At 64.7% G+C, this 114,961-nt stretch carries 95 protein-coding genes, 1 tRNA gene and 11 pseudogenes (2 of these 107 running past the window's edge); 45 read left to right on the forward strand and 62 right to left on the reverse strand.

Annotated features, from left to right (window positions below; translation table 11 throughout):
- The 8 genes and pseudogenes from ACQVLG_RS25025 to ppc all read right to left on the reverse strand — a co-directional run.
- Positions 1–95: the start of a TonB-dependent siderophore receptor gene (locus tag ACQVLG_RS25025; protein ID WP_474291568.1), read on the reverse strand. It extends 2,404 nt beyond the left edge of the window; the window shows 95 of its 2,499 coding nt (coding positions 1–95); its start codon is at positions 93–95; its stop codon lies beyond the left edge, outside the window.
- A 100-nt stretch (positions 96–195) separates the two neighbouring features.
- Positions 196–1,173 carry a FecR domain-containing protein gene (locus tag ACQVLG_RS25030; protein ID WP_474291569.1) on the reverse strand — a complete coding sequence of 326 codons (978 nt, stop codon included), beginning with the start codon at positions 1,171–1,173 and terminating at the stop codon, positions 196–198.
- Positions 1,170–1,676: a sigma-70 family RNA polymerase sigma factor gene (locus ACQVLG_RS25035; protein ID WP_474291570.1), complete on the reverse strand. Its 507-nt coding sequence runs from the start codon at positions 1,674–1,676 to the stop codon at positions 1,170–1,172. Before ACQVLG_RS25035 ends, ACQVLG_RS25030 begins: the two co-directional genes overlap by 4 nt.
- A 138-nt stretch (positions 1,677–1,814) precedes the next feature.
- Positions 1,815–2,582, reverse strand: coding sequence for an NYN domain-containing protein (locus ACQVLG_RS25040; protein WP_474291571.1), 768 nt, complete (start codon positions 2,580–2,582; stop codon positions 1,815–1,817).
- Positions 2,583–2,635: 53 nt separating this feature from the next.
- A complete protein-coding gene (locus ACQVLG_RS25045) occupies positions 2,636–3,052 on the reverse strand; it encodes a hypothetical protein (protein ID WP_474291572.1) in 417 nt (138 codons plus the stop codon).
- A 215-nt stretch (positions 3,053–3,267) separates the two neighbouring features.
- Positions 3,268–4,728, reverse strand: a complete 1,461-nt coding sequence (pyk, locus tag ACQVLG_RS25050) for a pyruvate kinase (protein ID WP_077405132.1) — start codon at positions 4,726–4,728, stop codon at positions 3,268–3,270.
- Between the two features lie 90 nt (positions 4,729–4,818).
- A complete protein-coding gene (gene gap / locus ACQVLG_RS25055) occupies positions 4,819–5,829 on the reverse strand; it encodes a type I glyceraldehyde-3-phosphate dehydrogenase (protein WP_474291573.1) in 1,011 nt (336 codons plus the stop codon).
- A gap of 32 nt (positions 5,830–5,861) precedes the next feature.
- Positions 5,862–8,616, reverse strand: a pseudogene (ppc, locus tag ACQVLG_RS25060) (phosphoenolpyruvate carboxylase).
- A 371-nt stretch (positions 8,617–8,987) separates the two neighbouring features.
- Between ppc and ACQVLG_RS25065 the strand changes: the two are divergent.
- Positions 8,988–9,442 (forward strand): annotated as a pseudogene (locus ACQVLG_RS25065) (RrF2 family transcriptional regulator).
- A gap of 77 nt (positions 9,443–9,519) precedes the next feature.
- On the opposite strand, the gene ACQVLG_RS25070 reads toward ACQVLG_RS25065, so the two are convergent.
- The 4 genes from ACQVLG_RS25070 to ACQVLG_RS25085 all read right to left on the reverse strand — a co-directional run bounded on the left by ACQVLG_RS25070 (position 9,520) and on the right by ACQVLG_RS25085 (position 13,280).
- On the reverse strand, positions 9,520–11,205 hold the full coding sequence (locus tag ACQVLG_RS25070) for a cation acetate symporter (RefSeq protein WP_230537462.1): 1,686 nt from the start codon (positions 11,203–11,205) through the stop codon (positions 9,520–9,522).
- Complete coding sequence (locus tag ACQVLG_RS25075) at positions 11,202–11,510, reverse strand: DUF485 domain-containing protein (protein WP_070291452.1); 309 nt, start codon at positions 11,508–11,510, stop codon at positions 11,202–11,204. Before ACQVLG_RS25075 ends, ACQVLG_RS25070 begins: the two co-directional genes overlap by 4 nt.
- A 140-nt stretch (positions 11,511–11,650) precedes the next feature.
- A complete protein-coding gene (gene hmpA, locus ACQVLG_RS25080) occupies positions 11,651–12,832 on the reverse strand; it encodes an NO-inducible flavohemoprotein (RefSeq protein ID WP_474291574.1) in 1,182 nt (393 codons plus the stop codon).
- 34 nt (positions 12,833–12,866) lie between these two features.
- Positions 12,867–13,280 (reverse strand): hemerythrin domain-containing protein, encoded by a 414-nt coding sequence (locus ACQVLG_RS25085; protein ID WP_474291575.1) that lies wholly within the window; start codon positions 13,278–13,280, stop codon positions 12,867–12,869.
- A gap of 224 nt (positions 13,281–13,504) precedes the next feature.
- Here ACQVLG_RS25085 and ACQVLG_RS25090 point away from each other — a divergent pair, with 224 nt between their 5' ends.
- From ACQVLG_RS25090 to ACQVLG_RS25120, 7 genes are all read left to right on the forward strand, one after another.
- Positions 13,505–14,389 carry an STAS domain-containing protein gene (locus tag ACQVLG_RS25090; RefSeq protein WP_442908010.1) on the forward strand — a complete coding sequence of 295 codons (885 nt, stop codon included), beginning with the start codon at positions 13,505–13,507 and terminating at the stop codon, positions 14,387–14,389.
- A gap of 7 nt (positions 14,390–14,396) precedes the next feature.
- Positions 14,397–14,759, forward strand: coding sequence for an STAS domain-containing protein (locus ACQVLG_RS25095; RefSeq protein WP_077405156.1), 363 nt, complete (start codon positions 14,397–14,399; stop codon positions 14,757–14,759).
- Positions 14,760–14,819: 60 nt separating this feature from the next.
- Positions 14,820–15,209: an ATP-binding protein gene (locus ACQVLG_RS25100; RefSeq protein WP_474295787.1), complete on the forward strand. Its 390-nt coding sequence runs from the start codon at positions 14,820–14,822 to the stop codon at positions 15,207–15,209.
- 121 nt (positions 15,210–15,330) lie between these two features.
- Complete coding sequence (locus tag ACQVLG_RS25105; protein ID WP_474291576.1) at positions 15,331–16,290, forward strand: SpoIIE family protein phosphatase; 960 nt, start codon at positions 15,331–15,333, stop codon at positions 16,288–16,290.
- Positions 16,287–18,110 carry an ATP-binding protein gene (locus ACQVLG_RS25110; RefSeq protein WP_474291577.1) on the forward strand — a complete coding sequence of 608 codons (1,824 nt, stop codon included), beginning with the start codon at positions 16,287–16,289 and terminating at the stop codon, positions 18,108–18,110. Before ACQVLG_RS25105 ends, ACQVLG_RS25110 begins: the two co-directional genes overlap by 4 nt.
- The gene (locus ACQVLG_RS25115) at positions 18,097–19,614 is read left to right on the forward strand and encodes an ATP-binding response regulator (protein WP_230537454.1); all 1,518 of its coding nucleotides are present in this window, start codon (positions 18,097–18,099) and stop codon (positions 19,612–19,614) included. Before ACQVLG_RS25110 ends, ACQVLG_RS25115 begins: the two co-directional genes overlap by 14 nt.
- A 69-nt stretch (positions 19,615–19,683) precedes the next feature.
- Complete coding sequence (locus tag ACQVLG_RS25120) at positions 19,684–20,805, forward strand: metallophosphoesterase (protein ID WP_474291578.1); 1,122 nt, start codon at positions 19,684–19,686, stop codon at positions 20,803–20,805.
- 3 nt (positions 20,806–20,808) lie between these two features.
- Here ACQVLG_RS25120 and ACQVLG_RS25125 read toward each other — a convergent pair whose 3' ends face one another.
- Positions 20,809–21,561 carry a DUF4303 domain-containing protein gene (locus ACQVLG_RS25125; protein WP_474291579.1) on the reverse strand — a complete coding sequence of 251 codons (753 nt, stop codon included), beginning with the start codon at positions 21,559–21,561 and terminating at the stop codon, positions 20,809–20,811.
- A gap of 16 nt (positions 21,562–21,577) precedes the next feature.
- Positions 21,578–22,501: a LysR family transcriptional regulator gene (locus ACQVLG_RS25130; protein WP_474291580.1), complete on the reverse strand. Its 924-nt coding sequence runs from the start codon at positions 22,499–22,501 to the stop codon at positions 21,578–21,580.
- Between the two features lie 124 nt (positions 22,502–22,625).
- On the opposite strand from ACQVLG_RS25130, the gene ACQVLG_RS25135 reads away from it, so the two are divergent.
- Positions 22,626–23,390 (forward strand): SDR family oxidoreductase, encoded by a 765-nt coding sequence (locus tag ACQVLG_RS25135; RefSeq protein ID WP_474291581.1) that lies wholly within the window; start codon positions 22,626–22,628, stop codon positions 23,388–23,390.
- A gap of 52 nt (positions 23,391–23,442) precedes the next feature.
- Here ACQVLG_RS25135 and ACQVLG_RS25140 read toward each other — a convergent pair whose 3' ends face one another.
- The 6 genes from ACQVLG_RS25140 to ACQVLG_RS25165 all read right to left on the reverse strand — a co-directional run bounded on the left by ACQVLG_RS25140 (position 23,443) and on the right by ACQVLG_RS25165 (position 28,948).
- Positions 23,443–24,843: a c-type cytochrome gene (locus ACQVLG_RS25140; protein WP_474291582.1), complete on the reverse strand. Its 1,401-nt coding sequence runs from the start codon at positions 24,841–24,843 to the stop codon at positions 23,443–23,445.
- Positions 24,840–26,450 carry a GMC family oxidoreductase gene (locus ACQVLG_RS25145; RefSeq protein ID WP_474291583.1) on the reverse strand — a complete coding sequence of 537 codons (1,611 nt, stop codon included), beginning with the start codon at positions 26,448–26,450 and terminating at the stop codon, positions 24,840–24,842. Before ACQVLG_RS25145 ends, ACQVLG_RS25140 begins: the two co-directional genes overlap by 4 nt.
- Positions 26,451–26,459: 9 nt before the next feature.
- Positions 26,460–26,993, reverse strand: coding sequence for a sugar dehydrogenase complex small subunit (locus ACQVLG_RS25150; RefSeq protein WP_474291584.1), 534 nt, complete (start codon positions 26,991–26,993; stop codon positions 26,460–26,462).
- A 28-nt stretch (positions 26,994–27,021) separates the two neighbouring features.
- Complete coding sequence (locus tag ACQVLG_RS25155) at positions 27,022–28,188, reverse strand: porin (protein ID WP_474291586.1); 1,167 nt, start codon at positions 28,186–28,188, stop codon at positions 27,022–27,024.
- 302 nt (positions 28,189–28,490) lie between these two features.
- Positions 28,491–28,748 carry a hypothetical protein gene (locus tag ACQVLG_RS25160; protein ID WP_474291588.1) on the reverse strand — a complete coding sequence of 86 codons (258 nt, stop codon included), beginning with the start codon at positions 28,746–28,748 and terminating at the stop codon, positions 28,491–28,493.
- A complete protein-coding gene (locus ACQVLG_RS25165; protein ID WP_474291589.1) occupies positions 28,745–28,948 on the reverse strand; it encodes a hypothetical protein in 204 nt (67 codons plus the stop codon). Before ACQVLG_RS25165 ends, ACQVLG_RS25160 begins: the two co-directional genes overlap by 4 nt.
- Positions 28,949–29,435: 487 nt before the next feature.
- Between ACQVLG_RS25165 and ACQVLG_RS25170 the strand changes: the two genes are divergently transcribed.
- Genes ACQVLG_RS25170 through ACQVLG_RS25180 form a run of 3 tightly spaced genes read left to right on the forward strand, consistent with a single transcriptional unit; the run spans position 29,436 to position 41,119 of the window.
- A complete protein-coding gene (locus ACQVLG_RS25170) occupies positions 29,436–30,980 on the forward strand; it encodes a ShlB/FhaC/HecB family hemolysin secretion/activation protein (RefSeq protein ID WP_474291590.1) in 1,545 nt (514 codons plus the stop codon).
- Between the two features lie 42 nt (positions 30,981–31,022).
- The gene (locus ACQVLG_RS25175) at positions 31,023–39,431 is read left to right on the forward strand and encodes a YDG domain-containing protein (protein ID WP_474291591.1); all 8,409 of its coding nucleotides are present in this window, start codon (positions 31,023–31,025) and stop codon (positions 39,429–39,431) included.
- Positions 39,320–41,119, forward strand: a complete 1,800-nt coding sequence (locus tag ACQVLG_RS25180; protein WP_474291592.1) for a YDG domain-containing protein — start codon at positions 39,320–39,322, stop codon at positions 41,117–41,119. Before ACQVLG_RS25175 ends, ACQVLG_RS25180 begins: the two co-directional genes overlap by 112 nt.
- 43 nt (positions 41,120–41,162) lie before the next feature.
- On the opposite strand, the gene ACQVLG_RS25185 is transcribed toward ACQVLG_RS25180, so the two are convergent.
- Positions 41,163–42,104: a DMT family transporter gene (locus ACQVLG_RS25185; protein ID WP_474291593.1), complete on the reverse strand. Its 942-nt coding sequence runs from the start codon at positions 42,102–42,104 to the stop codon at positions 41,163–41,165.
- Between the two features lie 89 nt (positions 42,105–42,193).
- Positions 42,194–43,228, reverse strand: a complete 1,035-nt coding sequence (locus ACQVLG_RS25190) for a LacI family DNA-binding transcriptional regulator (protein ID WP_474291594.1) — start codon at positions 43,226–43,228, stop codon at positions 42,194–42,196.
- 115 nt (positions 43,229–43,343) lie between these two features.
- Here ACQVLG_RS25190 and ACQVLG_RS25195 point away from each other — a divergent pair, with 115 nt between their 5' ends.
- Complete coding sequence (locus ACQVLG_RS25195; protein WP_474291595.1) at positions 43,344–44,534, forward strand: phytanoyl-CoA dioxygenase family protein; 1,191 nt, start codon at positions 43,344–43,346, stop codon at positions 44,532–44,534.
- An 11-nt stretch (positions 44,535–44,545) separates the two neighbouring features.
- Here the strand turns inward: ACQVLG_RS25195 and ACQVLG_RS25200 are convergent, their stop codons facing one another.
- Together ACQVLG_RS25200 and ACQVLG_RS25205 are read right to left on the reverse strand one after the other, a co-directional pair.
- Positions 44,546–45,283, reverse strand: a complete 738-nt coding sequence (locus tag ACQVLG_RS25200) for a glycoside hydrolase family 3 protein (protein ID WP_474291596.1) — start codon at positions 45,281–45,283, stop codon at positions 44,546–44,548.
- Positions 45,280–46,551 carry a glycoside hydrolase family 3 protein gene (locus ACQVLG_RS25205; protein ID WP_474291597.1) on the reverse strand — a complete coding sequence of 424 codons (1,272 nt, stop codon included), beginning with the start codon at positions 46,549–46,551 and terminating at the stop codon, positions 45,280–45,282. Before ACQVLG_RS25205 ends, ACQVLG_RS25200 begins: the two co-directional genes overlap by 4 nt.
- A 220-nt stretch (positions 46,552–46,771) precedes the next feature.
- Between ACQVLG_RS25205 and ACQVLG_RS25210 the strand changes: the two genes are divergently transcribed.
- Entirely contained in the window at positions 46,772–47,809 is a 1,038-nt protein-coding gene (locus ACQVLG_RS25210; protein WP_474291598.1) for a helix-turn-helix transcriptional regulator, read from the forward strand.
- 211 nt (positions 47,810–48,020) lie between these two features.
- Here ACQVLG_RS25210 and ACQVLG_RS25215 read toward each other — a convergent pair whose 3' ends face one another.
- The 3 genes from ACQVLG_RS25215 to ACQVLG_RS25225 all read right to left on the reverse strand — a co-directional run bounded on the left by ACQVLG_RS25215 (position 48,021) and on the right by ACQVLG_RS25225 (position 52,889).
- Entirely contained in the window at positions 48,021–51,083 is a 3,063-nt protein-coding gene (locus ACQVLG_RS25215) for an efflux RND transporter permease subunit (protein WP_474291599.1), read from the reverse strand.
- The gene (locus ACQVLG_RS25220) at positions 51,080–52,186 is read right to left on the reverse strand and encodes an efflux RND transporter periplasmic adaptor subunit (RefSeq protein ID WP_474291600.1); all 1,107 of its coding nucleotides are present in this window, start codon (positions 52,184–52,186) and stop codon (positions 51,080–51,082) included. Before ACQVLG_RS25220 ends, ACQVLG_RS25215 begins: the two co-directional genes overlap by 4 nt.
- A gap of 82 nt (positions 52,187–52,268) precedes the next feature.
- A complete protein-coding gene (locus tag ACQVLG_RS25225; RefSeq protein WP_474291601.1) occupies positions 52,269–52,889 on the reverse strand; it encodes a TetR/AcrR family transcriptional regulator in 621 nt (206 codons plus the stop codon).
- Between the two features lie 93 nt (positions 52,890–52,982).
- Here ACQVLG_RS25225 and ACQVLG_RS25230 point away from each other — a divergent pair.
- A pseudogene (locus tag ACQVLG_RS25230) lies at positions 52,983–54,456 on the forward strand (efflux transporter outer membrane subunit).
- Between the two features lie 14 nt (positions 54,457–54,470).
- Here ACQVLG_RS25230 and ACQVLG_RS25235 read toward each other — a convergent pair.
- The 6 genes from ACQVLG_RS25235 to ACQVLG_RS25260 form a co-directional block, all read right to left on the reverse strand.
- Positions 54,471–55,562, reverse strand: coding sequence for a porin (locus ACQVLG_RS25235; RefSeq protein WP_474291602.1), 1,092 nt, complete (start codon positions 55,560–55,562; stop codon positions 54,471–54,473).
- A 24-nt stretch (positions 55,563–55,586) separates the two neighbouring features.
- Positions 55,587–56,231, reverse strand: a complete 645-nt coding sequence (gene maiA, locus ACQVLG_RS25240; RefSeq protein WP_474291603.1) for a maleylacetoacetate isomerase — start codon at positions 56,229–56,231, stop codon at positions 55,587–55,589.
- Positions 56,228–57,583 (reverse strand): MFS transporter, encoded by a 1,356-nt coding sequence (locus tag ACQVLG_RS25245; protein ID WP_474291604.1) that lies wholly within the window; start codon positions 57,581–57,583, stop codon positions 56,228–56,230. The genes maiA and ACQVLG_RS25245 overlap by 4 nt, the downstream gene beginning before the upstream one ends.
- A 66-nt stretch (positions 57,584–57,649) precedes the next feature.
- Positions 57,650–58,357, reverse strand: a complete 708-nt coding sequence (locus tag ACQVLG_RS25250) for a fumarylacetoacetate hydrolase family protein (protein ID WP_474291605.1) — start codon at positions 58,355–58,357, stop codon at positions 57,650–57,652.
- 20 nt (positions 58,358–58,377) lie between these two features.
- The gene (gene gtdA, locus ACQVLG_RS25255; RefSeq protein ID WP_474291606.1) at positions 58,378–59,430 is read right to left on the reverse strand and encodes a gentisate 1,2-dioxygenase; all 1,053 of its coding nucleotides are present in this window, start codon (positions 59,428–59,430) and stop codon (positions 58,378–58,380) included.
- On the reverse strand, positions 59,427–60,641 hold the full coding sequence (locus ACQVLG_RS25260; RefSeq protein WP_474291607.1) for a 3-hydroxybenzoate 6-monooxygenase: 1,215 nt from the start codon (positions 60,639–60,641) through the stop codon (positions 59,427–59,429). The genes gtdA and ACQVLG_RS25260 overlap by 4 nt, the downstream gene beginning before the upstream one ends.
- A gap of 149 nt (positions 60,642–60,790) precedes the next feature.
- Between ACQVLG_RS25260 and ACQVLG_RS25265 the strand changes: the two are divergent.
- Together ACQVLG_RS25265 and ACQVLG_RS25270 are read left to right on the forward strand one after the other, a co-directional pair.
- A pseudogene (locus tag ACQVLG_RS25265) lies at positions 60,791–61,204 on the forward strand (LysR family transcriptional regulator); the annotation flags it as partial.
- A 100-nt stretch (positions 61,205–61,304) separates the two neighbouring features.
- A complete protein-coding gene (locus tag ACQVLG_RS25270; RefSeq protein WP_474291608.1) occupies positions 61,305–61,688 on the forward strand; it encodes a LysR substrate-binding domain-containing protein in 384 nt (127 codons plus the stop codon).
- A gap of 6 nt (positions 61,689–61,694) precedes the next feature.
- Here ACQVLG_RS25270 and ACQVLG_RS25275 read toward each other — a convergent pair whose 3' ends face one another.
- The gene (locus ACQVLG_RS25275) at positions 61,695–62,087 is read right to left on the reverse strand and encodes a winged helix-turn-helix transcriptional regulator (RefSeq protein WP_230539646.1); all 393 of its coding nucleotides are present in this window, start codon (positions 62,085–62,087) and stop codon (positions 61,695–61,697) included.
- A 162-nt stretch (positions 62,088–62,249) separates the two neighbouring features.
- On the opposite strand from ACQVLG_RS25275, the gene ACQVLG_RS25280 reads away from it, so the two are divergent.
- The 4 genes from ACQVLG_RS25280 to ACQVLG_RS25295 all read left to right on the forward strand — a co-directional run bounded on the left by ACQVLG_RS25280 (position 62,250) and on the right by ACQVLG_RS25295 (position 64,613).
- Positions 62,250–62,822, forward strand: coding sequence for an FMN-dependent NADH-azoreductase (locus ACQVLG_RS25280; protein WP_474291609.1), 573 nt, complete (start codon positions 62,250–62,252; stop codon positions 62,820–62,822).
- A 120-nt stretch (positions 62,823–62,942) separates the two neighbouring features.
- Positions 62,943–63,230: a putative quinol monooxygenase gene (locus ACQVLG_RS25285; RefSeq protein ID WP_474291610.1), complete on the forward strand. Its 288-nt coding sequence runs from the start codon at positions 62,943–62,945 to the stop codon at positions 63,228–63,230.
- Positions 63,231–63,309: 79 nt separating this feature from the next.
- Positions 63,310–63,882, forward strand: a complete 573-nt coding sequence (locus tag ACQVLG_RS25290) for a hypothetical protein (protein ID WP_474291611.1) — start codon at positions 63,310–63,312, stop codon at positions 63,880–63,882.
- Positions 63,882–64,613, forward strand: coding sequence for a hypothetical protein (locus ACQVLG_RS25295; RefSeq protein ID WP_474291612.1), 732 nt, complete (start codon positions 63,882–63,884; stop codon positions 64,611–64,613). The genes ACQVLG_RS25290 and ACQVLG_RS25295 overlap by 1 nt, the downstream gene beginning before the upstream one ends.
- A gap of 15 nt (positions 64,614–64,628) precedes the next feature.
- On the opposite strand, the pseudogene ACQVLG_RS25300 reads toward ACQVLG_RS25295, so the two are convergent.
- The 9 genes and pseudogenes from ACQVLG_RS25300 to alkB form a co-directional block, all read right to left on the reverse strand.
- Positions 64,629–64,996, reverse strand: a pseudogene (locus ACQVLG_RS25300) (helix-turn-helix domain-containing protein).
- Between the two features lie 9 nt (positions 64,997–65,005).
- Positions 65,006–65,305, reverse strand: a complete 300-nt coding sequence (locus tag ACQVLG_RS25305; RefSeq protein ID WP_474291613.1) for a type II toxin-antitoxin system HigB family toxin — start codon at positions 65,303–65,305, stop codon at positions 65,006–65,008.
- Positions 65,306–65,379: 74 nt separating this feature from the next.
- Positions 65,380–67,829, reverse strand: a pseudogene (locus ACQVLG_RS25310) (penicillin-binding protein 1A).
- A 74-nt stretch (positions 67,830–67,903) separates the two neighbouring features.
- Entirely contained in the window at positions 67,904–68,299 is a 396-nt protein-coding gene (locus tag ACQVLG_RS25315) for a hypothetical protein (RefSeq protein WP_474291614.1), read from the reverse strand.
- On the reverse strand, positions 68,296–69,114 hold the full coding sequence (gene blaOXA, locus ACQVLG_RS25320) for a class D beta-lactamase (protein WP_474291615.1): 819 nt from the start codon (positions 69,112–69,114) through the stop codon (positions 68,296–68,298). The genes ACQVLG_RS25315 and blaOXA overlap by 4 nt, the downstream gene beginning before the upstream one ends.
- Positions 69,115–69,201: 87 nt before the next feature.
- Positions 69,202–69,369 carry a hypothetical protein gene (locus ACQVLG_RS25325; protein ID WP_474291616.1) on the reverse strand — a complete coding sequence of 56 codons (168 nt, stop codon included), beginning with the start codon at positions 69,367–69,369 and terminating at the stop codon, positions 69,202–69,204.
- Between the two features lie 24 nt (positions 69,370–69,393).
- The gene (locus ACQVLG_RS25330) at positions 69,394–69,675 is read right to left on the reverse strand and encodes a GTP cyclohydrolase, FolE2/MptA family (protein WP_474291617.1); all 282 of its coding nucleotides are present in this window, start codon (positions 69,673–69,675) and stop codon (positions 69,394–69,396) included.
- Positions 69,666–70,247 (reverse strand): GTP cyclohydrolase, FolE2/MptA family, encoded by a 582-nt coding sequence (locus ACQVLG_RS25335; protein WP_474291618.1) that lies wholly within the window; start codon positions 70,245–70,247, stop codon positions 69,666–69,668. The genes ACQVLG_RS25330 and ACQVLG_RS25335 overlap by 10 nt, the downstream gene beginning before the upstream one ends.
- Before the next feature lie 159 nt (positions 70,248–70,406).
- On the reverse strand, positions 70,407–71,069 hold the full coding sequence (gene alkB, locus ACQVLG_RS25340; protein ID WP_474291619.1) for a DNA oxidative demethylase AlkB: 663 nt from the start codon (positions 71,067–71,069) through the stop codon (positions 70,407–70,409).
- Positions 71,070–71,152: 83 nt separating this feature from the next.
- Here alkB and ACQVLG_RS25345 point away from each other — a divergent pair, with 83 nt between their 5' ends.
- Positions 71,153–71,635 (forward strand): heme-degrading domain-containing protein, encoded by a 483-nt coding sequence (locus ACQVLG_RS25345; protein ID WP_230539604.1) that lies wholly within the window; start codon positions 71,153–71,155, stop codon positions 71,633–71,635.
- Between the two features lie 103 nt (positions 71,636–71,738).
- On the opposite strand, the gene ACQVLG_RS25350 is transcribed toward ACQVLG_RS25345, so the two are convergent.
- Together ACQVLG_RS25350 and ACQVLG_RS25355 are read right to left on the reverse strand one after the other, a co-directional pair.
- A complete protein-coding gene (locus tag ACQVLG_RS25350; protein WP_474291620.1) occupies positions 71,739–72,506 on the reverse strand; it encodes an SDR family NAD(P)-dependent oxidoreductase in 768 nt (255 codons plus the stop codon).
- A complete protein-coding gene (locus ACQVLG_RS25355; protein ID WP_474291621.1) occupies positions 72,503–73,210 on the reverse strand; it encodes a GntR family transcriptional regulator in 708 nt (235 codons plus the stop codon). The genes ACQVLG_RS25350 and ACQVLG_RS25355 overlap by 4 nt, the downstream gene beginning before the upstream one ends.
- A 137-nt stretch (positions 73,211–73,347) precedes the next feature.
- Here ACQVLG_RS25355 and ACQVLG_RS25360 point away from each other — a divergent pair, with 137 nt between their 5' ends.
- Positions 73,348–73,785 carry an acyl-CoA thioesterase gene (locus ACQVLG_RS25360; RefSeq protein ID WP_474291622.1) on the forward strand — a complete coding sequence of 146 codons (438 nt, stop codon included), beginning with the start codon at positions 73,348–73,350 and terminating at the stop codon, positions 73,783–73,785.
- A gap of 1 nt (position 73,786) precedes the next feature.
- On the opposite strand, the gene ACQVLG_RS25365 is transcribed toward ACQVLG_RS25360, so the two are convergent.
- Entirely contained in the window at positions 73,787–74,470 is a 684-nt protein-coding gene (locus ACQVLG_RS25365) for a YoaK family protein (RefSeq protein ID WP_230539600.1), read from the reverse strand.
- Between the two features lie 189 nt (positions 74,471–74,659).
- On the opposite strand from ACQVLG_RS25365, the gene ACQVLG_RS25370 reads away from it, so the two are divergent.
- Positions 74,660–76,024, forward strand: a complete 1,365-nt coding sequence (locus ACQVLG_RS25370) for an amino acid permease (RefSeq protein WP_474291623.1) — start codon at positions 74,660–74,662, stop codon at positions 76,022–76,024.
- A gap of 206 nt (positions 76,025–76,230) precedes the next feature.
- Here the strand turns inward: ACQVLG_RS25370 and ACQVLG_RS25375 are convergent, their stop codons facing one another.
- Entirely contained in the window at positions 76,231–77,760 is a 1,530-nt protein-coding gene (locus ACQVLG_RS25375) for a hypothetical protein (protein WP_474291624.1), read from the reverse strand.
- A gap of 259 nt (positions 77,761–78,019) precedes the next feature.
- Between ACQVLG_RS25375 and ACQVLG_RS25380 the strand changes: the two genes are divergently transcribed.
- The 3 genes from ACQVLG_RS25380 to ACQVLG_RS25390 all read left to right on the forward strand — a co-directional run bounded on the left by ACQVLG_RS25380 (position 78,020) and on the right by ACQVLG_RS25390 (position 80,324).
- On the forward strand, positions 78,020–78,901 hold the full coding sequence (locus ACQVLG_RS25380) for a PAS domain S-box protein (protein ID WP_474291625.1): 882 nt from the start codon (positions 78,020–78,022) through the stop codon (positions 78,899–78,901).
- Positions 78,808–79,812 carry a diguanylate cyclase domain-containing protein gene (locus ACQVLG_RS25385; protein WP_474291626.1) on the forward strand — a complete coding sequence of 335 codons (1,005 nt, stop codon included), beginning with the start codon at positions 78,808–78,810 and terminating at the stop codon, positions 79,810–79,812. Before ACQVLG_RS25380 ends, ACQVLG_RS25385 begins: the two co-directional genes overlap by 94 nt.
- Positions 79,813–79,880: 68 nt before the next feature.
- Positions 79,881–80,324, forward strand: a complete 444-nt coding sequence (locus tag ACQVLG_RS25390) for a DUF411 domain-containing protein (RefSeq protein WP_474291627.1) — start codon at positions 79,881–79,883, stop codon at positions 80,322–80,324.
- 93 nt (positions 80,325–80,417) lie between these two features.
- On the opposite strand, the gene ACQVLG_RS25395 is transcribed toward ACQVLG_RS25390, so the two are convergent.
- Both ACQVLG_RS25395 and ACQVLG_RS25400 read right to left on the reverse strand, forming a co-directional pair.
- Entirely contained in the window at positions 80,418–82,649 is a 2,232-nt protein-coding gene (locus ACQVLG_RS25395; RefSeq protein ID WP_230539594.1) for an NADP-dependent isocitrate dehydrogenase, read from the reverse strand.
- 393 nt (positions 82,650–83,042) lie between these two features.
- Positions 83,043–83,333 (reverse strand): hypothetical protein, encoded by a 291-nt coding sequence (locus ACQVLG_RS25400; protein ID WP_474295903.1) that lies wholly within the window; start codon positions 83,331–83,333, stop codon positions 83,043–83,045.
- On the opposite strand from ACQVLG_RS25400, the pseudogene ACQVLG_RS25405 reads away from it, so the two are divergent.
- Positions 83,293–83,499: pseudogene (locus ACQVLG_RS25405) on the forward strand (NAD(P)-binding protein); the annotation flags it as partial. The gene ACQVLG_RS25400 and the pseudogene ACQVLG_RS25405 overlap by 41 nt on opposite strands.
- Positions 83,500–83,770: 271 nt before the next feature.
- On the opposite strand, the gene ACQVLG_RS25410 reads toward ACQVLG_RS25405, so the two are convergent.
- The gene (locus tag ACQVLG_RS25410) at positions 83,771–84,055 is read right to left on the reverse strand and encodes a hypothetical protein (protein ID WP_474295905.1); all 285 of its coding nucleotides are present in this window, start codon (positions 84,053–84,055) and stop codon (positions 83,771–83,773) included.
- A 208-nt stretch (positions 84,056–84,263) separates the two neighbouring features.
- Here ACQVLG_RS25410 and ACQVLG_RS25415 point away from each other — a divergent pair, with 208 nt between their 5' ends.
- The 7 genes and pseudogenes from ACQVLG_RS25415 (at position 84,264) to ACQVLG_RS25445 (ending at position 91,849) form a co-directional block, all read left to right on the forward strand.
- Positions 84,264–84,608, forward strand: a complete 345-nt coding sequence (locus ACQVLG_RS25415) for a hypothetical protein (RefSeq protein ID WP_474291628.1) — start codon at positions 84,264–84,266, stop codon at positions 84,606–84,608.
- Positions 84,605–87,619 carry an iminophenyl-pyruvate dimer synthase VioB gene (gene vioB / locus ACQVLG_RS25420; RefSeq protein ID WP_474291629.1) on the forward strand — a complete coding sequence of 1,005 codons (3,015 nt, stop codon included), beginning with the start codon at positions 84,605–84,607 and terminating at the stop codon, positions 87,617–87,619. Before ACQVLG_RS25415 ends, vioB begins: the two co-directional genes overlap by 4 nt.
- A 1-nt stretch (position 87,620) precedes the next feature.
- Positions 87,621–88,910, forward strand: a complete 1,290-nt coding sequence (vioC, locus tag ACQVLG_RS25425) for an NADP-dependent violacein biosynthesis oxygenase VioC (RefSeq protein WP_230539591.1) — start codon at positions 87,621–87,623, stop codon at positions 88,908–88,910.
- Positions 88,910–90,028, forward strand: coding sequence for a flavin-dependent violacein biosynthesis monooxygenase VioD (gene vioD / locus ACQVLG_RS25430; protein ID WP_230539590.1), 1,119 nt, complete (start codon positions 88,910–88,912; stop codon positions 90,026–90,028). The genes vioC and vioD overlap by 1 nt, the downstream gene beginning before the upstream one ends.
- A 10-nt stretch (positions 90,029–90,038) precedes the next feature.
- Positions 90,039–90,620 (forward strand): violacein biosynthesis enzyme VioE, encoded by a 582-nt coding sequence (vioE, locus tag ACQVLG_RS25435; protein WP_474291630.1) that lies wholly within the window; start codon positions 90,039–90,041, stop codon positions 90,618–90,620.
- A 138-nt stretch (positions 90,621–90,758) separates the two neighbouring features.
- Positions 90,759–91,199, forward strand: a pseudogene (locus ACQVLG_RS25440) (MFS transporter); the annotation flags it as partial.
- Positions 91,154–91,849, forward strand: a complete 696-nt coding sequence (locus ACQVLG_RS25445; protein ID WP_474291631.1) for an MFS transporter — start codon at positions 91,154–91,156, stop codon at positions 91,847–91,849. The pseudogene ACQVLG_RS25440 and the gene ACQVLG_RS25445, both read left to right, overlap by 46 nt.
- Positions 91,850–91,967: 118 nt before the next feature.
- Here ACQVLG_RS25445 and ACQVLG_RS25450 read toward each other — a convergent pair.
- From ACQVLG_RS25450 to ACQVLG_RS25465, 4 genes and pseudogenes are all read right to left on the reverse strand, one after another.
- Positions 91,968–92,042 (reverse strand) — tRNA-Val (locus ACQVLG_RS25450).
- An 81-nt stretch (positions 92,043–92,123) separates the two neighbouring features.
- Positions 92,124–92,842 (reverse strand): annotated as a pseudogene (gene dnaQ / locus ACQVLG_RS25455) (DNA polymerase III subunit epsilon).
- Between the two features lie 87 nt (positions 92,843–92,929).
- On the reverse strand, positions 92,930–93,367 hold the full coding sequence (gene rnhA, locus ACQVLG_RS25460; RefSeq protein ID WP_077405445.1) for a ribonuclease HI: 438 nt from the start codon (positions 93,365–93,367) through the stop codon (positions 92,930–92,932).
- A complete protein-coding gene (locus ACQVLG_RS25465; protein WP_474291632.1) occupies positions 93,360–94,136 on the reverse strand; it encodes a class I SAM-dependent methyltransferase in 777 nt (258 codons plus the stop codon). The genes rnhA and ACQVLG_RS25465 overlap by 8 nt, the downstream gene beginning before the upstream one ends.
- Before the next feature lie 19 nt (positions 94,137–94,155).
- On the opposite strand from ACQVLG_RS25465, the gene gloB reads away from it, so the two are divergent.
- A complete protein-coding gene (gene gloB, locus ACQVLG_RS25470) occupies positions 94,156–94,965 on the forward strand; it encodes a hydroxyacylglutathione hydrolase (RefSeq protein WP_230539585.1) in 810 nt (269 codons plus the stop codon).
- A gap of 80 nt (positions 94,966–95,045) precedes the next feature.
- On the opposite strand, the pseudogene aceB reads toward gloB, so the two are convergent.
- Positions 95,046–96,643: pseudogene (gene aceB, locus ACQVLG_RS25475) on the reverse strand (malate synthase A).
- A 218-nt stretch (positions 96,644–96,861) separates the two neighbouring features.
- Here aceB and ACQVLG_RS25480 point away from each other — a divergent pair.
- Positions 96,862–97,773, forward strand: coding sequence for a LysR family transcriptional regulator (locus ACQVLG_RS25480; RefSeq protein WP_474291633.1), 912 nt, complete (start codon positions 96,862–96,864; stop codon positions 97,771–97,773).
- A gap of 265 nt (positions 97,774–98,038) precedes the next feature.
- Here ACQVLG_RS25480 and ACQVLG_RS25485 read toward each other — a convergent pair whose 3' ends face one another.
- The 4 genes from ACQVLG_RS25485 to ACQVLG_RS25500 form a co-directional block, all read right to left on the reverse strand.
- Entirely contained in the window at positions 98,039–98,242 is a 204-nt protein-coding gene (locus ACQVLG_RS25485; protein WP_010398811.1) for a cold-shock protein, read from the reverse strand.
- 298 nt (positions 98,243–98,540) lie between these two features.
- Complete coding sequence (locus tag ACQVLG_RS25490; protein WP_474291634.1) at positions 98,541–98,903, reverse strand: Hpt domain-containing protein; 363 nt, start codon at positions 98,901–98,903, stop codon at positions 98,541–98,543.
- 21 nt (positions 98,904–98,924) lie between these two features.
- Positions 98,925–99,575: a uracil phosphoribosyltransferase gene (gene upp / locus ACQVLG_RS25495; RefSeq protein WP_010398816.1), complete on the reverse strand. Its 651-nt coding sequence runs from the start codon at positions 99,573–99,575 to the stop codon at positions 98,925–98,927.
- A gap of 144 nt (positions 99,576–99,719) precedes the next feature.
- A complete protein-coding gene (locus ACQVLG_RS25500) occupies positions 99,720–101,402 on the reverse strand; it encodes an isovaleryl-CoA dehydrogenase (RefSeq protein WP_474291635.1) in 1,683 nt (560 codons plus the stop codon).
- Positions 101,403–101,799: 397 nt separating this feature from the next.
- Here ACQVLG_RS25500 and ACQVLG_RS25505 point away from each other — a divergent pair, with 397 nt between their 5' ends.
- On the forward strand, positions 101,800–103,539 hold the full coding sequence (locus tag ACQVLG_RS25505) for a putative bifunctional diguanylate cyclase/phosphodiesterase (protein ID WP_230539580.1): 1,740 nt from the start codon (positions 101,800–101,802) through the stop codon (positions 103,537–103,539).
- Positions 103,536–105,032 carry an HDOD domain-containing protein gene (locus tag ACQVLG_RS25510; protein WP_230539579.1) on the forward strand — a complete coding sequence of 499 codons (1,497 nt, stop codon included), beginning with the start codon at positions 103,536–103,538 and terminating at the stop codon, positions 105,030–105,032. Before ACQVLG_RS25505 ends, ACQVLG_RS25510 begins: the two co-directional genes overlap by 4 nt.
- 74 nt (positions 105,033–105,106) lie before the next feature.
- Here the strand turns inward: ACQVLG_RS25510 and aroC are convergent, their stop codons facing one another.
- Positions 105,107–106,201, reverse strand: a complete 1,095-nt coding sequence (gene aroC / locus ACQVLG_RS25515) for a chorismate synthase (RefSeq protein ID WP_046682932.1) — start codon at positions 106,199–106,201, stop codon at positions 105,107–105,109.
- 429 nt (positions 106,202–106,630) lie between these two features.
- Between aroC and ACQVLG_RS25520 the strand changes: the two genes are divergently transcribed.
- Entirely contained in the window at positions 106,631–108,892 is a 2,262-nt protein-coding gene (locus ACQVLG_RS25520; protein ID WP_230539578.1) for a putative bifunctional diguanylate cyclase/phosphodiesterase, read from the forward strand.
- A 69-nt stretch (positions 108,893–108,961) separates the two neighbouring features.
- Here the strand turns inward: ACQVLG_RS25520 and ACQVLG_RS25525 are convergent, their stop codons facing one another.
- Entirely contained in the window at positions 108,962–109,408 is a 447-nt protein-coding gene (locus ACQVLG_RS25525) for a CBS domain-containing protein (RefSeq protein WP_010398828.1), read from the reverse strand.
- A 128-nt stretch (positions 109,409–109,536) separates the two neighbouring features.
- Positions 109,537–110,160: a 2OG-Fe(II) oxygenase gene (locus tag ACQVLG_RS25530; RefSeq protein ID WP_474291636.1), complete on the reverse strand. Its 624-nt coding sequence runs from the start codon at positions 110,158–110,160 to the stop codon at positions 109,537–109,539.
- A gap of 299 nt (positions 110,161–110,459) precedes the next feature.
- Between ACQVLG_RS25530 and ACQVLG_RS25535 the strand changes: the two are divergent.
- The 5 genes and pseudogenes from ACQVLG_RS25535 to ACQVLG_RS25555 all read left to right on the forward strand — a co-directional run.
- Positions 110,460–111,761, forward strand: a pseudogene (locus ACQVLG_RS25535) (O-acetylhomoserine aminocarboxypropyltransferase); the annotation flags it as partial.
- 9 nt (positions 111,762–111,770) lie between these two features.
- Positions 111,771–112,583: an alpha/beta fold hydrolase gene (locus ACQVLG_RS25540; RefSeq protein ID WP_474295789.1), complete on the forward strand. Its 813-nt coding sequence runs from the start codon at positions 111,771–111,773 to the stop codon at positions 112,581–112,583.
- A 23-nt stretch (positions 112,584–112,606) separates the two neighbouring features.
- Positions 112,607–113,587, forward strand: a complete 981-nt coding sequence (locus ACQVLG_RS25545; protein ID WP_474291637.1) for a hypothetical protein — start codon at positions 112,607–112,609, stop codon at positions 113,585–113,587.
- The gene (locus tag ACQVLG_RS25550) at positions 113,479–114,012 is read left to right on the forward strand and encodes a PoNe immunity protein domain-containing protein (protein WP_474291638.1); all 534 of its coding nucleotides are present in this window, start codon (positions 113,479–113,481) and stop codon (positions 114,010–114,012) included. The genes ACQVLG_RS25545 and ACQVLG_RS25550 overlap by 109 nt, the downstream gene beginning before the upstream one ends.
- 28 nt (positions 114,013–114,040) lie before the next feature.
- A protein-coding gene (locus ACQVLG_RS25555; RefSeq protein WP_474291639.1) for a DUF6630 family protein crosses the window boundary here: on the forward strand, positions 114,041–114,961 show its start. 1,071 nt of this gene lie beyond the right edge of the window; the window shows 921 of its 1,992 coding nt (coding positions 1–921); it begins with the start codon at positions 114,041–114,043; its stop codon lies off the right edge, out of view.

Below are 114,961 nucleotides of genomic sequence, written 5' to 3' on the forward strand. Positions count from 1 at the left end.
GCGAGGAACACGGCCAGCGCGGCGCGCACGGCGCCGGTGGCGGGATGGAGCGCGGGTGGCGTCCACGGTGAAAATAAGCGGTGCTGCACAGCCATGTAAACCCTTTCGATGGTTCGGATTGTTCGTTCTCTACCTTGTATGACGAAGCAATCCGAAAAAAGGGACAGGGAACTGCGCATGGCGGCGCTGATCGGCTTACGCCGCCTCGACACTGATCCAGTAGCGCGTGCGCCGAGCCAGCCGGATCGGCAGGGAACGTTGCAGCAGGAGCAGGATATTGTCCGGGTCATGCAACTGGAAGATGCCGTCCACGGGCATGGCCGCCAGCGCCGGATCGCAGCGCAGCACGCCATAGCGGTAGCGCGCCACCTGTTCCAGCACCTCGGCCAGCGGCATGCGCTCGGCGATCAGCACGCCCCGCAGCCAGGCATCCGCATGGGGTGACAGCGGCGTCAAGGCGGAAACGGCCACGTCGTCGAAACTGCCCTGCCGGCCCGCATCGACCCTGCGCAAGCCGCCGGGCGCCTGCGATGGCGCGATCTCGACGGCGCCCTCGCTGACGCTCACCTCGGTGCGCGGCGCCAGTACGCTGCCGCCCTGGCGCACGCTGAAGTGCGTGCCCAGCGCGCGCACGGCGCCATTGCTGCTGCGCACGAGGAACGGACGCGCCGGCACGGCCCCGTCATGCGCCGTGGCAACATGAAGTTCGCCCGCATGCAAGACCACCAGCCGCGCCGCGCCGTCAAAACGCACGTCGATGGCCGTGTCCGTATTGAGCGCCAGTTGCGTGCCGTCGGGCAAGGTCATGCGGCGGATTTCGCCCCTGGCCGTGCGGATGCCGGCGCGCCACGCTTGCCACGGTGCCGACTGGCTGGCCAGCCACAGGGCCGGGCCGGCCGCGATCAGCCCGGCCAGGCCGTAGAGCACGGCGCGCCGCTGCGGCGACTGCGGCGGCGCCTCCGCCGTCTGGCGCAGCGCGGCCGGCACGCTGGCCAGGGTGCCGCAAACGAGCTCGGCCCGCTGCCAGGCCGCTGCATGCGCGGGATCGCTGGCGCGCCAGTCCTGGAACGCTTGCTGTTCGTCAACGTTCAAGGGGCCCCCGTGCAGGCGCACCAGCCAGTGCGCCGCCGCGCGGGCGGCGCGCGCGTCGATGGCAGCCGTGCTGGCGTTCACAGGATCAAGAGGATGCAGCGTTCGAAGGCCTGCACCATGTAGCGCTTGATGCTGCGCTCGCTCACGGCCAGGCGCCGGGCGATTTCCCCGTAGGCCATGCCGTCGACATGGGCCAGCAAAAAAGTGCTGCGCACGAGCGGCGGCAAGCCGTCGAGCATGGCATCGATGCGCTGCAAGGCTTCCAGTACCAGCAAGCGCTCTTCCGGCGACTGCATCAGCAGATCGGGCTGCTGCGCCAGGGTTTCCAGCCACGCCTGCTCCAGCGACAGGCGCCGGTAATGGTCGATCAGCAGGCGCTGCGCCACGGTGGTCAGATAGGCGCGCGGTTCGCGCAAGCTCTGCCGGCCCTCGGGCGGCGCCGTCAGCAGGCGCACGAAGGTATCCTGCGCCAGGTCGGCCGCATGGTCGGCGCACTGCAGCTTGGCGCGCAGCCAGCGCATCAGCCAGCCATGATGATTGCTGTAGATGACTGCGACCGATTCGCCGGATTGCGCAATGTTCACTAGGACTCCGATGCGCGCAAGGCAAGGCGCGACTAATTGATAATAATTCTCATTATCACAAATCCTTGCCCCCGGCGTCAATGCCGGTGCCTGCCTATCGCAGGAAACCGTTGTTTCAGCGCGGCGCCCGGCGCCTGCTTAACGTTTTTGCGCGGGTTTCGCCGGCGCCGGCGCCGGGCGCAGGATGCTGGGCTTGACATACATCGCGGTATTGTCGCTGCGCATCTCGATATCGAACATGCCGCTCGCGCGCAGGACTTCGCTGAGTTTCTTGTAGCCGTAATTGATGGGTGAAAAGGAACTGGTATTGGAAACGTATTTGCCGACCTTGCTCAGGTGCGACCAGCCGTCGATCTCGGAGGTCTGGCTCACGGCGTTGAGCAACAGCTGCGTCAGGACGGGATCCTCGATCAGGGCGCTGTCGCGAACGGCTTCGGCCGTGGCCTGCCCCGTCGCCGCTTGCGCCGTCGGCACCAGGTTTTCGATGTAGATGAACTGCGAGCACGCCTGCACGAAGGCCGGCGGCGTTTTTCGTTCGCCGAAGCCGAAGACGGGCAAGCCGCTCTCGAGGATGCGCATGGCCAGCGGCGTGAAATCGCTGTCGCTCGTCATCAGGGCGAAGCCGTCGACATTCTTGCTGTACAACAAGTCCATCGCATCGATGATCATCGCGGCGTCCGTCGCGTTCTTGCCGCTCGTGTAGGCGAACTGCTGCAAGGGGCGGATGGCGTTGGGGTGGAGTTTTTCCACCCAGCCGCTCAGATAGCTGCTCTTCCAGTCGCCGTGCGCATGCCGCACATTGACCGTGCCATGTTTGGCCAGCTCGGCAAGGACGCCTTCCACGGCGGTGCTGCTCACGTTATCGCAATCGATCAGCAAGGCGATGCGCATGTCATTGGGTTTCACGGTCACTCCCGACAAATTCATTGGACGGCATGCGCCGCCAGCCTGGCGCGCGCTCAGCGCACGCCAGCGGGCAGAACGGCTGGCGCCCGCTCCGGGTTCGCCCCCTTGAGCTGCATCCAGTTATTCGCAATCAATTGGTATTCCAGCGTCTTCCGATCATGCCCCACGCCGCCGTATTCGACCGTCAGCCGGATGCAACGCTGGCCTGCGGCGCCGCCAATCAGCCTGCGCATCGGCACGCTCTGATCGAGGATCACGTCGCTCGGATTGAATTTTCCGCCAACATCGGCGATACCGGCAACACCCGGCCTGGCGCGCCCCAGCAAGTCCTGCACCTGGGCGGGAAGTGCATCGAGCGAGGTCACCGCCGTGCGGTCCTCCGCATCGCATGAAGCGTCCTGCGCCCACGCCTGGGCCTGGGCCGGGCAAGCCAGCATGAGCATCAATACGGCAGCATATCCGGGTTTCATCTTGACGGTTCTTTCAATTGCCAAATGGGAAAGTATCCATATTCTCACGCGGGAGCCGATAACGCCAGCCGGCCGGCCACGGGGCGTGGCAACAACGCCGCGCTGACGGCCATGAGGTATGTCAAACAATGAGCAGGAAGGCGCAAGGAGGCCCAGGACGGGCAGGATCAGGACCGGCCGCGTCCGGCAATTCGGAGCGGCCAGCCGGTCGTCGGTCAGTGCTGGCCGATCTTCATGATTTTCAGCGCGTTCGTGCCGCCCACCTTGCCCATCGGCTCGCCCCAGGTCAGTACGACGGTGTCGCCCTTGGCCACGACTTTATGTTCCAGCAGCAAGTCTTCCGCCTGCTGCAAGACCTTGTCGCGGTCCGTGCCCGACGTCAGTTCCAGCGTGCTGACGTTGCGGTACAGGGCCAGCTTGCGGCGCGTGCCCACGCTGGGGGTCAGCGCGACGATGGGGATGTCGATGTTGCAGCGGCTCATCCACAGGGCCGTGGAACCCGATTCCGTCAGGGTGGCAATCGCCTTCACGCGCAGGTGGTGGGCCGTAAACAGGGCGCCGTAGGCGATCGACTGGTCGATGCGCGAGAACGTGGCGTTGAGGAAATCGGCATCCAGCTTGCAGGTATCCCACTTTTCCGCATCGAGGCAGATGGCGGCCATCGCTTCCACCGTTTCGATCGGGTAGCGGCCCGAGGCCGTTTCCGCCGACGTCATGACGGCGTCCGTGCCGTCGAGCACGGCATTCGCCACGTCGGACACTTCCGCGCGGGTCGGCACGGCGTTGACGATCATCGATTCCATCATCTGCGTGGCCGTGATCGCCAGCTTGTTCGACGCGCGCGCCATCTTGATCATGCGCTTTTGCAAGGCCGGCACGGCCGCGTTGCCCACTTCCACGGCCAGGTCGCCGCGCGCCACCATGATGCCGTCGGACGCGTCGAGAATCTCTTGCAGCGCGGGAATGGCTTCCGCGCGTTCGATCTTGGCGATCATCATCGGCTTGTGATCCCATGCTTCGCCCGCGATATTCGCAAGCTGGCGCGCCATGACCATGTCGGTGGCGTTTTTCGGGAACGAGACGGCCACGTAATCGGCCTGGAAGCTCATCGCCGTTTTCACGTCTTCCATGTCTTTCGCCGTCAGGGCCGGGGCCGACAAGCCGCCGCCCTGGCGGTTGATGCCCTTGTTGTTCGACAATTCGCCGCCAATCTTGACGGTCGTGTGGATTTCGCTGCCGACGACCTTGTCGACCGTCAAGACGATGAGGCCGTCGTTGAGCAACAATACGTCAGCGGCGCGCAAATCGCGCGGCAATTCCTTGTAGTCGAGGCCGCAGCGTTCGATGTTGCCCAGTTCGCCGTTTTCGCCCCATTTCGCGTCGAGGATGAAGGAAGCGCCGTTTTCCAGGAAAATCTTGCCTTCTTCAAACTTGCCGACGCGAATCTTCGGGCCTTGCAAGTCGGCCATGATGGCCACTTCGCGGCCGCACAGGGCTGCCGCTTCGCGCACCATGCGGGCGCGGTCGATATGGTCTTGCGCCTTGCCATGCGAGAAGTTCAGGCGCACGACGTCGACGCCGGCCTTGAACATGCGGACCAGGGTATCGATATCGTTCGAAGCGGGGCCGATGGTGGAAACGATCTTGGTGGCGCGTTGCTGTACTTGCATGGTCATGGTGTGCTGCTTTCTATAAGGTTCGTGCTGCTGCAAGGGCCAGCCTTGTGGGCCGGCCGTCCTGGTGCGCTGGATCAGCGCTGGTTCTTCTTACTTGGCCGCCATCAGGGCGACCGTGGTGTCGAGCATGCGGTTCGAGAAGCCCCACTCGTTGTCGTACCACGACGACACTTTCACGAGGCGGCCCGAGACCTTGGTCAGTGTGGAATCGAAGTTCGACGAGGCCGGGTTATGGTTGAAATCGATGGAAACGAGCGGTTCCGTCTGGTAAGTGAGAATGCCTTTCAGCGCGCCTTCCGACGCCGCTTTCAGCAAGGCGTTGACTTCCTCGACCGTGGTGTCGCGCCTGGCGATGAAGGACAGGTCGACCAGCGAGACGTTAATCGTCGGCACGCGCACGGCGAAACCATCGAGCTTGCCATTGAGTTCCGGCAAGACGAGCCCGACAGCGGCGGCCGCACCCGTCTTGGTGGGGATCATCGAATGCGTGGCCGAGCGGGCGCGGCGCAAGTCTTCATGCATCACGTCGGACAAGACCTGGTCGTTCGTGTAGGCGTGCACGGTGGTCATCAGGCCCGATTCGATGCCGATGGCGTCGTTGAGCGGTTTGACTAATGGCGCCAGGCAATTCGTCGTGCACGAGGCATTCGAGATGACCGTGTCCGTGGCTTTCAGCACGTGCTGGTTGACGCCGAACACGATGGTGGCGTCCACGTCCTTGCCGCCCGGCGCGGAAATGATGACTTTCTTTGCCCCACCCTTCAGGTGGGCCGAGGCTTTTTCCTTGGTGGTGAAAAAACCCGTGCATTCGAGAACCACGTCAACGCCCAACTCTCCCCACGGAATCAGGGCCGGGTCGCGCTGCGCGAAGACGCGGATGCGGTCGCCGTTGACGAGCATGTTCTCGCCATCGATGGTGACGACGCCGGGAAACTTGCCGTGCACCGTGTCGTAGCGCGTCAGATGCGCATTCGACTTGGCGTCGCCCAGGTCGTTGATGGCGACGATCTCGATATCCTGCTGCTTGCCGCCTTCATAAAACGCGCGCAAGACGTTGCGGCCGATGCGGCCATAGCCATTGATGGCAACTTTGATGGTCATGCTGTCTCCTTGATATTGTTTGAATGAATCAATTAACCGCTATTGCGAAGTCCTGCGGCGATGCCATTGATCGACAAATGAATGCCCGTGCGCGCCGCCGCATCCTGTTTACCTTCGCGGAAGCGTTTCAACAGCTCCACCTGCACGTGGTTGAGCGGATCGATGTACGGGAAGCGGTTGCGTATCGAGCGCTGCATCAGCGGGTTGGCCTGTTGCAACTCTTCCTGGCCCGTGATCAGTTTCAAGGCATCCAGGGTGGCCGCGTATTCGGCGCGGATGCGCGTAAAGATGGCCTCGCGCAAGGCCTTGTCCTTGACGAGTTCCGCATACTTGCCGGCGATGGCGATGTCGCTCTTGGCCAGCACCATATCCATGTTCGACAGCAATGACGTGAAGAAGGGCCAATCCGTGTACATGCCGCGCAGCACGTCCGCGCCGTCGGCGGGATGGGCGGTCAGGTAGGCTTGCACGCGCGGAACCGAAACCGAACCAGCCCGGCAGCATCAAGCGGCATTGCGCCCAGCTCAAGACCCAGGGAATGGCGCGCAGATCCTCGATCGAGGTCGATTTCTTGCGCGAGGCGGGACGGCTGCCGATGTTCAGCGCGGCAATCTCGGCGATCACCGTCGATTCCCAGAAGTATTGTTCGAAACCGTCCGTGCCGTAGACGAGGTCGCGGTAAGCGTTCAGGGCCGTGCCGGACAGCTCTTCCATGGCGGCCAGGTGGCCCGCGCCGGCCGACGCCTTCGGCTGCAGCTGCGCCTGCGGCAGCAGGGTCGACTGGATGGTGGCGGCCACCAGCACTTCGAGGTTGCGGCGCCCGACTTCCGGGTTCGCATACTTGGCCGTGATGACTTCGCCCTGCTCCGTCAGGCGGATCTGGCCCTGCACGGCGCCGGCCGGCTGGGCCAGGATGGCTTCGTAGCTGGGGCCGCCGCCGCGTCCGACGGAGCCGCCGCGGCCGTGGAACAGTCGCAGCTTGATCTGATATTCCTTGAACACGGTCACCAGCTCGATTTCGGCCTTGTACAGTTCCCAGCCGGAGGTCAGAAAGCCGCCGTCCTTGTTGCTGTCGGAATAGCCGAGCATGACTTCCTGCTGGTCCGCGCGCGACGCCAGCAAGCCCCGGTAGAACGGCAAGCCGAACGCGCGCGCCATGATGGCGGGGCCGGCGCGCAAGTCGTCGATCGTCTCGAACAGGGGGATGATGTTGACGTCCACTTCGCGGCTGTCCTGGCGCAGCAAACCCACTTCTTTCAGCAGCAAGGCCACTTCCAGCAAGTCCGACACGCTGGCCGCCTTGGAAATGATGCAGTTCGGCACCGATTCGCGGCCGTACTTGACATGGGCTGCGCGCACGGCACGGAAAATGTCGAGTTCGGACGTCGTTTCTTCCGAGTACTGCGCATACGGCGACGCCAGCAGGCGCGGCGACTCCAGCTCGGCCAGCAGCACGGCGATGCGCTGCTCTTCATCGAGATCCAGGTAGACGAGGCCCGGCTGGGCGCCCGCGAACAGTTCGCCCACGACGCGCTCGTGCACGTCGGAATTCTGGCGCAGATCGAGCGGCGCCAGCGAGAAGCCGAAGACCTTGACGGCGCGGCGCAGCTGGCGCAGCCGGCCACGCGCCAGCGCGCGCAAGCCGTTGCTGACGAGCGAATGCTGGACCACGTCCAGGTCGGCCAGCAGTTCGGCGGCAGTCGCGTAGGGCTGCACGCCGTCGGCTTGCTTGCCCTTGCCAGAGAGCACCACGCGCGTGCTTTCCAGGCGCGCATGGATGCCATGCAGGGCGCGGCGATAAGGCTCGTCGACCCGGTGCGGCGACGCATCGGCCGAACGCTCGGCCAGCGCGCGCAGCGGCTCGCTGCAGGCATTGAGTATTTGCGCCAGCGACAGTTGCGAAGCGAGCTTGCGCAATTCACCGAGGTAAAAGTCGAGCACCTTGTCGGCCTGCGTCTGCAGGGTGCTGCGCAGGATGTCGGCCGTGACGAAGGGGTTGCCGTCGCGGTCGCCGCCTATCCAGCTGCCGACTTTCATGAAATTGGGCAATTCCGCATCTTCCCAGCGGGCATCGCGCTGGGCCAGCATGGTTTCCAGCGAGGAATACAATTTCGGCAATTCGCGCAAGATCGTGTGGTCGTAGAACGACAGGCCGTTGGCCACTTCATCCATGACGGACAGCTTGCTCGTGCGCAACAAACGCGTCTGCCACAGGGTGACGATGCCGCGGCCCAGCGCTTCTTCGTTTTGCTCCGCTTCTTCCGGCGTCATTTGCACGCGGTCGCGCTCGCTCAACAGGCGGGCGATGGCCATCTGGCAATTCTGGATGCTCTTGCGCTGCACTTCCGTCGGATGCGCCGTAAAGACGGGGCTGACGAAAGCATCTTCAAAGAAAGTTTCCAGCGCATCGGCCTTGCCCGCGTCGAACACATTGCCGACGGCATGGCTGAGGCTACCCTGGCGCGGCGGCGAGCCGGCGATCAAATGGGCGCGCGTGCGGCGGATGTGATGTTGATCTTCCGCAATGTTGGCCAGCAGCGAGAAGTAGCTGAAAGCGCGCGTCAATTGCGTGGTTTCTTCCTGCGACAGCGCTTGCAGCGCATCGGACAGCTGCGCGCGCGCCGCTTCATCATTGTCGCGGCGGAAACGGATGGCCAGCTGGCGCACGTGCTCGATGCGCTCGAAGGCGGGGTCGCCCAAGTGGTTGCGGATGGCGTCGCCCAGCAGACGGCCCAGCTGGCGGATATCGCTGCTCAGCAGCTCGTCTTTCACTTCATTCATTTGCATGGTATTCATTTCCTGGGGCGGCCACGGCGGCACCGCACAGATTGCGTAGTACGCGCTCCCCGGCCCCGGGAAACGCCCATCATCCGATTTTTGTAGTAAATTTACCTTATTGCTTCACCATCCTCTTGATTTTCATCAATAAAATCCATGCCTAAAGGGTTCAACAGGGGCTTGCGAGCTGTTTTTGCCAGGGCAACAATATGAAAATTTACTACGCATTTAAGCGAAAGGCAATCAACTTTTGTCTTTCGAGGCTGAAAAGTGACGGCGCCATACACAGGCAACACACAGAGGCAACACACAGGGCCGGCCCTCTCCTGTATGCTGGCGGATGAAACAAGGATGTAATCCACATCTTATGAACGAACCCCATGCGACTGACTGCCTACACCGACTACACCCTGCGCACCCTGATGTATCTGGGCGCGCACCGCGACCGCCTCGTCACCATCCAGGATATCGCCGACCTGCACGCGATTTCGAAGAATCATCTGATGAAGGTGGTGCACCAGCTGGGCCTGTCGGGCATCGTGGAAACCGTGCGTGGACGCAACGGCGGCCTGCGCCTGGCGCGCGACCCGGCCGAGATCAATATCGGCACCGTCGTGCGCGAAACGGAAAACGATTTTTTCATGGCGGAATGTTTTAACAAGGAAAACAATACCTGCCCGCTGACGCCCATTGCCTGCTGAAAGCCAAGCTGGGCCAGGCCACGGCCGCCTTCCTGGCCGTGCTCGACACGGTGACCCTGGCCTCGATACTCGAAGCGACGCCGGGCGCACCCGCGCTGGCGGCGGGCGTAATTCCCCTGCGCGTGGCCAAGTAAGGGCCAGGTAAGCGCGCGCCAAAAACAACAATGCCCGGCGAACCGGGCATTGTTTCCTGCAGTAATTACCTAAAACATCAATGCGCGCTGGCGCCTGCCGCGCCGATGCCCGTTTCCGAACGCATTTGCTGCGCTTCATAGCCGGCGCGGTCGATGCGCGCGCGCGGGCTCTTGTCGAGCACCGAGAACAGCCAGATGCCGACGAAGCCTGCCGTCATCGAGAACAGCGCCGGCGAAGCGTACGGGAACAGCGCTTCGCCATGGCCGAGCACGTCGACCCAAACGGACTTCGACACCACCGTCAGCGCGACGGCCGTGGTCAAGCCCAGGAAGCCGCCGATGGTGGCGCCCCGCGTGGTGCAGTCTTTCCACAGCACCGACATGAACAGCACGGGGAAGTTGGCCGAGGCGGCAATGGCGAAGGCCAGCGACACCATGAAGGCGATGTTCTGCTTTTCAAAGGCGATGCCCAGCACCACGGCGATGATGCCCAGCACGATGGTCGTCACGCGCGACACTTTCAATTCATTGGCGCCCGTGGCCTTGCCCTTCTTGATGACGGTGGCATACAGATCGTGCGACACGGCCGACGCGCCCGACAGGGTCAAGCCGGCCACAACGGCCAGGATGGTGGCAAACGCGACCGCCGACATGAAACCGAGGAAGACGTTGCCGCCCACGGCCTTGGCCAGGTGCACGGCCGCCATGTTGTTACCACCCAGCAATTTACCGGCCGCATCCTTGAACTCGGGATTGGTGCTCACCAGCACGATGGCGCCAAAGCCGATGATGAAGGTCAAAATATAGAAATAGGCGATCCAGGTGGTGGCCCAGAACACGGATTTGCGCGCTTCCTTGGCGCTCGGCACCGTGAAGAAACGCATCAGGATGTGCGGCAGGCCGGCCGTGCCGAACATCAGCGCCATGCCGAACGAGATGGCCGAAATCGGGTCCTTGATGAAGGAACCGGGGCCCATGATGGCTTCCTTGGTGGCATGCACGTCCACCGACTTGGCGAACAGCGCTTCCGGGCTGAAGTTGAATTGCGCCAGCACGGCCACGGCCATGAAGGTGGCGCCGCCCAGCAGCATCACGGCTTTGATGATCTGCACCCAGGTGGTGGCCGTCATGCCGCCAAACAGCACGTAGATCATCATCAAGGTACCGACCAGGACGACGGCGATCCAGTATTCGAGGCCGAACAGCAGCTTGATCAGCTGGCCCGCGCCCACCATCTGCGCGATCAAATAGAAGGCCACGACGACGAGGGTGCCGGACGCCGAAAAGATGCGGATAGGCGCCTGCTTGAAGCGGTAGGCGGCCACGTCGGCAAAGGTGTAGCGGCCCAGGTTGCGCAGGCGCTCGGCCATCAGGAAGGTGATGACGGGCCAGCCGACGAGAAAGCCGATGGCGTAGATCAGGCCATCGTAGCCGTTCAAAAAGACGGCGGCGGAAATGCCGAGGAACGAGGCGGCCGACATATAGTCGCCCGCGATGGCCAGGCCGTTCTGGAAGCCCGTGATGCCGCCGCCCGCCGTGTAGAAATCGGAGGCCGACTTGGTCTTCTTGGCCGCCCACTTGGTGACGAACAGGGTGAAGATGACGAAGACGGCGAACATGATGATGGCCGTCCAGTTGGTGGGCTGCTTGACGGCCTGGCCCAGGTCGGCGCCGGCCGCCAGCACGCTGCCGCTGGCGCCCGCCAGCAAGGCCAGCGCTGCCAGGCAGGGAAGTTTGCGTTGCGTCAATACGGCGCCGTTCATGCTTGCACCCGTGCCTGGATGGCGCTGGTCAGGTCGTCGAATTGCTTGTTGGCACGACGCACGTAGATGCCGGTGATCACCACGGTAAACACGATGACGAACAGGCCGATTGGCATGCCCCAGGTCATCACGCCGGCGCCGGTTTTGGCGGCAAGAAATTCCTTGTCGAACGCGATCAGCAGGATGTAGCCGTAATACACCAGCATCATCAGGCCCGTCAGGGCCCAGCCGAAGCGCGAGCGCACCTTGACCAGCTGATGATAATTGGGGTCGCGCTTGATTTGTTGCACAAGATCGTCATGCATGGTGTTGCCTCCGTTATGTAAAAAACTGCTCTTTTCTTGTCGAGCTTGGCTTCACAATACGGGGCGAGCCTTACCCGCCCCTTACGGCGGCGTTTTTTTCTCGCAGAGGCAATACAAGGAGCAACACCAGGCAGACAAGGTCAGTTCAGCGCGGCTGCCGGGCCGAAGAATTCATGGTGCGTCTGCCGTTCCGGTACGCCCAGTTCACGCAGGTATTGCTTGACGGCCCGCATGAACGGCTGCGGCCCCAGGAAATACGCATCGACGTCGCGCGAGGCTGGCAGCCAGCTATTCAACTGCTCTTTATTCAGCAAGCCGACGGCATCGGGTGCATCTTGCGCGCCGGCGTGTTCCGCGTAGCAGTAATAACGTTTCAATTGCGGGTGCTGCGCGGCCAGTTCGTCGATCTGCGCGCGGAACGCATGCACGCCGTGGTGGCGCGCCGCGTGAATGAAATGCACGGGACGCTTGCCGCGCAGGGCCGCCGTCAGCATGGCCAGGGTCGGCGTGATGCCCACGCCGCCGCTGATCAGCACCAGCGGCTTGTCGCCATCCGTCAGCACGAAGTCGCCCGATGGCGGCGTCAGCTGCACGGTATCGCCCGCCTGCACGTGGTCGTGGAAGAAATTCGACACCTTGCCGCCCTCTTCCCGCTTGATGCTGATGCGGTAGGTCTGGCCATTGCTGGCGGCGGACAAGGAGTACTGGCGGCGCATGGGCACGCCATCGACGTCGGCCAGCACGCCGATGTATTGACCTGGCGCAAAGTCGAGCACGGGCTGGCCATCGGCGGGCGCCAGCAGGAAGGACGTGATCTCGCCGCTTTCCACCGTCTTGCTGCGCACGGTGAAGTCGCGCGCGCCGCTCCAGCCGCCCGGCGCGGCAGCCTGCGCCTTGTAGATGCGCCCTTCCTCGCCGGCCAAAATATCGGCCAGCTGGCCGTAGGCTGCGCCCCAGGCATCGATGACGGCATCGCTGGCCACCTCTTCGCCCAGCACTTCGCGGATCGCCTGCAGCAGGCTGGCGCCCACCAGCGGATAGTGTTCGGCGCGGATCTGCAGGGCCACGTGCTTGTTGACGATGGTGGCCACCAGGTCGCCCAGCGCTGCCAGCTGATCGATATGTTTGGCGTACATCAACACGCCATTGGCCAGCGCCCGCTGCTGGTCGCCGCTGTGCTGGTGCGCCTGGTTAAAGTACGGCAGCACTTCCGGATGGTCGCGGAACAGGTTCTTGTAGAAATGACGGGTCAGCGCCTCGCCGCCCTGCTCGAGGATGGGGACGGTGGCCGTGATGATGGCGCGTTGTTCTTGGGTCAGCATGTGGAATTCCTTTAGATATATGGGCAGGCGGTTTTCAGGCCAGTGATTCAATGGCGGGATAAAGATCGTGGTCCTCGCGCCGCATGCGCTGGAACAGCGCGTGCAGCACGGTATTGGCTTCGCTGCGGAAGGCTTCCGGCTCGGCCGCCAGGCGCACGGGCGTATTCCAGCGGCCCGCGAAATCGAGGTAGGCGCCGGCGATGCCGTGCATCTCGTTTTCGTACTGGCGGCCCAGCTGGGCCACCCTGGCCACGCCGGACGCTTGCGCGGCCGGATACAGGTAGCGCTGCTCGACGGCCAGGTGCAGCTTGATCAAGCCGCTCATGGCGATGATCTGTTCGGCGATGGCCTGCGCCTGCGCGGCGACTCCGCCGCGCGCCAGCCGGCGCAAGTCATCGATGGCGGCCAGGATGGCCAGGTGCTGCTGTTTGAATTTGTCGATATTCATGGCGTGTTTCTCTTGTTGAGTGTTGCCAGTGTAGCGGAATCCGTTTAAACATGCAAATTACATGCATCTTTAAGTCAGGCATGAATGTTTCCTGCGGGAATCTTGATCGACATGCGCCACTATGTGCGGCACAGAACACAAGCTCCGGCCATGCCTGCCTATAATTTATCCATCACAGCGCGTGCCCGTTTGCGGCCGTGCCGCACCCTCCACTCCAGCCAAGGATGAGCATGAAAAACAAAACGGGCACGGGCCAGGCGCAGCAACTGGCCGCCATCATCAACGAGCACCACACGGAACTGCTGGACGGCTGGATGGCCGGCCTGATCGCCCGCCTGGTGCGGCGCGACAAGATCGCCGAAAACGAGCTGCGCCAGCAGGCATCGCAATTTCTGCCGCTGCTGGCGGGCGCGCTGGAAAGCGGCGATTCGTTCGACCTCGAAGGCGGCGCCTGGGACGACACGCGCCAGCTGCTCGCGGAAATATCGCAGTCGCGCGTGCGCCAGGGCTACTCGCCGATCGACACGGCCAGCTTCATGTTCGCCCTAAAGGAACCGCTGTTCGCCTACCTGCGCAAGCAAATCACGGCACAGCCGGAGCAGCTGGGCGACGCCATCGTCAGCACCAGCAAATTGTTCGACGAGCTGGGCCTGCTGACCATCGCCATCTACCAGAAGGCGCGCGAACAGGTGATATTGCGCCAGCAGCAGGAATTGCTGGAACTGTCCACGCCCGTGGTGCAGCTGTGGCAAAACGTGCTGGCCCTGCCCCTGATCGGCACCCTCGACAGCGCCCGCACGCAGGTGGTAATGGAAAGCCTGCTGCAAAAGATCGTCGACACGGGCGCGCTGATCGCCATCATCGACATCACGGGCGTGCCCACCGTCGACACGCTGGTGGCGCAGCACCTGCTGAAAACCATCGCCGCCGCGCGCCTGATGGGCGCCGACTGCATCATCAGCGGCATCCGCCCGCAGATCGCGCAAACCATCGTGCACCTGGGCGTCAACCTGGAAGACGTGATGACCAAGGCCACGCTGGCCGACGCCTTCGTCGTGGCCCTGAAACGCACGGGCTCCAGCATCACCTACCAGCAGCAACAACACTGAGGCGCCTATGGAAAGAATCCCCATTTTACGCATGGGCCGGCTGCTGCTGGTGACGATCCAGGTGGACATGCACGACCGCCTGGCGATGACCCTGCAGGACGACCTGACTTCCCGCATCGTGACGGACCGCGCCACGGGCGTGCTGATCGACATTTCCGCGCTCGACATCGTCGATTCCTTCATCGGCCGCATGATCAGCAACACGGCGGCGATGGCGAAGATCCTCGACGCGCGCACGGTGGTCGTCGGCATGCAGCCGGCCGTCGCCATCACCCTGGTGGAGCTGGGCCTGACCCTGGAAGGCGTGAGCACGGCGCTCAACGTGGAACGGGGGATCAAGCTGCTGGAACGGGGCGGCGCATGCGCATGACGGGGGCGCCGTGCTAGGCGCGCAGGCCCAGGAGCGGGCGCGCAGGCGGGGGCGCAGCAGATCCTGCCCCTGCACAGCGATGAAGACGTCGTGCGGCTGCGCAAGCAGGTGCGCGACAGCATGGTCGCCATGGGGTTTGGCCTGATCGAACAGACCAAGATCATCACGGCGGCCAGCGAACTGGCGCGCAACACCCTGCGCTACGGCGGCGGCGGCGAAGCGCGCATTGCGCGCGTCAGCGATGGCGCGCGCCAGGGCCTGGAACTGCGCTTTGTCGACGCGGGACCGGGCATCGAGGATATTCCCCTGGCGCTGACCGATGGCTATACCAGCGGCGGCGGGCTGGGACTGGGGCTGGGCGGCGCCAAGCGCCTGGCCGACGCTTTTCACATCGACACGGCGCCCGGCGCGGGCACCACCGTCACCATCGCGAAATGGAAGCTGTTTTGAACCACCATGCACCACAGCCTGACATTCTCAGGCAACGCAGTTTTCCCATCGGCGAACCGAGCGAGATCGCCGCGGCCCGCCGCGCCGGAACGAGCTGGCGCGCCGCATCGGCTTCGACGACGTGCGCACGGGCCAGCTGGCCATCCTCATCAGCGAAGCGGCCACCAACATCGTCAAGCACGCGCAGCGGGGCGAAATCCTGCTGCGCAAGGTGCTGCGCGGCGGCACCAGCGGCATCGAAGTGCTGGCCATCGACAGCGGCCCCGGCATGGCCAATGTGCGCCAGCACATGCAGGATGGCCATTCCACCACGGGCACCTACGGCGTGGGGCTGGGCGCGATACGCCGCCTGAGCCAGGAATTCGACCTGTACACGGCGCCGGACAAGGGCACGGTGCTGATGATGGTGGTCTGGGGCCAGCACGCCAGCAGCGCCATCCCGGCCCGCCCGAACTGGCAGATCGGCGCCGTGTGCCTGCCGCTGGCGTCGGAGCAGGTCTGCGGCGACGCCTGGAACGTGGTCTGCGAAGGCCATGAACTGAGCCTGATGGTGGCTGACGGCCTGGGCCACGGCCCGCTGGCGGCCCGGGCGTCGGAAACGGCCAGCGCGCTGCTGGAACACGATACGCCCGGCCTGCCGCCCCTGCCCGCCCCCTTCATCGAACTGGCCCACGGCGCCCTGCGCGCCACGCGCGGCGCGGCCCTGGCCGTGGCGCACATCGACAGCGCGCGCCACGAACTGCGCTATGCGGGCGTGGGCAACATCGCCGCCTGCGCCTTCGATGCGCAGCAGCGCCGGCATCTGCTGTCGCATAACGGCATCGTCGGCAGCAATCTGCGCAAGGTGCAGGAATTCTGCTATCCGTGGCAGCCGGGAACGACACTGATCATGCACAGCGACGGCCTGCATACGCGCTGGGACCTGGAACGGTATCCAGGGCTGGCGCATTGCCACCCGAGCCTGGTCGCCGGCGTGCTGTACCGCGATTTTGCGCGCGGGCGCGACGACGTCACGGTGGTGGTGCTGCGCGAGCACGAGGAGCACCGGCATGCCGGTGCGGAAAGGAACGACACGCCATGACGCAACGCATATTGACGGCGCATATCGGCAGCGAACTCGATGTGGTGGGAGCGCGCCAGCGCGCGCGCCAGATCGCCGCCCTGTGCGGCTTCGGCGTGCAGGACCAGGTGCGCATCGCCACGGCCGTGTCGGAACTGGCGCGCAACGTCTACAACTACGCGGGCAGCGGCAAGGTGCATTTCGCCATTGATGGCCAGACGGCGCCGCAGGTGCTCAGCATCCGCATCGAGGACCGGGGCCCCGGCATCGCGCAGCTCGACCGGATACTGGCCGGCACCTACCGCTCGCCCACGGGCATGGGCCTGGGCATCCTGGGCGCGCAGCGCCTGATGGACCGCTGCCATATCGACAGTGCACCGGGCGACGGCACGCACATTACGCTGCACAAGCTGTTCCCGCGCGACGCGCCGCTGCTCGACGGGCAAAGCATCGGCACCCTGTCCGGCAGCCTGCAGGCGCTGCCGTCGGACATCACGCTGTCCGAAGTGCAGCAGCAGAACCGCGAACTGCTCGCCACCCTGGCCGAACTGAAGACGCGCCAGGACGATTTATTGCAGCTGACGCGCGAACTGGAAGACACCAACCGGGGCGTGGTGGCGCTGTTCGCGGAACTCGATGAAAAAGCCGACCACCTGCGCCGCGCCGACCAGATGAAATCGCGCTTCCTGTCGAACATGAGCCATGAATTCCGCACGCCGCTCAGCTCCATCCGCGCCCTGTCCAAGCTGCTGCTCGACCGCATCGATGGCGAACTGTCGGAGGAGCAGGAAAAGCAGGTGCTGTTCATCCTGCAAAGCGCCGTCAGCCTGAGCGACCTGGTGAACGACTTGCTGGACCTGGCCAAGATCGAGGCGGGCAAGGTCGACGTGCACGCCAACAGTTTTCAAATAGCCGACCTGTTCAGCGCCCTGCGCGGCATGCTGCGCCCGCTGCTGGTGTCCGAATCGCTCACGCTCACCTTCATCGACCCCGACCCGGCCCTGCAGATACACACGGATGAAGGCAAGCTGTCGCAAATCCTGCGCAACTTCATCGCCAACGCCCTCAAATTCACGGAAGCGGGAGAAATCGTCGTCAGCGCCACGCCCTTGCCGGAGCAGGACGCCATCCGCTTTTCCGTCTCCGACACGGGCCTGGGCATCGCCGCCGAGGACGTGCAACTGATCTTCGAGGAATTCAGCCAGGTGGAAAACCACATGCAGCGCAAGGTCAAGGGCACGGGCCTGGGACTGCCCCTGTGCCGCAACCTGGCCACCCTGCTCAATGGCACGGTGGCCGTGGAAAGCACGCCGGGCCAGGGCTCGCTGTTTTCCGTCGTCCTGCCCGCCAGCTACCATGCGCCGGAAGGCAGCCTGCCGCCGAGCGCGCCGGCCAACGACAATGGCAACGACCAGCGCATCGGCGTGCTGGTGGTGGAAGACAATCCGCCCATCCGCCTGCTGTATGAAAAATTCTTGGCCGGCAGCGAATTTCGCGTGGTTCCCGCGCGCAGCGTGCGCGAGGCGCAGGAGCGCTGGGAACAGCAGCGCCCCGCCGCCGTCATCCTCGACATCCTGCTGCACGGCGAAACGGCCTGGCACTGGCTGGCCGAGCTGAAAAACGACCCGCTGCGGCGCCAGGTGCCCGTCATCGTCGCCACCGAGATCGACGACGTGCGCAAGGGCCTGGCCCTGGGCGCCGACGCCTACTACGTCAAGCCGCTGTCGCGCCAGCAATTGCTGGCGACCCTGCGCGCGCTGATCGGCAACCAACACCACCGGCAAGAGCCGGCTCCGCCGCAAGGCACAACCAACTGGGACAATGCGCATGCTACCGGATAACAACAGCGATGCTCTGATCCTGAACGTCGATGACAGCGACGGCGCCCGCTACGCCAAGTCGCGCATCCTCCAACGCGCCGGCTTCAAGGTCATCGAAGCGTCGAACGGCGGCGACGCGCTGCTGCGCGCCCGCCAGGACCGGCCCAACCTGATCCTGCTCGACGTCAAGCTGCCCGACATCAACGGCCTGGAAGTGTGCCGCCAGCTGAAGGGCGGCGCCGAAACGAACACCATCCTGGTGCTGCAGACGTCGGCCTCGTGCATCGGCACGGCCGACAAGATCCGCGCCCTCGATGGCGGCGCCGACAATTACCTGGTCGAGCCGATCGAGGCCGATGAACTGATCGCCAACGTCAAGGCGCTGCTGCGCCTGGGCCGGGTCGAGCGCGCGCTGCGCGACGTGGACCGCCGCAAGGATGAATTCCTGGCCACCCTGGCGCACGAACTGCGCAATCCGCTGGGCCCCATCCGCACGGCGCTGGCCCTGCTGTGCAAGCTCGACCCCGTCGTGCCGGCCGTGCAGGACAATGCGCGCCGAACCATCGGCCGCCACACGGACCACCTGGTGCGCCTGGTGGACGACCTGCTCGACGTGTCGCGCATTTCGCAGGGCAAGATCTCGCTGCAATGGGAAAGCGTGGGCCTGGCCAGCGTCATCCGCAGCGCGCTGGAAACGAGTTCGCACAGCATCGAGGCGCGCGGCCATGCGCTCGACGTGCATCTGCCCAAGGAAGAACTGCGGGTCTGCGGCGACGCCGTGCGCCTGTCGCAGATCGTCGCCAACCTGCTGCTCAACGCGGCCAAGTTCACGGCGCCGGGCGGGCGCATCGCCATTTCCGCCGCGCGCGAGGGCGACAATGTGCGCATCCGCCTGAGCGACAACGGCATCGGCATCGCCGCCGCCAGCATCGACAGCATCTTCGGCCTGTTCGAGCAAAGCGGGCATTCGCCCGACCGGGTGCAGGACGGCCTGGGCATCGGCCTGTCGCTGGTGCGCAACCTGGTGAGCCTGCACGGCGGCCAGGTCAGCGTGCACAGCCCCGGCGTGGGGCTGGGCAGCACCTTCGAAGTCATCCTGCCCCTCGACGCCAACGTGCCCGTACCGGCCGCCGGGCCGGCGCCGCAGCCGGCCGCCAGCGGCAGCCGGCGCATCCTCGTCGTCGACGACAACTGCGATGCGGCCGACACCCTGGCCGAACTGCTGGAAATGTACGGCCACACGGTGCGCACGGCCTACACGGGCGCGCAAGCGACCGAACGCGCGCTGGAATTCAAGCCCGACATCGTCTTTCTCGACATCGGCCTGCCCGACATGAGCGGCTACGAAGTGGCCGGCAAACTGCGCCAGTTGCCGATACCGCAGCAATTCCAGCTCGTGGCGCTGACCGGCTATGGCCAGGAACACGACCGCCAGGCGGCGCTGCAGGCCGGATTCAACGAGCACTTCGCCAAGCCTGTCGATTTTGGCAAGCTGGCCATGCTGGGGCTGCAGATCGCCCAATGAACGGGGTGGCGCCTGCCGGTTGACCCGGCCTCGGCTATAATCGGCGGCCGCCCCCACTGGAAGCATCACATGACAAGCCGCACGCCGCTGCTGCGCATCACCATGATACTGGGCGCCCTGCACGCCCTGCTGGGCTGGCTGCTGCTGCCCGCGCTGCCCGTCGGCCTGCCCGGCTGGCTGCTGGGCGGCGCCGTCTTGCTGGCCTCGACCATGCTCATGCCGATGACCATCTTCGCCCGCGCCGTCACCCATGACGCGCGCCTGGCCGACCGCTTGAGCTGGGCCGGCTCGCTGTGCATGGGCTTTTTTTCTTCATTATTCGTGCTCACCGCGCTGCGCGCGCTGCTGATGCTGATTCCCGCCACCCGCCCGCACGCCCAGGCATCCGCCGTGGCGGCGCTGGCCCTGGCGCTGCTGGCCACCGTCGTCGGTTTCATCAACGCCCGCCGGGTGGCGCGCGTGCGTGAAGTCACCGTGCCGATCGCCGGCCTGCCGGCCGCCCTGCACGGTTACAGCATCGTGCAGCTGAGCGACATCCACGTGGGCGCCACCATCAAGCGCGCCTACGTGGAAGCCATCGTGGCGCGCGCCAATGGCCTGCAGGCGGACCTTATCGCCATCACGGGCGACGTCGTCGACGGCACGGTGACCCAATTGGGCACGCATACGGCGCCGCTGGGCGAGCTGCGGGCGCGCCACGGCGTGTTTCTCGTGACGGGCAACCACGAATACTATTCGGGCGCCGCGCCGTGGGTGGCGGAGTTCCGCCGCCTGGGCTTGCGCGTGCTGATGAACGAACATGCGGTGCTCGAACACGGCGGCGCGCGCCTGGCGATCGCCGGCGTCACCGATTTCAATGCCGGCGCCTTTGATCCGGATCAACGCAGCGACCCGCACGGCGCCATCGCCGGCGCACCGGCCGACATCCCCCGCATCCTGCTGGCGCACCAGCCGCGCAGCGCGCCCGAGGCCGAAGCGGCCGGCTACGACCTGCAATTGTCGGGCCACACGCACGGCGGCCAGTTCTGGCCCTGGAATCTGTTCGTGCCGCTGCAGCAGCCCTACGTGGCGGGCCTGCACCGGCGCGGCCGCCTGTGGATTTACGTCAGCCGCGGCACGGGGTACTGGGGGCCGCCCAAGCGCATCGGGGCGCCGGCGGAGATTACGAGGCTCAGGCTGGTGGCGGCATAGCTATTAATCGGCCCAGCTGGCCATCCATGCCTCGAAACGCGCCACCACGGCTGGCGGATTCAAACGCGCCATGGCGCCTTCCAGCGGCTCGCTGTCGCTGACCTCGAACAGCAGCAGATTTTCATCGCGCTCGGCGCCCGTGCCGAATACCCGTTCGGCGTCAAGCTGCGCCAGCGCCGCGATGCAGGCGTCGAACACGCCGGCGCGGAAGGTGGCGAAATCAACGTCGAACGGCAACTCGCGGTGCGCCTGCAGCAGCAAGCGATAGGCGCTGTCGAAATACGCGCCACCGTCGTCAAACGCCCATTCGGCCGGGTTCCACAGCATCTCTTCGCCGTATTCCGACGCGGCCAGCGCTTCGCGGCTGTTCGCCATGCATCCTATCGTCATGGCGCTGTCGTCGCTCACCAGCGCGAAAGCGTCGATGTGCTGCTCCGGATGCGCACGGCGCACGCAGTCAACAGCCAGGCGCGCGGCGTGCGCCACCAGGGTTTGCAGCAGCGCGAAATCGAAGACGGCCGGGTCGATGACGCTCGCGCGCGCCAGCGCGTAGCCGTCGGCCAGCGCCGCCTGGCAATGGGTGGAGTACGCGGCGTGCGCTTCGGCTTCGCTTGCGTAGTCCTTGCGCGTCTCTTCTCCCCAGGTCATGGCCGCGCCGGCGGCCGTCCACACGGTGCTGCCGAACACGCGCGCTTCCCGGAAACGGGCCGCTTGATCGCCGTCAAAGGTGTAAAACAGGCTGTAATTGCTATGCATGATAATTTTTCATCGTTTAATCGGCCCGCATCTGCGCGGCGAAATCGCGCTGGCGGAACTGCTCCAGCAAAAAATCGACGAAGACGCGCGTCTTCGCGGGCAACAGCTTCTTGCTGGGATAGTACACGGACAGGGGGCCGGAATCGGCATGCCAGCCGGGCAGCAGGCGGATCAACGCGCCGCTGCGCAAATGGACCAGCGCGTGCGGCATGGGCAGCAGCGCCACGCCGACGCCCATGACGGCCGCCTGCGCCATCGCGTCCGGGTCGTCGAAGATGGCGCGCGGCCGGCATTCGGCCACGCCTTCGCCGCCCTGCCCGTCGCGCAGTATCCAGCTGCGTAATCTGCCGCTGCCGGCCGAGCGGCGCGCCACGCCGTCGAATTGCGCCAGATCAAGCGGATGCGCGGGCATGGTCTTGCCCTGCACGAAGGCGGGCGATGCCGTGGCGACGACATGGGCGTGGCCCAGTTCCCGGGCCACCACGCCCGGTGTCAATTCGATGCCGCCGCCGATGGCGACATCGAAACCTTCGCCGATCAAGTCCACTTGCCGGTTGTCGAAATGGCAGTCGGGGATGACGCCCGGGTAGCGCGCGATGAACTCGCCCAGCAGCGGCACCACGTAACTGCGCCCGAACGACGGCGCCATGCTGATTTTCAGGATGCCGGCCGGCTGGCCGCCCTCCTCGGCCACGCCGGCGATCGCCTCGCGCAGGGTCGTCAGGGCGCCGGCTATCTGCTGCAGGAAGCGTTCGCCCCCTTCCGTCAGGGTCAGGCGGCGTGTGCTGCGCTGGAACAGGCGCAGCCCCAGGCTCGTTTCCAGCCGCGCCACATTCTTGCTGACGGCGGCCGGCGTCAGCCCCAGGCGGCGCGCGGCCGCCGAAAAACTGCCCAGTTCGGCGGACAGCACAAACGATTGCAAGTGATTGAGGGCGTCCATGCGCCTATTCTACCCGCACATTTGATAGTTTTAGTTGAAATTGATTGTAGCGATTCATGGCTACCGCGCAGGCAATACATGGCTGATACTGGCTGCATCTTCTCCACCACACAGAAAGCCCATCATGCAAACCCAAGCCACCACCTCCTCCCAGCCACTGCTGAACAAGATCGCGTTTGTGACGGGCGGCTCGCGCGGCATCGGCGCCGCCATCGTCCGCCGCCTGGCCAGCCAGGGCGCCACCGTCGTCTTCACCTATCAAAGCTCGGCCGCCGAAGCGCAGGCGCTGGCCGCCAAGGTGGAGGCAAGCGGCGGCAAGGCGCTGGGCGTGCAGGCCGATGCGGCCGACGCCAGCGCCCTGACGGCGGCCATCGACAAGGTGGCGGCGCAGTTTGGCCGCATCGATATCCTCGTCAACAACGCGGGCGTGTTCCTGCCCGGCGCCATCGACGACTTTTCGCTGGCGGACTTCGACAAGACGATTGCCGTCAACGTGCGCGCCGTGTTCGTGGCCATCAAGGCGGCCGTGGCGCACATGCCAACGGGCGGGCGCATCATCAACATCGGCAGCACGAATGCGCACCGCATGCCGTTCGGCGGCGCGGCCGCCTACGCGATGAGCAAATCGGCGCTGATCGGCCTGACGCAAGGCCTGTCGCGCGACCTGGGCCCGCGCGGGATCACCATCAACAACGTGGAACCGGGCCCCGTCGCCACCGACATGAACCCGCCCACGGGCGACTTCGCGGACCTCATGCACGGCCTGATGGCCCTGCCCCGCCACGGCACGGCCGATGAAATCGCCGGCATGGTGGCTTACCTGGCCAGCGCGGAAGCGGCCTTCGTCACGGGCGCGGGGCTGAAGATCGACGGCGGCTTCGCGGCGTAAAAAAAGGGGCCAGACTCTCCAGTCTGGCCCCAGCCTTTGCCATCGCTTGCGGTTATGCGTCCCTGCGCCGGCGTCCGCGCCACCACAGCAGCAATGCCAGCAGCACCAGCACGCCGACGATGATGCCCGCGCGGGCCAGGCCGATCAGGTTCGAGGCAGGTCCGCCGTTGCGCAGGGTCGTCACCTGTTCCGCCGTCACCTTGATGGCGGGATTGCCGTACATCTTCTGCACGTAATTGCCGAGAGTGACGATCTGCTCGTCCGACAGGGTCTGGCGGAAGGCTGGCATCAGGTGTCCCGCAGTATGATTACCCTTGCCGTCCTGCCGTTCCACGCCATCGAGTATCGCCATCACCAGGTTGTTGCTGTTGCTGCGGCCCGTCACCGAGTTGTGGAACAAAGGCGGCAAGCTGCCGTCGAAACTGCCCTCGCCCCTGGCCTGGTGGCAGCTCGCGCATTGCGCATCGTACAACTGCGCACCCGACATCCTGTTCAGGTTTTGCGGCAGCGGAACGCCGCGTATGCTGCCCAACTCGTCGCCCGCCTTGCCCCATTGCGTCACCGGTTGCGTGTCCGCCTTGTCGCGGATGGCGGGCACGCTCTTGACGTAGTGCGCGATGGCGTTCAGGTCCGCGTCGCTCAAGTGCTTCAGGCTATGGTCGATGGCTTCGGCCATCGGTCCCGCCGCCTGTGCCTTGCCAGCCGCGCGGCCCGTGCGCAGGTAGCCGGCCAGCTCCTGCTGGCTCCAGCCGCCCACGCCGCTGTTCACGTCCGAGCTGATATTCGGCGCAAACCAGGTACCCAGATCAAAGCCCCCCAGCTCCTTCGACAGCTGCTCGGCCATCAGCGCATTGCGCGGCGTGTGGCAGGTCGTGCAGTGGGCCAGCCCTTGCGCCAGGTAGGCACCCCGGTTCCACTCCATGCTCTTGGCTGGATCGGCCACGAACGGCTTTGTGTCGAGGAAGAGCCAATTCCAGCCCGCCATCGACAGGCGGATGTTGAACGGGAACGGCAAGTCCGTCTTGTGCGCCGGCGCCGTATCGACCGCCGCCACGCCATGCATGAAGTAGGCGTACAGGGCCGCCGTGTCGTCATCCGTCACCCTGGCGTAGGCCGTGTACGGCATGGCTGGGTACAGGTGCGCGCCGTCGGCCCGCACGCCATGGCGCACGGCGTCGGAAAACTGCTTGAGCGTGTACTTGCCGATGCCGTGCGTTGTCGACGGCGTGATATTGGTGGCAACGATTGCCCCCAGCGGCGTGGCCAGGGCCAGGCCGCCCGCCATCGGCTTGCCGCCAGGCACGCTATGGCAGGCGATGCAGTCGCCCGCCGTCGCCAGGTAGCGGCCACGTTCGATGGCCTGCACGTCGGCGCCGGGGGCATCCGCCGCCAGCACGGGCAAGGCCAGGGCCAGCAAGGCGGCGCCGGCCGCCATTCTGAAGGTCGCCATCATGCCGTGCCTCCCTGTTGTTCGTCGAGGATGTGCTTGACGGTGCGCAAGGCCACGGCCAGGCCGTTTTCCGTCGAGTTGCAGGTACCGGACGTGGGCAGCACGCCCGTGCTGCACAGGAACAGGTTGGCGTGGTCAAACGTGCGGCCCCACTGGTCGCACACGGCCCTGGCCGGATCGGAACCCATCGACAGGGTGCCGCAGATGTGCTGGTTGTTGGCGAATACGCCTTCCTTGCTGTGGCGCAGATTGGTGCCGCCCATCAGTTTGGCGATCTGCTCGAAATCCTGCTTCGAGCGCTCGTGGCCCCGTTTCGTGTACTCGTCGATCGCATAATGCGCCTGCGGCTTGGGGATGCCCATGGCGTCTTTTTCGCTGCTGAGGGCGATGCGGTTTTCCGGGTTCGGCAGCACTTCCAGCACGTTTTTCAGGCTCATTTCGCGCGCCGAGCGGAAACGCAGCTGCTGTTCGAATTCCGCGCCAAACACGCCCTTGCCAATCAACTCCCTGGTCGCGCCATCGACGCGCGAGATGTTCGTGAAGTCCAGGCGGTACGGCGAGTGTTCGCTGCGGAAATCGCCGTCGCGCATGGTGTTGATGGAATTGGGGCTTTGCGGCCCCCGGCCCAGCCACAGGTCTTCATCGGCGTCGAAGGTGATCGAGGTGCTCGGGTGGTCCATCAGGTTGCGGCCCACCATGTCGCTGCTGTTGGCCAGGCCGTTCGGGTATTTGTCCGAGGCGGAAACGAGCAGCAAGCGGGGGCTTTCGATGCCGTTGGCGGCCAAAATGAAGGTCCTGGCCGTGACCCGGTGGCTTTTTTTGTCCACGTCGTAGTACAGCGCGGCCGTGATGCGGCCCTGCGCGTCGTGTTCCAGCTTGTAGACGTTGGCATTGCAGACGATCTTCACGCCCGCGTCTTCCGCCTGCTGCGCGGCGATGCCGCCGTGGTATTGCGCGTCGATGGGGCAGATCGGCTGGCAGCTGTTGTTGCCGCAGCAGGCCGGGCGGCCATCGTAGCTGACGCTGTTGCGCGCCACCGTGTTGCCGACCACCTTGAATGACGGGTCGAGGCGCTCGCGGATGCGGCGCATGGCGTAGGGCTCCGTCACGGCATCCATCGGGAATGGCTGCTTGCGCGGCGAACCCGTGTTGTCCGCGCCCGAGACGCCCATGATCTCTTCCGCTTCCTGGTAAAACGGCTCCAGGTCTTCATAGCTGATGGGCCAGTCGACACCCACGCCATACAGGGTATGGATGCGGAAATCGTTCGGCACGTTGCGCCACGCCTGCGCGGCCCAGTGCCACGAAGTGCCGCCGAACTGGCGGATGTATTCGGCCGGGTACGGATACGGGCCGGCCTGCACCAGGTAGCCGTTATCGGTCGGCTGGTAGATCGGGTGCGGCGCCGTGGCGACGGACGGATACGGCGACATCCAGTCGCTGCGGCGCGTCGTGTTGCGGAAACGCGCGACGATTTCGCCGCGCGACACGCGCGGGCCCGCTTCCAGGATCAGCACCGAGGCGCCGGCCAGCGCCAGTTTGCGCGCGGCCAGCGAGCCGATGATGCCGGAGCCGATGACGAGGTAATCGGCGGAGAGTGCTTCAGCCATGATGGCTCCTTAAATGGGTTTTCTGGCCCAGCTGCCGTAGGCGCCGTAGGAATACGTGGGGGGCTTGAGGACGTCGGCCACGACGGCCGCGTTCAGCGCCTGCTCGTAGGCGACGCAGACGGCCGCCTCGCCCGTGCCGACGATGCCCAGGTACCAGGCGCTGGCGATCTGGCGCGGCAGGGCCGCCAGCGGCGACTGGGCGGAGTCAAGCGCATCGAGCGCATCGAGCGCTTCCTGCAGGCCGGCCGCCTGCAAGCCCTGCGCATTGATCAGGGCCAGCAGCGCACGCACATTCGCGGGGAAGGCGGCGTCCTGCGCCACCAGCGCGTCATACAGGCGCCGGGCCAGCACGGGGTCGAGCACCTGGCGCCCCACCAGCATGGCGGACACGCCCAGGAAGGCGCCCTGCTCCGCACTAGCGACCGGTTCGGCCAGCGCCCAGGGAATCAGCGCCGCGGCCGAAGCCGACAGCAAGCCGGCCAGCACCATGCGGCGGCCGGGATTCAGGGGGCCGCGGCCCTCCTTGTTATGTGTAGCGTCCAATTGAAGCTCCCGTGAGTTCAGCAACCGTTCAGAAAGAATGCTTGAGGCCGACCATCACCACCGTCTGGCCGCCGTTCGAAGACGGCGTGCCGTTTTGCGAATCGCCGACCGAGGCGACGGCGTCGACGATGGCGCCGTTCTGGCCCAGGGTCTGGCCGCGCGCCACTTGGCGCGCTTCGATCAGGTAGATCGCCGTGCGCTTCGACAGCGCATAATTCTGTTCGAACGACAGCTGGCGGTAGCGTGCGCGGTCCGACACGCCGTTGGCGCGGCTGGCGAAGGTGTCGCTGTAGCCGGCGGACAGGAACCACTGCGGCGTCCACTGGTAGCTGGCGATCAGGCCGGCCGTATTGAAGATGGCCGTGTCGCGAAACGTGGAATGGCTGCCCGCCTGGTATTGCACGTTGCTGGCATTGGCGCCCACCATCCACTTGCCCATGGTGTAGCGCGCGCTGGCGGCGATGAATTCGATGCTGTCGGCCGAGGCGTAGCCCTGGTTGAGGGCCGAAATGCCGAAGCTGGCCGAGGCCTTGTCGCTCCAGCCCATGGCATTTTCGCCATTTTTCAGTTTCAGGTAGCCGAGCGCGAATTCCGCCGGCGAGGTGCTGTACTTGACGGCGGCGCTGAAGCTGCTGCCCACGGCATTGCCGTCGGCCGCTTCACCGAAGCCGTATTGCGCGCTGGCCTGCAGGCCGCGCCAGGCGGGCATGCTGTAGGTGACGGAATTGCTGATGCGCACGGTCGTATCGAGGCCATCGATATCGCCCGGGTGCGCGCCCGTGGCGCCCGTCAAGACGTTGCTCGACGCCAGCGAGCCCACCAGCAGGTAGTACGGCGTGTACTGGCGGCCGGCCGTCACGCTGCCGTAGGCTGTCGATTGCAGGCCCACGTAAGCCTGGCGGTTGAACAGGGCGCTGGCCGAACTTTGCGCGCCCGTATCGCTTTCAAAGCCGTTTTCCAGCAGGAACAGCGCCTTCAGGTCGCCGCCCAGGTCTTCCACGCCCTGGAAACCGATCTTGCTGGCGGACAAGCTGCCGCTGCGCATGTAGGTGTTCGACTTGCCGCCCTGGTTGCTCGCGTAGGCGGTGGCCGCGTCGACCACGCCATAGATGGTGACATTGCTTTGGGCGCAAACGTTTGCGCCGACGAGCGTGGAGACGGCCAGCGCCGCGGCGCGCATGCATAGTGTGTTCATTTTTTTCCTGACTTTCCTGTTTTATCTGGCGAAATACGGGCGTGGCGCCGCGCTGCAGCCCTCCATTGAGAGCGGCATCCGCTGTTCTTCTTGATTTGGATCAAGTGAGGCAAATTATACGCTTATTTACTCACATGTAAGTGATCGACTGTAAGGCGTAGTCTTATAGCAAAACCGGCAGGCGCGCGGACGCATGCCCGGCAGGCTGCGGCAATGCGTGGAACAGGCATGGCAAAAGCAGCGGCGGCGCGTGTAGAAAAACACGCGCCCGATGGGTGCTCAGGCAAGGAGAAGTTTGGGGTTCAGCGCAGGATGGCGGGCGCCACCGGCAGGGTTTCCAGGGCAATGAAGGCTTCCAGCGCGCGGCGCATGTCTTCGAACACCTGCTTGCCGTAGGCCGCTTCCAGGTGGGCATACTGCAGGTCGATCAGCTTACCCATCTGCATCAGCAAACTGGCGCCCGCTTCCGACAGGTGCACCTTGCGGCGGCGCTGGTCGCCTTCGAACTTGCTGCGTCCGATCAGGCCGATCTCTTCCATGCGCGCCAGGATGCCGCTCATGCTGGGGCTGGAGATCTGGCAAATCTCGCACAGTTCGCGCGGTTCCAGCGTGTGGGGCTTTCGTTCAGCGCGCGCATGATGCGCCACTGCTGCTCCGTCACGCCGAAGTGATTGAGGATGGGACGGAAATGCTGGAGCAGGCTGTCGCGCGCCTTCAGCAACAGTTGCGGCATGTTCGGATAACGGATCGGTAACTGCAAGCGGAACTCCCTGAAATGAGATGAAAGCCTGGCAATTATACGGGGCCGCGCAGGCAGATGGAGACGCCTGCTTTATTTTTCTCCATTTATATCGCGTGATAATGTGTGACTACATGCTTGATATTTAATCCATCCATTAATTTGCGCCCGCCCATGCATATGGCGAGGACCATTTCCCCTATAAATCATTGCGCAACAATTAATACTATGTTGCGCGCTCTTTTATTATTTAAAGAAATAAAAAAAATACGGCAAAAACAGTCTTAAAATCGCCATTACCCACGCAGACAAGCGCCGACAAGGCGTGGCTGCCGATATTTTTCTGACAGCGAAAATCATGAAAAATTGCGATCGCCTCATTATCAGCCTATTGCTCAGTTCGATTAATGCAGCTTATGCCCAGGTGCCTCCCGATGCGGGCGCCTTATTGCAGCAGATAGAAAAAGGCCGGGCGCCCGCATTACCGAAAAAATCACCCCAGGAGTTAATGCCGGCGCCGCCCCCCATGCAGGACGTGCCCGGCATGGCGGTGACGGTCAAGCATTTCCGCTTCCAGGGCAACACCCTGCTGGGCGATGCCGTGCTGCAGCAGGCCGTGGCGCCCTTCCTGGACCGGCCCCTCGCCTTCCAGGACTTGCAGAACGCGGCGCTGGCCGTGGCGGCCGCCTACCGCCAGGCGGGCTGGATCGTGCGCGCCTACCTGCCGCGCCAGGAAATCGATGGCGGCATCGTCACCATCCAGGTCGTCGAAGCCGTGTTCGGCGGCGTGCATACGCAGCCGGGCACCGCCCCCACGGTGCGCATGCCGCTCGAACGCATCGTGCCCTACGTCACGCGCGCCCAGCCCATCGGCGCGCCGCTGAATGCCGACGCCCTCGACCGCGCCCTGCTCGTCATCGACGACTTGCCGGGCGTGACGGCGGCCGGCAACCTGGCCGCCGGCCAGCGCGAGACGGAAACCGACCTGGTCATGAAGCTGGGCGACGAGCCGCTGCTGACGGGCGACGCCGGCATCGACAATACGGGCAACCGTTCCACGGGCGCGGCGCGGGCGGCACTCAACCTGGCAGTCAACAGCCCCTTGCACCTGGGCGACCAGGCAGTCGCCAACCTGATCCACTCCGAAGGCAGCGACTATGTCCGCCTCGCCTACAGCCTGCCGCTGGGCAGCGGCGGCTGGCGCGCGGGCGTCAGCGGCTCCCACCTGTCCTACCGGCTGACCGCCGATGAATTTGCCGCCCTGCACGCCAAGGGCAGTTCCAACACCGCCGGCATTGACGCCAGCTATCCGCTGCTGCGTTCGCGCCTGCGCAATCTGTATCTGCAACTCAATTACGACGACAAGCGCTTCGACAACGCCGCCAACGGCGCCACCAGCAGCAATTACAAGATCCGCGCTTTCTCGGCCGGCCTGACCGGCAACCTGTTCGACAGCCTGGGTGGGGGCGGCGCAAACGCGGCCAGCCTCAGCATCATGCATGGCAAGCTGGACCTGGACGGCTCGCCGAACCAGCTGGCCGATGCGGCCACTACGCGCGCGGCCGGCAATTTCACCAAAGTGCGCTACTACGCCAGCCGCCAGCAGGCACTGACGGAGACGCTGTCGCTGTATGGCGCCCTGAGCGGCCAGCAGGCGAGCAAGAACCTCGATTCCTCGGAAAAATTCTATTTGGGCGGCAATTACGGCGTGCGCGCCTATCCTGCCAGCGAAGCGGGCGGCAGCGATGGCCAGCTGGTGAATCTGGAACTGCGCTGGCGCCTGCCGGCCGACGTCAACCTGACGGGCTTTTTTGACTGGGGCCACGTCAAGGTCAACCACGACAACGACATCAACGGCGCCGCCCGCGTCAACGGCTACAGCCTGAAGGGCGCGGGCCTGGCCGTCAGCTGGACCAGCAGCTTCCGCCTGAACCTCAAGGCGGCCTGGGCGCGGCGCATCGGCAACAATCCCAACCCGAACCTGAACGGCAGCGACCAGGACGGTTCGCTGCGCAAGAACCGCTTCTGGCTGCAAGCATCGCTGCCCTTCTGAACCCACCACCCCTCTGCCTGAACCGAACCGGAGAATGTCATCATGAGCGGACATGCCACCATCAATCGCTTCTATCGCCTGATCTGGAGCGAGGCGCAAGGCGCCTGGATCGCCGTCGCGGAACATACGCGAGGACGTGGCAAGCGCAGCGGGCGCGGCGCCTTCATGGCCGCCCTGTTCGCCGGCCTGGGCCTGGCGCCGGCCGCCTGGGCCGCGCCGCCCGCGCCAGGCCAGCTGCCGACGGGCGGCCAGGTGACGGGAGGCACGCTGAGCATCGGCCAGACGGGCGCGCAGATGACCATCAACCAGGCCAGCCAGCGCGGCGCCATCGACTGGCAGACCTTCAACGTGGGCGCCCAGGCCCAGGTCAGCTTCCAGCAGCCCAACAGCGCAGCCGTGACCCTGAACCGCGTGCAGGACAGCCAGGCCAGCCAGATCTTCGGCCGCATCACGGCCAACGGCCAGGTCTTCCTCAGCAACCCGAATGGCGTGTATTTCAGCCCCACCGCATCGGTCAGCGTGGGCGGCCTGGTGGCCACCACGCACACGATGAATACGGCGGACTTCATGGCCGGCAGCAGCACCTTCACGCGCAACGGCGCCACGGGCGCGGTCGTCAACGACGGCAGCCTGCAGGCGGGACTGGGCGGCTACATCGCCATGCTGGCGCCGCAAGTGCGCAACAACGGCATCGTCATCGCCCAGGCCGGCACGGTGGCCATGGCGGCCGGCGAGCAGATCGCGCTGCAGTTTTCCGACAGCCGCACCCTGGCCGGCGTGCTGGTGTCGCCCTCGGCCATCGCCGCGCTGGTGGAAAACGGCGCGGCCGTGCATGCGCCAGGCGGCCTCATCATCATGTCGGCCCAGGCCGCCAACCAGCTGCAGGGCGGCGTAGTGCGCAACAGCGGCGCGCTGGAAGCGACGGGCCTGGCCGCGCGCGGCGGCAAGATCGTGCTCGACAGTTCAGGCCTGGTCGACAATGGCGGCAACCTGGACGTTTCGGGCACCCAGGGCGGCGCCATCGCCATCGCGGGCGACCGCATGCTCAATGCGGGCAGCCTGCGTGCCGATGGCGGCGGCACCATCACGAGCACGCTGGCCAACGGCCTGGTGGAAACAGCCAGCGCCACCGTCTCTGCGCAAGGGGGCGGCAGCATCGCCGTCGACGGCGGCGCCGGCAAGGTTTACACATCCGGCCGCTACCAGGCCGACGGCGAGCATGGCGGCAAGGTCGTCATCACGGCCCGCGACGTGGCCCTGATGGGCGCCAGGGTCAGCGCCACGGGCGCATCCGGCGGCGGCACCATCCTCGTCGGCGGCGATTACCAGGGCAGGAATGCGGCCATCCGGAATGCCGTCAACACCACCGTCGGCAAGGGCGTGACCCTGAATGCGGACGCCACCGGCGCAGGCAACGGCGGCAAGGTGGTCGTCTGGTCGGAAGAAAAAACCGTCTTCGGCGGCGACATCGGCGCGCGCGGCGGCGCCTGGGGCGGCGACGGCGGCATCATGGAAGTGTCCGGCAAGCAAACCCTGCATTTCGGCGGCACGGCCAACGGCTACGCGCGCTACGGCAAGTCGGGCACCCTGCTGCTGGATCCGAAAGACATCTACATCGACAGCCAGCTGTCGGGCCAGCTGGAATTCGTCGACCCCCACCCCACGGCCGGCGGCAGCTTCGGCAAGACCACCACGGCGCTGACCACGACGGCGGGCGCCACCATCACGCGCACCGGCTATGTCGTCATCACGAATCCGGACGACAACCTGGGCGCCACCGGCGCCGGCGCCGCCTACCTGTTCCGCCAGAGCGACCAGGCGCTGATCTCTACCCTGTACGGCACGCATGCGGGCGACAAGGTGGGCAGCTATGCCGTCACGGCGCTGGCCAACGGCAATTTCGTCGTCAGCAGCAATCTGTGGAACGCGGGCCGCGGCGCCGTCACCTGGGGCAACGGCACGACGGGCTGGGGCGCGGGCGCGCTGGCCGTGTCGTCAGCCAACAGCCTGGTGGGCAGCACGGGCACGCACATGAGCAGCCAGGGCTATGCCACCTCGGACAACGTGGGCGGCAGCGCCATCAAGACCTTGTCGAACGGCAACTATTTGGTCGGCACGGGAAGCTGGTCCGATTCGCGCGGCGCGCTCACCTTCGGCGACGGCAGCACGGGCGTGTCCGGCGTCGTCAGTGCCGGCAACAGCCTGGTGGGCAGCACGCCGATGACCATCGTGCTCGCCGATGGCTACAAACAGTACAAATTCGGCGATCAGGTGGGCGGCAGCATCAACCTTTTGCCCAACGACAACTATGTGCTGGTGAACTCGGGCTGGAACAAGGGCGTGGGCGCCGTCACCTTCGGTTCCGGCAGCAGCGCGCTGACGGGCGTGGTGGGCGCGGCCAACAGCCTGGTGGGCGACAGCACGCGCTTCGACGCCTCGGGTCAAGGGAACGGCACGGACAAGGTCGGCAAATACTTCCAGGCGCTCAGCGGTTCCCGCTTCCTCATCTACGGTTCGGACTGGAACAACAATGCCGGCATGCTGGCCACGTTTGATGGCGTCAACGCCGTCACGGGCCTCGTCTCGTCCGCCAACAGCCTCGTTGGCGGCGCCTTCGACTCGCTGTCGTCCGGCGGCGTCACCTTACTGGGCAGCAATAACGCCTATGTGATCAGCAGCCCGGGCTGGAACAGCTCGCGCGGCGCCGCCACCTGGGTGGCTTACGCCACGAACGTCAAGGATGTCATCGTGGCCAACGGCCTGGTCGGCGCCACCACGGGCGACAGCATCGGCAGCAAGGCCATCACCGCGCTGGCCAACAACGATTACGTGGTCTCGAGCCCGAACTGGAACGGCACGCGGGGCGCCTCCACCCTCGTCGACGGCACCACGGGCTTGAGCAAGGCCAGCCAGGATGGCACGGTCGGCGCCGGCAACAGCCTGGTCGGCAGCCAGGTCAATGACCGGGTGGGCGCGGGCGGCATCCTGGCCCTCGTCGGCAATGGCAATTACCTGGCCCTGAGTCCGTACTGGGCCAATGGCGGCAACGCCAGTGCCGGCGCCGTGACGTGGAACAGTGGCAGCAGCCCCACGCTGGGCGCCGTCTCGGCCGTCAACAGCCTGGTCGGCAGCTTCAGCGGCGACCGTATCGGCTCCTACCAGTACAACAGTTACCAGACCAACAATCCCGTACCCGTGCTGCAGGAAGGCACGTCGATTACCGTGCTATCGAACGGCAACTACGCCGTGGCCAGCCCCATGTGGAACGGCACGCGCGGCGCCGTCACCTGGAGCAACGGCGCCACCGGCGCCACGGCCGATGGCGGCCACACGATCAGCGCTGCCAATAGCCTGATCGGCAGCAATGTCAGCGACTTCATCGGCGGCTTCGTCGTCCCGTCCGACATCATCACCAATCCCGCGACCAGCGCCACCAGCCACCAGGATGCCATCGGCAACGGCATTACCGGGCTATCGAACGGCAATTTCGTCACGGCCAGCAGCTACTGGCGCAATGGCGCCGCGCTGCGCGCCGGTGCCGTCACCTGGAGCGATGGGGGCGGCGCGCCGGCCGTCGGTGCCGTGTCGGCCGCCAACAGCCTGGTCGGCAGCGTCACGGACGACCGGGTCGGCACGGGCAAGAACAATGTGAGCGGCGTGACGGCCCTGCTGGCCGGCTACGACGGCGACGGCAAGCAGTTGTACAGCGGCAACTATGTCGTCTCCAGCATCCTTTGGAATAATGGCGCGCTGGCCGATGCGGGCGCCGTCACCTGGGGCAGCGGCACGGGGCCCCTGACGGGCACGATTTCCGACAGCAACAGCGTGCTGGGCTTGAAGGCGAACGACAGCAAGGACTGGACCGTCGCGCCGCTGGCCGTGGCCGGCAGTTACCTGATCCAGAACCAGTACTGGGACAATGGCGCCGCCACAGGCGCCGGCGCGTTGACGTGGATCAATGGCAGCACGGGCCGCCTGTCCGACTATGCGGCGCAGGGCAACCGCAACATCATCTCCTCCGCCAACAGCCTCGTGGGCACCCAGGCCGGCGACAATATCGGCTCTTATGTCGACTATCTGTACAATTACGATGCCGTCAACAATGTCAACCGCTATACGGGCAATTATGTTGCCCTGAGCACCAGCTGGGCCAATGGCGCCAACGCGGCGGCCGGGGCCGTCACCTGGGGCAGCGGCGTGGCCGGCGTCAGCGGCGTGGTCGGCCGGGACAACAGCATCGTGGGCGAAAAGGCCGGCGATTACCTGGGTTCCTACTACGCAGCACTGATCAACGGCCACTATGTGGTGTCCAACCCCACCCGCGACATCAACGGCATCGTCAACGCCGGCGCCGTCAGCTGGGTCGATGGCAACACGGGCAGGCTGAACGACTATGCAGCGCAGGGCAACCAGAACATCATGTCGGCCGCCAACGCCATGGTCGGCAGCCACGTCAACGATTACCTGGGCACCAGCATCCAGCTGGCCACGTACTACGGCACCACGGCCGATTATGCGAATGCCGGCTATTTCATCATCTCGCCGGACTGGAACTGCGGCGCCGGCGCCGTCAATTTCATCAGCAATGCGGGCGCCCCCCTGAGCGGCACGACGGGCCCCGCCAATGCCGGGGTCGGTAATCCGAACGGCCGCTTCTGGGGCGGGCTCGGCTATTCCCCGAACATGTCGCTGGCCGGCACTGGCACCGCTTTCGTCACCTTCGCGGGCGACAACGGCCACGTGATCCTCGTCTCGTCCAGCATGCCGGCAGCCAATTCCATGTGGCTGCCGGGCGCCACCGGCTTCGGCGACGCCGAAGGCGCGACGCAGGCCATGACGCCCGACTACATCGCCGGCGTCTTGCGCACCGGTACCAGCGTGACCTTGCAGGCAAATAATGATATTTTCGTCAAGAGCGGCATCGACGCGAGCGGCGGCGTGGCCGGCGGCGCACTGACCATGCAGGCCGGACGCAGCATTGCCGTGCTGGGCGACATCATCACGGGCAACCGCGACCTGAACCTGATCGCCAACGACAGCCTGGCCAACGGCGTCAAGGATGCCTACCGCGACGCGGGCATCGCCACCATCAGCATGGGCAGCAACGGCCTAGGCACGCCTGCCGTGATCGATGCGGGCACGGGCCATGTCTCGATGCTGATGGCCGACGGCAGCGACAAGAGCAACGCCATGGCCGGCTCGATCAGCGTCAACAGCATCACGGCGGCCAGCATCAAGCTGGTCAACCAGGGCAATGGCGCCGGCACCGTGGCCGACCTGCCCGACATGAGCGCCAATTGCTGCGGTTTCGACGTCGGCTACCGCGGCATCGGCGCCGACGTGACATTGAACGCCGGCGCCGTCCTGAACGCCAGCGGCGCCGGCACGGCCGTGACCCTGGCGGCGAAAGGCAATTTCAACAATAATTCAGGCAATGGCGCGGCGAGCATCGCCCTGTCCGACCCGGGCGCGCGCTGGCTCGTGTACGCGAGCGCCCCTGGCGCCAGCACGTTCGGCAACCTCGACAGCAACAATACGGCCGTCTGGAACAGCAGCTACACGGGCAGCGATGCCACGCAGACGGGCAACCGCTACCTGTTCGCCTACCAGCCCACCATCACCGTCAACACGCAAAACGTCAGCAAGACTTATGGCGACGACCTCGCCACGGGCACGGCCCTGGTGGACCAGGTCATCAGCCTGTCCGGCGCACAGGGCGCCGTGGCGGGCGCGTATCTCGGCGATACGGTTTCTACCGCCCTGTCCGGCGCCATCACGGCCACGTCCGCCGGCGCGGCCGCCAACGCCGGCGCGGCGGGCAGCCCCTACGCCATCACCGTCGACCTGTCCGGCGCCAGCGGCAACAACGGCTATGCCGTGATGCTGGGGAGCAATACGCCGCGTACCCTGACGGTGCAAAAGAAAACGCTGACGGCTTCGCTCAATCCCGTCAGCAAGACCTACGACGGCGGCAGCCTGATGGCCCTGTCGACCGGCGACTATGTATTGAGCGGCCTGGTTGGCAGCGAATCGTTCGGCATCATTTCCTCCTTTGGCCTGTACGGCGGCGTCAACGTGGGCAGCTATGCCGTCACCGCCACCTTGTCAGCAGGCAATTTCACGGCCGGCGCGGGCACCCTGGCCAGCAACTACACCCTGCCCACCTCGGCCAGCGGCACGGGCGCCATCACGCCAAAGGCGCTGACGGCCGTGGTAATCGGCACGCCGACCAAGACTTACGACGGCAACGCCAACGCTATCCTTTCCGCCGGCAACTACCAGCTGCTAGGCTTTGCAGGCGGACAGTCGGCCAGTGTCGGCCAGGTGGCGGGCCTGTACAATTCCAGCGACGTGGCCGGCGCCAGCAGCGTCAGCGCCCTGCTCTCGGCCGGCGACTTCACGGCCGGCAGCGGCACCCTGTTCAGCAATTACATCCTGCCGACGAGCGCCAGCGGCGCGGCCGCCATCACGGCCAAGGCCCTGACGGCCAGCCTGACCGGCAGCATCGTCAAGACCTACGACGGCACGACCGCAGCGCTGCTGGGCAGCGCCAACTATAACCTGGCCGGTTTCATCGGCAGCCAGTCCGCCAGCATCGCGCAAACGGCAGGCAGCTACAATGCCGCCAATGTGGCCAGCGCGAACAGCGTGACGGCCAGCCTGTCGGCAGGCGACTTCACGGCCGGTTCCGGCACCACCCTGTCGAACTACGCTCTGCCCGCCTCGGCGAGCGGCGCCGCCAGCATCACGGCCAAGGCCTTGACGGCCAGCCTCGCGGGCAGCATAGGCCGCGCCTACGACGGCACGACCACGGCCAGCCTGGCAAGCACCAACTACACGCTTGATGGTCTGGTTTCGGGCGAATCGTTCAGCGTCACCAAGGCCACCGGCACCTTCGACAGCCGCAACGCGGGCAGCCGCACGGTCAGCACGACGCTGTCGTCCGAGGATTTCACGGCCGGCATGGGCACCTCGTATGCCAATTACCTCCTGCCCACCAGCGCCACGGGCACGGGGACCATCACGCCGAAGGCCGTCGTGCTCACCGCGCCGTCCATCAGCAAAGTGTATGACGGCACTCTGGCCTATACCACCGGCAGCGGCGACCTGTCCGCCCTGTCGGCCGCCCTGGTGGCCGGCGACACGGTGACGAATGCCGCGTTCAGCTATGCCGGCAAGAACGCCGGCAACGGCAACAAGGCGGTCAATTTCAACAGCGCCACGCTCAGCGACGGCAATGGCGGCGGCAATTACAGCGTCACCCTGGCCGGCAACGCCAGCAGCACGATCACGCCGCGCATCCTCACCGTGCAGGCGACGGGCGTCAGCCGCGCGTACGACGCCACCACCGATGCCAGCGTCACCCTGGGCGACGACCGCGTGGCCGGCGACGTGCTGGACATCACCAAGGCCGCCGCCAGCTTCGCCAACAAGAACGCGGGCGTGAATAAAACCGTCACCGTCACCGGCATCGCCGCCGGGGGCGCGGATGCCGGCAACTACGTCGTGGAAAACACCAGCGCCCTGACGACGGCCACGATCACGCCCGCACTGCTGCAGGTGACGGGCGTCACGGCGCAGAGCCGCAGCTACGACACGACGCGCAACGCCCTGATCACGGGCACGCCCACCGTGCAGGCGCTCGGCAGCGACGTGGTCACCATCACGGGCACGGGAACGGGCCTGTTCGCCGACAAGAACGCGGGCGTCAACAAGGCCGTCAGCGTCAGCGGCTACACGACGGAAGACGGCAACTACCTGCTGCTGCAGCCGGCGGGCCTGACGGCCACCATCACGCCGGCCGTGCTGGAACTGTTCGGACTGAACTCGGGCGTGAGCAAGGCCTATGACGGCACGACGGGCATCGCGCTGACGGGCGCGCCCATCGTCTTTGGCCTGGGCAGCGACAGCGTCACCGTGCTGGGCACGGGCACGGGCCAGTTCGCCGACAAGAACGCGGGCATGGGCAAGGCCATCACGGTGAGCGGTTTGACTTCCAGCGACAGCAACTACACGATAGGCCAGGCGCCAGAACTGACGGGCAGCATCACGCCCGCCCAGCTGACCCTCGGCCCCGTGTCGGCCATCACGCGCGCCTACGATGGCGGCACCAATGCGCAAATCGCCATCGGCAGCTACACCCTCAACGGCCTGGTGGCAGGCGAATCGTTCAGCGTCACCAGGGCCACCGGCACCTTCGACAGCCGCAACGCGGGCAGCCGCAGCGTCAATGTGTCGCTGTCGTCCGAGGATTTCACGGCCGGCATGGGCACCTCGTATGCCAATTACCTCCTGCCCACCAGCGCCACGGGCACGGGACCATCACGCCGAAGGCCGTCGTGCTCACCGCGCCGTCCATCAGCAAGGTGTATGACGGCACTCTGGCCTATACCACCGGCAGCGGCGACCTGTCCGCCCTGTCGGCCGCCCTGGTGGCCGGCGACACGGTGACGAATGCCTCGTTCAGCTATGCCGACAAGAACGCCGGCAACGGCAACAAGGCGGTCAATTTCAACAGCGCCACGCTCAGCGACGGCAATGGCGGCGGCAATTACAGCGTCACGCTGGCCGGCAACGCCAGCAGCACGATCACCCCGCGCATCCTCACCGTGCAGGCGACGGGCGTCAGCCGCGCGTACGACGCCACCACCGATGCCAGCGTCACCCTGGGCGACGACCGCGTGGCCGGCGACGTGCTGGACGTCACCAAGGCCGCCGCCAGCTTCGCCAACAAGAACGCGGGCGTGAATAAAACCGTTACCGTCACCGGCATCGCCGCCGGTGGCGCGGATGCCGGCAACTACGTCGTGGAAAACACCAGCGCCCTGACGACGGCCACGATCACGCCCGCCCTGCTGCAGGTGACGGGCGTGACGGCGCAGAGCCGCAGCTACGACACGACGCGCAACGCCCTGATCACGGGCACGCCTACCGTGCAGGCGCTCGGCAGCGACGTGGTCACCATCATGGGCACGGGCACGGGCCTGTTCGCCGACAAGAACGCGGGCGTCAACAAGGCCGTCAGCGTCAGCGGCTACACGACGGAAGATGGCAACTACCTGCTGCTGCAGCCGGCGGGCCTGACGGCCACCATCACGCCGGCCGTGCTGCAAGTGAGCGGCTTGAGCCTGGCGGCGCCCAAGACCTACGACGGCACGCGCGGCGTGGCGCTATCCGGCACCCCGGTGGTGTCGGGCTTCGAAGGCGAAACCGTCACCGTGGGCGGGAATGGCAGCGGCCAGTTCGCCGACAAGAATGTGGGCAAGGGCAAGGCCATCACCCTGGCCGGCTATACCTCCAGCGACAGCAACTACGCCATCGGCCAGCAAACTGGCCTGGCGGGCGATATCACTCCGGCCCAGGTCGCTGTGACAGGCGTTCACGCCAACAACAAGACGTTCGACGGCAATGCCGTGGCCAGCCTGGGCGGCACGGCGGTCATCAATGTCTTCGGCGAGGACGACGTCGCCCTCGCCGGCACGCCTGGCGCCAGCTTTGCCGATGCCACTGCCGGCAAGGCCAAGCCGGTCAGCGTCAACGGCTATGCACTGGCGGGGGCGGATGCGGCCAACTACACCCTGAGCCAGCCGCAGGGCCTCAGCGCGGACATCCTCGATGCCGCCGTCCAGGTGCCGCCGCCCGTCGTCGTGCCCGTGCCACCGTTGCCGGCCCTGCCGCTGGCGCAGCAGCGCGTGGCGCCCGGCCTGAGCATGCCGCCGCTGGGGGACCTGCCGTCCGCGGACGCCGGCTTGAGCAGCACGCCACCGGCCCTTCCCGCCCTGGCAGCCGGCACGGCGCTCAAGCTGACCAGCACACCCGGCATCAGCGTGTCGCTGGTAAGGCCAGCGTCGCTGCAGCAGAATGGCGCAATCGCCGTCTCGATACCGAAGGAGATCGCCGATGCAGGCAATGGTTTCGGCTTCCCGCTGCCGGCGCAGATCGTCGAAGCGGCCGCTGTCAACCGCGTGCCCGTGCAGGCGACCCTGGCCGATGGCGCGCCGCTGCCGGCGTGGATCAGCTACAACGCCGACAGCAAGACCTTTGCCGTCACCCGCCTGCCGGACGGCGCGCTGCCACTGCAAGTCTTGCTGATCCTGGGCAGCCAGCGCGCGATGATGGTGATCGCGGAGGTCCAGTAAGACTCAGCGCGCCGGAGGGCGGCGCTGGCCGCCCTCGCGTCCGTCAAGCCCCGGCCTCCTGCCGTGCATGCGCATGCACGGACCACAGCACGCCCGCCGTCAGCAAGAACATCGCCGCCCACTCCAGCAGGCGCGGCATGCGCTGCGCGTAGACGAAGCCGTACAGCAGCGCGAACAGGGTCTCCGACAGGATCAGCTGCCCCGACAAGGTCACCGGCACCAGGCGCGACGCCAGGTTCCACAGGTAGTTGCCGATCACGGAAGCGCCCAGCGCCAGCAGCAGACACACAAGCCAGAAGCGGGGCCAGTCGCGCGCCGGCGCGTCATCGGCGCCACTTGCCTGCTGCAGCGCCAGCATCACGGCGCCCACGGCCAGCGCGATGACGCCGCTGGCCAGGCCATACAGCATGGCCCACTCCACGGAGCTGACATGCGCGTGGCGCTTGAGGAAGCGGGTGTTGTCGAGCGCATACCAGGTCCAGCAGGCGAGCGCGCCGATGGCGTACAGCACGCCGGCCAGCTTGCGCGCCAGGCTGGCGCCGTCCGCGCCGCCCGCATGGCTGAAGATATCGCCATTGATGCAGGCGATGCCCGCGGCCACCGCCAGCAGCGGCCAGGCCAGGCGGCGCAGCGGTAGCGCGCCGTGATCCTTGCGGCCGACAATCGTCACGCTCAGGGGCAGTAAACCAATGATCAGGGAAGTGGGCGCCACGCCGGCCAGCTTGACGCCATACGCCAGCAGCAGGTAATACACGACGTTGCCGGCCAGCGCCTGGCGCAGCATGGCCAGCCAGTCATCGCGCCGCAAGCGCCGCAGCAGGGGCAAGAGGCGCGGCAGCATCAGCCCGGCCGCCAGCGCGCCATAGCAGGCGTAGCGGCCCACCATCAGCTCGGCCGGAGAAAAATCCGGCAGCAAGACGGGTACAATGAAAACGGCGCCCCAGAAGGCGCCGGCCAGCAAACCATATACGATCCCACGCCACATGCCGCCATACCCTCGTCATCGTTCAGGGACGCCAGTATGGCATGCGGCGCGCACTGCCGTCAGCCCCGGGCCAGCAAGCCGGGCGGCCGTCAATTCAGGGCCGGCAGATTCCACGGCGTGACGATCTGGATGGCGGACAGCGGCTGCGGCTGCGCCAGGGCCGGCAGAGCGCCCTGCGCCCGCAACACCTCCTGGCAGGCGCGCCGCATGTCCTGGCCCAGGTCGTGGTGCAGCACGGCATGGATGGCGCCCGACTTGAGCAGCGCCACATTGTCCGCATCGAGGTCGTGGCCGATGAAGACCTGGCAAAGCCGGCCCGCCTGCGCGAACGCCTGCACGATGGCGGCATTGCCGCCGCCGATCGAATACACGGCGGCGATGCCCGGGTGCGCGGCCAGGGCTTCGCGCACCAGCGCTCCCGTGGCGCCGTCGATGCCGTGGCCCTCGCTCACCTCGACGATGGACAAGTGGCGGTGCCGTTCGCGCAGGGCGCGGCGAAAGCCGATCTCGCGCTCTTCCTCGCCATGAAAGCGGTTGCTGCTCAGGGTCACCAGCACCTGCTGTTTTTTCCGGCTGCCCAGCCACTGGCCGAGCAGGTAGGCGGCCGTCTCGCCCGCCGCGCGGTTGTCCATGCCCACATAGCTGCGGCGCGCGGAGGACGGCAAGTCCGTCACCAGCGTCACCACGGGGATGCCGGCCGCCGCCGCCAGCCGGTTCACCGCTTCCGCCACCGCTGGCAAGTCCGGTGCTTTCAGCAGCACGCCATGGCTGCCGTTCTTGCGGATGCGCTCGATCAAATCGACGATGCCGTCCACGTCCAGGGTTTCATGCAGGTGAAAGCGCGAACGCAGCACGGCCGGATGCAGCGACGGCAACTCGCCCTCCAGCGCGGCGCGCACGGCGTCCGTAAAGCGACGCGGCGCCACCATCAGCACGTCGAGCATGAATTTTCTGCCGGACAGGCCCACCTGCGTGCTTTGCCGCGCCAGCTCGTCGAGCGCCTGCATCACGCGGCGCACCGTATTGGCGTGCACGCCCCCGCGCTGCTTGATGACGCGGTCGACCGTGGCCACGCTGACGCCGGCCTGCAGCGCCACGACCTTGACGGGGAAAGGATGCGTCATGCCATATCCATTTTAAGGAATTGATGGTTTTTTGATGTATTTCTTGATGATAAATGCGGATTTTCATCCCTATACTGATTCTACAACTTATTTTTACAACATCAGGAGACACCGCATGCCCACCACCGCCACCGCCGCGCCGCCCGCCCCTTTCTGGCTGTCGCAGCAAGACTGCCAGCTCGATGAGTTCATCCGCACCGTCAGCCTATCCACGGCGCTGGCCGACTATCCCCACGCCGCTGCGGTGGAAGAAAACATCCTCGTCTACGACTGCGACCAGGTGCGCGCACTGGCCGGCAAGCCGCTGGCTTTGCGCGCGCTGCAGGCCGAATGGGGCCAGGCGCTGATGGACGGTCCCGGCGTCATCGTACTGAAACGCGCCGTCACCGACAGGGAGACGCTGGAACAGGTGAGTCGCGTGTTTCACGCGCTGATCGCCGAACAGCATGCCAGCGGCCAGGCGGCCGGCGACCATTTCGCCAAGCCTGGCGCGAATGACCGCATCTGGAATGCCCAGCAAAAGCTGTGCCTGCGCGCCCCCGAGGCCTTTGCGCGCTATTACGCCAATCCCGTCTTTGCGTGGATCGCCGAAGCCTGGCTCGGTCCCGCCTACCAGATAACGGCGCAAGTGAACGTCGTCAACCCGGGCGGAGCCGCGCAGGCGCCGCACCGCGACTACCACCTGGGCTTTCAGAGCGCCGCCGCCTGCGCCGCCTACCCGGCGCCCGTGCACCAGATGTCGGCCCTCCTGACCCTGCAGGGCGCCGTCGCCCACTGCGACATGCCGCTGGAATCCGGCCCTACCCTGTACCTGCCTTATTCGCAGCGCTACCGACCCGGTTTTCTCGCCTGGCAGCAGCGGCCGTTTCGCGACTATTTTGCCCGGCATTGCGTGCAGCTGCCGCTGTCGAAAGGCGACGCCGTGTTCTTCAATCCCGCCCTGTTCCACGCGGCGGGGCATAACCGCTCGCCCGACATCCGCCGCATGGCCAAGCTGCTGCAAGTGTCATCGCCGTTCGGGCGCGCCATGGAAACGCTGGACCGCCGCGCCATGAGCGCCGCCCTGTATCCGGCCCTGCAGGCGCTGCGCGCGCAGGGCGCCCTCACTGACGAAGACATCGGCCACGCGGTGGCCGCCTGCGCCGAAGGCTATGCCTTCCCCAGCAACCTGGACCGCGACCAGCCCATCGACGGCATGGCGCCGCCCACGCAGCAGCAGCTGATGCGCGAAGCGCTGGCGCAAGACTGGCCGCTGGCGCGCTTTATCGACGCCCTGGACAGCCACGCCTGGCGCCAGCAAGCCTGAACAGCAGCGTTTTAGTACCCCAGCCCGTAACCGAACTTGTACAGCGGATGGGCCGTGTCATACGGCACGTCCGATTTCTGCACCTGTACTTCGGCCATCGACGATGGCAGCTCGAACGGCAGCTTGCCTTGCGGCTTGGCCTTGCCCGTCAGGACGTCGAACAGCGCGCCGTCGCTCACGCCAAAGTTGGCGAGGATGGCGCTGGCCTTGTCCTGCACGTTGCCGAGGATGGCCGGACGGTCCAGGTACACGGTGACCACCGTCTTCGGCGCATACTTGGCCGCGTTCTTGATCGCCTCGTAGTCGGCATTGCCGTCGACGTAATCGAGGCGGCCCTCGTGCTGCATGCTGCCGAAGATGTAGTTCGGGTGCAGGGTTTCATACGGCGCGGCCACGCGCAGCAGGGCCACGTCCGCTTCCTGCGGCGTGGCGACCACCGTGTAGCCATACTGCCGCGCCACGGCCGCATCGATGCCGTACAGGTAGACCTTTTTGACGGTGGCCGCCAGCGGCAAGACCTTGTCCTTGTTTTCCAGCAAGACGAGCGAGCGGCGCTGGGCCTCCAGGCCCGCTTCGACGAATTCCGCCTTGCCCACCGTGCTGGCCGCCTTGGCCGCATCGACAAACGGATGCTCGAACAGGCCCTGCTTGAATTTCTGGATCAGGATGCGCCGCGCCGAGGCGTTGATGCGCGCTTCCGTCAGTTGGCCACGCTGCACGGCTTGCGTCAGATACGGCGCTTCCGTCACGCCGCCAAATGGTCCATCCCCGCCGTCACGGCTTTTACATAACGCTCGGCCTTGGTGGCGTCTTCCATGCCCCACGGCGTGCCGAAGCCGATGAAGGAAGGCGCCACGCCAGGCGCCGTGCCGTTGCGGCAGTTGGCGTCGCAGTCGGACGTGATGCCCCAGTCGGACAGGATCACGCCCTCGAAACCGTATTTTCCGCGCAGCAGATCCGTCAGCATGGTCTTGCTGAAGCCGGCCGCCACTTGCTCCAGGGTGATGCCGTCGATGGTGATATTGCCATCCGGCAAGGCGTAGGTCGGCATGACGGAAGCCGCCTTCGCCGTGAACGCCCCTTCGAACGGCTTCACGTGGTAAGCAAAATTGTTGCCCGGGTAGGTCATGTAGCGGCCATAGTAATTGTGGCCGTCGAAGCCCTCTTTCGTGGCGCCATAGCCGACCCAGTGCTTGACGACGGCCACCACGCTGCCGTCATGCAAGCCAGTATTGCCGTCCTGGAAACCCTCGATATAGTGCTGCACCATGCGCCTGGCCAGGTCCGCGTCTTCGCCAAAGGTGCCGTTGATGCGCGACCAGCGCGGCTCGGTGGCCAGGTCTGCCTGCGGCGACAGCGCCTGCGTGATGCCGACGGCCAGGTATTCCTGGCGCGCGATGTCGCCGAAGCGGCGCACCAGCGCATCGTCGCCGATGGCGGCCAGGCCCAGGGTTTCCGGCCACTGCGAGAAACCGGAGGTAGCCGCGCTGGCGCCCACCGTGTACTGGAAATGGTGGCGCGGGTCCGTGCTGATGGAGACGGGAATTCCGTGGCGCGAGGTTTCGCTCAGCGCCTGTACCTTGTTGTACTGGGCCGCCATATTGGCCGTGTCGCCCGCCATGCGGGTAATGAAGGTGTTGACGTACTGCTTGACGATCAGATCCTGCAGGGCCGTGAGGTCATACGCGCCGCCCAGGCCGATGCCGGAAGGGTCGGACACGGTGGGCGCCGTGCCGTGCATCATCAGGCCCGCCTTTTCATCGAGGCTCATGCGCGACAACAAGTCGTCGGCACGCGCCTCGGCCGGCAGGCGCCAGTCTTCGTACGGGTCGATCTTGCCGTTGCGGTTCATGTCCTTGAAGGTATAGCCGTCGACTTTCAACTGGGTGTAGGTGGTGGCGCCGAATACGGGCTGCGTGTATTGCTCGCTGCTGGTGTCGTTGCCGCAGGCGGCCAGGGCAAGCGTGGCGACGCAGCCGGCGACCACGCGGGCCATCGGTTTCAAAGTGCAATTCATCATTATCTCCAAGACTGTTTTTGTAGGTATCAAGGCGCGACAGCAAGGCCGGCCGAAAACAATATAGCGTGAGAATGCGTGAGTTTCTTGACCGCGCAGCACGCGTTTTATACCCGCGAGAACAATTTTTGGTTAAGCGCCACGACAACCAACAATTTCCTACAAAGTGCTAATATTTGTGAAAAATTACTACAACAAGCAGAATAAGCAGGAGGCAGCCTTGCACAAACCCGACACGCGCACGGTTTCGAACCGCATCGCGCAGCAATGCGCGCGCGCCATGCAGGCCGATGGGCACGACCCCGCCGACTTTTTCCGCCAGACGGGCATCACGCCGGCGCAGATGGAGGAGCCGGGCGGCCGCATCAACGCCGAGCGGCACCGCCGCATGACGGCCTACGCCCAGCAACTGCCGCAGCACCGCGGCTTGCTCGACCTGGACGTGACGCACTGGTTCGCGCATTACTCGGGCATCGCCCACGTCTGCTTCAACCGCCCCACCCTGCGCGGCGCGCTGCACGAGCTGCTGCACTTGCGGGGCCTGATCGGCGAATTCGACTTCATGCTGATGAGCGAAAATGGCACGCGCATCGAGATCGAATACCTGTCCGAGTTCTGCCCGCTGGGCGGCGCCATGCAGGCGCTGGCCAATTTCCGCATGCTGTCGCTGGTGGCGCGCGCCTATGACGATGGCGCCGCCACCGCCTTCCATGCCGGTTTCCAGGGCAAGGCGCCGTGGTTCGCGCCGGCCATTGCCGAGTGCTTCGGCGCCGCCGCCACCTTCGGCCAGGCGCGCAATACCCTGACCTTCAACGCGCCAGCGCTGGACCGGCCCTTCGCCCAGTTCAACGCCATGCTGGCGCCGCACGCGCTGCGGCACGCACAGGGACAATTGCAGCAGCTGCAGGGGGCGCAGCTGTTTTCCGCCCGCGTGGAGCAGGCGATCATCGATTTGCTGGGCCGGCAAGGCGCCGGGGACGCCGACGGCGCCGCGCTGCTGCCGGCCCTGTGCGACGGCCTGGCGATGAACCGCTGGACCTTGCAGCGCCAGCTGCAGCAGGAGCAGACCTCGTTCCGCGCACTGGAACTGCGCGCGAAAAGCCGCGAATCGCGCCGCCTGCTGCGCGAAACGAGCCTGAGCGTGGTGGAAATCGGCGAGCGCCTGGGCTTTTCCTCGCAAAGCGCGTTCACCCGCTTCTTCAAGACCCAATTCGCGCTGCCGCCGGCGCGCTACCGGCAGGATGCCGCCGGAGCCTAGAGAAAGAGACAAGCAACAAAAAACAAAAAACAAGCAAACAAGCAAGCCACGAAACGGCCCAAGTCAGAAAGACAGGCTCCCCGGGCCAAGCGGACCTGAAAAATGCCGAGGGCAAGGCGCGGCGACGCAGACAGTACGCCAGTACGGCAAGGAAGCCGCAACGCCGCCATCGGCATTTTCTCAGGCCCGCGTCTCCGGCCCGCTATTCAAGCTATACAGCCTGCGGCCGTATCCGGAACCAGATCGCATACATGGCGGGCAGGAACACCAAGGTCAGCACCGTGCCGGCAAACGTGCCGCCGATCAGGGTATAGGCCAAGGTGCCCCAGAAGACCGAATGGGTCAGCGGAATAAAGGCCAGGATGGCCGCCAGCGCAGTGAGGATCACGGGACGCGCGCGCTGCACGGTCGCTTCGACCACGGCGTCGAACGGCGCCAGGCCGGCCGCCTCGTTCTGGTGGATCTGGCCGATCAGGATCAGGGTATTGCGCATTAAAATGCCCGACAGCGCGATCAGGCCGACCAGCGCATTGATGCCGAACGGCTGCTGGAACAGCAGCAAGGTGGGCACGACGCCGATCAGGCCCAATGGGCTGGTCAGGAACACCATCACCATCGCCGAGATCGAGCGCACCTGCAGGATGATCATCAGCAAGGTCAATGCCAGCATGATGGGGAACAATGGCAGCATGGCTTGCGTTGCCTTGGCCGATTCCTCGATGGAGCCGGCCTGCTCGATGCGGTAGCCGGCCGGCAGCTTGTCGATGACGGCTTGCAGCTGCGCCGTGATGGCACCCGAGACGTCGGGCGGCTGCATGCCGTCGGCGATGTCGCCGCGCACGGTAATCGTCGGCTGGCGGTCGCGCCGGCGCATCACGGGTTCTTCCCAGCGCACCTCGACGCTGCCCACCTGCGACAGCGCGATGCGTTCGCCGTTCGCGCCGGCCAGGGTCAGATCGGCGATGCGCGCCGGATCCAGCCGCACGTCGCCAGCCGCGCGCGCCACCACCTGCACCGTGCGGATATCTTCGCGCACAGCGGTGGCGGGCACGCCGCTGAGCAGGAACTGCAGCTGCTGCGCCACCGCGGCGGAGCTCAATCCCATCGCCTGCAAGCGCTCCTGCTGCAGGCTGAAATGCAGGGTGGGCGTGCGCGTGCCCCAGTCGGTATTGACGGTGCGCATCATGGGACTGGCCTGCATCACGCGCCGCACCTCGCCGGCGATGCCGCGCAACACCTCGGGATCGGGGCCGCTGACCCGGTAGGCGACGGGAAACGGCGAATACGGGCCGAACACCAGTTGCGTGACGCGCACGCGCGCCTCCGGCGCCAGGCCGGCGGCAACGGCCGCGCGCAAGCGCTGCTTGAGACTGTCGCGCGCCTGCTGGCTGTCGGTGCGCACGACGATCTTGGCAAACGAAGGATCGGGCAATTCCGGCCCCATCGCCAGATAAAAGCGCGGCGCGCCCTGGCCCACATAGGCCGTGACGATCTTCGCTTCGGGCTGGCGCGCCAGCCAGGCTTCCACTTTCGCCGCCGCGCCGCTGGTCTGTCCGATCGCGCTGCCGTAGGGCAGCTGCACCTCGATCAGCACTTCAGGGCGGTCGGAGATCGGGAAGAACTGCTTCTTGACGACGGCCATGCCCAGCACGGCCAGCACGAACAGGCCGATCACGGTGCAGAACACCAGCCATTTGCGGGCGATCACGCGCCCCAGCAGGCGGCGAAAGCGGTGGTAGCGCGGCGTGTCGTACAGCGCGTCATGGCCGCCGGCGACCTTTTTCAGCTCGGGCAGCAGCTTGACGCCCAGGTAGGGCGTAAACACGACCGCCACCACCCACGAGGCGATCAGCGCGATGCCGACGATCCAGAACATATTGCTCGTGTATTCGCCCGCGCTGGAGCGGGCAAAGCCGTTGGGCATGAAGCCGACGGCCGTCACCAGGGTACCCGCCAGCATCGGTGCGGCCGTATGGCTCCAGGCATAGGCGGAGGCGGCGATGCGGCTGTAGCCCTCCTCCATTTTCACGACCATCATTTCGATGGCGATGATGGCGTCGTCCACCAGCAGGCCGAGGCCCAGGATCAGGGAACCGAGGGTGATGCGGTCGAAGTTCTTGCCCGTCGCGGCCATCACGATGAACACCACGGCCAGGGTCAGCGGCACGGCGGCGGCCACCACGATGCCGACGCGCCAGCCCATGCTGATAAAGCACACCAGCATCACCACCAGCAGCGCGGCGAGGAACTTGAGCATGAATTCGTCGACGGCCGCGCTGATATTGACGGACTGGTCGGTGACCTTGGCCAGGCTCATGCCCAGCGGCATGGCGGCACCGATGGCCGTCACTTCCCCGTCCAGCGCCTTGCCCAGGTCCAGCCCGTTCCAGCCGTCGCGCATGACCACGCCCAGCAACAGCGCCGGCTCGCCGCCGTTGCGCACCATGAAGCTGGCCGGGTCTACCTGGCCACGGCGTACGGTGGCGATATCGGACAGGGCCAAGGTGCGCCCCTGCACCACCACCGGCGTATCGCGGATCTTTTGCAGCGCGTCAAGCGCGCCGTCGAGGCGGATGGTCACTTGCGGCCCCCGTGTTTCGACCGAGCCGGCCGGCGTGAGGGCATTCTGGCCGTGCAGCGCCGCGAACACGTCCTGCGCCCGCACGCCCAGGGTAGCCAGACGTTCCTGCGACAACTCCACGTAGATGCGCTCGGCCTGCTCGCCGATGATATTGACCTTTTTGACGCCAGGCACGTGCAGCAGCCGCTGGCGCAAGGTTTCCGCCTCGCGCACCAGCAGGCGCTGCGGCTCGCCTTTGGCTTTCAGCGCATACAGGGCAAAGGTGACGTCGGCGTATTCGTCATTGATCATGGGGCCGATCACGCCGGCCGGCAAATTGGCCGCCTCGTCGCCGGCCTTCTTGCGCGCCTGGTAAAACTCGGCCTGCACCTGCCCGGGCGGCGTGCTGTCGAGCAGTGTCAGGGTCGTGAAAGCCAGCCCCGGCCTGGTGTAGGTCTCGGCCCGTTCATACCAGCGCAGCTCCTGCAGGCGCTTTTCGATCTTGTCGGCCACCTGGTCCTGCATTTCGCGCGCGCTGGCGCCAGGCCAGGCGGTGACGATGGTCATCACCTTGACCGTGAAGGCCGGGTCTTCGGCGCGCCCCAGCTTGAAGAACGACAGCAGGCCCGCCAGCGAAATGAGACAGATCAGGAACAGGGTGACGGAACGCTCGCGCACGGCCAGCGCCGACAGGTTGAAGCCCGCCGCGCTCATGGATGCGCTCCCGCGCCAGCGGCCGCTGGCACCGGTTCGACCCTGACCCGCTCCCCCTGGTGCAGCAGATGGGCGCCCAGCGCGACGATGCGTTCGCCCGCCTTCAGGCCGCTGACGTCGGCGCGGTCATCGTGCAACCCGTACACCTTCACCGGCCGCCAGGCCACTTGCGCCGGCGCACCGGCGATCACCCACACGCCCGGTCCCTTGCCCGCATCGTGCAGGGCCGCCAGCGGCACTTGCACGGTGCCGCTGGCGGCATGCGCGCCGGGCAGGCGCAGGGTGACGGTGGCGCCCAGCGGTGCGTTTGAGAGCGCCGCGTCGAGCACATAGCGCGCCTCGAAGGTACGCGTTTGCCGGTCCGCCGTCTGCGCCAGCTGGCGCAAGGTGGCCGGCACGCCGGCGCCGGGCCTGCCGAACAGGATGGCGTGGCCCGTGGAGCCGAGCGCGGGACGCACGGTTTCCGGCAGCTGGATCGCCGCTTCGCGCCGGCCGTCATGGGCCAGGCGCACCACCACCTGCCCGGCCGCGACCACCTGGCCCGGTTCGGCCAGGGTGTCCATCACGACACCGTCGGCGTCGGCCAGCAGCAGCGCGTACTGCAGCGCATTGCGCGCCACCCCGGCCAGGGCTTCGGACGCCTTCAATTGGGCCCCGGCCGCGTCAGCCGCCGCCTTTACCTGATCGTAGTTCGATGCCGAGATGGCGCCGGTGCCGCGCAAGTCGCGGTAGCGCGCTTCCTCGTCCGCCGCCTGGCGCGCGCGGGCGCGGTCGGCCGTGACGGACTCCAGCCGCGCCTGCGCCAGCAGCTGCAGGTCGTCGGCGTCGAGGCGCATCAATGGCTGGCCACGGCGCACGGCCTGGCCGGCGTCGACCAGCCGTTCGCGCACCTTGCCGGCCACGCGAAAACCAAGATCGCTTTGCACGCGCGGCGCGATCACGCCCGTGAAGCTGCGCGTGCCCGCTTCGGCGCCCTGCACCGGGACGGCGCGCACCAGCGGTACGGCCGTGCGCGGATCGGCCTGCGCCTTGTCGGCGCAGGCACTCATGGCCAGGGGCAAGGTGGAGATGACTACAGATGAAGCGAGGCGGCGCCAGCGCATAAGAATCCCATGAATGAGTGATCAGGATTCTCATTCTGGTACCAGCGACCAAATAAGTCAACAGTCACAAATTAACGCGAAGCTATGGCGACAGGCTGCGCAACACCAGGCTGGACAGTTGCAGCACCGCCGCTTCGCTGCTGTCGACGCTGTGTTGCAGCAGCAAGGGATTGACGTAGGGGCGCATCACCAGGTAGATCGCGCTGGCCGTCTCGTCGAGCGGCGTCTTGCGCTCGAAGTCGCCCGTCTTGCGCCCCTGCAGCAAGATATCCTGCAGCAGGGCGCCCATCGCCAGCTCGTAGGCCTGCACGGCAGGCCAGCGCCCGGTGGCGGCCGAGGCGGCGATGTCGTACAGCTTGCGGTCCTGGAAAAACAGCCGCAAGCTGGCTTCGACGCTGGCCCGGAACATGCGCCGCAACTGCTCAGGCGGCTGTCCGGCCGCCGCCACCGCGCTTCTTACCTCGGTTTCGATCTGGCGCAGGCAGCTGGCGCAGATATGCTCGCCGATGGCTTGCTTGGATTCGAAGAATTTATAGATATAGGCCTTGGAAAAGCCGATCGCCCTGGCCAGGTCGGAGACAGTCGTCTTTTCATAGCCGTAGCGGCTGAAGTAATCGGTGGCGGCGGCAACGATCTGGTCGCGCACGTCGTGGCCGGCGGGGCCGCGTGCCGGGCTTGGTGTGTCGGGTGTGGTGGAATTCATGGCGACAGCTTAACGCGCCGCGACGGAATGCACAATAAGTGACCAATATGTACTATAGTCACTCATTATTCTCTTTTGAACTGGAAGACCACCATGCCATTGCCACGCCTGCGCCTCCCCTTTCTGCTGATCGCCGCCGGCCTGGCCGCCACCGGCTGCACTGCTGGCCTGGACTACCGCCGGCCCGAACTGCCGCAAGCGGCGCAGTATCTGCACCAGGCGGCGCTCGGCGCGCGCGAGGGTGCCAACACTGCTGACGCTGCCGAACTGCGGCAGTGGTGGACGGCCTTCGGCGATCCGCGCCTGACCCATGTGGTAACGGTGGCGCTGGCGCAAAACCTCGACCTGGAGCAGGCGCAGGCCAGGGTCAGGCAGGCGCGCGCCGCCACGGGTGCGCCGACGACGCCGCGCTGCTGCCGTCGGCCAGCATCGGCGGCCAGGCGGCGCGCGCCTACCAGTCGGTGCAAACGCCGCTGGGCCAGGTCCTGAACGCCACGCCAGGCCATGAGCGCGCCGGCAGCGCGCGCGAATTGAACCTGCAAGCGTCGTGGGAACTCGACCTGTTCGACGGCCTGCGCCGCGAACGTGAAGCGGCGCGCGCCGATTACGAGGCCAGCGACGCTGGCTGGGCCGCAACGCGGCTGGCCGTGGCGGCGCAAACGGCGGACCTTTATTTGTCCATCCAGGGCCTGCAGGTGCGGCTCGACCTGGCGCGCCGGCAGATCGACACCGGCGCGGCGCGGCTGGAACTCACCACGCTGTTATATGACAAGGGATTGGCAAACGAGCCGGCGCTGCGGCAGGCCGAAGCATCGCTGGCGCAGGCGCGCGCCGTCGTTCCCGGCCTGGAAACGGCACGCGAGGTGGCGCTGCATGCGCTCGACGTGATGCTGGGCGCGGCGCCCGGCACCCATGGCCACGAACTGCCCGCCAGCGGCAACATCGCGGCCGCGCCGCGCATCACGGCCGGCGGTGCGCCGGGCGACCTGCTGCGGCGCCGGCCCGACCTGCTCGTAGCCGAGCGGCGCCTGGCCGCGGCGAGCGCACGCACCGGCGCGGCCGTTGCCGAGTACTACCCGAAATTCAATTTTGGCGCCCTATTTGGCAGCGCCACGGCCGGCGGCGCCCTGTTTGCCAGCGGCTCCGGCCAGGCCGCGGGCGTACTCGGCATGCGCTGGCGCCTGTTCGATTTCGGCCGCATCGATGCGCAGATCGAGGCTTCGCGTGGCCAGGAAGCCGAACTGCTGGCGGCCTACCGGCTGGCCGTGCTGCATGCCACGGAAGACGTGGAGAATGCCTGTTCGGCACTGCTCGGATACGAACAGCAGGCAGGTCTGCTGGCGCAGGGCGTCGCTGCGCTGGAGCACGCGCGCGCCTCGGCGCTGGCGGCCTTCCACAGGGCGCGGCCAGCCGCCACGATGTGCTGCAGGCCGACGCCCAGCTGTTGCAGGCCGAGGATGCGCGCGCCCAGGCGCAAACGGCCGCCGCACGCGCGGCGGTCGCCACCTACAAGGCGCTGGGCGGCGGCTGGCAGGCGCCCGCGCCCGCGGCCCTGGCGGCGCGGTAAAGCCGGGACGGCGCTCAGAAAAAGTGGCGCATCCCCGCCATCACGCCGTTCTGCGTGCGCCCCGCGCCCACGGTGCCGCCCGCGTCCAGCGCCACGGCCGCCGCGCCGTCGTTGTCCATGCGGCCGATGGCGGCGTAGATGGCCGTGCGTTTGGACAGGTGATACGTCAGGCGCGCGGTGGCCAGGGTGGCATCGTTCGCACTGTCCTTGACGGCCAGTCTGGCGAGCTGCCCGTCGAGCACCAGCGCTGGGCCCAGCGGATACGCCGCGCCGACATACAGCAGTTGCGAGTCGACCGGCCCCGTGGCGGCGCGGATGCTGCGGTCGATGACGCCGCCGCCGATTTTCAGCTGATCAAGCATGGCATAGGCGCTGGCGATCACGCGGCGGTCGAAGTGGCGGCTTGACGTCAGGCCGTTGGCCGCGCCCGCGTTGCCGTACAGGATGTCGTACGAGGCCGTGGCGCCGTAGCGGCCCGTGTCGTAGCCCAGCAAGGCAGTGATCTGGCGGCAAGCCTTGGCATTGCCCGCCACTTCGCCCACGCAGCCCGTGGCGGCAGGCCCGCCCGCCGCCGAAGCGTCGCGCCCCAGACTGTAGGTGGCGCCCACGGTCACGTTCGAGAACGTGCCCAGGTAGCCGATGGCGTTGTCGCTGCGCGCATTCGGCAGGTACAGATCGAGGCTGCTGATGGAAAACAGGGCCGGGCCCATGATGTCGGACTTTTGCGTGGCCCAGAACGACATATTCATTTGCCGCCCCAGCATCACGCTGCCATAGCGCCCCTTCAGGCCCACCCACGACTGGCGGCCGAACAGTCTCCCGCCCTGCCCGGCGATGCCCGTGTCGACGCCGAAGCCCGATTCCAGCGCGAAGATCGCCTGCAAGCCGCCGCCCAGGTCTTCCACGCCCTTGACGCCGAAGCGCGACGGCAGTGAACCCGTCAGTGTCGGCATTTTCACCTGGCTGTCGCCGGCCGCATTGACATTGCTCGTGTAGGCCACGGAGCTATCGAGCACTCCGTACAGGGTGACGCCGCTTTGCGCGGATGCGGTGCCGCAGGCGCACGCGCCCAGCAGCGCCATGGTGATGGCGTTGATTTTTCTCATGCTTGTCTCCGTTTTTTGTGGTTTTTATTCTGCGTCTGGCTGTGTATCCGGATGCGCCTGCTGGAACGCGGGCAGCGCCTCGCAGTGCGCGACGATGCGCAGGATCGTGGGATACGGCGTCAGGTCGCACTGGAAGCGCCGCGCGTTGTACACCTGCGGCACCAGGCAGCAATCGGCCAGGGTCGGCGTGTCGCCATGGCAGAACATGCCCGTATGTGCGCCGCCCGCCAGCTCAACTTCCAGCGCGGCCAGTCCCAGATGGGTCCAGTGCTGGTACCACGCGTTCTTCTGCTCCGGCGACAGGGCCAGGGGCCCCGTCAGGTAATTCAGGACGCGCAGGTTGTTCAGCGGATGGATGTCGCAGGCGCACACCATGGCCAGCTGGCGCACGCGGGCGCGGCCCAGGGCATCGGCGGGCAGCAGCTTTTGCCCCGCCTGCGTCTCGTCCAGGTATTCGATGATGGCCAGGGATTGCGTCAGCACGGCGCCGCCATCCTCCAGCACGGGCAGCAGCTGCTGCGGGTTCAGGCTGGAAAACGCGGGCGTGAACTGCTCGCCGCCATTGCGGCTCAGGTGCACATAGGCCGTGTCGGGGTGCAGCTGTTTCAGGTTCAGCGCGATGCGCACGCGGTAGGACGCGGAGCTGCGGTAATAGCCATGCAATTTCATATGGTGCTCTCTTTCAGGGGGGCGGGAACGGCGCCGGCCGCAGTCCGGGCGCGCATCAGGCGGCCCATGGCCAGCAAGGCCAGGGATGCCAGCACGGCGGGAATGGCCAGCAAAAAGAAAATGGTTTCGTTATCGAGTTTCAGGGTCAGCATCAGGCCGCCGGCCATGGAACCGAGCACGGAACCGCTGCGGCCCACGGCGGCGGCCCAGCTGACGCCCGTGGCGCGGCTCGACGTAGGGTAAAACGCGGCGGCCAGCGCATTGGCGCCCACTTGCGAGCCGCTCACGCCAAAGCCGACGCCGAAGACGGCCAGCACCAGCAGGGCCAGGCTGCTGCCCGACAGGGCCACGACGACGATGCAGCCGGCGGCCGCCAGGTAGGCGATGCTCAGCACTTTATGCGGGCTGTAGCGATCCATCCAGCGGCCCAGCATGATGGCGCCCACCGTGCCGCCCACCTGGAACATCATCGTCACCAGCGAGGCATTCGACAGGGACAGGCCATTGCCGTTCAGCAAAGTCGGCATCCAGCTCGACAGCAGATAAATGATCAATAAACTCATGAAGAACGTGGACCACAGCAGCAAGGTGCCGCCGATGACGCCGGGGCGGAACAGTTCCGCCATGGGCGAGCCGGCCAGCTTCTTGTCGCTGACGACCAGGCGCGGCAAGGCGGCTACGGTGGGCGCGATGCGGCGCATGATGGTCTGGCTGCCGTCGCGGCCTTTCAGCACCAGCCAGCGCAAGGATTCGGGCAGCGCCAGCATCAGCACGGGCACCAGCAGCAGCGGCAAGGCGCCGCCCAGCATCAGCACGCCGCGCCAGCCGATCAGGTGCAGCAGCTGCGCCGAGGCCAGGCCGCCGAGCGCGGAACCGATGGTAAAGCCGCAGAACATCATGGTGACCAGGCCGGAACGGCGCTGCTGCGGGCAGTATTCGGACGTCATGGTCACGGAAGTGGGCATGGCGCCGCCCAGACCCAGGCCCGTCAAGAAGCGCAGCACCAGCAGCATCGTCAGATCCGTCGACCAGGCCGACAGCAGGCTGGCCGCGCCGAAAAACGCGACGGAGACGATCAGCACGGGGCGGCGGCCGTAGCGGTCCGCCAAGGGGCCGAACAGAAAAGAGCCTGCCATCAGCCCAAACAGGCCCGCGCCGAACAGGGGCGCCAGCGCGGCAGGCGTCAAGCCCCACTCGGCGCGGATGGCGGGCGCGATGAAGCCGATCGAGGCCGTGTCGAAGCCGTCGATGGCGACGATGAGGAAGCATAGCCAGAGGATCAGCTTCTGGTAGCGGGAAAACGGGTGGCTGTCGAGGAAGTGCTGGACGTCGGTGCCGGCGTGGGTAGTCATGGTCTTGTCTCCGTTATTGTTGTTCGCTGGGGCTGCGCGGTCTGTGCCGCGCTGGCCCGATGGTGTTTACTGCACGGCGACCTTGATCGGCGTCAAACCGTCTATGCGCGCCTCCATGGTCTGGCCGGCGGTGACGGCGCCCACGCCTTCTGGCGTGCCCGTCATGATGATGTCGCCCGGCTGCAGCTCGAACAGGGTCGACAGGTTGGCGATGACTTCATTGACGGACCAGATCAGGTGCGTCAAATCGCTCGTCTGCACGATTTTTCCGTCGACTTCCAGCACGATGGCGCCCGTGGTGATCTCGCCGGACGCCGCAATCGGCGTGAGCGCGCCGATGGGCGCCGAGTAATCGAAGGCCTTGCCGATTTCCCAGGGGCGGCCCTGCTCGCGCATGCGCATCTGCAGGTCGCGCCGCGTCATGTCCAGGCCCACGCCATAGCCGAAGATGTGCGAAGCCGCGTCTTCCAGGGCGATATTGCTGCCGCCCTTGCCGATGGCGACCACCAGCTCGATCTCATGGTGGTAATTCGACGTCTGCGCCGGATACGGCACCGTGGCCGTTACGCCGGGGAAGACGGGGACGACGGACTTGTCGTCATTCGGCTTGCAAAAGAAGAATGGCGGTTCGCGGTCCGGGTCAAAACCCATTTCGCGCGCATGGGCGGCGTAGTTGCGGCCCACGCAGTAGATGCGGCGCACGGGGAACTGGCTGTCGCTGCCGACGATGGGCAGGCCGGCGATGGCTTGGGGGGCGAAGATGAAGTTGGTCATGGTGAAGTCCTGTGAAAAAATCAATCGGTCAAAAACTGCTCGCGCAGCACGCCCATCGCTTGCTGCACGGGGCGGTCGGAAAAACTGAACAGCACGACGTCTTCCTGCGGGCAGTCGAAGGAGACAAGAGCCCACGACGGCACGACGAAGGTGTCGCGCGGGGCGAAATCAAACACCTGCCCGCCTATCGTCACCGTGCCTTGCCCCTCGACGACGCTGTAGACGGTGCCGTCCGTGCTGCGCGCCCGCTTGCCCTTGAAACCCCTGGGCAGCAGCTGCATGAAGGTGGCCATGGTCGGCATGGGCGAGCCGCCCGTCAGCGGGTTCACGTATTTGAGCTTGTAGCCGTGCCAGCCGTCGATGGCGTCCGTGCGCGACAGCAGCGCCAGCGCTTCGCGCGAGCGGGCATACGGGTAATTGAAGATGGGCGAGGTGGCGCCCGCGTGCAGGGGTTTTACGGGCGCCATGTTGTAGCCGTAGCGGGCGAAGCTCTGGCCTTCCGGACGGCTGACCGTCTGGCTGTCCTGCGTATCGTTTTCCGCGAAACCGGAATCGAAATAGCGCAGCATGGGAATATCGAGGCCATCGAGCCAGACGACAGGCTCGCAGACGCCATCGATACCCACATTGCCATGGTCATGCCAGGTCCACGACGGCGTGATGATGAAGTCGCCCGGGCGCATGGTGGTGCGCTCGCCCGCCACCGTCGTGTAGGCGCCCTGCCCGCTCACGACGAAACGCAGCGCGGACTGGCTGTGGCGGTGCGACGGCGCCACTTCGCCGGGCAGAATCAGCTGCAGGCCCGCGTACAGCGATTGCGTGATCGACGAGCGGCCCGGCAAGGCGGGGTTTTCCAGCACGAGAACCCTGCGCACGGCTTCGTGGGCCGTGATCACTTCGCCGGCGCGCGCCAGCTGCGGCGCGATATCGGCATAGCGCCACAGGGCGGCCGCATACGGCGCCGTCGGCTGCGGCGGCACCAGCGTGTGCAGCGACTGCCACAGGGGCGACAGATGCATGCTGCTCAGGGCCTCATATAAAGCTTCGCGTTCGGGCGTTTGCTGGGAAGTCATGCTGCCTCCTTTTCGGTGGCGGCCAGGCAGGTTTGCGCCGTCCAGCCGTACAGCCAGGCCAGCGCTTCATAGAATTGCGCCGGCGTGCGGCCGCGCCACAAGTCGTTGCGCACCAGGCGTTCGACGCCTTTGGCGTGGTACAGCCGGCCCATTTCGCGCGCCGACAGCACGACACGGGCCGTGCGGGCGATGCGCGAGGTTTGATACAGCGCAAAGGCGGCGGCCATGTCGAAGTCGCAGGCGCGCACGGCTTCGCCCAGGGTCACGGCATCTTCCAGCGCCATGCAGGCGCCCTGCGCCAGGTATTGCAGCATCGGGTGGGCCGAATCGCCCAGCAAGGTCATGCGCCTGGTGCTCCAGTTGGCGACGGGGTCGCGGTCGGCCGTGCTCCAGCGTTTCCAACTGGTCGGCTTGTGCAGCAGCTGGCGCGGCTGCGCATGGATGCCGTCGAAGTAGGACAGCACTTCTTCCTTGCTGCCGTCCGTGACGCTCCACGCTTCCTGCTCACGGCTGTGGAAAGTCACCACCAGGTTGTATTGCTCGCCGTTGCGCAGCGGGTAGTGCACGAGGTGGCAGTTCGGACCGGCCCAGACGACGGGCGCGTTCCAGCGCAGGTCGGCCGGCATGTCGGCGGCCGGCACGACGGCGCGGTACACCACGTGGCCGGAAACGCGCACCTGGTCACCCACGATGCGCTCGCGGATGACGGACTTGACGCCATCGCAGCCGATCAGCACATCGGCGCGGAAGCTGCGCCCCGCCGCGTCCGTGACGGTGACGCCGTCGGCATCTTCCGCCACGTCCGTCACCTGCGACGACGTGACAAACGTGATCAGGGGCGAGGTGCGCACCGCGTCGAGGATGGCGCCGTGGATGTCGGCCCGGTGGATCACGGCGTAGGGGTTGGCGAAACGCTGGCGGAAGGCCGCGTCGACGACGAAGGTGCCCACTTCGGTGGCGTCGACGGCGTCCATCATTACCAGGCGTTCCGTGAACACGGCGCGGGCGCGGGTGCGCTCGCCCACGCCCAGCGCATCGAGCGCGGCGAAGGCATTGGGCGCCAGCTGGATGCCGGCGCCGATCTCGCCCAGGGTCGATGCCTGTTCCAGCACGGTGACGGCCAGCCCCAGGCGCGACAGGGACAGCGCGGCGGCCATGCCGCCGATGCCGCCGCCGACGATCAGCACGGACGGCTTGTGGTTAGTTTCCATTTCTCTCCTCCAATTGATCTGTGTGCTTGCGCGCAGCACGTTTGCTGTGCTCTTGGTATGACAAGCAGTGTGCCGACAGGTCAATATTTGGTAAAGCGATGGAATACAATAGCAACAATCACGTTTTTAAATAATGGTGGAATCCTCTTATGTCGCGCTTCGATATCGAACTGCTGTTCATCTTTGACGAGATCTATAAAAGCCGCAACGTGACGCGCGCGGCGGAAAACCTGGGCTTGCCCCAGTCGACCGTGAGCATCGGCCTGGGGAAATTACGCACGCATTTCGGCGACCGCCTGTTCGCGCGCACCTCGAAAGGCATGGAGCCGACGCCGCGCGCGCAAAACGCCGTGCAGGATGTGCGCGCGGCAATTGCCGCCTGGCAGCATGCGCTGGCCGACCAGCCCGTGTTCGACCCGGCCGCCAGCACGCGCGAATTTGCCATCTGCATGACGGACATCAGCGAAATCGTGCTGCTGCCCACCCTGCTCAACCACCTGCAGCAGACGGGACCCGGCATCACGCTGGACGTGTCGAAGATCGCCACCGACACGCCGGCACGGCTGGAAGGCGGCGAAGTGGACCTGGCCATGGGCTTCATGCCGCACCTGGAATCGGGGTTCTATCAGCAGAAACTGTTTCGACCAGCATTTCGTCTGCCTGGTGGCCAGCGGCCACCCGCGCATCCGCGACACGATTACTGTGGAAGCGTTCCTGGCGGAGGGGCATATCGAGGTGAAAAGCTCGGGCACGGGCCACTCCATCGTGGAAAAAGTGCTGGCGGCGGCCGGCGTGCAGCGGCGCATCGTGCTGAAACTGCCAAGCTTCCTGGGCGTATCGCGCATCGTCGCCGAAACTGAATACATCGTGACCGTACCGTACCGCTACGCGCTGCAGATGCAGGACCACGAAGCGTTCCGCATCCTGCCCCTGCCCGTGCAGCTGCCCAGCTTTTCAGTCAAGCAGCACTGGCACGAGCGCTACCACCAGGATGCGTCGAACCGCTGGCTGCGCCAGACCATGGCGCAGCTGTTCGGATCGGCGTGAGTTTGCTTAATTGCCTGGCGGCGGAGTCTCAGCCCTGGCATCGAACGCCAGCCGCGCCGCATCGATGGCGTCGCGGTGGCCGTAGGCCCAGGCACCCAGCGCGCTGATGGGGATCAACAGCGAGCGGCCCAGGTCCGTCAAGGCGTAATCGACGCGCGGCGGCACGGTGGGAAACACGGTGCGCGTGACGAGACCGTCGCGCTCGAGGCCGCGCAGGGTCAAAGTCAGCATGCGCTGCGAGATGCCGCCGATCAGGCGGCGCATCTCGTTGAAGCGCTTGGTGCCATTGCCCAGCAACATCACCACCATCACGCTCCATTTGTCGCCCACGCGGGTCAGGATGTCCGTGATCGGGCGGCACGAGTCCGCCACACCCGCATGGCCGCCATGGTCGCGCATGCGCTTTTCCAGCTCGGCCCCGCGCGCGGCCACCTCGCCCATAGTCACATCCGTGTGCCCCAGTGTGGAAAAAGTGCCTTCTTGTGCGTTCATTTGATAGTCACTATATTTAACCCGGTTACAAAAACATACCACCCGATCATACCACCCAAGAAGGCAACCATGAACATCCTGCACATCGATTCCAGCGTCCTTGGCGAACATTCCGTCAGCCGCCAGCTGACCGCCGCCATCGCCGCCCGCCTGCAAACGGCCGCGCCCGGCGCCACCGTCCACTACCGCGACCTGGCCGCCCAGCCCTTGCCGCAATTTACGGCCGCCCCCGGCGCCGCCGAGGGAGAAATCCTTGCCGCCGCGCTGGAACAAGTGCTGGCCGCCGATGTCATCGTCATCGGCGCGCCCATGTACAACTTCGCCATCCCCAGCCAGCTCAAATCGTGGCTCGATGCGCTGGCCGTGCCCGGCAAGACGTTTCAGTACGGCGCCAATGGCCCCGAAGGCTTGCTGGGAGCCAAGCGCGTGATCATCGCCTCGACGCGCGGCGGCTACTACGGCGCCGACACGCCGATGGCCGCCCTGGAACACCAGGAAAGCCATCTGCGCGCCTTCCTCGGCTTCCTCGGCATCCAGCAGATCGAGATCGTGCGCGCCGAAGGCGTCAAGGTCAGCGACGCCGCCAGGGCGCAGGCCATGACGGCGGCCTTCGAGCAGATCGGCGCGCTGCAGGCGGCGTAGCTTCAGCTTGATTATCTGGCTGCGGCGGAAACTGTTTCGGCGCAGCCAGGCTGGGCATGGCGGGCAAGAATGGGGAAACTGCGCTAAGCTGCATCGCCCCCCCACTCTACAAGGACCAGCATGACCCTGATCATCGTCGCCACCATCGATGCCCAAGCCCAATATATCGACGCCGTGCGCGCCGCCCTGGAAGCCGTCGTGCCGCCGAGCCGCGCGGAAAGCGCCTGCCTGCGCTACGAGTTGCACCTCGACAACAAGATTCCCACCCGCTTCATCATGCTGGAAGAATGGATGGACAAGGCAGGCCACACGGCGCATGAAGCGACGCCCCACTTCAAGACCCTGGTCGCCGCCGTGGGCGACAAGGTAACAAAGATCGACATCGCGGAACTGAGCAAGCTCAAGTAACAAGCGGCGCGCTGCGCAAGCGCGCGGCCATCTTGGCAAGTTGCCATCTATAATGTGGCAACTTTTCTTTATGGCCATCATGACTACATTCTCCCGTATCCACGGCGCCCTTGCAGCCGCCGCCTTCAGCATTTGCGCCGGCGCCTTCGCCCAAGCGCCCCTTCCCCTGACCAAGCTGGTGGGCGAATACAATCTGCTCTCGTCGAAGACCGTACCGCCCAGCAACTGGGGCTATTCCAAGGGACGCATCTCGGTCAGGCAACTCGATGAGCGGCATCTGCTGATCGTCCTGTCCTGCGAGTGGAAACGCGAGCCGAAGGCCGTCTGCGGCGATTATTTCTACGCCCAGCAGCGCGACGATGGCCTGTACCTGCAGGACATGAACACGTTTGCCATGCGCCTGTACTTCGATCCCGCCACGCGCAAGCTCACCATCATTTCGCGCGGCGCCGACGCCAAGCAAAGCGTGCGCCACGAAGTGTTCGGCACGACGACCGAACCGCTGGTCGATACCGCCCTCGTGCGGCGCATGAAGCGCGAGCAATCGAATGCCGACAGCAAGGAAAACCGGCGCGTGTTCGGGCCCTACACCAAGTGGCAGTATCAGGAAAACCGCATCGAATTCCAGCGCCAGGACTTGACGGCACCGTGATGGCGCGCCTGATCCAGCCCCTGCGGCGCCAGCTGCTGCGCCTGGCCGGCGTCCTGCTGTGCTCGCCCGTGCTTGCGCGCGCGGCCGACAACGGCCTGCCACGCGCCGTGCGCCAGCGCATCGTGGCCACCCTCGACGCACCGCTGCCCACCGTGCTCAATGTGCAGCATCTGGCGCTGATACGGCGTTTCAACATCGGCTGGTCGCCTGTGGAAAATGGCGCACCCATGCTCAATCCGGCTTACCCGCTGGGCAAGGGAGATACCCTGAAACTGGCCATGCAAGCGATCGCCAGCCAGGATGCGGCGCTGGCCGCGCAACGGCTGATGGAAGCGGCGCTGCTGCTGCCCCATTTCGTGCAGATGGCCGACCTGAAACCGGGCAGCTATGCCAACGGCAAGGCGCCGTTCATCCTGACTGCGCGGCATCTGACGCTGCTTCGCCAGCAATCGTGGATGCCGCTGGACATGCTGGGCATGGAGGCGGAAGACTATTTGGCCGAAGGCTATTGGCCCACGCCGTCCGTCGACGGCAAGCGCCCGTATGGCGACTTCACGAATTACCCAGTGGAAATGGCGCAAGCGCTGGGCCTGCCCGTGCGCCAGCAGGCGAACGGCAACCTGGCCATCACACCCACGTTGCGCACGGAACTGGAAGCGCTGCACCAGCAGACCATGCCGGCGCTGCAGGTGTTCGTGCGGCAGGCGGGGTTGCGGCGCAATACGGTGTAAAGGCAGGCCGGGCAACTATGCCTGGGCTGCCGCAGGCCGTATCAGTACCTCGGCCGGAATGCCCAGTTGCTCATGCAGGCGGCGGATCATCGGCAAGGTCAGCTGGCGCGTACCATTGAGAATTTCGTAAACGCGGTTCAAGCGCCCTATCATCGGCTCAAGATCCTTGGCGACAGCGACTTCTGCTCCATGCTGAATTTGATGGCGTCGACTGGGTCAGGAAATTCCATGACAAAGTGGCGCGTCTCATAGGCATCCACGAGCGTGGCGAGCACATCCAGACGGTCACCTTCGGGGGTGCCGAGCCGGGCCGACATCAAGGACTCGACTTCCAGCAACGCGGCGCGGTAATCATCTTCCGTACGGATAGGTTTGATGTGCATCATCTTGCATTAAACAGTCTGTGCGTTGATGGCGTCATATTGCCGGTGCGTGCCGACAAATTTGATGTACAAGATGCCATATGAATAGTTGATCGATGCGACGAGCCGGTATTTATTACCGCCAATATTGAACACCACCCGCCCCTCTTTCAATATGCCTGCCGTGGCAAAGTCCGACTTCAGCGCTGCGGGGCCGGACCACGACACCCTGAGCACATGACCATACCACGACAACAGCGGTCCCTTCGAATCCGCGTACGTGACCTGCTCATAGAAAGCAATCAGCGTTGGCTTGGCCAGGATACGCATGGATTGATTTTAGTCCCATTTTGGGACTAACGTCAATCAGGCAGCGCTGCTAACTTGCGAATCAACTCCTCCCGTCAGCCTTGAGGCACCGGCTGCGGCACAGGAGCAGGCGCGGGCACCGGTTCCGGCACCGCCTTGCCATGCGCTTCCTGCCCGCCCTCTTCGGCCGGCACGGCCAGCGGCGCCGGCGGCGCGCCTTCCTGCAGCAAGTCGCCCGGCTCTTCCACCGGTTCGTCCTGCGGTTCCTCGACGGGTTCCACATGGCGCAACGGCGGTGGTGGCTTGCCGCCGGGGAAGATGGCGTCGCGCGACAGCTTGCCCGTGTCGAGCGCCGTCTTGAAGAAGTCGCCCACCACCAGCACGGCGTTGTGGCCGCCCTGGCCCCAGTAATTGCTGCGCATGGTGACGCGCGCGTCGTTGAAACCCACCCAGGCGCCGCCGACGAGTTCCGGGTGCATCAAAATAAACCAGCCATCCGCATTGTTTTGCGTGGTGCCGCTCTTGCCGGCCACGTCGGACCGGATGCCGAAGCGGCTGCGGATGGCCGTGCCCGTGCCGCGGTCGATCACGCCGCGCATCATGTCCGTCAGGGTGGCGGCCGATTCGGCCTGCATGGCGCGCTTGGGCTTGTCTTCGCCGAAGCGGGCGATGACCTTGCCTTCGCGGTCCGTGATGTGCGTGACGACGAACGGCAAACGGGCTTCGCCCTGGGCCGCGATGCTGGCGTAGGCGTTGACCATTTCCAGCAAGGTGACGGGACTGGTGCCCAGCGCCAAGGATGGCACTTTTTCCAGCTTGCTGTCGCGGATACCGAGCGCGCGCGCCAGCTTGATGATCGGCGGCAAACCCACGTCCTGCATCACTTGCGCCGTGATGGTGTTTTTCGAGTACACGAGGCCGTCGCGCATGGTCATGTCGCGGCCCGTCGTGCCGCTCATGTCCGTCGGGCGCCATTTGGTGCCGTCGGCCGCCTTGATATCCATCACTTCATCGCGGTAGACGTGGTCGGGGCTGAGGCCCTTTTCCAGCGCCGCGCCATACACGATGGGTTTGAAGGTGGAACCGGGCTGGCGCGCCGCCTGCGATACGTGATCGAATTGTTCGCGCGCAAAGTCGCGGCTGCCCACCCAGGCGCGCACGGCGCCCGTGGCCGGGTCCATGGCCGCAAAACCCGCTTCCAGCCGCGTCTTCGACTTGCGCAGGGCCGCCATGAAGGCGCGGTCGCCCTTCAGCTGGGCCAGCGCCGCTTCCGGCGTGCCGCCGGCCGCCGTCAGCTTGCGGTAGTCGGCGGACTCGCGCACGAAGGCGTCGAGCAGGGCCGGATGCGATTTCCAGAAATAATCGAAGGCCACGCTGCCGGCCTGCATGCCCGCGTACATGCCCGTCGAGGTCGATGACGGCACGCCCGCGCGGCTCCATTCCACGTCCGCGATCGCCTGCAAGGCATTCGCCTGGCGTTCGACGGCGCGCTGGCCGCCTGCTGCAAATCGTAGTCGAGCGTGGTGTGCACCACCAGGGCGTCGAGTTCCAGGTTGTAGTCGTTTTCGTCGGCCCAGTCGATCAGCCACTTGCGCACATAGGCCGTGAAATGGCTGTCCGACTGCGCCCGCTCGCTCTGGCGCTCGAAATGCAGGCGCAGCGGACGCTTGATCAACTGTTTATAGCGCGCCTCGTCGATGACGTCATGCTTGCGCATTTGCCTCAGCACCACATTGCGCCGCTGCAAGGAACGTTCGGGATTACCGACGGGATTGTAGTAATTCGTGCCCTTGAGCATGCCGACCAGGGTGGCGCTTTCCAGGATATCGAGGCGCGACGCCGGCTTGTCGAAGTAGGTTCGGGCCGCCATTTCGATGCCGTAGGTGTTGTACAGGAAGGGAACCGTGTTCAGGTAGGCTTCGAGGATTTCCGTCTTGCTGTAGGTCGCTTCGATCTTGAGGGCCGTGATGAGTTCCTTCAGCTTGCGGTTCAGGTTGCGCGAGCGGCCGATTTCCTCGGGGAACATATTGCGCGCCAGCTGCTGCGTGATGGTGGAGCCGCCCTGCGGGTTGCCCCCTGCCGTATGCAGGATGGCGCCCGCCGTGCGCGTGAAATCGACGCCGTGGTGCTGGTAGAAACGGTGGTCTTCCGTCGCAATCAGGGCACTGATCACGTTTGGTGAAATCTGTTGCAGCGTAACGCGCTCCTGCAAGCCCTGGTCGAAACGGGCCAGTTCCTTGCCGTCCGCGCTGACCATGGTGCTGGGCGCGGCCGCGCGCGCCTGGCGCAAGTCGTGGATGCTCGGCGTCAGGGGGATCAGCAACAGCATGTACAGGATCACCAGCGCCAGCAGGGCCAGGAACGACCACAAGGCCAGCACCAGCGCGCGCCGCACGGGGGGCAAGGTCATCAAGTGCGCATGGCCGCGCCGGTACAGCGCCACCGCCTTGACCCATGCCACTCCCGCCACGCGCACCGCCCGCGCGCGCGCCCGCATGAACGCTTGCCGTGCTTTTTCCTGAAACTGCTCCATGCCTGATGCCATGCTTATAACCTTGTCTGATGCCGGATGATCCGTTTCAGCAAGTATATAGGGCGGGCAACAAAGCGGGCCGGAATTTACGCCAAGCAAGCATCCAGGCGGGCCAATGTCACTCCCACATACGCGCCCACGCAGCGTTCGTCGCGCGTATGGAAAGCGTCTTCGACCTGCAGCAGGCCGCAGTCGCAGACGACGGGGTCGACCTGGGTCACGACGCCGAGCGCCAGGTAGCGCCAGCCATTGAGGCGCAGCAGGCGCTTTTCCCGGCCGGGATTGGCGTCGAAGATGGCGTCCCAATCGTCGATTTCGCTGGCCATGGGCCACAGTTCTGCCTGGAATGGCGTGCCGGCGGCCATCTGGGCACCGCCGAACTCGTCCATCACGTGCAGGCGCTGGCCGTCCACCTCGATGACGGCTTCCAGGTAGTCGCCCTCGGTCGCGATGAAGGTGGCCGTGACGGCAGGCTGCGTCACTTCTGCGCCTGCTCCAGCAGGGCCGGCAATTCCTTCAGCATGGCCTCGCGCGTGCGCAAGCCCGCGGACTGCTGCCCCTTCTGCTCATCCTGCACCAGGCGCGCAAACACGATGCTGCGCTCGCCCTTGCTGGCCCAGCCCACGAACCAGCCGTAGCCATGCGCTTCGTCAAAGCTGCCGTCAGCCTTGCGCGGGAAGGCCGCGCCCGTCTTGCCATGCACGTGCCAGCCATCCACATCGGCCAGACGGGTCAGGCGCCGCGTCTGTTCCATCGCCTGTTTCGTCACGGGCAGCTGATCATTGACCAGCTTGCGCAAGAAGCCCAGCTGTTCCAGCGGAGAGATCTTCAGCGAAGAGCTGATCCACGAGCGTTCCAGACTATTGTCCTTGCCCGGGTCGCCCGATACATCCGCATTGCCATAGCGCAAAGCCTTGGCGTATTTCTGGAAGCGCTCGGCGCCCAGCGCCTGCGTGATCTGCTGCGAATACCAGACCACCGAGTACTGCATCCAGCGCGACGGGTCGGTATCCTGGCGCCACGCTTCGCCGCCCCAGTCCACATAGCCCTGGCGAAATGGCAAGCTGGGCTTGTGCTCGTCCTTGAGGAAACCGGCGTCATAGCCCATCAGGCTGAGCGCGATCTTGAACGTGGAGGCGGGGGTGACACGATCGAGGCAATTACCCTCTTGCAACAAGACGGCGCCTGTCTTGGCGTCGGCCATGGCGGTGCAGATGGTGGCGGACTGGGCTTGCGAGGCGGCCAGGACGGCACCTGTCAGGCCGAGGATGAACTGGAATAATGCGCGATATTTCATGGGCCTCCGGGGTTGGGGGAGAATGACAAAGCGAAATTGTACCGGGCAGCGCGGCGCGATGCCAGCGATGATAACGCCGCCTTGACTCTAGCGCCCTGCCGGCGCGCCCGGCTGGCGCTCCCGCTTCAAATGTTCTTCTTCCAGCTCGTCCATGCCCAACTTTTCCTCGTCGATCAGCGCATGGTCGCGCCGTTCGCGCTCCAGCTCCGCTTCCAGGCTGTCATCGTTGACTTCCCGCTCGATTTTCTGCGGCATGCTGTCCTCCTCCACGGTGGTTGACTAATATTCTCCGGCAAGCTTGCCCGCCTGCGCCATGGCATCGTGCGGATGCAGGCTTTCCATATGCCGTACGGTAACACGCGCCTGCGCATAATACGGCGCCAGCGCCGCCTGCACGCGGCGGGCAGCATCCTCCACATACATCAGGTTAGCACCATTCAAGCGCGCAAACGACTGTTCGTCGGCCCGTTTCACGGCCGTCTGCAGGGGTGTCGCCAGCGCCGCTTCCACCAGGTCGATCAGGGGAAACAGGTCCAGCTCGGCCTGCTGCGTCAATGGCACCGTGACCGTCGCCGTGCTGCGCTGGCTGTGCGGCGTGGCCAGGCTCGCGTGTTCGCGCAGCCAGGCGCCGGCGGCGGCGCCATCGATGGCGCCCCCACCGACTGCGCCGCGAAGGCGTCGACGAGCAATTGCCGTGCCAGCGCCGCCGAACAGGGGCAGGTCGAGGAATAACCGACCTCCACCGTCAGGGACAGGGCAAAGCCCTGCGGAGAAACACTGGCTTGCAGGCGCACGGGATACGATTTCCAGCCCGACAGCCCCGCCGTCAGCAGCGCCGGCTGGCGCCGCAGCACGGGAAACGCCAGCGCCAGGCGCGCCTGCGTGCTGCCGCAATCGGCATGGCTGTCGACCATGCGCCGCAACACGGCGGCCAGCGCGCCCGCATCGAGCGGCTGCGCGGCGGCAAACGCATCGAGCAGCAGATACAAACGCGACATGTGGATGCCCTTCACTTGCGGATCGGGTAAGTCGACTTGTACGTCGGCCCAGGCATGCACTTGCTGCGCCTGCCCGCCCTCTTCCAGCCACAGCGGCAAGGCGATGCCCTGCATGCCGACCCATTCCAATGGCAAGGGGTGGCCCAGGTGGGGGGGGCCGCGCCACGTCGGGCAGGGGCGTGGAAAGGGAATCGCGCTTCATGGTCATGGTTCCATATGCAAACAAGTTGCATATCATGGAGAAAAACGGGCATATATGCAAGTATCTTGCATTAATGAGGCATTAACGACAGATCAGCCGGCCTTGCGAAACGTCAGATTGATGCGCTGCGCGCCCAGCACCGCGTGCTCGCCCTCTTTCAGGGACGCCACGCCGTGGAAGCGCAGGCGGTCGGTGCCGCCCCACACCACCACGTCGCCATGCAGCAGGGGGATGCGGGCAGCCTTGTCGGCCCGCTGCGCCCCGCCGAACAAAAAGGTGGCAGGTAGACCGAGCGAGACGGAAACGATGGGCGCCGTGAAATCGCATTCGTCGCGGTCCTGGTGCAGGGCCATGCGCGCACCGGGCGCATAGCGGTTGACCAGGCAGGCGTCGGGGACAAAGCCCGCATAGCCGGCCGCCAGCGCCGCCTCCTGCGCCAGGCGCAGGAACACGGGCGGCATCGGCGGCCAAGGCAAACCGCTGGCCGGATCGAGGCTCGCATAGCGGTAGCCGCGTCCATCCGTGACCCAGCCCAGGGCGCCGCAATTGCTCATGGCAACGGACATGCGCAAGCCGCCCGGCGTGGCCATGTGGCGCAGGGGCGCCGCCAGCACGATGGCGTCCAGCGCCGGCAGCAGTTCGGGCAGATACGGCAGCGCAAAAGCGCGCAGCAGCACCGACGCGGACGAACCCGGCACCAGCGGCGCGGGGCCGGCCGGGGCCTGGTCTTCATCGGCAAACAGGGACAGGGTCATGCCGCCTATTTTAGCCGCATTACCCAAAAAGCCCCCATGGTGCGCTACAGTAGCGCTTCCAGCCACTACCACCCGCCCCCACGATGGATCATTACGCCGATTTGCTGCACACCCTGGCGCAGCAGGAAGAATCCCTGCAATTCGAACGCTTCGACAACGACGCCGCGCTGGCCGTGGGCCTGTGGATCGTCGAGGAAGTGCGCAAGCGGGGCAAGGCCGTCACCGTGAATATCACGCGCAACGGCCAGGTCCTGTTCCACCACGCCATGACGGGCGCCACGGCGGACCAGGCGGACTGGATACGCCGCAAGAACAACACGGTGCAGCGCTTTTGCCGCAGCTCCTACTATATGGGTATCTCGTATAAAAGCCGCGGCAGCACCTTCGAAGACGTGAAATACCTCGATGACGTCGAGTATGCGGGCCACGGCGGCGCGTTTCCCCTGCTGATACGCGGCGTGGGACTGGTCGGCACGGTCACCGTGTCCGGCCTGGCGCAGGCGGACGACCACGCGCTGGTGGTGGCCGCCCTGCAGGCGCAATTGGACGCGCAGCTGAATAAATAGTCAGAGTCAGGCGGCCAGCGCCCGGCGCAAGGCGGCGCGCTCACGGCGTCGCAGCCAGTGCTGCGGCAACGGGGCGCCAGCGCCCCGAACACCATGATTTTCCTCAAATGCGCTGGCCGCCGTCGATGGGAATCTCGGCGCCCGTGATGTACGAAGCGCGCTCGCTGCATAAAAATTCCACCAGATCCGCCACTTCGGCCGTCGTGCCCAGACGGCGCAGGGGGATTTGCGTGTCGACGATGTGCGAAGTGCCGGGCGATAAAATCGCCGTGTCGATCTCGCCCGGCGCAATCGCATTCACGCGCACGTTCAGCGGCGCCATGTCGTTGGCCATTTCGCGCGTCAGCGAGGCCAGCGCCGCCTTCGAGCTGGCGTAGGCGGAACCGGCAAACGGGTGCACGCGGTAGCCGGCGATCGAGCACAGGTTCACGACGGAGCCGTGCGCATTCGATAATTCCTGCGCAAAACCGCGCGTCAGGGCCAGCGGCGCAAAAAAATTCGTGTTGTACATTTCCTGCCACGTCTGCATGTCGGTGGTCAGCGAATTGACGCGCGAGCCGCCCGGCCCCTTCGGCGACACGCCCGCGTTGTTCACCAGCGCGTGCAATTTGGCGTCGCCCAGCATGGGGCGCAGGGTGTCAACCATCTGCCCGATCTGGCTCAGGTCCGACAAATCCATGCACACATGCGTGTTGTGCTCCTGGCTGCGCGGGCAGCCGCCCGGTATCGGGCTGCGCGAGACGGTAATCACCCGCCAGCCCAGGCTGCGGAAGCGCTCCGCCACGGCGTGGCCGATGCCGCGGCTGGCGCCCGTGACGATGGCGGTTTTTTGTTCCATTTTCTGTTCAATCTTGTGCTTGATCTGCGTCATGTTCTTCCTTGTCCTGTTCTGTTGCGCCGGCGTGGATGCGCTCCTGGCGCATGACATACGCCAGCATCTGCGTGCCGCCGTCGAGGATGTCCTGTTCGATGGCGCGCGCGCGCGGCCGCGCCGTCGCGCTGGCGCAGCGCGCTGATGATGGCGTGGTGGTGGCCGACGCGCATGTCGGGCGAAAAGCTGGCGTAGCCGGCGGCGATCAGGGGCGCCGTCTGCATCCACAGGTGGTCGACGAAGCGTTTTAACGTCGGCATGCCAGCCGCTTGCGCCAGGCCCAGGTGAAACGCCTGGTTGCATTGCAGGGCCGCCGCCAGGTCGTGCCGCGCAATCGCCTCTTCATTCGCCTGCAGCAGGCGCTCCAGGTCGGCCAGGGTGGCGGCGTCGATGCGCTGCGCCGCCTCGAACGCGCCCAGCCCTTCCAGTTCCAGGCGCAGCGCGCGGATTTCCAGGTAGCGCGCCACGCTGAGCACGGGCACGCGGAAGTCGCGCGGCGAGCGCAGCACCAGCGCCTCTTCCTGCACCAGCTGCAGCATGGCGTCGCGCACGGGCGTCACGCTGGTGCCCAGCTGCAGCGCCAGCTCGCGGATGCGCAGGCGGTCGTTCGGCTGGAAACGTCCGGCCGCCAGCGCCTCGCGCAGCATCGCGTACACGGACTTGCCCAGGTTGACGTGCTGCAGAGTGTCCAATTGCTGATTCATGCGTGTTTTTGATCGTTTGAAATTATGATGCATCATACATCAAGATAAAAAACACTGTTTCATACCGTGCGCGCGGCACCAGCGCAAACGGCCGCGAGCACGTACAATCGGCCGCCACCGTCTCGAAAGGAGCGCACTTGAACTGGGATTATCCGCACGCCCATACCCTGCCCGTCACGCCGGAACCGGGCGACATCGACGGCTTGCAGCATACGAACAACGCCGTCTACGTGCGCTGGTGCGAGCATATCGCCTGGCACCACTCGGCCGCGCTGGGGCTGGACCTCGACGATTACCGGCGCCTGGACCGGGCCATGGCGATCCGACGCGGCGAGTACGACTACCTGCTGCCGACGCGGGCCGGCGAAGCGCTGACCCTGGCCACCTGGCTGTGCGCCAGCGATGGCCGCTCCAGCATGGAACGGCGCTTCCAGCTGGTGCGCGACAGCGACGGCGCCACCGTCGTGCGCGGACGCTGGGACTTGATCTGCATCGAATTGAGCAGCGGCCGCGCGCGCCGTTTGCCGCCCGAGTTCCTGGCCGCGTACGAACCGGCCATCGTCGCGACGGCCTGAGCTAGGCAGGCAGGCGCGCCGGTTCCAGCGCGATCAGCACCAGCAGGATGGCCAGCGGCACGGCCAGCGCGGCAAAGCCCACGGCCAGGTAGGCAAAGGCGGCCAGGATGGCGCCCACGGCAAAGCCCAGCAGGGGCCAGAAGAATTTCACGCAGCGTTCGCGCGTGGCGCCATCGGCCGCGCCGCGCAGCACGTCGACCGTGTCGATGACGATTTGCGTGACGTTGCCCGTCATCATGGACGTGGGCGCCAAATGGGCCAGCAGCAGCCGGCTGATGGCGCTGTGCGCGCCCATGGCCCCCGCGCCGAACAGGCCGGCCGTCATGGCCAGCGCGCCCGGCTCGGGCCCCAGCGGCTCGGCCAGCACGCCAGACACCATGAAACCGAGCAGCAGCGCCAGCTCCAGCAGCAACGCCAGGCGCAGCGCCGGGCCGCCGCGGCGCTCGGCCGCCACCGTCAACAGCCGCGCCGCCGCCACGCCCAGTATGAACGCGGGAAACGCCAGCAGCTTGAGGGCGATCGAGGCATGCGTGGCATTGGCCAGCGCCGCGCCGATCAGCACGAAGTTGCCCGTCACGTGGGCCGTGAACAGGCCAAACAGGGCGACAAAGCCCAGGGTATCGACATAACCGGCCAAAAAGCCCAGGCTGATGCCCTGCAAACGGCTGCGCTGCGCAAGATTCATACACACTCCTTGAAATTGGCCATCATGATACCGTGCCGCCATCGCGGGCGGCGGCGGATTTGCACGCCGTTCGGCGAAGATGCGGGGCTTTTCTTGCGCCTCCGCAGTGCAACATGCATTTCGCTCCTGCTTTGCCCGTGCATGCTTTAGAATCAGCGACCTCAGCCCCGTAAAAACAGGATAAAACATATGACGGCAGTCGGGAATACCGAACCACAAGAGCTCAAGCGCGGCCTGAAAAGCCGCCACATCCAGCTCATCGCCCTGGGCGGCGCCATCGGCACCGGCCTGTTTCTGGGCATCGCGCAAACCATCAAGATGGCCGGCCCCTCGGTCCTGCTCGGCTATGGCATTGCCGGCGTCATCGCCTTTTTGATCATGCGCCAGCTGGGCGAGATGGTCGTCGACGAACCCGTCGCCGGCTCCTTCAGCTACTTTGCCGACAAATACTGCGGCCATCTGCCCGGCTTTTTGTCGGGCTGGAATTACTGGGTGCTGTATGTGCTCGTCAGCATGGCCGAACTGACAGCCGTCGGCATCTACGTGCAGTACTGGTGGCCGGGCGTGCCCACCTGGGTCTCGGCGCTGGTCTTCTTTTGCGTGATTAACGCCATCAGTTTGCTGAATGTCAAAGCGTTTGGTGAAATGGAATTCTGGTTCGCCATCATCAAGGTGGTCGCCATCATCGGCATGATCGTCTTCGGCGCCTACCTGCTCGCTTCCGGCGACGCGGGGCCGCAGGCCTCGGTTGCCAACCTGTGGCAGCATGGCGGCTTCTTCCCGAATGGCTGGCAGGGGCTGGTGATGGCCATGGCCGTCATCATGTTCTCGTTCGGCGGCCTGGAACTCGTGGGCATCACGGCAGCCGAAGCGGATGACCCGAGCACGACGATACCGCGCGCCACCAACCAGGCCATCTACCGCATCCTGATCTTTTACATCGGCGCGCTCGGTATCCTGCTGTCGCTGTACCCGTGGCAAAACGTCGTCACCGGCGGCAGCCCTTTTGTCCTGATCTTCCATGCGCTCGACAGCAACCTGGTGGCCACGGCCCTGAACGTGGTGGTGCTGACGGCGGCCCTGTCCGTCTACAACAGCGGCGTGTACTGCAACACGCGCATGCTGTTCGGTCTGGCCAGGCAAGGCAACGCGCCGCGCGCGCTGCTGCACCTGAACCGCCGCGGCGTGCCGCTCGTCGCCCTGGGCGTATCGGCCCTGGCGACGGGCGCCTGCGTGGTGGTCAATTACTTCATGCCGGGCGAAGCGTTCGAAGTGCTCATGGGCCTGGTCGTCTCGGCGCTAATCATCAACTGGGCCATGATCAGCTGGATCCATTTGCGCTTCCGCGCGCAAAAGAAGGCCGAGGGCAAGACGACACTGTTCCGTAGCCTGGGCTATCCGTTCACCAACTACCTGTGCCTGGTCTTCCTGGCCGGCATCCTGGTGATCATGTACCTGACGCCGGGCCTGCGCATCTCCGTCTACCTGATTCCCGTGTGGCTGGCGGCGCTGGGCGTCGGCTACTGGATCAAGCAAAACAAGGCCAGGGCATAAGCTGCCTTGCGCCGGAATAAACAATAAGCAGTAAGCAATAAGCAATAAGCAATAAGCAAACAAAAAGCCCGTCTTCGCAGACGGGCTTTTTGCATTGGGCGCTGTCCCTCTCTAAGCGGCGGCGGCCTCGCCCTCTTCCGGCAACACGTCGGCTTGCCACAGGCTGATGGTCTGGCCCGGATACGATTGCAGCAGCACATCTTCACTCAGCGTCTGCAGCAACTGCTGGCGCTGCTCCGCCTTCTTCTCCGCGTCATGCCCAGCTCGCCCGTCTTGTACGGCCCCAGATCGGCGACGAGGTCGCGCATCAGCGAATGGCTGGTCGGCGTGGTGACGTCCGATTCCACCTTGGCCAGCACATACTTCATGATGTGCGTCGACTGGCTGGCTTCCTGCTGCAGGCTGGCCTTGACCAGTTTGCCATCCTTGTAAGCCATTTGCGCATCGCTGCTGGCCGTATCCTCGATCTGATGATACGTGTAGTTTTGCGACTCCACCTTGTCGGTCAGCCGCAGGGGCAAGCCCGGCACCAGCGACTGGTGGAAACTGGCGCTCAGCTTCGATTGCTGCTGCTGGCGCAGCGAGCGGTCATCCTGGCTGGTGCCGCTCACGCTGGTCTTTTGCGACAGCTCGTAATGGAAGCCATCCCTTTCCGATGCACGCATGGGATTGCTGAACTTCACCGTTTGCGACACGGACGCGCTGAAGTCGGACAAGCCCGTCAGCATGGCCCGGTCTTCGGCGGCCAGCCGCCACTTGCTGTCTTCCGGCAGGCCGGCATTGGCTGGCGGCACGGGCGCATTGCTGTGCAAGGCCGTCAACGTATCCTTGAACATGGCCATCAGCCCGGCATCGCCATGGCCGCGCGAGGCTGCCTGGTCGATCTGCTTGGTATAGTTGCCAAGGGCTTTCGCCTGCCGCTCCTTGCTGCCCAGCGCGTGCAGCTGGCTGGCGTCGACTTTCACGTCCAGCGAGCCGGCCACGCCCGCGAAGCTGACCTTGCGTTGCGTGCTGTCGGCCTGGAAATCCAGGGTTTGCGTGCTTTTCTGCTCGCCACGCACCAGCACTTCCGCGTGCAGGTTCACCGATGTCAGCACTTCCTGGTCGAACTGCATCAAACCGGCCAGCCTGACCTTCGGCGTGCCCTGCGCCATGCCGTCGATGGCTTCCTGGAACGCTTCGGACAGGTCGCCCAGGGCCTTCACCTCTGCGTCGCTGAGTTCGCCGCTGGTGGTCATGCGCACGGCCAGGCCGTCATCCTGGCTGTCGAGAGACAGCTTGACCTCGACGCCGCTTTTGGTGGTGATGCTGAGGCTGACCTTGTCTTCGCCATTGCCGTGCAGGCTGGCCGGCGCAATGCCGGCAGCCTCGGCGTAGGGGCCCGGTTGCGTGCGCGGCGGCGGCTGCAGCAGCGCTTGCGAAATATTGCGCACGCCGCCCTTGAGCTGGTCCAGCATGGCCGCCCCCAGGCCTCCGAAGCGCCCGCCATACGAATAGTACGGCGCAAAATTCTTCGTCATCAGCTCGCTGACGGCGTCGTGCGACGGGCTTTCCCACACTTTCGGCGACGGCAACAGGTAGGAAATGGCGGGCTGCTCCCCGCCCTCCGCACCAAAGGCAACGATGGTCGACGGCGTGGACGCCGGCACGGCTGGCACGTCCGCCCGGCTCGCCGCGGCGCCTTGCACACGGGACGGGGTCGGATTCCAGCTCGGGATCGGGGAGACGGAAGTCATGGTGATGTGGCCTTGAAAACGAAAACAGATACATGGATAAAATATTGCCCATTTTAATTTTCTGGCAATCCTGCCTGTGCCCGCAATCCTGCACCGCCACGTATCGAAGGTGTTGGCAAGCGATTGCATGGCAATACTGTTTTAACGGCAAGAAATCGCAAAGCATGAGCGTCGGGGAAATGAAACATTTTCATGCCAGCAGCCTCGCCTACCCCCAACAAGTTCAATCCCTGCCGGGAATGTCTATTAAAATGCCATTATGGAACACAAGATTTTGCGCGCGCCGCTGGCCAGCTTTACCGACTTACTGCTCGACGCCGTGTGCATGGTCGACGTGGATGGCCGCTTTGTCTTCGTCAGCGCGGCGTGCGAACGCATCTTCGGCTACACGCAGCAGGAAATGATCGGCAAGCTCATGCTTGACATGGTCGCCCCCGCCGACCGCGCGCGCACTGTGGCGGCCGCGCGGGCCATCATGGACGGCCATGCACAGACGCACTTTGAAAACCGCTACCTGCGCAAGGACGGCAGCCTGGCGCACATCATGTGGTCGGCGCGCTGGTCCGCGGCCGACCAGCTGCGCGTGGCGGTGGCGCGCGACATCACCTTGCTGAAACAGGCGCAGGCAAAGCAGGCGGCGCTGTACGCCATTTCCGAAGCCATGCAGGCGACGCAGGACTTGCCCGCCCTGCTGCACCGCATCCAGCACATCATCGGCGAACACTTGCCGACACGCAGCCTGACCTTGCTGCTGCATGACGAACAGGGCGCGCAGCCCCCCATGACCTGCCATGCCGACGACAGCGCCCTCCAGTCCACGTCGTCGCTGGCCAGCCTGCTGTGCGAAGAGGTCCTGCGCAGCGGCCGCCCCCTGCTGCTGCAGGCGGGACAGCTGGCCGGTTTGCCGCTGGCGCTGCAAACGGCAGCCTGCGCCCTGTCCTCGTGCTGGCTGGCCGTGCCGCTGTACTCGTCCATCGGCAGCATCGGCGTGCTGGCCTTGCAAGGCGCCCCGGACACGCCGTTATCGGCACGGAGCAAGACCAGGATTTGCTGCAATTTGTCGCCAAGCAACTGGCCACCGCCATCGAACGCCGGCAATTGCAGACGCAAATGCAGTTCATGGCCATGCATGACGAGCTGACCCGCTTGCCGAACCGCCGCCTGTTCCACGACCGCCTGCACACGGCCTTCGCGCGCGCGCACCGCCAGGAAGGGCGGCTGTCGCTGCTGTTCCTTGACCTCGACAACTTCAAGCGCGTCAACGACGACCACGGCCATGCCTGTGGCGACCTGCTGCTGCAAACTGTGGCGAGCCGCCTGCGCGATTGCATGCGAGAAACAGATACCCTGGCCAGGATGGGCGGCGATGAATTCGTTGTGCTTCTGGAAAGCAATGCCACGCCGGCGGACGTCAGCCTGATCGAGCAAAAAATCCACGCGGCGCTGGCCGTACCGCTGCACCTGGGCAACGGGCACCAGTTGCATATCGCCGTCAGCATCGGCGTCGCCCACTATCCGGAAGACGGCGCGACAGCATGCAGCTGCTGCTGCGCCATGCGGACAGGGCCATGTACGCCTCGAAAGTGCTGGCCGCCGCCTCGCGCTAGCGGACGCCTGCTCCTGGAAGAAATTGCCCCTATGCTATACTTTCAGGCGATGCTCAGATTCTTCAAAACATGGCTGATCCTGCTGTTGATCACGGCGGTGCCGCTGCAAGCGGCCGTTGCGGGTTCCATGCGGCTGTGCGCACCGCTCGCCCCGGTGCATGCATCGCCTGCCGCCGCGATGGCAACAACTTGCCCGCATCACGCTGCGCAGTCATCCGCCGTTCCGCACGACGCCAGCGCGTCAAAAGAAAACACCCCCCCTGCCAAGCACGCCGCCTGCGGCGCCTGCGCCAGCTTTTGCCTGGGCGCGCTGATGCCGCCTTGCCTCGCCCCTCCCGCCGCCGCCCTGAATGGCGCGGAACATGCCGCCATCGCCGCTACCGCCTTGCTGACAGGATTCATTCCCGACGGCCCGCGCCGGCCCCCGCGGCCGCTTTCCGCATAAATTCCAAGCTCGTCCCAAGCAGGCCACCCGTGTGGCCACGATTGACTCTATTCGTCTGAAAGCAACACATGATCAAACACTACATACTGCGCGGCACCTTCGCCGCCATGCTGGGCCTGCCCACGTTCGCCATGGCGGCCTTGCCCGTCATTGAAGTCTACAAGAGCGCTTCGTGCGGCTGCTGTTCCGACTGGATCAAGCACCTGGAAGCGAACGGTTTTACGGTACGCGCGAAAAATGTCGAGATGCCGGCGCAATACCGCAAGCTGTCCGGCATTCCCGACGCGCTCGGTTCCTGCCATACGGGCCTCGTCAACGGCTACGCCATCGAAGGCCACGTGCCGGCCAGCGACATCAAGCAGTTACTGCGCGAAAAACCCAAGGCGAAAGGCCTGGCCGTGCCGGCAATGCCGATGGGCTCGCCAGGTATGGAAGGACCGCGCAAAGACCCGTACGACGTCTTGCTGGTCAAGAACAATGGCAGTACCGAAGTCTACAAGCACTACCAATAACCCTGAGGGGAAATGAAAAACGCCGCCGGAATCGCTTCCGGCGGCGTTTTTTTATCAGGCAGCAGTCAGGAACCGACTGCCTTCATGACTGCATCAGATGCTGTCGAGCACGGCATTCAGGCTGGCGCTAGGACGCATGACGGCTTCCGTCTTCGCCGGATCGGGCAGGTAGTAACCGCCGATATCCGTTTCCTTGCCTTGCACTGCTTTCAGCTCGGCAACGATCTTTTCTTCGTTGTCGGCCAGGGCTTTTGCCACTGGAGCGAAGTGCGCCGCCAGTTCCGCGTCGTCCTTTTGCGCTGCCAGGGCTTGCGCCCAGTACATGGCCAGGTAGAAATGGCTGCCGCGGTTGTCCAGCTCGCCGGTGCGTGGCGATGGCGACTTGTTGTTGTCCAGCAGCTTGCCGGTGGCTTCGTCCAGGGTTTTCGCGAGGATTTTAGCCTTCGCATTGCCCGTCTTGATGCCCATGTCTTCCAGCGACACGGCCAGGGCCAGGAACTCGCCCAGCGAATCCCAGCGCAGATGGTTTTCTTCCACCAGTTGCTTGACGTGTTTCGGTGCCGAACCGCCGGCGCCCGTTTCGTACATGCCGCCACCGGCCATCAACGGCACGATCGACAGCATCTTGGCGGACGTGCCCAGTTCCAGGATCGGGAACAAATCGGTCAGGTAGTCGCGCAGGATGTTGCCGGTCACGGAGATGGTGTCCAGGCCGCGGAAGGCGCGTTCCAGCGTGTAACGCATGGCGCGCGTCTGCGACATGATCTGAATGTCCAGGCCGCTGGTGTCGTGATCCTTCAGATACACCTGGACCTTCTTGATGACTTCGTTCTCGTGCGGACGATAGGAATCGAGCCAGAACACGGCAGGCATGCCCGAGTTGCGCGCGCGCGTGACGGCCAGCTTGACCCAGTCGCGGATCGGCGCGTCCTTGACCTGGCACATGCGCCAGATATCGCCCTCTTCCACCGTTTGCGTCAGCAGTACTTCGCCCGTTTCCAGGTCGGTGATGTTGGCGATGCCGCCTTCAGGCACTTCAAACGTCTTGTCGTGCGAACCGTATTCTTCCGCTTGCTGCGCCATCAGGCCCACGTTCGGCACGGTGCCCATGGTCTTCGGATCGAAGTTGCCATGCCATTTGCAGAAACCGATCATTTCCTGGTAGATGCGTGCGAACGTCGATTCCGGCATGACTGCCTTGACGTCCTTCGGACGGCCATCGGCGCCCCACATCTTGCCGCCGATACGGATCATGGCGGGCATCGACGCGTCGACGATGATGTCGTTCGGCGAATGGAAGTTGGTGATGCCCTTGGCCGAATCGACCATGGCCAGTTCCGGGCGATTCGCGTGGCAAGCATGCAAATCTTTCAATACTTCATCTTTTTGCGACGCAGGCAGTGTCTCGATCTTGTCGTACAGGTTGCTCATGCCATTGTTGACATTCACGCCCAGCTTGTCGAACAGCGCCGCGTGCTTGGCGAACGCGTCCTTGTAGAAAATGCGCACGCAGTGACCGAAGACGATCGGGTGCGACACTTTCATCATGGTGGCCTTGACGTGCAGCGAGAACATCACGCCCGTCTTGAAGGCGTCGTCGATTTCCTTCTCGTAGAACTCCAGCAGCGCTTTCTTGCTCATGAACATGCTGTCGATGATTTCGCCCGCTTGCAGGGAAACCTTCGGTTTCAGCACGATGGTCTTGCCCGAGGCCGTGACCAGTTCCATCTTGACATCGCGCGCCTTTTCCAGCGTCAGCGACTTTTCGCCATGGTAGAAGTCGCCATGATGCATGTGCGAGACGTGCGTTTGCGACGACTGGCTCCACTCGCCCATCGAATGCGGGTGCTTGCGCGCATACTCTTTGACGGCCTTTGGTGCGCGGCGGTCGGAGTTGCCTTCGCGCAGAACCGGATTGACCGAGCTGCCGATGCACTTGCCGTAGCGGGCTTTCAGGGCCTTGTCTTCGTCCGTCTTCGCATCTTCCGGATAGTCGGGCAGCTTGTAGCCGCGGCCTTGCAATTCGCGCACGCAAGCGATCAACTGGCCTTGCGAGGCGCTGATGTTCGGCAGTTTGATGATGTTGGTGTCTGGATTCTGGGTCAATTTGCCCAGTTCAGCCAGGGTGTTCGGGACTTTTTGCGCGTCCGTCAGGAATTCGGGAAATTCAGCCAGTACACGTGCCGCCACCGAAATATCGCTGGAGACGACGTCCACGCCGGCCGGCGCGGTGAATTTTTTGATAATCGGCAGCAGGGAATACGTCGCGAGCAGCGGCGCCTCGTCAGTCAGCGTGTAGATGATTTTGGATTTTTGTGTTGCCATGTTCATTCCCTTGTATGCGGTGATGCCTGGTGGTTAACTTTCTTCATTCCAAACACAGGACGGTTAGCCTTGCTTTGGACGGCTAGTGTGCCGGCGGTGACGCCGTGCTTGCCCACCACGTATTTTAGACTGTCCTGCCGCTGTTTGTGTATCCGATGGCGACGAATCTTATATAAGACAGCAAATATCCGGAACTACCGGGCCAGAACGGCCATTTTCCGCCTAGAAATGGGTGCAGGGCGGCGGCACGGCATGTATGCGGCCCTGGCGAAACATTCAATATTGACAATATTCAAGTGGAAGCGACGTCACGGCCGCCCGCTTGCGAACAGCGCAGCAACATTGCCGCTTTATCAGCACCCGCCTGGCGGACGACAACTACATTGATATTTATCAAATTGACTGCCCGCGGCCTGGGCTACTGTCGGTGCCATCTTTGATTTGAAACAGAAACTCTGCTGCCAAGAATCGACCATTCCAGACACAACGCCAGTTCTCGCCAGGCTCTTCATTCCCCAGCCGAAAACGCTCGCCAAGTGCGGTAACACCCAGCGTTCCCCCTCCCTCGCCTGCACGTGCCGGGGAAACTTTTGCTAGCGATTTTGCAGCTTTTTGATTAATGAACGTTAAAAAGGAACTTCGTATGAGCACGTATTCTGACATTTGCATCGTCGGCGCCGGCATAGGCGGCTTAACTTGCGCCAACCGCCTGATCGACGCCGCCGCCAAAAGGAAGCTGCGCATCCGGGTATTCGATGTGAACGCCTCGGTGGGCGGCCGCATCCAGTCGCGGAAAATAGACGGCGAGGAAATCGCCGAACTCGGCGCCGCCCGCTACTCGCCCCAGCTGCATCCGCATTTCCAGCAACTCATGCAGGGCAGCGGCTTGCCGCATGCGGTCTACCCGTTCACCGAGGTCATCTCCCACGATAGCGTGCTGGAAGAGCTGAAGGCAACGCTGGATAGCCTGAGCCCGATGCTCAAGGAGCATCCGAACGACTCCTTCCTCGAGTTCGTCAGCCACTACCTGGGCGCCGCCAAGGCCACCCACATCATCAAGGCGACCGGCTATGACGCCTTGCTGCTGCCGATGGTGTCGGCGGCCATGGCCTACGACATCATCAGGGAAGCACCCGGAAACGCAGCACTTTACGGAAAACGCCGGCAACCAGTGGCGCTATGCCACCGACGGCTACCACGCGCTGCTGTGCCAGTTGCAGCACCAGGCCCAGGCCGCCGGGGTGGAATTCCGGCTCGAACACCGTTTGCTGTCCGTAGAAAAATCCGGCGCCGACCATGTGCTCGCCTTCAGCCACCACGGCGACACGCAGATGCACCGCACACGCCATCTGGTGATGGCCATCCCGCCGTCCGCCATGCCGCGCCTGAACCTGGACTTCCCGCACGCCTGGAGTCCGTTCCAGTACGATTCGCTGCCCCTGTTCAAGGGTTTTTTCACCTTCGACACGGCCTGGTGGGATGCGCTGGGGCTGACCGACAAGGTGCTGATGGCGGCCAATCCCCTGCGCAAGGTCTACTTCAAGAGCGACAAGTATGTGCTGTTCTATACCGACAGCAAAAGCGCCACCTACTGGCGGGACAGCCTGGAACTCGGTGAAGACGTACCTGGAACGTGTCCGCAGCCACCTGGAAGAAGTTCTGCCGCTCGATGGCCAGCCGCTGCCGCAGATCAAGGCGCACTTCCACAAGTTCTGGCCGCATGGCGTCGAGTTTTGCGTGGAGCCGGAAGCCGAGCACCCGGCCGTCCTGCTGCACCGCGACGGCATCATTTCCTGCTCGGATGCGTATACCGCGCATTGCGGCTGGATGGAAGGCAGCCTGATCAGCGCCAAGCAAGCCTGCGGCCTGTTGCTGCAACGGCTGGAGCAACGGGAGGAGCAACGGGAGGACGCCGCCGCCAACGATACCTTCATCACTTCCTCGACCGAGCGCGCATGAGCCTACTTGACTTCCCCCGCCTGCATTTTCGGGGTTTTGCCCGCGCCAATGTGCCGACCGGGAATCGCAATACGCATGGCAACATCGATATCGCCACGAATGCGGTATCGATGGCGGGCGAAGCTGTCGACCTGAGCCGGCCGCCCGCCGAATTCCATGCGCACCTGAAACAGCTTGCCCCCCGTTTCAATGCGGAGGGCAAGCCCGATCCGGACGGTATCTTCAGCCAGGCGGCGGGTTATAACTTTTGCGGCAACAATCATTTCTCGTGGGAGAACGCGAGGATCACGGGCGTCCAGCTGCGCGATGGCGAGGTCGATACGCAAGACGCGCTGGTGGGCGCCAAGCTGGCGCTGTGGGGCCACTACAACGAGTATCTGCGTACGACGTTCAACCGCGCCAGGTGGATCGACAACAACCCGGCCCAGCCGGACACCACGCTGATCTACGCCGGCCAGTTCACCTTGAGCGACAAACTGGCCACGCCAAACACGCCCACCTTGTTCACCGCCGACATCGCGCAGGCGCATTCGGTGCGCTGGCTCGGCAGCGGCCATATCACGGAACGCAGCGGGCATTTCCTGGATGATGAATTCGGCCGCTCCAGGCTGTTTCAGTTTTCCGTGTCCAAGCAAGACCCGCATTTCCTGTTCAACGCGGACCTCGCGCTGCCGGCCAGCATGCATGCCTTGCAGCAAGCACTGGCCGACGACGAGGTGCTGGGCCTGACGGTGCAGTATTGCCTGTTCAACATGTCGACGCCGCAGAAGCCCGACTCGCCCGTGTTCTACGACCTGGCCGGCAGCATCGGCCTGTGGCGGCGCGACGAGCTGGCCACCTATCCGGCCGGCCGCCTGCTGCAGCCGCGCCAGGCCAGCCTCGGGCCCGTGCTGGTAAAAGTGCACGCGGACCGCGTCGCGTTCAACATGCCGACCGCCATTCCGTTTACCACGCGCGGCACGGATGCTGTTTCCGAACAGCATCCCACGCATGCCCTGGGCAGCAAGCAGGCGCTGGGCGACCTGCTGCTGCAGGACGGTGACGGCACCGTGCTGGCCCGCATTCCCGAGCAGCTGTACCGCGACCACTGGCGCCACCACGGCGTCTTCGACGTACCGCTGCAACAGGCCCCCGCCTCGGGTTCGCTCAGCCTGGGCAGCGCGCAGGCGCAGTGGGACGAGGCCGACTGGGTGCTGCAATCGGACAGCAACCAGCTGTACCTGGAAGCGCCGAACCGAAACAAGCACGAGCATTTTCCGCTGAGCATCACCGTACAAAGCCGCTTCCGCGGCGAACTGGCGGCACCCGCAGACCTGCCGGCGCAGGCCGAAGACGGCGCGCTGCTGGATGTGCAGCGCCAGCCCTCGCCGCTCGGGCACGGCTACACGGCGCTGACCCTGACGGGGCGCCAGCCGGGCGCGACCAGGATCGTGCTGGGCACTGGCAACGACAAACAATACCTCGGCGTGCGCGTGCTGCCCGACGACTGGGACCTCGACGACGTGCCGGCCGAACAGGTCGATTACGCCTTCCTCTACCGGCATGTGATGAGCTACTACGAGCTCGTATATCCCTTCATGTCGGACAAGGTCTTCAGCCTGGCGGACCAGTGCAAGTGCGAAACGTATTCGCGCCTGATGTGGCAGATGTGCGATCCGCAGAACCGCGACAAGAGCTACTACATGCCCAGCACCCGCGAACTGTCGCTGCCAAAATCGCGCCTGTTCCTGAAATACCTGACGCAGGTCGAGGCAAAGGCCAGGGCCGCGCTGCCGCAACCGGCGCCGACGCCCGTCATCGGCGGCAAGGCGGAGCTGATCGATGAACTGAAGAAGGCCATCGACCTGGAATTGTCGCTGATGCTGCAATACCTGTATGCCGCGTATTCGATTCCCAATTACGCGCAGGGGGCGGCGCTGGTGCGGGCCGGCCGCTGGCTGCCGGCCGAGCTGGAACTGGCCTGCGGCGGCGAAGACCGGCGCCGCAACAGCGGTACGCGCGGCATGTTGCTGGAAATCGCCCATGAAGAAATGATTCACTACTTATTAGTCAACAATGTGCTGATGGCGCTGGGCGAACCGTATTATGGCGGCACCCCGCTGCTGGGCCAGCAGGCGCGCCAGCGTTTCGGTCTGGACACGGAATTTGCATTTGAGCCATTTTCCGAACACGTGCTGGCCCGCTTCGTGCGTTTCGAATGGCCCGACTATATTCCCACGCCGGGCAAATCGATTGCTACCTTCTATACCGCGATCCGCCAGGCCCTGGCCGACCTGCCCGGCCTGTTCGAGAGCAGCGGCGGCAAGCGCGGCGGCGAGCACCACCTGTTCCTCAAAGAACTGACCAACCGCGCCTATCCCGGCTACCAGCTGGAAGTGTCCGACCGCGACAGCGCGCTGTTCGCCATCGACTTCGTCACGGAACAGGGCGAAGGCGTGGCTGTCGATTCGCCGCATTTCGCCTCTTCGCACTTCCAGCGCCTGCGTGCCGTCGCCGGCAGGTTTTCCGCCTGCGGCAAGCCGTTCGAGCCGGCCGTGCCGGCGCTGAAGAATCCCGTGCTCGAAGCGCGCGCGGACTGCACGGTGGTGACCGACCAGCAGGCGCGCGCGCTGATGCGGCTGTATCAGGGCTGCTACGAACTGACCTTCCTGCTGATGGCGCACCATTTCGCGCAGCAGCCGCTGGGCAGCCTGCGCCGCTCGCGCCTGATGAATGCGTCCATCGACATCATGACCGGCCTGCTGCGCCCCCTGTCGGCCGCCCTGATGAACATGCCATCGGGCGTGCCCGGCCGCCATGCGGGACCGCCCGTGCCCGAGTCCGTCAGCAGCCGGGTCAGCAGCGACTACAGCCAGGGCTGCGACATGCTGGCGCAGAAATGCCTGGCGCTGGCGCAGTACGCACGCGGCCTTGAGAGCGACGTCATCGGCATGGCACCGATCGAAATGTTGGAGTTTTTTAATCAGCAACTTACCGATTTATCTCGGGGAAAGATGTCAAGAGAGGCCTGAAATGCATAAAATCATTATCGTCGGCGGAGGCCTGGCAGGTAGCCTCAGCGCCATTTATCTGGCGCAACGGGGACACGATGTCCACGTCATCGAAAAGCGCGGCGATCCGTTGCTGAAAAATGCCGCAAACACCGATCCGGTCAACTCGCGCGCCATTGGCGTGAGCATGACGGTGCGCGGCATCAAGGCCGTCCTGGGAGCGGGCATCAGCAAACAGGAACTCGACCAGTGCGGCGAACCCATCGTCGGCATGGCGTTCAGCGTGGGCGGCCGGCACCGGATACGCGAGCTGACCCCGCTCGAAGGCCTGTTTCCCCTCTCGCTGGACCGCACGGCCTTCCAGCGCCTGCTGAACCGGCATGCCGTCAAGCACGCGGTGAAGTATTACTTTGAGCATAAATGCCTGGATGTCGACCTGGAAAGAAAGATTGTGCTGATCCAGGGCCAGGACGGCACCGTGCAGCAGTTGTATGGCGACCTGGTCATTGGCGCCGACGGCGCCCACTCGGCCGTGCGGCGCGCCATGCAAAGCGGCATGCGCCGTTTCGAGTTCAAACAAAGTTACTTCCGCCACGGCTACAAGACGCTGGTGTTGCCGAACGCGGCGGACCTGGGTTTCCGGAAGGACTTGCTGTACTTCTTCGGCATGGATTCCAAGGGCCTGTTTGCCGGCCGCGCGGCCACCATTCCGGACGGCAGCATCAGCTTCGCCCTGTGCCTGCCCTACACCGGCACGCCCAGCCTGGGCACGCTGAACCGCGAAGCCATGGCCGACTTCTTCAGCCGCTACTTCGGCACCCTGCCGCCGGACCGCCGCCAGGAGATGCTGGACCAGTTCATGGCGCTGCCCAGCAACGACCTCATCAATGTCCGTTCCAGCACCTTCCACTACAAGGCCAATATCCTGCTGATCGGCGATGCGGCGCATGCCACCGCCCCCTTCCTCGGACAAGGCATGAACATGGCGCTGGAAGACGTCCACGTCTTCGTTTCCCTGCTGGAAAAGCACGGCAATGCCCTGGGCCCCGCCCTGTCCGAATTCACGCAGCAGCGCAAGGTGCAGGCGGACGCCATGCAGGACATGGCGATCGCCAACTATGAAGCGCTGAGCAATCCGAATCTGATTTTCTTCCTGCAGACGCGCTACACGCGCTACATGCACAAGAAATTCCCCCGTGTTTATCCGCCGGACATGGCAGAGAAACTGTACTTCACATCGGTTCCTTACGATGAATTGCAGCAAATCCAGAAGAAACAAAACGTTTGGTACAAACTTGGAAGGGTAAATTAATGAACATTCTCGTTATCGGCGCCGGCCCCGCAGGCCTGCTCTTCGCCAGTCAGATGAAACAGGCCCAGCCCGGCTGGGATATCCGCATTACGGAAAAAAACACCCCGGAAGAAGTGCTGGGCTGGGGCGTGGTGCTGCCGGGACGGCCGCCACGCCATCCCGCCAATCCGCTCTCTTACCTGGAGCAGCCGGAACGGCTCAATCCGCAGTTCCTGGAAGAATTCAAGCTCGTGCATCACGACCAGCCCAACCTGATGAGCACCGGCGTTACCCTGTGCGGCGTCGGACGCCAGGCCCTGGTGCAGGCCCTGCGCGCCAAGTGCGTGGCGGCCGGTATCGCCATCCGCTATGAAACGCCGCCGGCCGACAAGGCGCAGCTGGAATCCGAGTACGACCTGGTGGTGGTGTCGAATGGCGTCAATTACAAATCGCTGGACTTGCCGCCCGCGCTGGCGCCGCACATCGATTTCGGCCGCAACAAATACATCTGGTACGGCACCACCCAGCTGTTCGACCAGATGAATCTGGTGTTCCGCAGCAATGAGCACGGCATTTTCATCGGCCACGCCTATAAGTACTCGGACACGATGAGCACCTTTATCGTCGAATGCAGCGAAGAAACGTACGCCAAGGCGGGGCTGGAAGCGCTGTCCGAACGCGATGCCGCCGCTGCTATCGCCAACACATTCAAGGCCGAACTCGGTGAGCACGCGCTGCAGAGCCAACCGGGCCAGGGCTGGCGCAACTTCATGACCCTCAGCCACGACCGGGCCTGCGACGGCAAGTTCGTGCTGCTCGGCGATGCGCTGCAATCGGGGCATTTTTCCATCGGCCATGGCACCACCATGGCGGTGGTGGCTGCCCTGCTGCTGGTCAAGGTCCTCAATACCGAAGCCGGCGCGGCGGCCGCCCTGGACAGCTTCAATGCCCGCGCCATGCCCCTGATGCAATTGTTCAAGGACCACGCCAACAGCAGCCGCCTGTGGTTTGAAAGCGTGGGCGAGCGTATCGGACTGAGTAATGAAGAGCTGACCGCCAGCTTCGACGCGCGCCGCAAGGACTTGCCGTCGCTGCAGGAAGCGCTGATGGCAAGCCTCGGCTACGCGCTGGGCCGCTAAGGGAGATACCATGCCGACACACCTCGCCCCGCCGCTGCTGCCGCTGCAATGGAGCAGCGCCTATATTTCCTACTGGACACCGATGCAGGAGGACGACCAGGTCACGTCCGGCTATTGCTGGTTCGATTATGCCCGCAACATCTGCCGCATCGATGGCCTGTTCAATCCCTGGCCGGAAAAGGAGCATGGACACCTGCTGTGGATGTCGGAAATCGGCGATGCCAGGCTCGAACAAAGCCGCAAGCAGAAAGTGGCCTACGCGAGGCTGGCGCAGGCCACTGGCGAACAGCTGCAGGGCACGGCGCTGGCCGACGAGGTGACGCCGTTCCATGCCCTGTTCCTGCCGCAAGCGGTGCTGCTGGACGGCGGCGCGCGTCACGACGGCCGCCACTGCGTGCTGGGCCGGGAGGCGGACGCCTGGGTAGTCGAGCGGGCGGGCAAGCCGCCCTCGGTCTTTTACCTGGAGGCCGGCGGCAACCGCCTGCTGCGCATGATCACCGGCAACGACGCGCAACACCTGTCGGTACGCGACTTCCCCAACCTGTTTGTCGGCGACATTCCGGACAGTGTCTTTACGTCTTGCAACACCTGACCAGGCCAAGACGCGCGCCAGACCTGGCCCGTGTCTTAGTCATTACTCTTGAAGGATATTGCTATGCCGCTGGTTGTTTACATTCTGGGGTTGACGATCTTTTCGTTAACCACCTCCGAATTCATGGTGGCGGGCATGATGCCGTCGCTGGCCCTGGCCATGGACGAGCCTGTCACGCGGATCGGCTACCTGATCTCGCTCTACGCCATGGGCATGGTCATCGGCGGCCCGCTGAGCACCATCGCCCTGCTCAAGCTGCGCGTGCCGAACAAGCAGGGACTGCTGTGGCTGCTGGGCTTTTATATCGTCGCCCAATCCGTCGCCGCGTCAGCCACCAGCTATGACATCCTGGCCATCGCGCGGGTGGTCACGGGCGTGGCGGCCGCCACCTGCTTTGGCCTGTCCCTGGCGATCTGCGCAGACATCGTCGCTCCCGACGCGCGCGGACGCGCCGCCGCCGTCGTGATCGGCGGCCTCATGCTCGCTTCCGTGGTGGGCGTGCCGGTCGCTACGCTCATCGACCAGCACCTGGGATGGCGCGCCAGCTTCTGGCTGGTGGTGCTGCTGGCGCTCTTGTGTGCCTGCTGCTCATCACCGTGCTGGTGCCGCGCGCCAAGCCGTCCGAAGTCGTCAGCCTCGGCAAGGAACTGGGGGAGTTCCGCAACCGCCACCTGTGGGCAGCGTATGCCAGCAGCGGCCTCATCATCGGTGCGATTTTCGCGGCGTTCAGCTACTTCGCGGCCATCCTGACCGAGGTGACGGGCTTTCCAGCGTCCTCGATACCCTGGCTGCTGGGCGTCTACGGCGTCGCCAACGTGGTGGGCAATGGCGTCGTCGGCCGTTATGCGGACCGCTACACCACCCCCATCATGGCCTGGGGCATGGTTATCCTGAGCATCAGCCTGGCACTATTCGCCATCTTTGCGCACGACAAGACCATCAGCGTCGTCTTGCTGGTCATCACCGGCCTGGTGGGCATGTCGATGAATCCCGCCATCATCGCCCGCGTGATGAAAACCGCCCACCCCGGGCCGCTGGTCAACACCGTACATACCTCCGTCATCAACATCGGCCTGGGCGCCGGCTCATGGCTCGGCGGCCTCGGCATTGCCGCCGGCTATGGCCTGCGCTCCCCGCTGTGGGTCGGCGTCGCGCTGGCAGTGCTTGGATTCATCAGCTTGCTGCCCTACCTCGGGCACAGGTCGCGCGATTCGGTGCTGTCGCATTAGCGGCTGGCGGCGCGCTTGGCATTGCCAACCGTCCGTTAGCGCTATCTGCGTGCAATAAAAAAGCCGACCACATAATGTGTCGGCTTTAATATAAGTACTTGATTGTATTGCGAATTCTTGGTGGGAAGTGCAAGTTTCGAACTTGCGACCCCTGCAGTGTGAATGCAGTGCTCTACCCCTGAGCTAACCTCCCGAAGCGAGGCGAATTATCGCATAGGTGTTGCGGCATCTGCAAGGGCTGGCGGCAGGAAATTTACCATGCGCCGCTTTTTTCTCAGGCGGCCGCCGGGGGAGCCGTGACGGCAGTCCAGATGCACTGGCCTTTGGCGGCCTTGTCGAGGCCGGCGATGGTGGCTTCGTGGGCGGCCAGCTCGTCGGCCGTGGCGCTCTGGAAGATGACTTCGGCCAGAGGCACGATTTCCAGGGCGGCGCCGTCGGCGGCCACTTCCACTTCCTCTTCCATGCTGAGGCTGTTTTGCCCGCGCGTCATGGCCAGGTAGACGTCGGCCAGCAATTCGGAGTCGAGCAATGCGCCGTGCAGCTTGCGATGGGCGTTCGAGACGCCGTAGCGGTCGCACAGGGCGTCAAGCGAATTGCGTTTGCCGGGATGCATTTCCTTTGCTTGCACCAGGGTATCGATCACGCCGGCCACTTGTTCGTGGACCGGCGGCAGGTTCAGGCGCTTGAATTCCGCGTTGAGGAAGCCGATATCGAACGGGGCGTTGTGGATGATCAGTTCGGCGCCGGCGATGTAGGCGCGGAATTCGTCGGCGATTTCCGCGAATTTCGGCTTGTCGCTGAGGAATTCCGTCGTCAATCCATGGACGGCTAACGCGCCCTCTTCCGAATCGCGCTCGGGATTGATGTAGTGGTGGAAATTATTTCCCGTCAACATGCGGTTGTTCAGCTCGACCGACCCCCGATCTCCAGGATGCGGTCGCCCGTGCGCGGGTTCAGGCCGGTGGTTTCAGTATCGAGAACAATTTGACGCATGGCGGATTCATTCGTAAAAGCAAAAAGCGAAGGGCACAGTATAGCAAACCTGTGCCCTGCGATTACAACTAGCGACGTTGGCTGTGCTTACGCGCGCACGGTTTCCACGCCCAGGTTGGCCAACTGATCGGCCCGCTCGTTGCCCGGATGGCCATTGTGGCCACGCACCCAGCGCCATTCCACTTCATGCACGGCCTGGGCCGCGTCCAGCGCCTGCCACAGGTCGACGTTCTTCACGGGCGCCTTGGCCGCCGTTTTCCAGCCGCGCGCCTTCCAGCCGTGGATCCATTCGCTGATGCCCTTCTGCACGTACTGGCTATCGGTATACAGCACTACCTGACACGGACGTTTGAGCGCCGTCAAGGCTTCGATCACGGCTTTCAATTCCATGCGGTTATTCGTCGTATTCAGTTCCCCGCCGTAAATTTCTTTCTTGGCGCCATCGGCCACCATCAGCGCGCCCCAGCCGCCCGTGCCGGGATTGCCCTTGCATGCGCCATCGGCGTAAATCTCTACCTTATCCATCTTGCTGTTCCCGCCTTTTATTCGTGACCGGTGCGCCTGCGGGCGCCGTCGCCGGTTTTTTGGTCCACGCCGGACCGATCAAACGCATCCCTTTGACGCGCTTGATCGCCTGCACTATATACACTGCGCCCAGATATGGCCACCAGCGCGCACCGGCCTTGTCCATGAAGGCGTTGCGGCGCAGCCATTTTTCTGTCCTGCAGGCAGGTGCGTAGCAGCCGAAGTGGCTTTGGCTGACGCCCATGTTCAGCAATTTTAACCAGTCTTTCATGCGCGGCATAGAGATCAGTTCGCCAGCCCGCGGCAAGTAGTGGCGTCCCGTGATCCGCCCCAGACCCTGGCGCATGCCCCACAGGCTGGCCGGATTGAAGCCGCAGACGATCACGCGCCCTTCCGGGATCAGCACGCGCTCGACTTCGCGCAAGACCTGGTGCGGCTCGGCGGCAAATTCGAGCACGTGCGGCAAGACCACCAGGTCCAGGCTTTGCGAGTCGAACGGCAGCTCGTCGAAGGCCGACACGAGGGTCAGCCGGCTGCCCTGCGGCGATTGCGAAGGCAGGCGCGCATCGAGCAGCCATTTGTTCGGCATGCGGCTGGCGGCCAGCGCATCGAGCTGCGGCAAGCCGATCTGCACGGCGTTAAAGCCGAAGATATCGACGGTCAGGCTGTCGAGGCATTGCTGCTCCCAGGCACGCACGTACAGGCCGGCCGGCGTCTGCAACCAGCCGTCAAGCGCTATAATGGATTTTTCGGATGCCGCACTGTCCATTCAGTTTTCTCTTTTGCTCATGACACACTCCCCTGAACACGCTTTATCGGTACTTGCCGTGCCCGCCTTTGCCGACAATTACCTGTGGCTGATCCATGACGGCCGCCACGCCGCCGTGGTCGACCCCGGCGATGCGACGGCCATCCTCGATGCGCTGCAAGCCCATCAGTTGACCTTGTCCGCCATTTTACTCACGCACCACCACGCCGACCACACGGGCGGCGTCCCTGAATTGTTGCAGCATTTCGCCGTGCCCGTCTTCGGCCCGCGCAATGAGGCTATCACAGCCATCACGGAACCGCTTGCCGAAGGCGATGTCGCCCATGTGGCCGAGCTGGGCTTGCAACTGGCCGTCATCGACGTGCCCGGCCATACCAAGGGCCATATCGCCTATGTGCGCCAGCGCGACGAGCGCAGCGGCGCACCGTGGCTGTTTTCCGGCGACACCCTGTTTGCCGGTGGTTGCGGCCGCCTGTTCGAAGGCACGCCGGGGCAAATGGCCGATTCGCTGGGCAAGCTGGCCGCCCTGCCCGACGATACCGAGGTATTTTGCGCGCATGAGTACACCTTGTCCAATCTGCGCTTTGCCAACGCCGTCGAACCGGGCAATGCGGCCTTGCAGGAACGCATCGCCATCGACACGGAAAAACGCCAGCAAGGTTTAGCGACCGTACCGTCGACCATTGCCATTGAGAAGGCCACGAACCCCTTCCTGCGCTACCGCGAACCGGCGATCCTGACCAGCCTGAAGGTGGAAGGCAAGCTGGCCAGCGACGCTTCGCCCGTGGAAGCATTCGCAGCCTTGCGGATGTGGAAAAATAATTTTTAAGCTTATCCTTCCGCAATAAAAAATCCCGGCAGATGCTGATGGCATCGCCGGGATTTTTTTATGCGGTTATTTGATCAGGATCAGATTTCTTCGTACAGCGGCAAGGTCAGGAATTCGGCAAACGATTCCGACGTCGACATTTCCTCGAAGATCTGGCCTGCGCGTACATAGGTCGGACCGTTGCCGCCCGGCGCATCGCGCTGCACCTTGGCCAACTCTTCCGGAATCATGGCGCGCACCATCTCGGCCGTCACCTTGCGGCCGTCTTCCAGCACACCCTTGCTGGAGCGAATCCACTGCCACACTTGCGAGCGGCTGATCTCGGCCGTGGCCGCGTCTTCCATCAGGTTGTGGATGGGCACGCAACCATTGCCGGCCAGCCAGCTGCCCAGGTAGTGGATGCCCACGTTGATGTTGTAACGCAAGCCCGCTTCCGTAATCGGCGCTTCCGGCTGGAAGTTCAGCAGATCCGATGCTTTCACGTCGATGTCGGGACGCTGCTTGTCGATCTGGTTCGGCTTGTCGCCCAGCACTTTGGTGAACTCGCCCATGGCCAGTTCCACCAGGCCCGGATGGGCAACCCAGCCGCCGTCGTAGCCATCGGTGGCGTCACGCGCCTTGTCGTTGCGCACGCCGCCCATGGCGATGTCGTTCTTTTCCGGATCATTCTTGATCGGGATCAAGGCCGCCATGCCGCCGATCGCTGGCGCACCACGTTTATGGCACGTTTTCAGCAGCAGCAAGGCGTAGGCGCGCATGAACGGTGCCGTCATCGTGACCTTGGCGCGGTCGGCCAGGCAGAAATCCTTGTCCAGCTTGAATTTCTTGATGCACGAGAAGATGTAATCCCAGCGGCCCGCGTTCAGGCCCGAGCTGTGTTCCTTCAGTTCGTACAGGATTTCATCCATTTCAAACGCCGCCAGGATGGTTTCGATCAGCACGGTCGCCTTGATCGTGCCTTGTGGCAAGCCCAACTCGTTTTGCGTCATGACGAAGATATCGTTCCACAGGCGCGCTTCCAGGTGCGATTCCATCTTCGGCAAGTAGAAGTACGGGCCGGCGCCGCGCGCCAGCTGTTCCTTGGCGTTGTGGAACATGAACAGGGCGAAATCGAAAATGCCGCCGGAAATGCGCTTGCCGTCGACCAGCACGTGCTTTTCATCGAGGTGCCAGCCGCGCGGACGCACGACCAGGGTGGCGATCTTGTCGTTCAGCTTGTACGACTTGCCATTTTGCTCCAGCGAAATCGTCTTGCGCACGGCGTCGTACATATTGATCTGGCCCGTGATCTGGTTATCCAGTTCGGCGTGTTCGAGTCTTCGAAGTCCGTCATATAGCTGTCCGCGCCCGAGTTGAAGGCGTTGATGACCATCTTGCGCTCGACGGGACCCGTGATTTCCACGCGGCGGCATTCCAGCGCCTTCGGGATCGGCGCGATCTTCCAGTCGCCGTCGCGGATGTGCGCGGTTTCTGGCAGGAAATCAGGACGCTCGCCCGCGTCGAGGCGCTTGGCGCGTTCCACGCGCACGGCCAGCAATTGCTGGCGGCGCGGCTCGAATTCACGCGTCAGCTTGGCCACCAGCGCCAATGCGGCCGGCGTCAAAATCTGTTCGTAGCCGGGGGCGATGTCCCCCGTGATTTGCATGCCTTCGGGAAGTGCGATCGTGTTCTGCGTCATGAAGTTCTCCGGTTTTTAGTAAATATAAGCAAAAGTAATCTGGTGATCCAAGTATAAGCCGAACGATTACGCGGGCAAGCTGGGCAGAGGTGCAAAAACACTCTGCCAGGCGGCGCGCGTTTGTTCTATAGTATTGCACTATAAGGCATGGAAACGAGATTAAAAATCACTTCATCTATGCGTTTTTATCACAAGTGACGAGATAACGAGAGCATCTTATGGGCCAGTTCAGACAAATATCGACCTTCGTGGAAGTGGTGGCCAAGGGCAGCCTGTCGGCCGCCGCGCGCGCGGAAGGCATCGCGCCGGCCATGATCGGCCGGCGCCTCGATGCGCTGGAGCAGCGCCTGGGCGTCAAATTGCTGCAGCGTACGACGCGCAAGCTGGCGCTGACGAACGAAGGCGCCGCCTTCCTCGAAGATTGCCAGCGCATCCTGGGCGAGCTGGAAGAGGCGGAAGCGGCCGTGGCCGAGCGCAGCGTGAAGGCCAGCGGCCATCTGCTCATTTCCGCGCCGGCCGGCTTCGGACGCCAGCACGTGGCGCCACTGATTCCCTCTTTTGTGGCCGAGCACCGCGACGTGACGGTGTCGCTGAACCTGAACGACCGCCTCGTCGACCTGATCGGCGAAGGCATCGACGTGGCCATCCGCATCGCCAGCCTGTCCGATTCCTCGCTGGTGAGCACCAAGCTGGCCGATAACCAGCGCGTGCTGGTCGGCTCGCCCGCCTATTTGAAACGGGCCGGCACGCCGCGCATCCCGGCCGACCTGGCCAAGCACAATTGCCTGGCGATCAGCAGCGAAGGCAGCCAGCGGGGCTGGACCTTCCGCGAAAACGGCAAGAATGTGATTCTGAAAGTGGCGGGCAATATGGTCTGTAACGATGGCGAAGTGCTGCACGACTGGGCGCTGGCCGGCAAGGGCCTGGCGTGGCGCTCGATGTGGGAAGTCGGGGCGGAAATCGAATCGGGCCAGCTGGTGACGGTGCTCGATCAATTCGCTGCGCCAGGCAACGATATTTACGCCGTATTCGCCCAGCGCCGCCACTTGCCGCTGCGCATACGGGCGTTCGTGGATTTTTTGCGGCACTCATACTCACAGCCTGACTACTGGCGTGAGCGGCCAATCTAGATAGCGCCCAAGCCTAGACGTGGGTACGCAAGTCGGCGCAGGTCGGTGCAGGTCGGCTTAGCGCAGCGTAAACCGACACCAGCCCATACATCTTGCCAGCACCACCATTGTCGGCTTACGCGCAAGCGGCTAAGCCGACCTACACGGCGACGCAAGCACGCCGAAAAGAGCGCGCAGCCCACGCAAAACCCCTGCTTTACGGAAATTCAGGCGAAAAAAAATCCTCGGAGACCGAGGATTTCTTTATTTCGTTTGATCCAGCGTATTAGATTGGCTGAATGTTCGAAGCTTGCTTGCCTTTAGGGCCAGCGGTCACTTCAAAAGAAACGCGTTGGTTCTCTTGCAGGGACTTGAAGCCGTTCGACTGGATAGCCGAGAAGTGAGCGAACAGATCTTCGCCGCCTTCGTCAGGGGTAATAAAGCCGAAACCCTTCGAATCATTGAACCATTTTACGATGCCAGTTGCCATTACAATTTCCTATTTCAGTTAAGTTGGGCTTGCGCCCGTTATATCGTTTGAAGCAAGAAAGAAATGACAGACAAACTGCACTACTACCTCGAATCCAACGATGCCCAATTATACCAACAAAACTGAGAAAAACCATTCTTTCGCAAAATAAACTTGCGAACACTACTTTAATAGCCAAATCCCCGTCTTGCGGCGCCCTGTACCAGCGGCATGGACACACTATATCCTAATCTGCGACGCGGGTGCTTTGCGTTGCATCAAATGAATCATTGCAACCACATCGCTATGCCGCTGTCATTCACGCGCTGAAATGGGTGGCGCCCGCATCGCGCGAGGCCCAGGCCAAGAGCGCCGCCACTTGCGCCCGCACGGCAGGCCAGTCCGCCACCGCTTGCGCAGGGGCATTGAGCATGGCGCGCACCAGCTGTTCGATGCGCCGGCACTCCTGCCCCAGCGCGGCAAAGCCGAAGGTAGCGGCCGAGCCGGCCACCGCGTGCAGCGCGCGGTGCAGCTGCGTCAAGGGCTCCAGACGGGGGCCTTCGCTGTCGCAGCGGCCGCTTGCCTGCGCGATCGCCTGCATCAGGGCCGGCACGCCGGCCGCATATTTTTCATTCAGGGCGCGCAAACGCGCGCGAAAATCGGGGTCGATCAAGGTTGCCATCGCAATACTCGCCTGAATGACTTACTTGGTACCGAAGATACGGTCGCCGGCATCGCCCAGGCCCGGCACGATGTAGGCGTGGTCATCCAGGTGCGAATCGAGCGAGGCGCAGAACATCTTGACGTTCGGATGCGCATTCTGGAACACGGTCACGCCTTCCGGCGCGGCCACCAGGGCCAGGAAGATGATCTGCTCGTCCGTCACGCCACGCTTCTTCAGCACGTCGACGGCGTACACGGCCGAATTGCCTGTCGCCACCATCGGGTCGCACAGGATGAAGGTGCGCTCGTTCAGGTCCGGCAGGCGCACCAGGTATTCCACGGGCATGTGGGTGGCCGGGTCGCGGTACACGCCGATGTGGCCGACCCTGGCCGATGGCACCAGGTTCAGCAAGCCGTCGCTCATGCCGATGCCGGCGCGCAGGATGGGGACGATGGCCAGTTTCTTGCCAGCAATGACAGGCGCATCAATGGTCACCAGCGGGGTCTTGATTTCGCGCGTCGTCAGCGGCAGGTCGCGCGTGATTTCATAGCCCATCAGCAAGGTGATTTCCTTGAGCAATTCGCGGAAGGTGCGCGTCGACGTATCGTGCTCGCGCATGTGGCTCAGTTTGTGCTGGATCAAAGGATGATCGGTGATGAACAAATTCGGGAAGCGTGGATCTTGTTTCATATTATTTTTCTTTCTCTGCTCTGGCGCGCCGGCAAGCATGCACCGCAAGCGCGCCGTGTGTCGATAAAATGATGGATTGCAGCATTATCCCAGCCTGCAGCCCGCCTGTGGCCGGAATTTTCGAAATAATCGGTTTTATTGAAATCAATACTCGCGCAAGGCGCGCGCCAGGATGGCCGCGCAATCGGTGCCGGCCGGCAAGCGCCCATACGCGCCGCCCGGCGCCTGCGCCAGGCGCGACTGCAGGAAAGCCTGTGCAACGAACGGTGGCGCATGGCGCAGCAGCAAGGCTGCCTGCACGGCCAGCACGATGCGTTCGGAGAGTTGCCTGGCCCCAAACTCGTTCGTCTGCGGCCCGTCCAGGTCGGCCAGCAGGCGCGCGCGGTAATCTGCAAAGTCGGCGTGATCATCGCCGGCCAGCGCCAGCTCGGCCGCCAGGGCGTCGCGCGCGGCCGGCGACTTGCCGAAGGCACGCAAGACGTCGAGGCACATGACGTTGCCCGAGCCTTCCCAGATCGAATTGACGGGCAACTCGCGGTACAGGCGCGCCAGCGGCGCGTCTTCCACGTAGCCCGTGCCGCCCAGCACTTCCATGGCTTCCGCGCCGAAGCCGGGCCCCCGCTTGCAGATCCAGTACTTGCCGGCCGGCGTGAGCACGCGCGCCAGCATCGCCTGCCCTGCATCGTCCTTTGCATCGAAGCAGCGGGCCAGGCGCAGCGCAAACGCGGTGGCGGCCTCCGATTCGAGCGCCAGGTCGGCCAGCACGTTTTGCATCAACGGCTGCTCGACCAGCGGCTTGCCGAACACGGCCCGCTGGCGCGCATGGTGCAGTGCCTGCGCCAGGGCGGCGCGCATGATGCCGGCGCTGCCCAGCACGCAATCGAGGCGCGTGTGGCTGGCCATTTCCAGGATGGTGGGAATGCCGCGCCCCGGCTGCCCGACGAGCCAGCCGTAGGCATTGGCAAACTCCACCTCCGACGAGGCATTCGAGCGGTTGCCCAATTTATCTTTCAGGCGCTGCACGCGGATGGCGTTGCGGCTGCCGTCGGGCAGGTAGCGGGGCAGGAAGAAGCACGACAACCCTCCCTCCTCCGCCTGCGCCAGGATCAGGTGCGCGTCGCACTGCGGTGCCGAGAAAAACCATTTGTGGCCGACGATGCGCCAGGCGCCAGCAGCCTCGCCGCCGAACAGGGCTTGCGCCTCGGCCAGCGGTACGGGCACGGCGCGCGTGGTATTGCTGCGCACGTCGGAGCCGCCCTGCTTTTCCGTCATGCCCATGCCGATCAGGGCGCCCCGCTTCTGCTCAACGGGCAAGGAGCGGGGATCGTAGTCGCGCGACAGGATTTTCGGCAGCCAGCGCTGCGCGATTTGCGGCAGATCAAGGGCCTGGCGCAAGGCCGGCACCGAGGCATACGTCATCGTCACGGGACACTGCGTGCCGTTTTCCACCTGGCCTACTAATAGATAGGCGGCAGCGCGCGCCACCTGGGCGCCGGGACCGGGCGCTGCCCAGGGCGACGAATGCGCACCCGCGCCCACGAGGATGGCCATCAGTTCATGCCAGGCCGGATGGAACTGCACTTCATCGATGCGCCGGCCGGCCCGGTCGAACTGCTGCAGCTCGGGCGTGTGGATATTGGCCAGGCGCGCCAGCGCGTATGTTTCGGCGCGGCCCAGCTTTTCGCCCAGCGCGTCGAGTTCCTGCAGCGCCGCGCCGCCGCCCTCGCGCAGCAGCGCTTCGATCAGCGCCGGGTCGCAGGCGAACAGATTGACGTTTTCAAAGGGCGTGGCCTGGTTGAAAACTTCATGCGTGTCAAAGGCATTCATGGAGGTCTCCCGCGATTTGTTATCATGGCGCCCTTGCCGTCATTGGCGCACCGTCAACACCGTCTGCCAGCCAGACTAGCGTAAAGCGCATGGCGGGGCAAGCGCGCCAGTGGAAGCAGGCGCAGATAAATGTTTCCACGTGGAATGAAAATGCCTATATGTGTCGCGTAGCATGATTTTTTTCATGGAAGGCAGGAATATTTACAAAACCTGAAGCAATGTTGCTCTATTTCATGTAATCGGGTGCTTTTCAATGATACATTTCGTGTGGATCGCGTTCCGATAGCCGCCCTTCCGGCCCCTATGGCGCGCGTCACGCACGATGCACTCTTTCCGTTGGCGCCCTGCCCTGCAGCGAGCGCCGGCACTGATAACAAAAAAGGTAAAAGCCAGCACGATGTTTTCCAGTACCCCATCCGCCGCCCACCGCGAGGCCCGCCACGAGTTGGACAACCTCATGGAAGAGGCAGGCGACGTCGTGTTCCGGCTCGATACGGACGGCCTGATCCTGTTCGCCAGCAAGCGCGCGGCCACCCTGTTTGCCGCGCCCTCTGGCCTGTCCGGCCATTTGCTGCTGCCGCTGGCCACCGAAGCGTCGCGCGCGGCGCTGCAGGCGGCGCTGGAAGACGCCCTGGAAGAACCGGGCCGCCTGGAAGTGCGCCTGCAGACGCCGGACCAGGAAATCTGGTTCGAGCTGCGCCTGTCTTCTTATATGAACGGGGAAGGCATCGCCGAATTGCTGGTGGTCGGGCGCGATACCTCGGCCCAGCACAATACGGAAGAACGGCTGCGCCACATGGCCACCCACGATGCGCTGACCGGCCTGCCGAACCGCCTGCTGCTGTCCGACCGCATCCGCATGGTGATCGCCCAGGCCGCGCGTTCGGGCCAGGGTTTTTCGGTCGCCACCATCGGCCTCGATGGCTTTAAAAAGGTCAACGATGGCCTGGGCCACCCCGTCGGCGACGCCGTGCTGCGCCTGGCCGCCGCGCGCCTGCGCAAGACCCTGCGCGACAGCGATACCCTGGCGCGCGTGGGCGGCGATGAATTCGTCGCCGTGCTGCCCGGCAGCGCCACCGACGCGCAGATCAAGCTGGTGACGGGCCGCCTGCTGGCCACCCTGCAGGCGCCGTTCGAAGTCGATGGCCACACGATCTACGTGGGCGCCTCCGTCGGCGTATCGATCTATCCGCTGCACGCGGAAGATGAAGTGCGGCTGGTGGCGCTGGCCGATGCGGCCATGTCGCGCGCCAAGGAAACGGGCAAGGCCCGCTGCCTGGTCTACAGCCCGCGCCTGAATGGACCATCGGAACACGATATTTCGCTGGAAGCGGCCATGTTCCACGCCGTGCGCGAAGGCGAATTCCTGCTGTTTTACCAGCCCATCGTCGATGCTCACACGCGGCAGATCCAGGGTTTCGAAACCCTGATGCGCTGGAAGCACCCGACCCTGGGCCTGGTGCCGCCCGTGCGCTTCATCCCGATCGCCGAGGCGAATGGCCTGATCAACCTGCTGGGCGCCTGGGCGCTGAAGGCGGCCTGCGTGCAGCTCAAGCAGTTCCAGGAAGTAGCCAGGCGGCCGTTGTACATCTCCGTCAACATCAGCCCGCGCCAGTTCCGCAACGACAAATTCCTCGACGTGCTCGATGACGCCATCGCGTTTTCAGGACTCTCGGGCGAACACCTGGTGCTGGAAATTACGGAAGGCACGCTGATGATCGACCCAGTGCATGCGGAAACCATCCTCGTCAAGATGACGGAGCGCCGCGCGCGCATCGCCATCGACGATTTCGGCACCGGCTATTCTTCGCTCGCGTATCTGAAGCGCTTCCCCATTTCCGTGCTGAAGATCGACCGCACCTTCATCAAGGACTTGCCCGAATCGAGCAAGGACGCAGCCATCTGCAACACGATTCTCGACCTGGCCAAGCATTTGAATTTGTCCGTGGTGGCCGAGGGCGTGGAAACGGAGGAGCAGATGCACTTCATGGAGTCGCGCGGCTGCCAGTACGTGCAAGGCTACCTGACGGGCAAACCGATGCCGGCCCACGCCGCGCTATCGGCCTTGAGCGACAAAACCTATGCGGCGCTGGTGCCCACGCCGTCTGCCAATGAACAGCGCGGAGGGGTGCAATGAATCCAGGTCATTTCACGGTACCGACACAACTCGGCAAAAACACTCTGGACCTGCTGTGGGCGCGCACGCGGCAGCAGGGCGACATGCCCGGCTTCGCGAAAGCCATCAGCGCCATCCTCGGCGCCATGCGCGGCGAGGATGACCACGAATTCGACATTACGCAAACGGTGCTGTCCGACCCTGTCCTCACGCACAAGGTGCTGCGGCTGGCCAACAGCGGCATGTATTCGGCCTTCGGCCAGCGCGTCAACACGGTCTCGAAGGCCGTGCTGGTGCTCGGCATCGACGCCATCGGCCACTTGGCGCTGGGCCTGAAACTGATCGAGGAACTGTCGCAGGCGTCGCCCGATTCCGTCAGCGCCCATGTGGAAATGGAAAAGGCCGTGCTGGCCGGGATGGTGGCGCAGCAGGTGGCCACCAGCGCCGGCAGCCTGCAGGCGGAGCAAGCCGTCGTCTGCTCCATGCTGCACACCCTGGGCCGCATGATGGTGACGTTCTACATGACGGATTTCTGGGCACGCATGCAGGCGCATGCGGGTCCCGGCAACGAGGCGGCCGCCGCGCGCGAAATCCTCGGCCTGTCGCTGCCGGAAGTGGGCTATGCCACGGCCGCCCACTGGGGCTTGCCGCAGCACCTGATCAACGGCATGCGTCCGATGGACCCGTCGCCCGACAACGCGCCCGTCAGCGGCGCCGACTGGATGGCGGGCCTGTCGACCATGGCGGCGCGCTGCGCCGACTCGCTGTGGCATGACGATGCGGCCGGCGCGGCGCAGGTGCACGCGCTGATCGACGACTACGCGGGCACCCTGGGCATCGCCGCCACCGACCTGGTGGTGGCGGTGGACAAGGCGAAGATGATGGCGGCGGCCGACCTGTCGATCGCACCGCTGTCGAAACCGGCCGAACGGCGCGCGCGCCAGCTGGCCTCGACGCGCATGCGCGCCGAAGGCAACCGCGTGCTGATCGGCGGCCTGGCCGACCTGCGCGGCGCCATCGGCAGCGCCAGCCCGGGACAGATGGTCTCGATGGCACTCGAAACGCTGCACCAGGGCTTCGATTTTTCGCGCTCGGTGGCGTTCGTGCGCAACCACAGGGACCATTTGTATTCGGCGCGCATCAGCATGGGCGAAGGCATGGCCGACCTGCAGGACCTGATGGTGTTCGGCGACGCGTATGAGCCTAACGTGTTCCACGCGGCCCTCAACAGCGACCGCGTGATCTTCATCGACAATGCGCGCGACCCGAAATTCGCCGCCAAGCTGCCGCAATGGTGGAAAGCGACCCTGTCGGAAGCGCGCAGCTTCGTCGTGCTGCCCCTGTCGGCCAACGGCCACCCCACGGGATTTTTATACGGCGACTGGGACGACAGCTTCCCGCCGATTCAATTGAACCAGACGGAGTTCAACCTGATCAACGATATCCGGGCGTTATTGGTGCAGTCGGTGGAGATGCGGCATCAATTGGAATTGGTGGCGAATAAAGTAGCATAAAACCCGCCCCCAACGGCAGAACTGCCGGGGTCGGACCTTAAAGGTCCGACCCCGGATCTTGCCTCTCGGGTCAACTATTTCAGCTTCGGCGTACTCACGCTGACATCGCCGCACTGCGCGCGGTGCATCAGCGCGTGGTCGATCAGCACCAGCGCCAGCATGGCTTCGGCGATCGGCGTGGCGCGGATGCCCACGCAGGGGTCGTGGCGGCCGAAGGTTTCCACCATCACGGGATTGCCCTCTTTATCGATCGAGCGGCGCGGCGTGCGGATCGACGAGGTCGGCTTGATGGCGATCGACACGCTGATATCCTGCCCCGTCGAGATGCCGCCCAGTACGCCGCCGGCGTTATTGCCGATAAAACCTTCCGGCGTCAGTTCGTCGCCGTGCTCGGAACCCTTTTGCGCCACCGAATCGAAGCCGGCGCCGATTTCCACGCCCTTGACGGCATTGATGCCCATCATGGCGTAGGCGATGTCGGCGTCGAGCTTGTCGTAGATGGGCTGGCCCAGGCCGACGGGCACGTTTTGCGCAATCACGTCGATGCGCGCGCCGATGGAATCGCCGTCGCGGCGCAACTGGTCCATCGCTTCTTCCATGCGCGCGATCAGGTCCGCGTCGCCGCTGGCGGCAAAGAAGGGGTTCGCATGCACGTGTTCCCACGACTGGAACGGCACGGGAATGTCGCCCAGCTGGCTCATGCAGCCCTTGAAGGTGGTGCCGTACTGCTGCAGCAGCCATTTCTTGGCGATCGCCGCCGCGCCCACGACGGGCGCCGTCAAACGCGCCGACGAGCGCCCGCCGCCGCGCGGGTCGCGCACGCCGTATTTGTGCCAGTACGTATAGTCGGCGTGGCCGGGGCGGAAGCTTTCCGCGATATTGCCGTAATCCTTGCTGCGCTGGTCTTCATTGCGGATCAGCAGCGCGATGGGCGTGCCCGTCGTCACGCCCTGGTACACGCCGGAGAGGATTTCCACCGTATCCGATTCCTGGCGCTGCGTCACGTGGCGCGAAGTGCCCGGCTTGCGGCGATCCAGCTCGGGCTGGATATCGGCTTCCGACAGGATCAATCCCGGCGGACAGCCATCGATCACGCAGCCGATGGCCGGACCGTGCGATTCGCCGAAAGTGGTAACAGTAAACAGCTTGCCAAAAGAATTGCCGGACATAGTAGGAAGTGTGAGGACTGGAAAACTCAATTCTACCAGCCTGCGGGGCTGGCCATGCCGCTAATGCCGCGGCAAGGCCCGATATTGCCCCACCCGTCTCGCCATTTTAAAATCCCGTGTATTTTTTCATATAAAAAACACCAGATATGAGTTGCAATCATGCAATCCAGGAAATATTGCTCGACGGAATAGATTTAAAAAAACATTTTGCTTATTAAATAGCTATATACTTGGATGAAAGCGCGCCCACAAAATCCGATGCCAAGCCGGATACTGGCTGCGCCGAGAGCACGTCACAAAATGCCCAGGGCTAGGCGTCGTTGCCGAAGACAGTATGCAAGTACAAGTACGGTAAGGGCAACGCAACAACGCCATGGGCTTTTTTGACGCGCTCGTAAAAAATATCGAGTCATCCTGGAGAAGCTATACATGCCCGCACCGATCATCCCCCTTGACGCCAACAAGGACGATCACGACGACCTGGTATTCCTCGATGAGCAACCAGCGGCGCCGCTGGCCGTCGCACCGCGCAGCGTCTGGCGGGTGATGATCATCGACGACGATGAAGACGTCCACTCCACCACCACTTTCGCCCTGGGCAACCTGGAAATGCAGCACCGCCCGCTGGAATTCGTGCATGCGTATTCGGCCGGCCAGGCGCGCGAACTGCTCAAGCATGAAGACGACATCGCCGTCATTCTGCTCGACGTGGTGATGGAGCAGGATGACGCGGGCCTGCACCTGGTGCGCTACATCCGCGAAACCCTGAAAATGACGGATGTGCGCATCATCCTGCGCACGGGGCAGCCCGGCTATGCGCCGGAAATCGACGCCATCCGCGATTTCGACATCAACGACTACAAGACCAAGTCCGAGTTGACGCGCATCAAGCTGTTCACCACGGTGACGGCGGCGATCCGCTCGTATGAGCAGATCCGTTCGATCAGCAGCAGCCGGCGCGGCCTGGACCGCATCGTCCACGCCAGCACGCAGCTGATGGCGCTGCACGGCGTGCAGAACTTCTCGGCCGGCGTGCTGGCGCAAATCGCCGACCTGCTGGGCATCCGCGCCGACGGCGTGCTGTGCGTGCAGGATTTGCAGGACAATGGCAGCAAGGAGCTGCTCGTCTCGGCCTGCACGGGCAGCTTTTCCAGCCTGCCGCACAGCGCCCTGTGCGGCCTGCAAAACCCCCGCGTGATGGCGGCCATCGAGCACACGCTGGCGCAGCGGCGCAACGTGTACGCGCACGACTACGCCACCCTGTACTTCGCGGGCAAGGCCAGCCGCGACGCGGCCGCCTACCTGGTGCTGCCGCGCCCCCTCTCGGCCATCGATGAAAGCTTGCTGGAAGTGTTCTGCAGCAACGTCGCCGTGGGCCTGGACAACGTCGAGCTGGTATCGCACCTGCACAATGCCGCCTTCTACGACCAGTTGTCGAAGCTGCCGAACCGCACGCGCCTGGTGGAAATCCTCGACGCCACCCTGGCCGGCCCGGCGCGCGACGATGCCACGCTGTCGCTGGTCGACCTCGACCACTTTGCCGAAACCAACGACGCGCTGGGGCACCAGTTCGGCGACATGCTGCTCGTCGCCGTGGCGGGCCGCCTGCAAACCCAGCTGGGGCCGCATCTGACGGTGGCGCGCCTGGGCGGCGACATCTTCTGCGTGCTGGGCGACTCCTCGCAAGTCAATCCAGCCAATATCCTGGCCCTGTTCCAGGCCCCGTTCTGCATCGACGGCCAGGATGTGCAGCTGTCGGCCACCCTGGGCCTGGTGCGCCTGGGCGAACATGCGGGCACGGGCGCCGACGCGCTGAAGGATGCCGATATCGCCCTGAAACGGGCGAAAAGCCAGCAGCGGGCCGGGCACTTCTATTTTTCGCGCAGCATGGGCATCGAAATCCGCGAAAGAGTCCGCATGATGCACGCGCTGCGCACGGCCTTCAGCCAGGACCAGCTGTTTGTGGTGTATCAACCGCAGATCGACCTGACCACGCGCCGCCCCGTGGGCGCCGAAGCGCTGCTGCGCTGGCAGACGCCGGACGGCAAGTTCATCTCGCCCGACCGCTTCATCCCGATTGCCGAGTATTCAGGCATCATCATCGACCTCGGCGAATGGGTGCTGCGCACGGCTTGCCGCGAACTGGTGCTGCTGCGCGAACAGGGCCACCGCAATTTCGTCATGTCCGTCAACGTGTCGCAAGTACAGTTCCGCCACCCGCTGTTCCTGGAAATGCTGCGCGCCGCGCTGGAAGAGACGCAGGCGCCGCCCGAGTTCATCGAACTGGAAATCACGGAATCGATGGCCATGGAAGAGCCCGATTTATTGATCAAGATGTTGTGGCAGATCAAGCAAACGGGCGTGAGCATCGCCATCGACGACTTCGGCACGGGCTTCTCGTCGCTGTCCTACCTGCAGCGCCTGCAAGTGGACCGCCTGAAGATCGACCGCGCCTTCGTCACCGAGATCACGGGCTCCGCGCGCGGCAGCAGCATCGCGGAAATGGTCATCCAGCTGGGCCGCAACCTGGGCCTGGCCGTGATCGCCGAAGGCGTGGAAGACGAGCGGCAAGCGCAGATCTTGCAATCGCTGGGCTGCCCCATGGCGCAAGGCTTTCTGTTCGCCCGCCCCATGACGGCAGCGGCGCTGGGCAGCTGGCTGAACAACGAGGCGCTGCAGGGGGCGGCGTAGGCGCCGGCTTGCATTCACAATGCAAAACGCCGGCAGTTGCCGGCGTTGTTTTTACTGCATGGGTGAGGCTCAGTCGGTTGTTTCGGCCGGCCAGTCGCGGATGTACGCCTTGAGCATCTGGTTTTCAAAGCTTTGCGCTTCGAGCACGGCGCGCGCCACGTCGTAGAAGGAAATCACGCCCAGCAGGGTCTTGGCGTTCATGACGGGCAGGTAGCGCGCATGCTTTTCCAGCATGATGCGGCGCACTTCATTGACTTCCGTATCCGGGGTGACGGTGATCGGATGGTCATCCATGTGCTTGCGCACGGTGCCGCCGCCGATCTGGCCCGCGTTTTCATGCAAGGCGTTAAGCACCTCGCGGAAAGTCAGCATGCCGACCAGGTCGCCAAATTCCATGACCACCAGCGAACCGATGTCTTTTTCAGCCATGGTATTGGCCGCGTCAAGCAGGGGCTGGTCAGGCGTGACCGTGTAGAGGATATTGCCCTTGACTTGGAGAATTTCAGATACTTTCATATTGGCCGTCCTGTCCGCGTGATTGGTATTTTAGTTATTCTAGCCCTTACTGCGACTGTAGCCTATGCCTGCGGAAAAATCCAGCCTTGCGCGCAATCAAATCAAGCAGGATTGCGCGCCACTTCTCATCACGCTCTACGACGGAACCATCCTGCGATCGAGAGGCGCTCGCGCGCCGTCGGCAGCACCTCGTGCAGCATCTCGCCCGACAGGAACATGGCCATGCGGCCTGCCTGCGGCAAGATGTCCACCGGATCGCCGTCCTGCGGGTGCAAACGCAGCGCGCCGCCGTGCCCGGGCAGCCAGTCGTCGTTCAGGTACAGCACGACGGACACGGTGCGCTTGTCGTCGTCGCGGAAACGGTCCAGATGGGCCCGGTAAAAGGCGCCCGGCGCGTACAGGGCGAAATGGCTTTCGTACTCTTCCAGTCCCAGGAACAGCTCACGGTTGAGCACGAGGCGCAGCGCTTCCATGTGTGCCAGGTAGCGGTCGCACGCGCTTGACCTGCCCGTTTCCAGCCATTCGATATGGTCGCCGCGGATGTCGGGCTGCAGCAGCGGCGCATGGCCGCTGCCCACGCCGGCGCCCTTCATCTTGCCGCTGAGCATGGATTGTACGCATTCGGCGGCCAGCTGGCGGCTCAGTTCGGGGGAGATAAAATGCTCCTGCATGAGCCAGCCTGCGTGGCACAGGCCGTCGACGATGGAAGGTCCGGGTACGGCAAGGGCGCCGTCGAACGATATTGCGGGCATAAAATCTTTCCTGGTGGACATGCGATGAGAGTTCGCCTGAAGCCCAGGATTTCGCTGGCACGTAGCAGCCTTCCCTGCGGCGCGGCGCACGCGCACAAGTAGTAAAACAGCCCGAATATCGCTGATACGATATCGTACCACCGCCGCACCGCGCCGGTCACTTTTTTTACACTTCAGGTTACACGCCAGCTGAGCCTGACCGTCCGCCAGCACGGCGCCATGCGCCCTGCACAGCAGCCCTTTTGCTCAGATGCAAATCAGGTTACGATCTTGCCACTATAAAACTTGGCGGAGACACCATGAGCGGCCCGAAATACCCCGGTTTCGACACTTTATCCCTGCATGCGGGCGCCGCGCCCGACCCGGCCACGGGCGCGCGCGCCACGCCCATCCATTTCACGTCCTCGTTTGCCTTCAAGAGCTCGGAGCATGCAGCTTCGCTGTTCAACATGGAGCGGGCCGGCCACGTCTACTCGCGCATCTCGAACCCCACCAACGCCGTGCTGGAAGAGCGCATCGCCGCCCTCGAAGGGGGCGTGGCCGGCATCGCCACGGCCAGCGGCCAGGCCGCCATGCACCTGGGCCTGTCGACCATCGCCGGCGCCGGCTCGCACATCGTCGCTTCGCGCGCCCTGTACGGCGGCTCGCACAACCTGCTGGCCTACACATTAAAACGCTTCGGCATCGAGACGACCTTCGTCGACCCGCGCGACGTGGATGCGTGGCGCGCCGCCATCGGCCCGAATACGAAAGTGCTGTTCGCCGAAACCCTGGGCAATCCCGGCCTCGACGTGCTCGATATCCCGACGATTGCCGCGCTGGCGCACGAGCACCACTTGCCGCTGATGCTCGATTCGACGTTTACCACGCCGTATCTGCTGCGCCCGTTCGAGCACGGCGCCGGCCTGGTGTTCCACTCGGCCACCAAGTTTTTGTGCGGGCACGGCACGGCCATCGGCGGCTTGCTCGTCGATGGCGGCACTTTTGATTGGCAGGCGGCGTACGACAAGACGGGGCGCTTCGCCGAACTGTGCGAACCGTACGACGGTTTCCACGGCATGGTCTTCGCCGAGGAATCGACGGTGGCGCCCTTCGCACTGCGCGCGCGGCGCGAAGGCTTGCGCGATTTCGGCGCCGTCATGAGCCCGCACAACGCCTTCGCCATCCTGCAAGGCATCGAAACCCTGGGCTTGCGCATGGAGCGCCACGTGGCCAACACGCGCAAAATCATCGACTTTTTGCTGGCCAATCCGGCCGTGGAATCCGTGTCCTACCCCGAACTGCCGTCGCACCCCGACTATGAACTGGCGAAAACCCTGCTGCCGAAGGGCGCGGGCGGCGTGTTCACCTTCCGCCTGCGCGGCGACCGCGCGGCGGGCCAGCGATTCGTCGACAGCCTGAAGATCTTTTCGCACCTGGCCAATGTGGGCGACGCCAAGTCGCTCGTCATCCACCCCGCCTCCACCACGCATTTCCGCGTGCCCGACGACCAACTGGCGCAGGCGGGCATCACGCAAGGCACCATGCGTTTATCGGTGGGCCTGGAAGACGCCGACGATTTGATCGAAGACCTGGCCCGTGGCCTGAAACTGTCGCAGAAGGCGCCTGACATGCTGCTCACCATCGACAACACCACGGCCTATTGCTACACGGGCGGCAAGCCATTCAATCCGAACCAGCCCACGGCCGTCTTCATCCACGGCGCGCAGAACGACCATAGCGTGTGGGCCCTGCAGACGCGCTATTTCGCCCACCACGGCTGGAACGTGCTGGCCGTCGACTTGCCGGGCCATGGCCGCAGCGGCGGCGCGGCAAAGGATAATGTGGCGGAACTGGCGCGCTGGATACTGGCCGTGCTGGACGCTGCCGGCGCGCCCAGGGCCATGCTCGTCGGCCACAGCATGGGTTCATTGATCGCGCTGGAAGCGGCATTCCTGGCGCCGGAGCGCGTCAGCCGCCTGGCCATGCTCGGTTCCACCTACCCGATGAAAGTCTCGCCCGCGCTGCTGGAAACGGCGCTGCAGGACGAACAGGCAGCCATCGACATGGTCAATATCTGGTCGCACTCGTCGATCGCGCAAAAGCCGTCGTTTCCCGCCCCCGGCTTCTACGCCATGGGCGGCGCGCGGCGCCTGAAACAGCGCATCGCCGCCCTCAACCCCGATCACGTGTTTCATACGGATTTTTTTGCCTGCAATGCCTACGCGAACGGCGAAATCGCCGCCGCTTCGGTACACTGCCCCACTTTGTTCATTTTCGGCGCGCGCGACATGATGACGCCGCCCAAATCGACCCGCTTGCTGACGGCGGCCATCGCGCATGGCACGGTGGTGCAGGTCGACAGCGGGCACGAATTGATGGCCGAACAACCGGACGCCGTGCTCGACGCGCTGTTTGCGTTTGCGCAAACAGCGGCGGCATGAACGCTTTTTTAGGATAGATGCACATGTTGTTGAATACCCTGTTCGATGAATTGACCGGCCGCGGCAGCGGCACGGAGGCGGCGCGGCACGAACGCTACAACTGGCTGGAACAGCTGCGCTGCGCCAATCCCCAGGCGGACGAAAACGGCCCCATGGCCGGCATCCCCGGCCACCACTGGTACCGGCTGCCGCAGGCGCTGCAGGTGGCGGGCCAGGAGTCCGACCTGCTGGCCGGCACCATGAACGCCCAGTACCTGGTCTTCGAGGGCCGCCACGCGGCCGCGTTTGCGGCCGAACTGGGGCTGCAGTACGACGCCAACAACCGCATCGACCGCCCCGGCGGCATCGACGAGCTGCTCGACGCCTATGAAGAACAGGACGACGGCAGCTGGAGCACCCTGCCGAACGAAGCGCCGGCGCCGCCGCTGGCGGGCTGGGACGACGTGTATTTCCGCGTGCGCGACCTCAGCGACGGCAAGGCCATCCAGAGCGTCACCACCATCGCCTACGAAAGCAGCCGCTTCCCCGGCTACACCCTGCTGGGCACGACCCTGGTGGGCGCGGGCGCCATCGCCCACGACGACGAGACGGCGGCATATTTGCAGCAGATCTTCGCCGACTGGGCCATCCAGCGCGATTGCGCGGCCGCGTGCCCGCCTTCGTCCACGCCCTGGCCCCCCACGCGCCGCGCCAGGCGCCGCCCCTGCCTTCCGGCACCCCATTTGATTTTGCGCGCAACCTGGCCTATCTCGACGCCCTGCTGGCTGCCTATGTCCGCGCGCAGGCGCAGGCGGAAAACGACGGTGGCGACGCGGCCTACTGGGCCTGCGCGGCCGCCAGCACGGCTTATCAGGCATTCTCGCTGCGCTACACGGCCGGGCTGCCGCTGCCTGACGTGGAAACGGCGCTGGCAGCGGCCGTCGCCGCCTGCGAAGCGGCGCGCGCAGCCCTGGCCGAGGCCTACGATGACGACGCCTTGCCCGCCTTTGATTTCGAACAATTGACCGATTACGCGCGCACCCTGCAGCTGCTGGGCGCCGCCCTGCTGTTCGGCCGCCACGACCTGGCCGCCCGCCTGGCTGCCCTGCAAACGGCTTTCGATGGCGAAGATGGCGTGTATGAGGCGCTGCTGTCGGCGATCGACCCGCAGCGTCCCGCCGTCGACGAATGGTATTTCGCCGAGCCCTATTCCGCCCTGTTCGAGTGCCTGGACGCCGACGACCCGGCGCAGCAGCTCGGGCACCTGCAACAGTACCTGGCCAGCTGGCATGGCGCGCTGGTGCGCGAAGACTGGTTCAACGGCCATGTGCGCGCGCACGGCCTGGGCGGCTACTACGGCCTGTGGGCCTTCGAGGCGGCCGCCGTGGCCAAACACCTGGGCCTGGAGCGCGGCGCGCTGGCGCATTGGCTCATGCCGCCAGCGCCCTGAATCCCCCGTTCACTTTAGATAAATATCAATGATCAATACCGCAGCCCTGTTCAGCACCGCCTTTTTACCCGGCCAGGCCGGCTTCGACACCGAGACGATCACCGGCCTGGCCGAATGGCGGCTGGAGGTACCTGCGCTGTTCAAGCTGCTCATCGGCGCCGGCACGCAAGCCGTCGCCTGGCCCATCTACGGCGATGGCGAGGACTGCCCCTGCGTGCTGGCCGCGCCGATGGCGCAGGCGCAAGCGAGCTGGCAAGCCTTGTCCACCCTGATGGACAGGCCGCGCGACGCGGCCGCCATCGTCGCGCGCGCCGGCATCAGCGCCCTGCTGGCAGGGGGCCAGGCGTGGCTGATCCTCGATTGCGTGCAACTGATCGCGCACGATATCGACACGCCGGACTACGCGGCCAGGCTCGAAGCCCTGCGCGCCGAGGCGAACGCCCTGCACTCTGCCCTGCAGCGCGGCGACCGGGACGCCCTGGCGCCCCTGCTGGCCGCCAGCGCCGCATCGCCCGCCACCGGCTACTGGTCGGCCACGGCCGATGCGCAACTGGCCGATGTCGAGGAACTCGATACGCAAGATGTGCCGTTCCTGCAGGGCCTGGAAATCGTGGGGTGGGAGGAGGATGTGCTGTGCTTTGAAGTGAGCGCCGCCGGCGAACCGGACGTCACCGGCCTGGTCACGCCCTATGGCCGCTGGATCGTGCCGCTGTCGCAGCGCTATGTCGACCTGGGCGTCTACTACGCGGACGATGGCTGGATCACCTTTGCCACGGCGGACGCCCCCGATGCGCACGGCGTGCTGGACCTGAACGGCACGGTGGTGCTGCCGCCCGCTCCCGGCGACCTGTACGTGATCAGCCCCCACCTGCTCCACCAGGTTGCGCCGGACGGCGCCACCTGCCTCCGGCGCTTGCCGGACGGCGCACGGCTCATCGAAGGCGTGGAC

This window comes from Janthinobacterium sp. TPC_1, from assembly GCF_056037845.1.

Bases quoted from the DNA above. Each gene is read 5' to 3' on its own strand.
- ACQVLG_RS25220 (WP_474291600.1), bottom strand. From the start codon at position 52,186: ATGCGCTGGCGCCGCCTCGCTTCATCTGTAGTCATCTCCACCTTGCCC.
- ACQVLG_RS25045 (WP_474291572.1), bottom strand. From the start codon at position 3,052: ATGAAACCCGGATATGCTGCCGTATTGATGCTCATGCTGGCTTGCCCG.
- ACQVLG_RS25135 (WP_474291581.1), top strand. From the start codon at position 22,626: ATGCAAACCCAAGCCACCACCTCCTCCCAGCCACTGCTGAACAAGATC.
- ACQVLG_RS25345 (WP_230539604.1), top strand. From the start codon at position 71,153: ATGGATCATTACGCCGATTTGCTGCACACCCTGGCGCAGCAGGAAGAA.
- ACQVLG_RS25260 (WP_474291607.1), bottom strand. From the start codon at position 60,641: ATGGAAACTAACCACAAGCCGTCCGTGCTGATCGTCGGCGGCGGCATC.
- ACQVLG_RS25235 (WP_474291602.1), bottom strand. From the start codon at position 55,562: ATGAGAAAAATCAACGCCATCACCATGGCGCTGCTGGGCGCGTGCGCC.
- ACQVLG_RS25445 (WP_474291631.1), top strand. From the start codon at position 91,154: ATGGCGCGCCAGCTTCTGGCTGGTGGTGCTGCTGGCGCTCTTGTGTGC.
- ACQVLG_RS25485 (WP_010398811.1), bottom strand. From the start codon at position 98,242: ATGGCAACTGGCATCGTAAAATGGTTCAATGATTCGAAGGGTTTCGGC.
- ACQVLG_RS25365 (WP_230539600.1), bottom strand. From the start codon at position 74,470: ATGAATCTTGCGCAGCGCAGCCGTTTGCAGGGCATCAGCCTGGGCTTT.
- ACQVLG_RS25290 (WP_474291611.1), top strand. From the start codon at position 63,310: ATGACTACATTCTCCCGTATCCACGGCGCCCTTGCAGCCGCCGCCTTC.
- ACQVLG_RS25125 (WP_474291579.1), bottom strand. From the start codon at position 21,561: ATGCATAGCAATTACAGCCTGTTTTACACCTTTGACGGCGATCAAGCG.
- ACQVLG_RS25390 (WP_474291627.1), top strand. From the start codon at position 79,881: ATGATCAAACACTACATACTGCGCGGCACCTTCGCCGCCATGCTGGGC.
- ACQVLG_RS25225 (WP_474291601.1), bottom strand. From the start codon at position 52,889: ATGAATTCCACCACACCCGACACACCAAGCCCGGCACGCGGCCCCGCC.
- ACQVLG_RS25400 (WP_474295903.1), bottom strand. From the start codon at position 83,333: ATGCCGGCGCCGACGATGCAAATGTCAGAATACGTGCTCATACGAAGT.
- ACQVLG_RS25085 (WP_474291575.1), bottom strand. From the start codon at position 13,280: ATGAATATCGACAAATTCAAACAGCAGCACCTGGCCATCCTGGCCGCC.
- ACQVLG_RS25520 (WP_230539578.1), top strand. From the start codon at position 106,631: ATGCCCGCACCGATCATCCCCCTTGACGCCAACAAGGACGATCACGAC.
- ACQVLG_RS25075 (WP_070291452.1), bottom strand. From the start codon at position 11,510: ATGCATGACGATCTTGTGCAACAAATCAAGCGCGACCCCAATTATCAT.
- ACQVLG_RS25275 (WP_230539646.1), bottom strand. From the start codon at position 62,087: ATGCGCGACCATGGCGGCCATGCGGGTGTGGCGGACTCGTGCCGCCCG.
- ACQVLG_RS25070 (WP_230537462.1), bottom strand. From the start codon at position 11,205: ATGAACGGCGCCGTATTGACGCAACGCAAACTTCCCTGCCTGGCAGCG.
- ACQVLG_RS25285 (WP_474291610.1), top strand. From the start codon at position 62,943: ATGACCCTGATCATCGTCGCCACCATCGATGCCCAAGCCCAATATATC.
- ACQVLG_RS25525 (WP_010398828.1), bottom strand. From the start codon at position 109,408: ATGAAAGTATCTGAAATTCTCCAAGTCAAGGGCAATATCCTCTACACG.
- ACQVLG_RS25090 (WP_442908010.1), top strand. From the start codon at position 13,505: ATGAGCATGAAAAACAAAACGGGCACGGGCCAGGCGCAGCAACTGGCC.
- maiA (WP_474291603.1), bottom strand. From the start codon at position 56,231: ATGAAATTGCATGGCTATTACCGCAGCTCCGCGTCCTACCGCGTGCGC.
- ACQVLG_RS25130 (WP_474291580.1), bottom strand. From the start codon at position 22,501: ATGGACGCCCTCAATCACTTGCAATCGTTTGTGCTGTCCGCCGAACTG.
- ACQVLG_RS25170 (WP_474291590.1), top strand. From the start codon at position 29,436: ATGCCGGCGCCGCCCCCCATGCAGGACGTGCCCGGCATGGCGGTGACG.
- ACQVLG_RS25185 (WP_474291593.1), bottom strand. From the start codon at position 42,104: ATGTGGCGTGGGATCGTATATGGTTTGCTGGCCGGCGCCTTCTGGGGC.
- pyk (WP_077405132.1), bottom strand. From the start codon at position 4,728: ATGACCATGCAAGTACAGCAACGCGCCACCAAGATCGTTTCCACCATC.
- gtdA (WP_474291606.1), bottom strand. From the start codon at position 59,430: ATGACTTCCCAGCAAACGCCCGAACGCGAAGCTTTATATGAGGCCCTG.
- ACQVLG_RS25380 (WP_474291625.1), top strand. From the start codon at position 78,020: ATGGAACACAAGATTTTGCGCGCGCCGCTGGCCAGCTTTACCGACTTA.
- ACQVLG_RS25215 (WP_474291599.1), bottom strand. From the start codon at position 51,083: ATGAGCGCGGCGGGCTTCAACCTGTCGGCGCTGGCCGTGCGCGAGCGT.
- alkB (WP_474291619.1), bottom strand. From the start codon at position 71,069: ATGACCCTGTCCCTGTTTGCCGATGAAGACCAGGCCCCGGCCGGCCCC.
- ACQVLG_RS25120 (WP_474291578.1), top strand. From the start codon at position 19,684: ATGACAAGCCGCACGCCGCTGCTGCGCATCACCATGATACTGGGCGCC.
- ACQVLG_RS25250 (WP_474291605.1), bottom strand. From the start codon at position 58,357: ATGACCAACTTCATCTTCGCCCCCCAAGCCATCGCCGGCCTGCCCATC.
- rnhA (WP_077405445.1), bottom strand. From the start codon at position 93,367: ATGGATAAGGTAGAGATTTACGCCGATGGCGCATGCAAGGGCAATCCC.
- ACQVLG_RS25325 (WP_474291616.1), bottom strand. From the start codon at position 69,369: ATGCCGCAGAAAATCGAGCGGGAAGTCAACGATGACAGCCTGGAAGCG.
- ACQVLG_RS25480 (WP_474291633.1), top strand. From the start codon at position 96,862: ATGGGCCAGTTCAGACAAATATCGACCTTCGTGGAAGTGGTGGCCAAG.
- ACQVLG_RS25505 (WP_230539580.1), top strand. From the start codon at position 101,800: ATGTTTTCCAGTACCCCATCCGCCGCCCACCGCGAGGCCCGCCACGAG.
- vioC (WP_230539591.1), top strand. From the start codon at position 87,621: ATGCATAAAATCATTATCGTCGGCGGAGGCCTGGCAGGTAGCCTCAGC.
- upp (WP_010398816.1), bottom strand. From the start codon at position 99,575: ATGAAACAAGATCCACGCTTCCCGAATTTGTTCATCACCGATCATCCT.
- ACQVLG_RS25465 (WP_474291632.1), bottom strand. From the start codon at position 94,136: ATGGACAGTGCGGCATCCGAAAAATCCATTATAGCGCTTGACGGCTGG.
- ACQVLG_RS25190 (WP_474291594.1), bottom strand. From the start codon at position 43,228: ATGACGCATCCTTTCCCCGTCAAGGTCGTGGCGCTGCAGGCCGGCGTC.
- ACQVLG_RS25395 (WP_230539594.1), bottom strand. From the start codon at position 82,649: ATGGCAACACAAAAATCCAAAATCATCTACACGCTGACTGACGAGGCG.
- gloB (WP_230539585.1), top strand. From the start codon at position 94,156: ATGACACACTCCCCTGAACACGCTTTATCGGTACTTGCCGTGCCCGCC.
- ACQVLG_RS25295 (WP_474291612.1), top strand. From the start codon at position 63,882: ATGGCGCGCCTGATCCAGCCCCTGCGGCGCCAGCTGCTGCGCCTGGCC.
- ACQVLG_RS25375 (WP_474291624.1), bottom strand. From the start codon at position 77,760: ATGACTTCCGTCTCCCCGATCCCGAGCTGGAATCCGACCCCGTCCCGT.
- blaOXA (WP_474291615.1), bottom strand. From the start codon at position 69,114: ATGAAATATCGCGCATTATTCCAGTTCATCCTCGGCCTGACAGGTGCC.
- vioE (WP_474291630.1), top strand. From the start codon at position 90,039: ATGCCGACACACCTCGCCCCGCCGCTGCTGCCGCTGCAATGGAGCAGC.
- ACQVLG_RS25500 (WP_474291635.1), bottom strand. From the start codon at position 101,402: ATGAATGCCTTTGACACGCATGAAGTTTTCAACCAGGCCACGCCCTTT.
- ACQVLG_RS25205 (WP_474291597.1), bottom strand. From the start codon at position 46,551: ATGAATTGCACTTTGAAACCGATGGCCCGCGTGGTCGCCGGCTGCGTC.
- ACQVLG_RS25195 (WP_474291595.1), top strand. From the start codon at position 43,344: ATGCCCACCACCGCCACCGCCGCGCCGCCCGCCCCTTTCTGGCTGTCG.
- aroC (WP_046682932.1), bottom strand. From the start codon at position 106,201: ATGTCCGGCAATTCTTTTGGCAAGCTGTTTACTGTTACCACTTTCGGC.
- ACQVLG_RS25510 (WP_230539579.1), top strand. From the start codon at position 103,536: ATGAATCCAGGTCATTTCACGGTACCGACACAACTCGGCAAAAACACT.
- ACQVLG_RS25110 (WP_474291577.1), top strand. From the start codon at position 16,287: ATGACGCAACGCATATTGACGGCGCATATCGGCAGCGAACTCGATGTG.
- ACQVLG_RS25280 (WP_474291609.1), top strand. From the start codon at position 62,250: ATGAACATCCTGCACATCGATTCCAGCGTCCTTGGCGAACATTCCGTC.
- ACQVLG_RS25140 (WP_474291582.1), bottom strand. From the start codon at position 24,843: ATGATGGCGACCTTCAGAATGGCGGCCGGCGCCGCCTTGCTGGCCCTG.
- ACQVLG_RS25155 (WP_474291586.1), bottom strand. From the start codon at position 28,188: ATGAACACACTATGCATGCGCGCCGCGGCGCTGGCCGTCTCCACGCTC.
- ACQVLG_RS25370 (WP_474291623.1), top strand. From the start codon at position 74,660: ATGACGGCAGTCGGGAATACCGAACCACAAGAGCTCAAGCGCGGCCTG.
- ACQVLG_RS25145 (WP_474291583.1), bottom strand. From the start codon at position 26,450: ATGGCTGAAGCACTCTCCGCCGATTACCTCGTCATCGGCTCCGGCATC.
- ACQVLG_RS25530 (WP_474291636.1), bottom strand. From the start codon at position 110,160: ATGCCCGCAATATCGTTCGACGGCGCCCTTGCCGTACCCGGACCTTCC.
- ACQVLG_RS25245 (WP_474291604.1), bottom strand. From the start codon at position 57,583: ATGACTACCCACGCCGGCACCGACGTCCAGCACTTCCTCGACAGCCAC.
- ACQVLG_RS25355 (WP_474291621.1), bottom strand. From the start codon at position 73,210: ATGAATCAGCAATTGGACACTCTGCAGCACGTCAACCTGGGCAAGTCC.
- vioD (WP_230539590.1), top strand. From the start codon at position 88,910: ATGAACATTCTCGTTATCGGCGCCGGCCCCGCAGGCCTGCTCTTCGCC.
- ACQVLG_RS25545 (WP_474291637.1), top strand. From the start codon at position 112,607: ATGTTGTTGAATACCCTGTTCGATGAATTGACCGGCCGCGGCAGCGGC.
- ACQVLG_RS25490 (WP_474291634.1), bottom strand. From the start codon at position 98,903: ATGGCAACCTTGATCGACCCCGATTTTCGCGCGCGTTTGCGCGCCCTG.
- gap (WP_474291573.1), bottom strand. From the start codon at position 5,829: ATGACCATCAAAGTTGCCATCAATGGCTATGGCCGCATCGGCCGCAAC.
- vioB (WP_474291629.1), top strand. From the start codon at position 84,605: ATGAGCCTACTTGACTTCCCCCGCCTGCATTTTCGGGGTTTTGCCCGC.
- hmpA (WP_474291574.1), bottom strand. From the start codon at position 12,832: ATGCTGACCCAAGAACAACGCGCCATCATCACGGCCACCGTCCCCATC.
- ACQVLG_RS25540 (WP_474295789.1), top strand. From the start codon at position 111,771: ATGCTGCTCACCATCGACAACACCACGGCCTATTGCTACACGGGCGGC.
- ACQVLG_RS25160 (WP_474291588.1), bottom strand. From the start codon at position 28,748: ATGAGCGGCATCCTGGCGCGCATGGAAGAGATCGGCCTGATCGGACGC.
- ACQVLG_RS25115 (WP_230537454.1), top strand. From the start codon at position 18,097: ATGCTACCGGATAACAACAGCGATGCTCTGATCCTGAACGTCGATGAC.
- ACQVLG_RS25095 (WP_077405156.1), top strand. From the start codon at position 14,397: ATGGAAAGAATCCCCATTTTACGCATGGGCCGGCTGCTGCTGGTGACG.
- ACQVLG_RS25175 (WP_474291591.1), top strand. From the start codon at position 31,023: ATGAGCGGACATGCCACCATCAATCGCTTCTATCGCCTGATCTGGAGC.
- ACQVLG_RS25305 (WP_474291613.1), bottom strand. From the start codon at position 65,305: ATGCGTATCCTGGCCAAGCCAACGCTGATTGCTTTCTATGAGCAGGTC.
- ACQVLG_RS25350 (WP_474291620.1), bottom strand. From the start codon at position 72,506: ATGACGCAGATCAAGCACAAGATTGAACAGAAAATGGAACAAAAAACC.